Here is a 108804-nt window from a genome sequence, read left to right on the forward strand (position 1 = left end):
GATGCCGCCATCGGCCTCGAGCACCAGCAGGTAGACCAGCCCGGTCTGCTCGACAGCGACCGCGAAGACTCCCCCGAAGTGGTCGCCATAGGCGGCCGGGTCGTAGCGCGGCAGGTCGGCGGCGGCGGCCGCGGCACCGGCGTCGCCCCCGCCGGCGGCCGACAGGTCGGCGAGCCCCAGTCGCTGCGCGTCGGCGTCCGAGATCCACTCGATCGCCTCGGGGCCCAGGTTCGTGCCGATCTGCCCGATCACCGGCACCGGATCCCACTGGTGGGTCGCCGTGGTGTCGCCCGTGGCACCGAGCTCGACGCGCACCAGCATCGGGCGGCTGGTCGACTTGAAGGCGTTGTCGCGCTCGGTGGCGAGGAAGACCGAGCCGTCTCCGGCGGCGGTGAGCCCCTCGGCGTCCAGCTGGCCGGAGCCGTCGGTGTAGTGCGCGATCCACGACTCGGTGGAGGCGTAGAGACCGTCGTCGCCGCGGTGCAGCGCGAAGATCTCGGCGTTGTCGTTGTTGACGGCGTAGAGCGTGCCGTCGGGGCCGAAGTCGAGACCCGACATGTCGTCGCCCCAGGTGCCCGCGGCGACGGCGAGCTCTGCCGTGCCGGCGAAGGGCCACGGCTGTGCGTCGACGACCGGCTCCGGGGCGGTCGCGCAGTCGTTGACGAGCTCGAACGTCGATGCGGCCGAGTCGACGAAGGCGCCGGTCATGTCGGCGCAGCGGGCGTACGTCACGGCCGCGTGCGACTCCCACGAGAACCGGTCGACGACCGCGCCGGTGGCGTCGCGCAGGGTGACGCTGTCGCCGCCGCCGAGACCGAAGTCGGCGTTGTAGGCGGTGCCGTCGGTGATGATCGCCCGGTAGCCGCCGGACTCGATCGTGGTGCCGTCGGGCAGCACGATCGGCGCGTGCTCGGGATCGCCGTCGACGAGCGTCCAGCCGCTCAGGTCGACGGTGTGCGCGATGTCGGTGTTCGCGAGCTCGACCCAGTCGCCGCGGGCGTCGCCGTTCGACTCGATCTCGTTGATGACGATGGGTGAGGCGGATGCACGGCGGTCGTTCGCGGCGTCCCTGGTCGGCACCGTGTCGGTCCAGCTGCTCGAGCCGTCGGGCACGCGGCCCTCCGTGAAGGCGTGCTCGGTCCAGCTGTAGCTGTCGACCGCACCCGACCCATCCGCCGTGAACAGCCGGATCGTGTCGTTCTTGCCGAGCCCGAAGCCGCGCTCGCCCTGGTTCGTGTCGATCGAGATGAAGCCGCCGGGTGCGAGCTCGGTGCCGGTCGGGATGCGCACCTCGCTGAGGTCGTCGTCGTCGCGCAGGATCCAGTCGGAGATGTCGACCGACTCGGTCGGCGAGGTGTTGAACAGCTCGACCCAGTCGGGGCCGTCGGGGCTCTGCTGGTCGTCGGACTGCACCTCGTTGACCACCACGGGCGAGTCGTACGGCTGCGGCTCGACGACCTCGCGGGCGATGTTCGCAGCGCCGGGCGTCGGCTCGGTGGGGCCGAACGCGCCGGTGCCGTCGGGCACGCGGCCGTCGCTGACGAGGTGCGCGCTCCAGCTGTGCTCGGCGATGAGGGTGCCGGCTGCGTCGAAGATGCGCACCGAGTCCTGCTTGCCGAGGCCGAAGCCGGCGAGCGTGTCGGGCTCGAATGCGGCGAAGTCGCCGGGCGCGATCACGGTGCCGGTGGGGAAGACGATGTGCTCCTCGTCGTCCTTGTCGTCGCGGGCGATCCAGCCCGAGATGTCGACCGCCTCCGAGCCGATGTTCGTCAGCTCGAAGAAGTCGGGCGCATCGGTGGCGCTGTTCGACTGCACCTCGTTGATGACGATGTCGCTGTCGGCCGCGAGGGCCGCGGGGGCGGTGAGCAGCGATGCTGCCAGTGCCGCGGGCACGGCGGCGGCAAGCAAGGCGGTGGTGCGTCGGCGCATGAGGGTTCCTTCGGTGTGCGGGATGCCCTCAGCCAACGCTGGTCGGGCAACCGGCAGGTGCCCCTCGGCGAACGCCGGGTGAACGGCGCAAGGCGAGTGGCCCGCGGCCGTCCCCCAGACGGCGTCGACCCTACGGCTCGAGCCGCCTCCAGAGGTCGGGGTGGTCGACGAAGACCGCCTCGAGACCCAGGTCGGCGAGCAGCGCCCACTCTCGCTGCCAGTCGCCCCACGCGGCGTCGTGCTCGCCGAGCCGGTGCGCGGGCTCGAGGAAGGCGTTCTCGGGCCGCAGCGTCCAGCTGATGGTGCCGAGTCCCGCGGCGCGCGCCCGCTCGACCAGGTCGCTCGTGCGCAGCCCGTCGCTGCCGGGCTCGAACAGCGAGCGCTTCGCGACGCTGATCGCGTCGACCCGGTGCGCGAGCGCCGCGAGGCCGTCGTCGTCGCGCTGCCGGGCGTAGCTCGGTGCGCCCTCGGTCGAGACGTCGTCGGCGGATGCGTCCTCTCGCGCCGCCAGGTCTGCCGCGGTGCCGTCGTGCTCCATCAAGTAGACGAGCCGCGCATCCACGCCGAGCGCGCGCACCTGGTGCAGCGCGCTCTCCTCGAAGGACTCGACCGTCAGCGCCCCCGGTGCGATCCAGCGCGTGCGCGCCAGCGCATCCGCCAGCATCGCATCGAGCGGCAGGCCGATCGAGGCGTGGTGGGTGGCGTGCTTGAGCTCGGCGACCACGTCGAGGCCCGTCTCCTCGGCGATCGCCAGCAGCTCGGTGAAGCGCAGGATGGGGTCTGCGCCGTCGCGGCGGGCGCTCGCCGGGCGCAGCTGCGGAAGCCGCTCGCGGGCGCGGAGGGTCGCGAGCTCCGACCAGGTGAAGTCCTCGACGAACCAGCCGGTGAGCTCGGTGCCGTCGATCGTCTGCGTGCGCCGGCGATCGGCGAACGCGGGGCGGTTCGCAATGTCGGTCGTCTCGCCCAGCTCGTTGTCGTGCCGCACCACCAGCACCCCGTCGCGGCTGGCGACCAGGTCGGGCTCCACGGCGTCGGCACCGAGCCGTGCCGCGAGGCGGACGGCGCGCTCGGTGTGCTCGGGAGCCCAGCCGGAGGCGCCCCGATGGGCGATGACGCGCGTGGTGTGCACGGCGCCAGGCTAACCCGCCGCTCGCCGTGCGCGAACGGCGTGCCATCCACAGCGAAAACTGGGCATCCATCGGTAGTCTGAGCGCAGACCGCCCGACGTGGCGGCCGCAGATCTTCGACAGGAGCAACTCCCTTGGCAGGCAACCCGGCGTTCCGCAACTCGCCCGCGTTCACCGAGAACTCCCAGCGCGCCTCGCAGGCGACGCCCGGTGGGCAGCAGGCTCCCTATGGCCAGGCCCCGTACGGCCAGGCCCCCTACGGCCAGCAGTCGTATGGGCAGCAGTCGTACGGCCAGCAGCCCTACGGGCAGCCGCAGCAGTACGGCGGCACCCCCTACGGGCAGCAGCCCGGCGTGCCCACCCCCGAGCAGCTGAACCAGCAGTTCAACGCGCCCGCAGCCGGCCCGGTCGAGACCGAGCGCCTCACCTACGACGGCGTGATCATGAAGACGGTGCTCACCCTCGGCGTGACGGCGGTCGGCTTCGTGATCACGCTCGCGATGCTCTGGCTGGGCGGCACCTCTCTGCCGTTCTACGTGCTGACCTACGGCGGTGCGCTCGTCGGCTTCGTGCTCGCGCTCGTCAACATCTTCAAGAAGGAGCCGAGCCCCGCGCTCATCCTCGGCTACGCCGCGGCGCAGGGCCTGTTCCTCGGTGGCTTCTCGGGCATGCTCGAGTTCGGCATGCAGCTCGACGGCATCATCTTCCAGGCGCTGCTCGCCACCGCGTGCGTGATCGGCGTGACCCTCGCGGGCTACGTCTTCCGCGTCTTCCGCACGTCGCCGAAGCTCAACAAGATCTTCTTCATCGCGATCATCGGCTACGGCCTGTTCTCGCTGGTCAACTTCGGCATGATGCTCTTCGGTGCGACGGGCGACCTCGCCTTCGGCATGCGCTCGGCGCCCAGCCCGCTGTTCGGCATCCCCTGGGGCGTCCTGCTCGGTGCACTCGCAGTGCTGCTCGGCGCCTACTCGCTCGTGATGGACTTCGAGGGCATCGAGATGGGCGTCAAGCGCGGCGTGCACAAGAAGTACGGCTGGTCGGCGGCGTTCGGCCTGGTGCTGACGATCATCTGGCTCTACGTGGAGATCCTGCGCATCATCGCGATCCTGCGCGGCAACAACTAGGCAACTCCACTGCCAGAAGGGGTTCCGGCTTCGGCCGGGACCCCTTCTGCCGTCCCGCCCCGTGCGCCACACTGAGCGCATGAGCGAACAGCCCGCATCCGTCGACGACTACATCGCCGGCTTCCCGTCGGACGTGGCCGAGCGGCTGCAGCAGGTGCGGGCGGTCATCGTGGCCCAGGTGCCGGCCGGCGATGCGAGCGCACCCGAGGAGCGGATGCGCTACGGCATCGCCGCCGTCATGCTCGGCGGCCGGTATGCGCTGCACTTCGCCGGCTGGAAGCACCACATCGGGCTCTACCCCGTGCCGACGCTGCCGGCCGACCTGGAGGCGAAGGTCGCGCCGCTGCGGCAGGCCAAGGACACCGTCGTCCTCAAGCACGCGCTGCCGCTGCCGGTGGAACTGGTGGGCCGCATCGCCGCCGCGATCGTCGCGCAGCGCGCCGGAGGCGGCGAGCCGCGCGCCTCCTGAGCGGCGCCGTCGGCCGCGCCGGCGAGCCGCACGCCTCCTGGGCGGCGAGCCGCACGCCTCCTGGCGGCGACGGCCGCGCGGTCACATGTCTCGGCTCGAGAGCACGCAGAACTCGTTGCCGTCGATGTCGGCCAGCACCGTCCAGCTCACATCCGGCCCCTGGCCCACGTCGATGCGGGTGGCACCCAGCGCCTCGAGACGGGCGATCTCGGCGTCGCGGTCGTCGTCGAGATGCGGCGCGAGGTCCATGTGCAGGCGGTTCTTCGTCTGCTTCTCGTGCTCGACCGGCACGAACACGAGCCCGGGCGGGAACTGGTGGAAGGTGAGCTTCTGCGAGAGCTCCTCGGCCCACTTCGGAATGATGACGACCTCGTCGTCGGTCTCGAAGACCGTCTGCCAGTCGAGCGCGTCGCGCCACCAGGCGGCCAGCCGTCGATGGTCGGTCGACTCGATCACGTTCGAATACCAGCGCAGCGCCATCGCGGCCTCCTCGGTCGGCTGCCGCACACGCTACGCCGCACCACTGACGCGAGCGACCCCCGCCCGGCAGCGGGCGGGGGTCGTCGGGGTGCGGCGCGTCAGCTGACGGGAGCGTCCTCCGTCGCTTCCGTCACCTGCTGCTGCGCGTCCTTCGTGGGACGGCGCGACCAGAAGGAGGCCAGCAGCGCGCCCGAGACGTTGTGCCAGACGGAGAAGATGGCACCGGGCAGCGCCGCCTCTGGCGTGAAGTGCGTCTTCGCCAGGCCTGCGGCGAGGCCGGAGTTCTGCATGCCCACCTCGATCGCGACCGCGCGCTGGGCGCTCGAGTCGAGGCCGACCGACTTGGCGGCCAGGAAGCCGAGGCCGTAGCCGAAGCCGTTGTGCAGGATGACCACCAACGCGACCAGCAGGCCGACCGAGAGGATCGTGGCGGCCGAGGCGGCGACGACCGCGAGGATGACGAGCGTGATGCCCGCGACCGACACGAGCGGCAGCCAGGGCAGGATCGCCGTGACGACCTTCGGCAGCAGCATCCGCAGCACGACGCCGGCGATGACCGGCAGCAGCACGATGAAGATGATCGACTGGAACAGGCCCCAGGCGTCGACCGGCAGGTAGGAGCCGGCCAGCCACAGCACCAGCAGTGGCGTCAGCACCGGCGCGAGCAGCGTGGAGGCGGTCGTCATCGCCACCGAGAGCGCGGTGTCGCCCTTGGCGAGGTAGACCATCACGTTCGAGGAGGTGCCGCCGGGGGCGGAACCGACCAGCACGACGCCCACCAGCAGCGCGGGCGGCAGCTGGAAGGCAGTGGCGAGGCCGATGGCTACGAGCGGCATGATCACGTACTGCGCGATGACGCCGATGACGAACGCCTTGGGCTTCTTGGCGATCACCTTGAAGTCGACCGGCTGCAGGGTCAGGCCCATGCCGAGCATGATGATGCCCAGCAGCGGGTTGATCATCGCGCCGAGCGGCAGGAACGGCTGCGGGGCGAAGAGCGCGATCGCGCCGGCGATGAGGACGACGACGGGGAACCAGGTGCCGGCGAAGCGACCGATGCGCTCGCCGAAGGGCGCGGACTTGGGCATAGAACAACCTCTCTCGTTGTTATCTGATACCAAACCACAACGTTCATGCCCCGACTCGCTGTGGCGAGCGCGCGACCGCGCGCGTAGCCTGCAGGCGGGACCACCTACAAGGAGGAATCATGGCCATCGACGGGAAGATCGCACTCATCACCGGGGCAGCGCAGGGCATCGGGCAAGGCATCGCCGAACGCCTCGCCAAGGACGGCGCGGATCTCGCGCTGCTCGACCTCACCGAGGAATCGCTGCAGGAGACCAAGGCGAGGGTCGAGGCACTCGGCCGCCGCGCCATCACGATCGCGGGCGATGTCTCCGACAAGGCCAGCCTCGAGTCGGCGGTGAACCGCACCGCGGACGAGCTCGGCGGCTTCGACATCATCGTCAACAACGCGGGCATCGCCGGTCCCATCACGCCGGTCGAGGGCATCACCGAGGCCGACTTCGACAAGATCTACGCCATCAACGTCAAGGGAGTGCTGTTCGGCATCCAGGTCGCCGCCGCGAAGTTCAAGGAGCTCGGCAAGGGCGGCAAGATCATCGCAGCCACCTCGATCGCCGCCCACGACTCGTTCCCGATGCTCGGCCTCTACTCGTCGACGAAGTTCGCGGTGCGGGCGCTCATCCAGGCCTCGGCGCAGGAGCTCGGCGCGCACGGCATCACCGTGAACGGCTACTCCCCAGGCATCGTCGGCACCGGCATGTGGGAGGAGATCGACCGCGGCTTCGCCGAGCTCACGGGTGCTGAGATCGGCGCCACCTACAAGAAGTACGTCGAGGGCATCATCATGGGCCGGGCTTCCACCCCCGAGGACGTCGCGAGCTTCGTGTCGTACCTCGCCGGACCGGACTCCGACTACATGACCGGCCAGACGCCGCTCATCGACGGCGGCATGGTCTTCCGCTGAGCCAAGTCCCCGGGGCCGTGTCGTGACTCGGCCCCGGGGTCAGCGCGTCTCAGCCTCGTCGAGCGCCTCCTCGAGCGCCACCCAGGCGAGCATCGCGCACTTCACCCGCATCGGGAACTTCGCGACGCCCGCGAAGGCGACGGCGTCGCCGAGCAGCTCCTCGTCGGGCTCGACAGCGCCGCGCGAGCGCAGCAGCTCGCGCATCGCGCCGATCCGCTCGCGCACCGCGGCGACCGTCAGCCCCGGCGCCTGCTCAGCGAGCACCGAGGCCGACGCCTGCGAGATCGAGCATCCCTGCCCGACCCAGCCGAGCGCATCCACGCGTGTTTCATCGCCCTCGCCGGCCAGCCGCACGCGCACGGTCACCTCATCGCCGCACGTGGGGTTCTTCAAGTGCCGCTCGGCGTCGAAGGGCGCGAGCTCGCCCTCGCCCGAGCGCAGCTTCGCGTGCTCGAGGATGAGCTCCTGGTAGAGGCCGGCGAGCGGATCGGCCATCAGGCTGCCCCGAAGTAGCCGCGCACGCCCGAGAGCACGTCGAGGAACCGGTCGACCTCGCCCTCGGTCGTGTACAGGTAGGCGGATGCGCGGGTCGTCGCGGCGGTGCCGAGGCGGCGGTGCAGCGGCTGGGCGCAGTGGTGGCCGACGCGTGCGGCGATGCCGTGGGCGTCGAGCAGCTGCCCGGCGTCGTGCGCGTGCACGCCGTCGACGATCACGCTCGCGAGGCCCGCGCGCTCGACGCCGGGACGCGGGCCGACGAGACGGATGCCGTCGATCTCAGCGGCACCCGCGGCCAGCCGCTCGCCGAGCGCGACCTCGTGGACTTCGATCGCCGGCATGCCGACGGCCTCTAGATAGTCGACGGCGGCGGCGAGGCCGACGATCGCTGCGACCGGCTGCGTGCCGGCCTCGAACTTCTGCGGCGCGGGGAGGAGCTCGTGCTCGGTCATCGTGACCGTCGTGATCATCGAACCGCCCACGCGCGCGGGCGGCAGCGCCTCCCCCAGAGCCTCCGCCAGGTAGAGCACGCCGATGCCGCCGGGGCCGAGCATCTTGTGGCTCGAGAAGGCGGCGGCATCGACGCCGAGCGCGCGGAAGTCGACCGGGCGGTGCGGCACCGACTGACAGGCGTCGAGCACGACGAGCGCGCCGGCCGCGTGGGCGGCGGCGACGATCGGCTCGACCTCGGCGATCTGCCCGGTGACGTTCGAGACGTGGGCGATCGCGACCACCCGGGTGCGCTCCGTGATCAGCGCGAGCAGCGCATCCGTCGTCCACACCCCGTCGTCGTCGACCTCCACCCAGCGCAGCGTCGCGCCGGTCTCGGCGGCGAGCCGCTGCCAGGGCAGCAGGTTGGCGTGGTGCTCGGCCTCGGTGACGAGGATCTCGTCACCGGGGCGGATGCGCAGGGTCGGGTCGACGGCGCCGGCCCGGTTGGCCTCGGCGAGCGAGAGCGCAACGGTGTTGAGCGCATCCGTCGCGTTCATCGTCCAGGAGATCTCGGTCGGCCGGGCGCCGACGAAGCGGGCGATGCGCTCCCGGGCGCTCTCGAAGTCGTCGGTCGCGAGCGCCGCGAGCGTGTGGGCGCCACGGTGCACGGCGGCGTTGCGCTGCGTGCGGAACGCCCACTCGGCCTCGAGCACCTGGCGGGGCTGCTGGCTGGTGGCGCCGGAGTCGAGGTAGACGAGCGGCACGCCGCCGGGCTGCTCGGACAGGATCGGGAAGTCGGCGCGCAGCTGCTGCACGCGCGCCTCCGTCAGGGCTGTCTCGATCGCGGTCGTCACGCGTCAAGGGTAGTAGCCGTGCCTGTCCCGCCCATATGCGTCCTTGTCAGCGGCCGGCAGCCGCCTTGGCTAGCAGCACGGCGCGCTCGCGGGCGTTCTCGGTGCGCTCCGCCGCGAGCGCGAACTCGGCGCGCGCCTCGTCGTCGCGGCCGAGCCGCGCGAGCAGCTCGCCGCGCACCGACGGCAGCAGGTGGCCGACCGCGAGCGCCTTCTCCCCCGCCAGCCCGTCGACGATCGCGAGCGCCGCCGCGGGGCCGCCGTCCGGTGCGGGCGCCATCGACACCGCGACCGCCCGGTTGAGCGTCACGACCGGCGAGGGCGCGATCTGCTCGAGCCCCTCGTAGGCGGCGACGATGCGCGCCCAGTCGGTGGAGGCGAGATCGGATGCGTCGGCGTGCGCCTGCGCGATCGTCGCCTGGAGCGCGTAGGGACCGAGGCCGCGGCCGAAGCCCTCGGCCCGCTCGAGCGCCGCCCTCCCTCGCCGGATGGCGCCGCGATCCCAGCGGCGGCGGTCCTGCTCGGCGAGCAGCACGGGCTCGCCGCGAGCGTCGATGCGGGCGGGGAAGCGGGCGGCGGTGAGCTCCATCAGCGCCAGCAGCCCGTGCACCTCGGGTACGTCGGGCTGCAGGGCGGCGACGATGCGGGCGAGGCGGATCGCCTCTCGGCTGAGCTCGGGCCGCATCCAGTCGTCGCCCGCGGTCGCCGCGTGGCCCTCGGTGAAGATCAGGTAGAGCACGCCCAGCACCGCGCCCAGCCGCTGCTGCCGCTCCGGCCGAGCCGGCGTCTCGAACGGCACCTGCGCCTCGGCGAGCGCCTGCTTCGCGCGCACGATGCGCTGCTGGATCGTCGCGACCGGCACCATGAACAGCCGCGCGATCTCCGTCGTCTCGAGGCCGGCGACGACGCGGAGGGTCAGCGCGACGCGCGCCTGCTGGCTGAGCACCGGATGGCAGGCGGTGAACACCAGCCGCAGCACGTCGTCGTCGATCTCGTCCGGATCCCAGGGCACCGCATCCGCCGCCTCGTCCTGTGCCCGCTCGAGGTCGAGCCCCATCGCCTCGACCCGCTCGGCGAAGCGCTCCTGGCGGCGCCAGCGATCGATCGCCTTGCGCTTGGCGACCGCGGTGAGCCATGCCGCGCCGTTTCGGGGCGTGCCCTGCGCCGGCCACTGCACCAAGGCATCCGCCAGCGCGTCCTGCGCGAGATCCTCCGCGAGCGCGAAGTCGCCCGTGTAGCGGGCGAGCGTGGCGACGATGCGGGCCGACTCGATGCGCCACACGGCGACGACGGCGCGCCGTGCGGAGTCCGCCGCTCGGCGCGCCGTCTCGTCGTGGGCGTCGGTCACCGGCGCAGGTCCGCCTCGCCGTGCACCCGACGGATCTCGAGCTTCGTGCCCGGCCCGAGCGGGGCGCGGCCCGCCCACTCCGCCGCTGCCTCGATCGAGTCGACGTCGATGAGCCAGAAGCCGTTGAACAGCTCCTTCGTCTCCCCATAGGGACCGTCGGTGACGAGCGGCGGCTCGGCGGAGAAGTCGACGACGACGCCCTCGTGCGGGCTCGCGAGGCCCTGGGCGCCGACGAGCACGCCGGCATCGGTGAGGGCCGCGTTGTAGCGACCCATGGCCTCGAGCATCTGCTCGAACGGGGCGTCGCGGCGCTCGACGGCCGCGGCATCCTCGTCTCGCATGATGAGCATGAACTGCATGATCAGCGCTCCTCTCGCTCGCGGCTCAGCGCGCGTCGCCCGCGGCCTGCGCCTGGAGATCGGCCTGCTTCGCCGCCTGCTCCTCGCGCCAGCCCTCCTCCTTCTGCACCCACTCGTTGTCGGCCGGGAAGTCCTCCGGCCCGGTCACGCGGCGCACCTCGAGCTTGGCGCCCGGGCCCAGCGGGCAGCGGCTCGCCCACTCGGCGGCCTCCTCCCTGCTGGCCACCTCGAGGATCCAGAAGCCGTTGAACAGCTCCTTCGTCTCCCCGTAGGGGCCGTCGGTGACGAGCGGCGGGTCGGCGCTGAAGTCGACGACGAAGCCCTCGCTCGCGTCGCTGAGACCCTCGCCGGCCAGCAGCACGCCGGCCTCCATCAGCGACTCGTTGTACTTCCCCATCACTTCGATGACCTGCGCGAAGTCCAGCTCCTTGTACCCCGCGACCGCCTCGTCGTTCGACCGCATGATGAGCATGTACTGCATGGGATCACTCCTCGTCTCGGGATCGCTGCTCGACCCTCTCACCAGGACGTCGATCCTCACACCCCCGGATCGACATCGCGGCCGACCTGCTTCGGCGTCGCGGGCCACGCGCCGACGGTGAGGTACCAGCCCGCTCCGATGACGGATGCCGCGACGATGCCCGCGGGCAGGGTGGCGAGCGACGAGATGGCCGCGCAGAGGAGCAGCAGCAGCAGCGCACCGATGAGCTGCACGAAGGTCACGCGCCGGGATCGGCCGCGCGCACGCATGCGGAGCGCTCCCCCGGCGAGTGCGCCCGCTCCCGCGACGCCGAGGGTGGAGAGCATGGCGCGCTCGACCCACATCGCCACCCGGCTGCCGTCGAGCGGCACGCCTGCCGCGTCGTGCACGATGGCGTCGATCAGCAGCAGCGCCGCCGGGATGAGCGTCGGCAGCACCGCCAGCAGTGCGATGAGTCCGAATCGCTCGGCATGCAGCCGCACGCGATCCCAGGTGGAGCGCACCACGAGCGCTGTGCCGCCGAGCGCGAGCACGGCGAGCGCCACGCCGACGATCGCCGGCAGGAGCAGCACCGCCTGATCGTCGCAGACCCATTCGCGTTCGACGTACACGCAGCCGAAGCGCAGCCGCTGCTGCAGGAAGCTCGCGGGCGCGAGGGCCGTGAGCGAGCTGGTGACGAGGCCGATGACGAGCAACCAGAGCGCGGCGGCGCGAGCCGATCGCTCGCGGGATCTCTGCTGCGTCATGTGCTCATCCTGCAGGCGCGTCGTCGACAGCGCGAGGCTGGGATGTCGCGCGCGCCGCTACTCCCATTCGATGGTGCCCGGCGGCTTCGACGTCACGTCGAGCACCACCCGGTTGACCTCTGGCACCTCATTCGTGATGCGGTTCGAGATCCTCGCGAGCACGTCGTAGGGCAGCCGCGTCCAGTCGGCAGTCATGGCGTCCTCCGAGGAGACCGGCCGCAGCACGATCGGATGCCCGTAGGTGCGGCCGTCGCCCTGCACGCCCACCGAGCGCACGTCGGCGAGCAGCACCACGGGGCACTGCCAGATCTCGCCGTCGAGGCCGGCTGCCGTCAGCTCCTCGCGCGCGATCGCGTCGGCGCGACGCAGCGTGTCGAGCCGCTCCTCGGTGACCTCGCCGATGATGCGGATCCCGAGGCCGGGCCCGGGGAAGGGCTGGCGGCCGACGATGACCTCCGGCAGGCCGAGCTCGCGGCCGATGGCGCGCACCTCGTCCTTGAACAGCGCCCGCAGCGGCTCGATGAGCTGGAACTGCAGGTCGTCGGGCAGCCCGCCGACATTGTGGTGACTCTTGATGTTGGCGGTGCCGGTGCCGCCGCCGGACTCAACGACATCCGGGTAGAGCGTGCCCTGCACGAGCCAGCGGATCGGCTCGCCCTCACTGGCGGCCTCCGCAGCGAGATCGCGCTCAGCCTGCTCGAAGGCGCGGATGAACTCGCGGCCGATGATCTTGCGCTTCGTCTCGGGGTCGGTGACGCCGGCGAGCGCCGACATGAAGCGCTCGCGAGCATCGACGGTCACGAGCCGCACGCCGGTGGAGGCGACGTAGTCCTGCTGCACCTGCTCGCGCTCGTCCTGCCGCAGCAGACCGTGATCGACGAAGATGCACACGAGCTGGTCGCCGACCGCCTCGTGCACGAGCGCCGCGGCGACCGCCGAGTCGACGCCGCCCGAGAGGCCGCAGATGACGCGATCGCTGCCGACCTGCTCGCGGATGCGCGCGACCTGCTCCTCGATGATGCTGCCCGCGTCCCAGTCCCCTGGCAGCCCGGCGATATCGCGCAGGAACGACTCGAGCACGCGCTGACCGTGCTCGGAGTGCTTGACCTCCGGGTGCCACTGCACGCCCGCCAGCTTCCGCTCGCGATGCTCGAACGCCGCCACCGGGGTGTCCACCGTGGTGGCCAGCACCGTGAAGCCCTCCGGCGCTTGGGAGACCGAGTCGCCGTGGCTCATCCAGACCGTCTGCGCGCCGGGCTGCCCGTCGAGCAGCGACCCGTGCGCATCCACCGTCATCGCCGTCGAGCCGTACTCGCGCCGGCCCGTGTGGGCGACGGTGCCGCCGAGCTGCGCGGCCATCACCTGGAAGCCGTAGCAGATGCCGAAGGTGGGGATGCCGAGCTCGAGGATGCCCTCATCGAGCCGCGGGGCGCCCTCGGCGTAGACGCTCGAGGGGCCGCCGGAGAGCACGATCGCGGCCGGATCCTTCGCGCGCACCTCGTCGGCGGTGATCGAGGAGGGCACGATCTCGCTGTAGACATCGGCCTCGCGCACGCGACGCGCGATGAGCTGCGCATACTGCGCGCCGAAGTCGACCACGAGCACGGGCCGCTGAGCGGTGTCGGACATCAGGACTCCCGAGTGGCGGATGCAGGGGCGGACGCGCTGTCACGAGCGGCCTTCTCGGCCTCCAGACGAGCGACGTCGGCGAGCGCGATGCGGTGCATCGGGATCTCGACGAAGAAGGAGAGGAGCGGCACGACGCCGCCGAGCGCCATCGCGATCAGGCGCCTGAAGGGCCAGCGCAGCTTGCTCCAGAGGCGGAAGCTCGCGAGCAGGTAGACGACGTAGATCCATCCGTGCACGATCAGGATCGCGAGCGAGATGTTGAAGCCGTCGCCGAGCGAGACGATCTCGCAGCCCATGCCGCCGGGCACGAACAGCGAGAACCACTGGCAGCCCTCGCCGGGCACGACCGCCTGCAGCGCGAGCGGGCCACCGGAGCCTCCGGCGTAGAGCTCGACGTGCGTGGGCGAGTACTTCAGCACCATCTCGGCCACCAGCAGCAGCAGGAAGGTGCCGGTCACCCACGACATCACGCGGTAGAAGGTGATCGCGGATCGGATCTGCGGCAGCTGGTCGATAGGACGGGGCACGGGTGCCAGTCTACCGGCGCTGCTCGTCGCCCGACGCCTGCCCGGCGTCCGCAGCGGCCGCCTCCGCATCCTCGAGCGCCTCCACCTCGCGCTCGCGTGCGTCCCTCACGAGCCGGTACCAGAGGTAGCCCGCGAACAGCATGAACGCAACCCACTCGATGGCGTAGAAGACGTTCAGCCAGTTGAGCTGCGTGTCGGTGACCGGCCGCAGCGAGACGATCGGCTCCGCGCCGTCGACGAGCGCTCCGGATGCGGCTGCCGACGCCTCATCGAGGATCGCGTACGAGCCGTACACCAGATCGTTGTACTCATCCCACTGGTTGATGAGCGCGGCGACGCTCATCGCCTCGCTGGTGCCGTCGCGGATGTCTCCCTGCGCGGGATCCTCGGTCGGCATCAGCCGACCGACCAGATCGACGCTGCCATCCGACGGCGAGAGGTCGGCGAGGAGCGCCTCCGCGGCGTCGTGGTCGGCGAACCACGACAGCGCCACCGGCAGCGACACCGGCTCGCCGTCTGCTCGATCGACGAGCACCCGCCCGATCAGCCAGGTGCCCCGCTCCTCGTCCTGCTTGCGACCCTCGAGGAGGTCGAAATCCTCCGCCACCCAGCTGCCCGAGAAGGAGACCATCCGGCCGCCCGCCTCGGAGGTGAGCGTGGATGCGGGCTCCGCGACGCTCGTGAGCGGCACCGCGGACTCGGTGTCGCGGTCGTCGCCCCGACCCTGCTGGACGGCCCGCTCGATCTGCCACTGGCCGAGCAGCGCGAAGACCCCCGCGACCGCGATGCAGAGCACGAGCACGCCGATCCATCTCGGTCGCGTGGCGACGGAGCGGAAGGAGGGGTGCGGAGCGCTCATGGGCACCTCCAGCCTACCGACCGGAGGTGCCCGAGAGGTCGCCTACGAGCTGGCGGGCTCCGGCCGGGTGCGCACGGTGTCGGCCGTGGGCAGCGCGTTCAGCGGCACGATGTCCGGGGCCTCGAGTCGAGCGCGGTCGGCCGACTCGTCGTCCGGCAGCTCCTGGCTCTGCAGCTCGGCGGCAACGCGCTTGTTGTAGGTGTTGACTTCCTCCTCGATGCGGGCGTCGTCCCAGTCGAGCACGTCGGCCATGATGCGCGCGGCGACGGGGGCGGCGGCCACGCCGCGATCCCACGCCTCGATCGAGATGCGGGTGCGCCGGGCGAGCACGTCGTCGAGGTGCAGGGCACCCTCGTGCGTGCACGCGTAGCGCACCTCCGCACCGATGTAGTCGTCGGCGCCGGGCAGCGGCTCCGCGAGCTTCGGATCCTGCCTGATCATGTCCAGCAGCTCGTCGGTGGAGACGCCGTAGCGGTTCAGCAGGTGCTCGACGCGGTGCTTGTGGATGCCGAACGCCCGAGCGATCTTCGCCCGCTTGTTCCACGCGGCGCGGTAGCCGGTGGCGCCCAGCAGCGGGATCTGCTCCGTGCAGGACGGCGCGAACTTGCCGTCGATGGCGCTCACGGCCTCGTCGATGGCATCCTTCGCCATGATTCGGTACGTCGTCCACTTGCCGCCAGCGACGAGCACGAGGCCGGGCACGGTGTGCGAGACGTGGTGCTCGCGCGACAGGTTGGCGGTGGAGCCGCCGTCGCCCGCCGCGAGCAGTGGACGCAGGCCGGCGTAGACGCCCTCGACATCCGCCCGCGTCAGCTTCGTGGCAAGCACGCGGTTGACGTTGTCGAGGATGTAGTCGATGTCGGCTGCCGTCGCCGCCGGGTGCGCCTTGTCGAGCTCCCAGTCGGTGTCGGTCGTGCCGACGATCCAGTGCCGGCCCCATGGGATGACGAACAGCACGCTCTTCTCGGTGCGCAGCAGCAGGCCCATCTCGGAGTGGAAGCGGTCGCGCGGCACCACCAGGTGGACGCCCTTCGAGGCGCGCACCTTGAACTCGCCGCGCGAGCCGACCATGGCCTGCGTGTCGCCGGTCCAGACGCCCGTGGCGTTCACGACCTGCTTCGCACGGATCTCGAACTGCTCGCCCGTCTCGTAGTCGTGCGCCTGCACACCCACGACGCGCTCCCCCACCTTCAGGAAGCCCTCCGCGCGCACGCGGCTGGCGACATGGGCGCCGTAGAACGATGCGGTGCGCGCGAGCTCCGCCACGTACCGCGCGTCGTCGACCTGCGCGTCGTAGTAGGTGAGACCGCCGACGAACGCGTTCTCGTCGAGCGACGGGATCTGCTTCAGCACCTGCTTCTTGCTCAGGTGCTTGTGCATCGGCACACCCGGCTTCATGAAGCCCGTGTAGCTGAAGAGGTCGTAGAGCGCCATGCCGGCGCCGACGTAGGCACGCTCGATCACGGGGGTCTCGAGCGGGTAGAGGAAGCGCACGGGCCTGACGAGGTGCGGGGCGAGTCGCTGCATGAGCAGGCCGCGCTCGATGAGCGCCTCGCGCACGAGGCCGAAGTTCAGCTGCTCCAGGTAGCGGATGCCGCCGTGGATGAGCTTCGACGAGCGGCTCGAGGTGCCGGATGCGAAGTCGCGCGCCTCGATGAGGCCGACGCGCAGGCCGCGCGTGACGGCGTCGAGCGCAGCCCCGGTGCCGACGATGCCGCCGCCGATCACCAGCACGTCGACCTCTCGGTCGCGCATCGACGAGATCGCCGCAGCACGCTCCTCGGGGCCGAGCTTCCTCGACCGACTCACGTTGTTGGTGGTCTCAGCCATGGATCCTCCTTCAGTGCGGCCCGAAACGGGCGGTCTAGCGCGGTGGGTTCGCCTCGACGACGACATCGATCCGCTGGAACTCTTTGAGATCCTTGTAGCCACTGGTCGACATCGCCTTGCGGAGCGCGCCCATGATGTTCGCCGTGCCGTCCGCGACCGGCGACGGGCCGTTCAGCACCACGTCCAGTGCGCCGACCTGGTCGACCTGCACGCGATTGCCGCGCGGCAGCTTCTGGTTGTGGGCCTCGGGGCCCCAGTGCCAGCCGCGCCCGGGAGCGTCCGTGGCGCGGGCGAGCGCGGTGCCGAGGCAGACGGCGTCGGCGCCGCAGGCGAGCGACTTCACGATCTGCCCGGAGGTGCCGAGCGAGCCATCCGCGATCACGTGCACGTAGCGACCGCCCGACTCGTCGAGGTAGTCGCGGCGCGCTGCCGCCACATCGCTCACAGCGGTCGCCATGGGAGCTGCCACCCCGAGCACGCGCTCGCTCGTGGAAGCTGCTCCGCCACCGAAGCCGACGAGCACGCCCGCGGCACCGGTGCGCATCAGGTGCAGGGCCGCCGTGTAGGTGACGACGCCCCCGACCACGACGGGCACGTCGAGCTCGTAGATGAACTGCTTGAGGTTGAGGGGCGCACTCGAGTCGGCCGACACGTGCTCGGCGCTCACGGTCGCGCCGCGGATCAGCATGAGGTCGACGCCTGCGGCGAGCACGGTCTCGTAGTGCTCCTGCACCGCCTGCGGGCTGAGGCTGCCCGAGACCACCACGCCGGCGTCTCGGATCTGCGCCAGGCGGTCGCGGATGAGCTCCGGCTTGATCGGCTCCGCGTAGATCTCGCGCATGCGGCTGGTCGCCTCGACCGCCGGCAGGTTCGCGATCTCTGCGAGCAGCGGCTCCGGGTCGTCGTAGCGAGTCCAGACGCCCTCGAGGTTCAGCACGCCGAGGCCGCCGGCCCTGCCGAGCGCGATCGCGGTCGCAGGGCTCATGACCGAGTCGGTCGGGGCGCCGAGCACCGGGATGTCGAACTTGAACGCGTCGATCTGCCACTGCAGCGACACGAGATCGCTGTCGCGCGTGCGTCGCGACGGAACGATGCTGATGTCATCGAAGCCGTACCCGGTGCGGGCGCGCTTGCTGCGGCCGATCTCGATCTCCGTCACCCGCTCAGCCTATCGCCACCCGATCCGGGCCCCACCCAGGTTCGGGGCGACCCCGTGCCGAGTGGCCTCAGCCGCCCAGCACGCTCTCGATGCGGAGCAGCGCCGCGTCCAGCTCTCGCCGCACGGTCGCCGCACGCTCGCCCGTCATGTGCTCGCCACCGCGCCGCCTGGCTGCCTCGCGCACCCGCTGCCGGAAGTCGCTCAGCGCCAGGTCGACGTCGTGGATCGCGATGCGCGCAGCGGCCCTCTGTCCGGCAGGCGACCCATCAGCCCGCGCCTCGGTGGTCGACGGCGGGCGGCGGGCGGCACTGCGGGCGTCGCGCTCGGCCTCCGCGAGGTCGGCGCGCAGACCCTGCATGGCCGATCGCACGCTCGCCCGCACGTCGGAGGCCATCCGCCGCACGGAGTCGGTGATCTCGGTCTCGAGCGAGAGCAGCTCACCCTCCCGCGCGCGCAGTTCTGCACGGCCCGCGTCGGTGATCGTGTAGGTCGACTTGCGGCCCTCGACGGTCTTGGTGACGAGTCCGTCCTCCTCGAGCTTCGCCAGCCTGGGATAGATCGTGCCGGCGCTGGGCGAGTAGGTGCCGCCGAAGCGGTGCTCGAGCGCCTGCATGAGCTCATAGCCGTGACGAGGCGCTTCGGCGAGCAGGCTCAGCAGGTAGAGCCGCAGCGCACCGTGGCCGAAGACCGGGGTCATGCGTCCCCCCGCGACCCGTCCCTCTGCACGCCATCGCGCTGCACGATTGTGACGTCGCCCGAGACGGTGCTGGCGCTGAAGTCGAAGGCGTTCGCGCCGTCGACCGTGTGGCGACCGCCGCGCTTGGGGAGTGCGATGCTCGCGATCGAGCTGCGGCCGGAGACGGTGCGCGTGGTCGCGTGCACGCCCTGGCCGGCGTCGAGCCGCACGGTGACGTCGCCCGAGACCGAGTTCGCCGTGATCGCGCGCGGTGAGCCGTGCACGTCGAGCAGCATCTCGCCGCTGACGGTGTCGATGCCGATGTGCTCGAGCGCGCCCGAGGCTGTCACGCTCGCGGAGACCCCGTGCACCGAGAGCCGGCCGATGCCGCCCGAGACCTCGACATCCCCGGAGACTGTGTTGAGATCCAGGTCGCCGGCGTGCGACTCGACCTGGATCGGCCCGGAGACCGTGCTGAGGCTCGCGCGCGAGCGCAGCCCGGTGACGAGTGCGGATGCGTTGACCTGGCCCAGCGACACCGCCACCTGCCGGGGCACGACGATGCTCAGCTCCACCCGGGCGCGCACACCCACGAGCGCCTTGACCGATTCCCACACATCGTCCCAGCTCACCCTCGGATGCGAGATCGAGAGGCGGCCCTGCTCGAGCGTGACCGTGAGGTCGCGGCCCTCGACGCGGTGCACCTCGACCCGCGCGGTCGGCTCGTCGTGCCCGACGATGTCGACGCTGCCGCCCACGATGCCCACGCGCAGCGCCGTGACGGCGTCGAGGTCGATGACGCGGCTCTGGCCCTCCCCGATCGTCCAGCGCTCCGTGATGGCGTCAGCGCCCGACGCGCTCGCGCCCGACGCGCTGCGCGGGTTGCTCTCAGGCGCGCCCGTCGCGCTCGCGCCCGACGCGCTGCGCGGGTTGCTCTCAGGCGCGCGCGTCGCCTCGCTGCTCGCCCGACCGTCGACGCCTCCCCAGCCGTCGTCGCTCGCCCGACCGCCATCGTTTGCCAGACTGCCGTCGCTTGCCAGACCGTCGTCCTTCGTCCGACCGGCGTCCTTCGTCCAACCGCCGTCGCCTGCGCGACCCCACTGCTCGTTCATGGTGCTCCCTCGCGTCCGCTGACGCGGCATCTGCGTCGCCACACGCGATATATCGCGTGTGATGCAAGTCACGCTATATCGCGTCTGCGCGATGCGCAAGGCCTGCGCCGCGAGACCTAGCCCGGCCCCGCTCTCCTCTCTGGCCAGGCATGCGCGCCCGCGCCCGCGCCCTCGCCCGCGCCCAGGCCCTCGCCCGCGCCCAGGCCCTCGCCCGCGCCGTCGCCCGCGCCCGCGCCCGCGCCCTCGCCCTCGCCCGCGCCCGCGCCCAGGCCGAGCGGTGCGCTGCTGCCCGAGCAGGGCCCGCACGCCAGCCCCGCTCCGGCAGAACAGCACCACTCGCCGCACGCGCAGGCAGCGCCCGCTCTTCGTGAGCAACGAGTGCAGACCTTCGCCTCGCGAGCACAGCCTGCCGGCAGCACGGCGGCCAGCGCACACCCTCACCAACCCGAGCGGTGCGCTGCTGCCCGAGCAGGGCCCGCACGCCAGCCCTGCTCCGGCAGAGCGGCACCACTCGCCGCACGCGCAGGCAGCGCCCGCTCTTCGTGAGCAACGAGTGCAGACCTTCGCCTCGCGAGCACAACCTGCCGACAGCACGGCGGCCAGCGCACACCCTCACCAACTCGAGCGGTGCGCCGCTGCCCGAGCAGGGCTCGCACGCGAGCCCCGCTCCGGCAGAACAGCACCGCTCGCCGCCACGACTTGCCGCCACCGCGCGCCGGCGCCGGCCGCCGTAGGCTCTCGCCGCGAGCACGCGCGTGCCGCCGGATGCCGTCGCTCTCCACAGCGTCGGCAACGGGCGCGCCGCGACGTCGCCGACTGCGCCAAGGTTCGCGCATGCCGATCGACATCCTTCGCTCCGACGGCGACGAGCCGCTCCGCCTCCGCAGCGACCGCTCGATGCAGCGCATCCGGCGAGGCGCCTACGTCGATCGCGCGAGCTTCGAGGCGCTGCCGGAGGACGCTCGGCACGAGGTCTGGGTGCGTGCCGTCGCAGCCGCGCGGCCCGGCGCGATCTTCGCCCGCGAATCCGCGCTCGCCCTCGCACAGCTGCCGCACGGCCGGCCCGAAGCCGTGTTCACGATCGGCGACCCCGGCGCATCCGGTCGCCGCGCCGGCGTCGTCAACGCACAGAGCCCTGTCGCCGACGTCGACGTGCTCATCGAGGACGGCATCGCGCGCTGCACCCCGGCCGCCGCGCTCGCGCAGCTCGCGCGCGTCGGGCGCCAGATCGACGCGGTCAGCGCCCTCGACGCCGCACTGCACCGTCGGATCGCCACGAAGGAGGAGGTGACGGATGCGCTCGGCCGCCAGGGTCGTCGCGGACAGCGGCGCGCCGAATGGGTGGTCGCGTTCGCCGACCCGCTCGCCGAATCAGTGGGCGAATCGTTCAGCCGCGTGCAGCTGCACCGGCTGGGTGCGCCCGTCCCGCTGCTGCAGGTCCGGGTGCAGACGCGCCTCGGCCCGCGCTTCCCAGACTTCCTCTGGGAGCGGCCGGGCAGGCGGCCGCTGGGCGGCGAGTTCGACGGCGCGTGGAAGTACGGTGTGATCGCCGACGCGAACGGCGTGCAGCCGGTGGATGCCGTGATCCGCGAGAAGCGGCGCGAGGATGCGCTGCGCGAGCACATCGACACCCTGCACTGGATGTGGGATCACGTCATGCAACCGACGCGGCTGGGCGCGATGCTCGCGCAGGCGCACATCCGGGTGCGCGCCACGCTCCTCCCCGGCTGGTGATGCGTCGGCGCGCTCGGCAGGGCCCGTCGCGGTGCCACCGACTGGTGCTGCCCTGCCCGACCGGGACTCGCACGCCGGCCCCGCTCGCGCGGAGGAGCACCAGTCGGCGCGACCGGCCGGAGCGCAGCGCAGCGCGTCAGCGACGGTAGTTCGGGGCCTCCACGACCATCTGGATGTCGTGCGGGTGCGACTCCTTGAGCCCCGCCGCGGTGATCTGCACGAAGCGGCCCTTGGCCCGCAGCTCATCGACCGTGCGCGCGCCGGTGTAGAACATCGACTGGCGAAGGCCGCCGACGAGCTGGTAGGCGACCGTGCCGAGCGGTCCGCGGTACGGCACCTGGCCCTCGATCCCCTCGGCGATCAGCTGCTCGTCGCTCGGCACATCGGCCTGGAAGTAGCGATCGCGCGAGTACGAGGTCTTCTTGCCGCGCGTCTGCATGGCACCGAGCGAGCCCATGCCGCGGTACGTCTTGTACTGCTTGCCGTTGACGAGCACGAGATCGCCGGGGCTCTCGTTCGTGCCGGCCAGCAGCGATCCGAGCATCACGGACGACGCGCCGGCGACCAGCGCCTTGGCGATGTCGCCCGAGTACTGCAGACCGCCGTCGGCGATGATCGGGATGTCCGTGCCCGCGTCGTGCGCGGCGCGAGCGGCATCGTGGATGGCCGTCACCTGCGGCACACCGACACCCGAGACGACGCGAGTGGTGCAGATGGAGCCCGGCCCCACGCCCACCTTCACCGCATCGACGCCTGCCTCGATGAGCGCCTTCGCGCCCTCGTAGGTCGCCACGTTGCCGCCGATGATGTCGATCTGGGCGAACCGCGGATCGGCCTTGAGCGCCCCGACCATGTCGAGCACGCCCTGGCTCTCGCCGTTGGCGGTGTCGACGACGATGACATCGACGCCCTCCGCCGCGAGCGCGACCGCGCGCTCGAAAGAGTCGCCGAAGAAGCCGATCGCAGCACCGACGCGGAGTCGGCCGTGTGCGTCCTTCGTCGCGTTCGGGTACTGCTCGACCTTGTCGAAGTCCTTCACGGTGATGAGGCCGCCCAGGCGCCCGTGCTCGTCGACCAGCGGCAGCTTCTCGAGCTTCGTCTGCTCGAAGATCAGATACGCGTCCTCGCGGGAGATGCCGACCGGCGCCGTCTTGAGCGGCGACGGCGTCATCACGTCGCGCACGAGCGTGGTCGCGAACTCGTCGCGCGGCACGAAGCGCATGTCGCGGTTCGTCACGATGCCGACGAGCACTCCGGCGTCGTCGACCACCGGGAGCCCCGAGACCTTGAACTCGCCGCAGACGCGGTCGACGTCGGCGATGGTCGCGTCGGCGGAGGTTGTGAGGGGGTCGGTGATCATGCCCGACTCCGAGCGCTTCACCCGATCGACGATCGCCGCCTGGTCGGCGATCGAGAGATTGCGATGCACGATGCCGATGCCGCCCTGGCGCGCCATCGCGATCGCCATGCGGTCCTCGGTCACGGTGTCCATGGCGCTCGACATGAGCGGGATCGACAGGCGGATGCGGCGCGAGAGCCGCGTGCCGGTGTCGGCCTCGGAGGGGATCACGTCCGTCCTACCGGGCAGCAGCATGACGTCGTCGTAGGTCAGGCCCACCGGCCCGAAGGGGTTGCGCATCTCCATCCCCGCCATCGTATCTATTCGGTAACGGTCTTGCGACATCCTGCGGTTCTGGCGCCCTTCGACGCTCGGGTGCGCACGAAAGGGCCTTCGCGGCCGCTACTGTGACACCACCGATGTAACTGGCAACATGCACACGGCATCCCCAGGGCAGTGCAGCCCCACCACCATGGAGGACATGTGAAGACGTCCAGCAGACCTCGACGAAGAGGGCTGTGGCGATCGATCGCCGTCGCCCTGGCCGCCATGGCATTGGCGACCGGCGGTGCGACAGCCGTCGCGGCCGTCGAGATGCCCGCCGCCGAGTCGACCGACCAGTTCACGTTCCAGGGCATCGTCCGCGACGGACAGACCCCGCTCGAGGGCGTGGAGATCACGGTGTCCGGCAACGGCGTCGACGAGACGGTCGCGACCGACGCCGACGGTGCATGGGCCATCGGCGTCGCCGACCCGGGCACGTACACCGTCTCGCTCGACGTCGCGACGCTGCCAGAGGGCGTCTCGCTGCGCGGACCGGAGTTCGAGAGCCGCGAGTTCACGACCGCTTCGACGTCGCAGATCGGCGTGCTCTTCCCCGTCACGGCCGCAGGCGGCGCAGGCGGCGGCACGGGCGGCACCGATACCGGTAGCACCGGCGGCACCGGCGGCACCGACGGAGAGTCCGGCATGGGCGGCAGCGGCGGGGACCCGGGCGGCGGCGCGGCTGCCACCGGCACCACCGACAACAGCTTCTTCTCGATCGTGCTGGCGCGCACGGTCTCGGGCCTCAACTTCGGCCTGCTCATGGCGCTCGGCGCCATCGGCATCACGCTCATCTACGGCACCACGGGCGTCAGCAACTTCGCGCACGGCGAGCTGCTCACCTTCGGCGGGATCGTGTTCTACGCCACCACGACGCTGGTCGACTGGCCGGTCTGGATCGCGGTCATCGTCACCCTCGTGGCCTCCGCGGCGCTCGGCTACATGCATGATTGGGCGATATTCAAACCGCTGCGGAAGCGCGGCGTGGGTCTCGTGCAGGTGCTGATCGTCACGATCGGGCTCTCGATCGCGCTGCGCTACTTCTTCCAGTTCCTGATCGGCGGAGGCATCCTCGGCCTGTCGGTGCCGCGCGGCGACATCCTGAACTTCGGGCCCGTCGTGATGCGGACCGGCGACGTCATCAGCATGGTCATCGCGATCGTGGTGCTGGTGGCCGTCGGCCTCTTCCTCACGCGCACGAGACTGGGCAAGGCGACGCGCGCCGTGAGCGACAACGCCTCGCTGGCCTCGGCGTCGGGCATCGACGTCGACCGCGTGATCCGGATCGTGTGGGTGCTCGGCGCGCTGCTGACCGGCGGCTCCGGCATCCTCTACACCTACTTCATCGGCGCGAACATCAAGTGGGATGTCGGCTTCACGGTGCTGCTGCTGCTGTTCGCCGGCGTCACCCTCGGCGGCCTCGGGAGCGCGTTCGGCGCACTCGTCGGCGCCGTCGTGGTCGGGCTCGTGACCGAGCTCTCGACGCTCTGGATCGCAGCCGACCTGCGCTACGCCGTGGCGCTGCTCGTGCTGATCCTGGTACTGCTGTTCCGACCGCAGGGCATCCTCGGTCGCAGGGAAAGGGTTGGTTGATATGGACTTCCTCGCGATTCTCGGCAATGCCGCGGGCGAGATCCTCTCGCCCACCACGGCGGCCTTCGCGCTCGCCACGATCGGCCTCAACGTCCACTTCGGCTACGGCGGGCTGCTCAACTTCGGCCAGGCGGCGTTCATGGCCGTCGGGGCCTACGCCTTCGCCATCTTCACGATGCAGGTCGACCCCACGGGAACGCTCGGCTGGCCGGCGTGGCTGTCGTTCCTGGCGGCGGTCGCGGTCGCGATCGTCGCTGCGGTGGCGTTCGGGCTGCTGCTCGGCATCCCGACCCTGCGGCTGCGCGGCGACTACCTGGCGATCGTGACCATCGCGGCCGCCGAGATCGTGCGCTTCACGATGCGCACATCGGAGTACTCGACGATCACCGGTGGTTCGCAAGGCCTGCGCGGCCAGGACTACAAGGGCGACATCGACGCGCTGAACCCGCTGGCGGGCGGCATGTACGGCATCGGGCCGTGGGCCGGCACCGCCTACGACACCTGGGTGCGCATCCTCGCCTGGGGCCTCGTCATCGTGGCGCTGATCATCGTCTGGCTGCTCATGCGCAGCCCCTGGGGCCGCGTCATCAAGGGCATCCGCGAGGACGAGGATGCGGTGCGATCGCTGGGCAAGAACGTCTACGGCTACAAGATGCAGGCGCTCATCCTCGGCGGTGTGATCGGCGGGCTGGCGGGCATCATGTTCGTGCTGCCCCGCGCGGTGCAGCCCGACAACTTCGCGACCGCCATGACGTTCTACATCTGGACCGCACTGCTGCTCGGAGGCGCCGCGACAGTGCTCGGCCCGCTGCTCGGATCGATCCTGTTCTGGGTGCTGCTGTCGTTCACCGGAGGCCTGCTGAGCGGCCTGCAGTCGATCGGCGCGTTCGGCGACATGACCGGCACCCAGGCCGGCCAGCTGCGCTTCGTGCTCGTCGGCCTCGCGCTCATCGCGATCGTCGTATTCAGACCGCAAGGCATCCTGGGCAACAAGAAGGAGCTGTCGTTCCATGTCTGACACCACCACTGAGCCAGCAACGCATGCGCTCGTCGACGGCGAGGTCGCCCCGGGCTGCAAGAAGGTCGACCCGATCGTCGTCGCCGACGGTGTGGTGCGGCAGTTCGGGGGCCTGACCGCGGTCGACGTCGACCACCTGGAGATCCCCCGCGGCGCGATCACCGCGCTCATCGGGCCCAACGGCGCCGGCAAGACGACGTTCTTCAACCTGCTGACGGGCTTCGACCGCCCGAACAAGGGCACCTGGTCGTTCGAGGGCCAGTCGCTGGCCCACGTGCCGAGCCACAAGGTGGCCCGACGCGGGATGGTGCGCACCTTCCAGCTGACGAAGTCGCTCGGTCGCCTCACGGTGCTGCAGAACATGCTGCTGGGCGCCCGCGACCAGCGCGGCGAGGGCATCTTCGCCGCGCTCGTGCGCCCGCTGTGGAAGGCGCAGGAGTCTGCCAACACCGAGCGCGCAGACACGCTGCTCGCGAGGTTCAAGCTGGACACGAAGCGCGAGGACTACGCCGCGTCGCTCTCTGGCGGGCAGCGAAAGCTGCTCGAGATGGCGAGGGCGCTCATGAGCGAGCCGACGCTCGTGATGCTCGACGAGCCCATGGCCGGCGTGAACCCCGCGCTCACGCAGTCCCTGCTCGATCACGTGCGGGGGCTGAAGGAGGACGGCATGACCGTGCTGTTCGTCGAGCACGACATGCACATGGTGCGGCACATCTCCGACTGGGTGATCGTCATGGCCGAGGGCCGCGTCGTCGCAGAGGGTCCACCCGAGACGATCATGCAGAACAAGGCCGTCGTCGACGCGTACCTGGGCGCGCACCACGACACGGACCTCGGCACGCTCACCAACCAGCAGGTGGCGCAGATCAAGGACGACGCGGACGCAGAGACGTCCGCCGAGGCCGGCCCGACCGCATCCGCGGAGTCGACGACCGACGCAGACGCGCACGGGCGATCGGACGCGCACCCCGAGGAGGACGCCCGATGAACGACATCGCGACGAGCACACCGGTGCTCGAGACCAGGGATCTGGTTGCGGGGTACCTGCCGGGAGTGAACATCCTCAACGGCTGCTCGATCGTGGCCAACCAGGGCGACCTGATCGGCATCATCGGCCCCAACGGCGCGGGCAAGTCGACACTGCTGAAGGCCGTGTTCGGACAGGTCAACGTGCGCGGCGGCGACATCCTGCTGCACGGGGAGGACATCTCCGGGCTCAAGGCCGACAAGCTCGTCGCCAAGGGCGTCGGCATGGTGCCGCAGAACAACAACGTGTTCCCCTCGCTCACGATCGAGGAAAACCTGGAGATGGGCCTGTTCCAGCAGCCGAAGATGTTCAAGGAGCGCTTCGACTTCGTCGGGGCGCTCTTCCCGGAGCTCGTCTCGCGCCGCAAGCAGCGCGCCGGCAGCCTCTCCGGAGGTGAGCGTCAGATGGTGGCCATGGGTAGAGCGCTCATGATGGATCCTTCCGTGCTGCTGCTCGACGAGCCGAGCGCCGGCCTCAGCCCCGTGCGTCAGGACGAGACGTTCCTGCGGGTCGCCGAGATCAACAGCCACGGCGTGACCATCGTGATGGTCGAGCAGAACGCTCGACGCTGCCTGCAGATCTCGCACCGGGCGTACGTGCTCGATCACGGCAAGGATGCCTACACCGGCACCGGACGAGAGATGCTGAACGACCCGAAGGTCATCCAGCTCTACCTCGGCACGCTCGCGACCGATGTCGAGGAGAAGGCGAAGACGGACGCGCAGACGAGAGTAGATCCGCTGGCCGAATAGCCGCAGCGCACGAGGCCCCGCTCTCCCGGAGGGCGGGGCCTTCTGCGTGCGCAGCGCACCAGGCCCCGCTCTCCCGGAGGGCGGGGCCTGCGCGCGCAGCGCGGGCGCGGCCTTCTGCGCCCGCGGCGAGGGCGGGCGGTGCAGAGCCCGCTCGGCAGCGCGGGCAGAGCGCTGGCGGGGCGAGCGACGCAAAAGGGGCCCGGCCGAAGCCGAGCCCCCTCGCGTGCGGTTCAGGTCACTCGTTGAGCGAGCCGAACTCCGTACGGACGAACTCGTACTGGTTGTCGGCACCGTACTGGAAGATGCCGATGTACGCCTCGGTCGGGTCACCGTTCTCATCGAAGGTGATCGGGCCGGAGACACCGTCGTAGTCGATGTCCTCGCCTCCCTCGATCAGGGCCATGCAGTCCTCGATGGATTCGCACTTGGCGCCATCCCTGGAGACCGCCTGCAGGTTGTCGCGGATCGTGTCGGAGTCGGGGCTGCTGCCCTGCATCGCTGCGAGTGCTGCGAGCACCACGGCGTCGTACGACTCGGGCGCGTAGGAGAAGTCCTCCAGCTCCGGGTCGATCTCGAGCAGACGCTCACGGAACGTGTCGTCTGCAGGGTTGCCGGGCAGCGTGCCCTTCGCACCCTCGAGCGTGCCCTCGGGGAAGTTGTACGAGTTCGACAGGTTGCCGTCGACGAAGTACATGCCCGAGGCGTCGAAGCCCTGCGTGACGAGCTCCGGCACGATCTGCGCGGTCTCGGCGAACGCCAGGATCGCGATTGCGTCGGGGTTGTCAGCCGTCACCTCGGCCACCTGCGTGGCCAGGTTCGTGTCGCCCGGGTTGTAGAGCGCGCTGGCCGTGACGGTGCCGCCCGCTGCCTCGATCGCCATCGTGGCGTTCTCCTGCAGACCGGTGCCGTACGGGTCGTTGATGGTGATGAATCCCACCGTCTGTGCGCCGTCCGCAACCATCAGGTTGCCGAGCACACGGCCCTGGAGCACATCCGAGGGAGCGGTGCGCCAGTAGTACCCCTCGTCCTCGTAATCGGTGAAGTCTGGCGACGTGTTCGCCGGCGAGATCTGCACGACGCCCGCGTCGATCACCTGATCGATGAAGGTGAACGAGACGCCCGACGACGCCGCGCCGATGATGACGTCAGCACCTGCGGAGACGAGCGTGCCGACCGACTGCGTGGCGATGTCGGTCTGCGTGTCACCGGAGTCCTGGTGGTCGACCTCGACCGTGTAGGGGTAACCGGCCGCCTCGAGCTCCTGAGCTGCGAGGTCGACGGCGGCGAACTCGGGCGGGCCGAGGAAGGCGAGGTTGCCGGTCTGCGGCAGGACCGTTCCGACGTACAGCGTGTCGTCAGACGCGCCCTCATCGGGACCGGTCGAGCCGGACGGTGCGGGGGTGCCGCCGCCTGCGCAGGCGGCGAGCAGCAGCACGCCGGCGGTCGCTGCGCCGAGCGCGGCGTACCGGCGGGGGCTGTGCCCCTGGGTGCGAAGGAAGGACTGCATTGTGCTCCTCGGTTGCTTGAATCGCTCGCTGACGCGGGCGTTGTTGCAACAGTAGGCGAGGAATGCGCAGAACTCGGCCTCTGCGCGTTACGTCCTTGTAACGGTCTTCGTGCAAGCGACACGATCTGCGTCATTCCTCAGCGAGCGCTGAGGCTCAGCCCGCTCAGCCCACAGGCGGCAGTGGTCTCGGACGCCGGAAGCGGTTCCCTGCCAGCTCGATGGAGATGAGCGCCACCGACGCCCAGACGAAGGCGAAGCCGATCCAGCGCTCGATCGGCATGGGCTCGAGCATGATGAACGCGCCGAACATGAATGTCATGATCGGCACCAGGTACTGCAGGAAGGCGATCCAGGTGAGCGGGATGCGTCGGGTCGCGGCCGCGAACGCCAGGAGCGGGACCGCGGTGACGATGCCGAAGCCAGCCGTGCCCAGCACGCCCGCGATGCCGTTGTTGCCGACCGTGACACCGCCGATGGAGAACGCGATCGCCATCATCACGAGGGCTGCGGGCAGTGCCGCGGTGGTCTCGATCGTGAAGCCCGACAGCGCGTCCACGGAGCCTCCGACGCGCTTCTTGATCAGCCCGTAGGCGCCGAAGGAGCCCGCAACGATCAGCCCGACCCACGGGACCTCGCCGTAGCCGACGATCATCACGCCGACGCCGACCGCGCCCAGCGCGACGGCGACCCACTGCAGCGGTCGCAGCCGCTCGCCCAGGAAGATGACCGCGAGCACGATGCTCACGAGCGGGTTGAGGAAGTAGCCGAGGCTGGTCTCGAGCACGCGGTCCGAGAGCACGCCGACGACGAACGCCGTCCAGTTGATGAGCACGGCGTGGCCGGCGATCACCAGCGTCCAGGTGTCTCGGCGACTGCGCAGCACCTGCCGCATCCTGACCCAGCCGCGGGTGGCAGCGACGAGTGCAAAGGCGACGATGACGGAGGAGATCACTCGCCAGCCGATGAGCTCGAACCCGTCGATGCCCTTCGTCAGCTGCAGGTATGCGGGCAGGAAGCTCCACCAGAGGTACGCGAGCAGCGCGTACCCGAGGCCTGCCTTGGCGTGCTGACCCATCGGTCCTCCCGGAGAGATGCGAAGGCGGCTCCCCCGCAGGGGAGCCGCCTTCGCGTGAGAGCCTGCGTCAGCGCTCGACGATGGCGAGCACGTCGCGAGCGGAGAGCACGAGGTACTCGTCAGCGCCGTACTTGATCTCGGTGCCGCCGTACTTCGAGTACAGCACGCGGTCGCCGACCGACACGTCCATCGGGACGCGGTTGCCGTTGTCGTCGATGCGGCCGGGGCCGACAGCGACGACCTCGCCCTCCTGCGGCTTCTCCTTGGCGGTGTCAGGGATGACGAGACCGCTTGCAGTGGTCGTCTCAGCCTCGACCTGCTGGATGACGATGCGATCCTCGAGCGGCTTGATGGAAACCGACACGGTTGCCTCTTTCTTCTCTGTCTGTGGGGTGCGTCCGGACGGGCCGGAGAACAGGACAAGCCTAGGCGCTCCGCTGGCACTCGGTCAACATGAGTGCCAATCGCTCGCGGGAGCGCAGTGCGCGCTTGCACCGGGGCTTCGCCGCATGGTCGACACTGGAGCCATGGATGCTGCCGAGCTGCGACTGCTGCTGTCGACCGAGGGGCTCGCGCTGCTCGAGCGCACCGAGTCGGAGCTGCGCGATCACACCGACCCGGTGCGCGAGGTCTCGCGCCTGCGCGCGGCAGGTCATGACCCGCGGCTGGTCGCGGCCGTCCTGACGCAGGCGCGGCTGCGGCGGCGCGCGGCCGCGAAGTTCGGTGAGTTCGCGACCGGGATGCTGTTCACCGAAGCGGGCCTCGAGCAGGCGACACGGCTGCGGGTGGCGGCGCATCATGCTGGGCGGATGCGGCAGGCGGGCATCACGTCCGTCGCCGACCTCGGCTGCGGCATCGGCGCCGACTCGCTCGCGTTCGCGACCCTCGGGATGCGGGTCACCGCGGTCGAGCGCGACGAGGTCACCGCGGCGATCGCCATGTACAACCTGTCGCCCTGGCACGCATCCGTCGTGCACGGGGATGCCATGGAGACCGCGGTCGACGCCGAGGCGAGCTGGTTCGATCCAGCACGCCGCGATGACCGCCGCCGCCTCAACGACCCGAGCGACTGGTCACCGTCGCTGCGTGCGGTCTTCGCGCACGCAGCGGAGCGGCCTGCCGGCGTGAAGCTGGCGCCCGGGATCGACCGCTCCCTGCTGCCGGACGACGCTGAGCAGCAGTGGGTGACGGACGGGCTCGAGACCGTCGAGGCCGTGGTGTGGACGGGACGGCTGGCGCGGCCAGGCATCGCGCGCAGCGCCCTGGTGCTCGGCGACGATGGCGCCGCCGAGCTGACGGGGGCGATCTCGCATCCCGAGCCGGGAGCGCTCGGTGCGTTCCTCTACGAGCCGGCCGGCGCGGTCATCCGTGCGGAGCTCATCGGCGCGCTCGCCGAGCAGCTCGAGGCGGTCGCTGTCAGCGACGGCATCGCGTACCTGAGCGGATCGATGCAGGTGTCGACGCCGCTCGCGCAGGGGTTCCGCATCCGCGAGACGATGCCGCTCGACGAGCGAGGCATCGCGAGGCGCATGCGCGAGCTCGCGATCGGCGACCTCGAGATCAAGAAGCGCGGGGCCGACATCGACCCCGCAGCGCTGCGCAAGCGGCTCAAGCTGCGAGGTGACCAGCGCGCCACGCTGTTCCTGACGCGCATCGGCGGCCGCCACCGGGCGCTCCTCGCCGATCGCCTGGTCTCATGACGAAGCCCCCGGCCGGCGAGCGCGTCGCAGACCGGGGGCTTCGGGGCGCGCGTGCTACATCATGTTCAGTGCCGCGAAGTAGTTCATCCACTGCACCGTGAGCACGATGATCACCACGAGCGACGCGATCGCGGCGAGGATGCCGACGATCCCGGCGATCAGCGGCCAGGGCTTGGCCTCCGGGTTCTTCTTCATCGCCACGAACCCGACGATCCCGCCCGCGAGCGCCGCGAGGAAGCCGATGCCGCTGATGAAGGTGCCGAGCAATCCGAGCCCGGAGAGGATCAGTGCGGTGATCGTGATGCCCTTGAACTTCTTCTCGCCCGGCTGCGCGTAGCCGACCTGCTGGCCGTACCCCGCCCCGGAGTCGCCGTAGGCCTGCGGCTGGCCGTATCCGGGCTGCTGGCCGTAGCCAGCAGCGGGCGCGGCGGCCGGTTCGTAACCGGACTGCTGCCCGTATGCGGGCTGCTGCTCGTATCCCTGCGCGGGCGCGCTCTGACCGTATGCGGGCTGCTGACCGTACTGGGGTGCGGCGGCGGCGCCGTACCCGGGCGCGCTGGAGCCGGCCTGGCCGTACGCGGGCGCGCTGGAACCGGCCTGGCCGTACGCGGGCGCGCTGGAACCTGTCTGGCCGTACCCGGGCTGCTGACCGTACTGCTGCTGGCCGGCGTCCGGCTGCTGCCCGTACTGCTGCTGCCCAGCATCCGGCTGCTGATACGTGGCGGCTGACTGCCCGGCACGCTGCTCGGAGGCCTGCCCGTAGCCCTGCGCCTGCTCCTGCCCGAACGGGGGCTGCGCCTGCTGCTCGCCGAACGCGGCCGACGGCGCCTGCTGGCCCTGCCCGAACGAGGGAGAGGCCGCTGCCGGCTGGCCGAAGTCCGCCGCGGGCGCCTGGCCGAAGTCCGCCGCCGGCGCCTGGCCGGCATCGCCGGTCTGCGCGGCGCCGTCCTGTCCCGGCTGCACCTCATCGGGCCGACGGAAACGATCGTCACTCGGCGGGAACTGGTCGCTCACGGGAACCTCCTTGCAGTGCGCTGCCGCGCGGGATTGCGCTGCGCGCCACCCACGGTATCGCGCGCGGCGCCGGGGAAGGCTGAACGAAGGATGAGCGCGGCGCGCGAGATCACGGACCGGTGAGCGCTGCTGCCTGCTCCGCCACCGAGAGGGCTGCCGCGATGCCGAGCACGATCGCCGCGATCAGCACGACCAGCGTGACGATGCCCAGCACGACCGACCAGATCGCGAGCAGACGGCCGTCGTCGCCCGTGCGTCGTATCTGCGCGAGCGCGATGCCGCCCAGCACGATCGCGGCGATGGAGCCGAGGCCGAGCATGATCGTGGCACCGGCGGCCGCCGCGAGGATCGCGACGACCGCGAGGACGTTGGTCTTCGGGCCCGGATGCGTGGGGGCGCTCCAGACGGGCACCGGCGGCTGCGCGGCCGGAGGGGCACCCCACCCCTGCTGGGGGTGTGTGCTCGCACTCATGCTCATGCGGTGCCTCCTCGACGCCATCGACGCGGCCGCGGATGCTGCGCCGTCGAGCGTCGATCCTGCCAGGACGACCTGTGGATCATCCTCAGTCCAGCACCTGGACGACGTTCGCCTCCAGGGTCGACGCAGCCGCGAACCCGACGTGGCTCGGCGCGTCGCCGCGCGCGACGAGCATCGCGCCCACCGCCGCGATCATCGCGCCGTTGTCGGTGCAGAGCTCGAGCGGGGGGATCCGCAGCGCCACGCCGGCCTCGGCGCAGCGTGCCTCCGCCACCTCCCGCAGCCGACGGTTCGCGACCACACCGCCACCGAGCAGCAGGCGCGGCACGCCGTGCGCCGCACAGGCGTCGAGCGCCTTCGCGACCAGCACGTCGACGACCGCCTCCCGGAAGCTCGCCGCGACGTCCGCCACGGGCAGCTCCTCACCGGCCGCCGCCGCGCGTTCGACGTGGCGGGCCACGGATGTCTTCAGTCCCGAGAACGAGAAGTTCCAGCGGTGCCGCTCACGGTCCTTCGGTGCCGTCAGCCCGCGCGGGAACGCGATCGCGCGAGGATCGCCGCCCGCGGCGGCCGCGTCGATGGACGGCCCGCCCGGGTAGCGCAGGCCGAGCAGGCGTGCGGTCTTGTCGAAGGCCTCCCCGGCCGCGTCGTCGATGGTCTCGCCCAGCAGCTCCACCGAGCCCGCGAGGTCGCGCACGAGCAGCAGCGAGGTGTGACCGCCGGAGACGAGCAGCGCGACTGTCGGAAGCTCGAGGGGCTCTCCGGAGAGCACGTCGGCGGCGACGTGCCCGACCAGGTGGTTCACGCCGTAGAGCGGCAGCTCGCGCGCGATCGCGAGCCCCTTCGCGGCACCGATGCCGACCATGAGCGCACCCGCGAGGCCCGGCCCGGCGGTGACCGCGACGGCGTCGATGTCGTCGAGGGTCATGCTCGCGTCCCGCAGCGCCGCCCGGATCGTGGGCTCCATCGCCTCCAGGTGGGCGCGGGCCGCGATCTCCGGCACCACTCCCCCGAAGCGCGCGTGCAGCTCCATCGATGAGGCGATGCGATTGGCGAGCAGCTCGGTGCCCCGCACGATGCCGACGCCGGTCTCATCGCAGCTCGTCTCGATCCCCAGCACCACCGGCGCCGTCTGCGGTCGTCCGCTCATCGCGTCACCCTTCGCTCTCGGCCGAGCGCTTCATCACCACGGCGTCGACGTCCTCGGGCTGGTAGTAGCGCGGCCGCAGCCCGATCTCGACGAAGCCGAGCGATGCGTAGAGCGTGCGCGCGACCGGGTTGTCGGCGCGCACCTCGAGGAAGAGCTCGCGCACGCCGCGTCGCTCTGCTTCGACGAGCAGCGCCAGCAGCAGCGCACGCCCGACGCCGCTGCCGCGCGCGGCGGCATCGACCGCGATCGTCTGCACGTCGCCCTCGACGCCCACCGCGCGCAGGCCGGCGTAGCCGATGGTCGCACCATCCGCGTCCTCCGCGAGCAGATAGCGCCCCCACTCCGACGCGATCTCGGCACGCATCGTCTCGCGATCCCAGGCGCTGGGGCCGAAGGAGGCCTGCTCGATCAGCATGATGGCGTCGAGGTCGGATGCCTCGGCCGCGCGAATGCGGTGCGGGGCGCTCATGCCTGGCTCACCCGCTTCGGTCCGGCCGACGGCACCGCGTCGGCGTCACGCAGGTAGACGGCCTGCTCGACCGCTGCAGCGCCGCGCATGACGGCGAAGGCGAGCAGCGCCGCATCGATCGACGTGGCGTCGATGCGCTCGAGCTCGGCATGCTGGTCGGTCGGAGGCGGCACCGCATCGGCCGGCGCCAGCCGAGGCTCGTCGACCACCAGGCCGTCGACGACGATGCTCCACGCTCGTTCGCGACGTCGCACATCGGTCGTGACCTGCGCGCTGCCCGTCGTCACCCCGGCGTGGCTCATCACACCGCGGCAGGGCACACCGAGGCCCAGGGCCGCGGCGCGCGCTGTGGCGATGCCGACCCGCAGCCCGGTGAAGGCCCCGGGCCCCATGCCCGCGACCACGAGCTCGATGCGGTCCCGACGGCCGTCGAGCGCCCTGGCGAGCATGCCGCCGAGATGCTCGGCGTGCCTGCGGGTGTCCTCGGCGTGCTCGCGGAAGACCACGGCGTCACCGTCGACGACCGCCACCGAGGTGCCGAGCGAGGTATCGATCGCGAGGATCATGCCTCTCCTCTCGGGCGGACCGCCCGTGTCGTCGTATCGGCGAGCGCCAGCGGGTGCGGCGCGGCGCCGGCAGCTCCGGCCGCGAGCGACCGGACGCGGGGGGCCGGCCACGCGGGCCCGTGGCCGCTCAGCCGCACGGCGCGAGGCGATTGGTCATCGTCGACGTCGGCGCTGTCGCGGTCGATCTCGACACGCAGCCAGGAATCGAGCGCGTGCTCCAGCGGCGCACCCCACTCCGCGACCGTGATCGCGCCGTCGAGGTCGAGATCGAGATCGTCGAGCTCCGCCTCGTCATCGGCGTCAGCGATGAGCCGGTATGCGTCGACGTGCTGCAGATCGGGCCCGGCGTCGGTGCGGTGCGTGCGAGCGAGCACGAATGTCGGACTCTGCACCGTGCCGCGGGCGCCGAGCGCACGCCCGATGCCGCGCGTGAGCGTCGTCTTGCCGGCGCCGAGCGGCCCGATGAGCAGCACCGCATCCCCGGCGCGCAGCTGCGAGCCGATGCGCTCGCCCAGCGCCTCCATGCCGTCGGCATCCGGCACCGAGCCGGCCAGCTGCACCTCGACGCGTGCTCCGATCATGCCGGTGAGCTCGGGGGCGGATGCGTGGGTCAGCTCGACCGGGTCGCCCAGCTCGGCAGGGTGCGCGCCGATGTCGAGCACCGCCTGATCCATCGCGACGCGCCCGCGGATGGGGTGCGCGACGCCGCGGAGCACCACCGACCTGCCGCTCGCGGAGCGGGTCACGCCGTCGGCGTAGCCGAGCCCGACGAGTGCGAGCGTCGTCGCCCGCTCGGTCACGTACTCGCCGCCGTAGGAGACGCCGAGGCCGGCCTCCACGCCCTTGACGCCGAGCACCTCGCCCACAAGTTGCCGCGGCTCGCCGTCGAGGCCGAGCTCCAGGACGCGGCGGGGTGCGAGTGCGCCATCGGCGATGGCGACGGCCTCGCTCGGTCTCGCAGCGGCCATGCGCGTGACGGTCTCGTAGGTGATGGTGCCCGCCGCGCGCGCCCAGGCATCTGCGCTCGGCGCCCCCGTCGCCGGGTCGCCCCACAGCACGCCTTCACCGCTGAGCGCGGGCTCGATGCGGATGCGGCGGGGTTCGACCGCGACGATGCGCGCGGCTTCGCCACCGACCATCACCGGCGCACCGAGCGCCGGCAGCAGACCGTCGTCCAGGCCGATGGCGCCGACACCCGCGACGAGCTCGACGCTCACGCGCATCGCGGGCTGCAGTCCCAGCGCAGCGGCGGCAGCGCCGTCTCCGGCCGCCGGGCCGTTCGGGTCGATCCCGTACGCGGCCATGCCGACGCGCACCATGTCGAAGCGAGCCTCTGGCAGCGCGAGCGCGCCCTGCGAGTTGGCGAGGTGCCGCAGCAGCGGCGGCAGCGCGGCGGCTTCGGCGAGGGCGGCGCCGAAATCCTCCAGCTGCGCGAGGTCGTGCTCGCGGCTGGTTCCCGCAAGGTGCGACATCGCGCCCCGGATGCGGGCGCCCTCGCCGGCCAGCTCGACCGATCGCCGGATCGTGACCGTCCGATCGCCGCGCGCGATGCCGTTGCGGCCGAGGCCGGTGTCGAACTTCAGGTGCACGGCGGCGCCGGCGGCCACGGCGGCCTCGAGCTGCGCGAGTGACGACACCGCCACGTCGATCTCCTGCGCGGCCGCGATCGAGAAGTCTGCGCCGCGCGCGTGCAGCCACGCGAGGATCGGCGCGTCGATGCCGGATCGGCGCAGCGCGACGGCTTCGCCGATGTCGACCACGCCGAGCATCGCAGCGCCACCGTCGAGCATCGCGGTCGCGGCGCGCAGCGCCCCGTGACCGTAGCCGTCGGCCTTGACGACGCCGCAGACCGGCACGCCGACCCGTCTGGCCAGGGCGCGCACATTCTCAGTGATCGCCGCGGCATCGATCTCGACGCGCATCAGGACTCCGCGATGACCGTCGCCGTGGCGATGCCGGCGTCGTGGCTCATCGAGACATGCACGTGCGCCACTCCGATCGCCTGCGCGCGAGCGGCGGCGGCGCCGCGCAGCTCCAGCACCGGCTTGCCATCCTCCGACTGCAGCACCACGAAGTCGACCCAGGCGACACCCGCAGCGGTGCCGATCGCCTTCTGCGCCGCCTCCTTCGCCGCGAAGCGCGCGGCCAGCGAGTGGACGGCGCGCGGCTCGCCACCGACCTCCAGCTCCTCCGGCGCGAACAGACGCTCACGCAGCCTCGGGGTGCGGGCCATGGCGCGCTCGAAGCGGGCGAGGTCGACGACGTCGACACCCAGCCCGATGATCATGAGCGGCCCATCACGCGTCAGCGGATCACTCGACGGTGACCGACTTCGCGAGGTTGCGCGGCTGGTCGACGTCGAGGCCCTTCGCGGTCGCAAGCTCGAGCGCGAAGATGTGCAGCGGCACGACCTGGAGCACGGGCTCGAGCATCGGCAGGGTGAGCGGCACGCGCAGGACCTGGTCGGCGTAGGGCAGCACGGCTGCGTCCCCGGCCTCGGCGACCGCGATGATGCGGGCACCGCGAGCACGGATCTCCTGGATGTTCGAGACGATCTTGGAGTGCAGCAGCGGCTCGTTGCGCGGGCTCGGCACGACGACGAACACGACCTGGCCGGGCTCGATCAGCGCGATCGGTCCGTGCTTCAGCTCGCCGCCCGCGAAGCCCTCCGCGTGGATGTAGCTGATCTCCTTCAGCTTGAGCGCACCCTCCAGCGCGACCGGGTACCCCACGTGGCGACCGAGGAAGAGCACCGAGCGGGTGTCGCTCATCCAGTGCGCCAGCTCGTGCAGGGTCTCCTGCTCGGCAAGCACCTGGGAGAGCTTCTCCGGCAGCTCCTCGAGCTCGGCGACCACCTCGGCGATCGCGTCGTCGCTCATGGTGCCGCGCACCTTCGCGAGGTGCAGCCCGAACAGCAGCTGGCCGATGACCTGCGCGAGGAACGCCTTGGTCGACGCGACAGCGACCTCCGGGCCGGCGTGGGTGTAGAGCACCGCCTCCGATTCGCGCGGGATCGTCGCACCCTGGGTGTTGCAGATCGAGAGCGTGCGAGCACCCTGCGCCTTGGCGTGCTGCACGGCCATCTTGGTGTCCATCGTCTCGCCCGACTGCGAGATCGAGATGACGAGCGTGTGCTCGTCGAGGACGGGATCGCGGTAGCGGAACTCGTGCGCCAGGTCGACCTCGACGGGCACGCGCGACCAGGTCTCGATCGCGTACTTGCCGACCAGCCCCGAGTAGCTGGCCGTGCCGCACGCGACGATGACGATGCGGTTGATGGTCGAGAGGGCGGCGTCGTCGAGCACGCCCAGCTCACCCAGGTCGACGCCGCGATCGGTCAGCCGACCGCGCAGCGTGTTCGCGATGGCGACCGGCCCCTCGGAGACCTCCTTGGCCATGAACGATGACCAGCCGCCCTTGTCGGCGGCAGAGGAATCCCAGTCGACCTCGAAGCGCTGCGGCTCGAGCGGGTTGCCCTGGAAGTCGGTCACGGTCGCGTCGGTCGCCGTGATCGTGACGATCTGGTCGTTGTCGAGCGCTGCGGCGCGCGGCGTGAACTTCACGAACGCACTCACGTCGCTGCCGAGGAAGTGCTCGCCGTCGCCGTAGCCGACGAGCAGGGGCGAGTTGTGGCATGCGCCCACCACCACACCGGGCTGGTCTGCGTGCACGGCGAGCAGCGTGAACTGGCCCTCGAGCCGCGCGACCACCCGCTGCATCGCCGCGGTCAGGTCGCCGGTCTCCCGGAACGCGCGGCCGACGAGCATCGCCGCCGCTTCGGTGTCGGTCTCGCTCAGGAAGACCTCGCCGTCGGCCTCCAGCTCCGCGCGCAGCGCGGCGAAGTTCTCGATGATGCCGTTGTGGATGAGCGCGAGCTTGCCCTCGTCGCCCAGGTGCGGATGCGCGTTCTCGTCCGTCGGCCCACCGTGCGTCGCCCATCGGGTGTGACCGATGCCGGCGCCCTCATCGGGCAGCGGCGCATGCTCGAGGCTGTCGCGCAGCACGGCGAGCTTGCCGCCCTTCTTGCGCAGTGCGACCTCGTCGCCGTCGAGCACCGCAACGCCTGCGCTGTCGTATCCCCGATACTCGAGCCTGCTCAAGCCCTCGAGCAGCACCTCGACAGTGCTCAGCTGGCCCGTGTAACCGACGATTCCACACATGCGGTCAATCGTAGCGGCGATAGGCTCCCACCCGTGCCCCAGCCGCTCCAGTCGCCGTTCGTCGAGATCGAGCGCGCAGATTGGGCACGCCTGGCCCCGCGCATGTCGAATCCGCTCAGCGAGGAGGAGGTGCGACGGCTTCGCGGCCTCGGCGATCGGCTCGAGCTTCGCGAGGTGGCGGAGGTCTACCTGCCGCTGTCGCGCCTCGTGAGCCTCTACCAGGAATCGGCTGCGCGACTGCACCGCGAGACGCACGAGTTCCTCGGCTCGAAGGCGCTGCCGACGCCGTTCGTCATCGGCGTCGCGGGATCGGTCGCGGTCGGCAAGTCGACGTCCGCGAGGCTGCTGCAGGAGCTGCTGCGCCGGTGGGAGGGCTCACCCAGGGTCGAGCTGCTCACCACCGACGGCTTCCTGCACCCCAACCGCGTGCTCGAGGAGCGCGGGCTGATGCAGCGCAAGGGCTTCCCGGAGTCGTACGACCGGCGTGCGCTGCTGGGCTTCGTCTCGCGGGTGAAATCCGGCGAGGCAGAGGTGAGCGCCCCGGTGTACTCGCACCTGACCTACGACATCGTGCCCGGCGAGGAGATCGTCGTCCGCAGGCCCGACATCCTCATCGTCGAGGGCCTCAATGTGCTGCAGCCCCCGCCCTCCGGCTCCCACCTGGCGGTGAGCGATCTGTTCGACTTCTCGATCTACGTCGACGCGCGCACGAGCGCGATCCGCGAGTGGTACATCGAGCGGTTCTGGGCGCTGCGGGAGAGCGCGTTCCAGGATCCGGACTCCTACTTCCACCGGTTCGCGGACATGACGCGGCAGCAGGCGCGGATCTACTCGGAGGACATCTGGGATTCCATCAACGGCCCGAACCTGGTCGAGCATGTGCTGCCGACGCGGCCGCGCGCGGATCTGGTGCTGCGGAAGGCCGAGGATCACACGATCCGCTCGGTGCTGCTGCGCAAGCTGTAGCGGCTACGGGCTCGGGATGCCCTCGACGATCGCGGGGCCGCGTGTGCGCTTCGGCAGCCGGATCTGCCCCAGCCGCACCAGCATGACGCCGAGGACGATCGCGGCGGCTCCCATCCACTGCATGCCGGTCGGGAGGATGGCGAGCAGCAGCGCCGTCCAGAGGATCCCGAACATCGGCTCGGAGTAGCCGACGAAGCTCGCGAGCGTCGCGCCAAGACGCCGCGCCCCCAGGATGCCGAGCACGTACGAGCTCGCGGTGGCGATCAGGATGAGCATGCCCATGGCCGCCCACCACGGCACGGTGGCACCGGCGAGGGTGACGGGCACCGCGGTGGCCGCGAACGGCAGCAGGCCCGTGATGGATCCGAGTCCCAGCACCGCGGCTCCCACGATCAGCCCCAGCCCCGCCAGTGCGATGGGCGGCAGCTCCGAATCGGCCTTGGACGCGGACGCCCAGTAGCCGGCGTTGCCCACCGCTGCGGCGAGCGCCAGCAGCACGCCGAGCGGATGCAGCGCCTCGCCGCCGATCCCCGAGACCAGCCCGAGCCCGAGGAGCGCGACCGCAGCGCCGGCGAGCGTCAGGATCGCGGGCGCGCGCCGGGTGGTCGCCCAGGTGTAGAACACCAGCAGCACGGGGCCGAGGAACTCGATGAGCAGCGCGAGCGAGGGATCGATGAACGCCACGGCGCTGAAGAACGCGAGCTGGCAGACCGCGACGGCCAGCACGCCGAGCACGAGCACCTCCTTCCACGACCGCAGCACCGCGCCCCACCTGCCGCGCAGCATCCAGATCGTGGGCACCAGCAGCACGAGCGCGCCGCCGGCGATGCGCACGAGCGTGACCGCGCCGGCGCTCCAGCCGCCGTCCAGCAGGGCCGATGCGAAGATGCCGGAGAGGGCGAACGTCGCCGCGCTCGCCAGCGCGAACGTCAGGCCGACGGGGCGACGGGACTGCATGGCACCTCGATCGCGAGAACAGCTAGCATCGTGCTCACCGAGTCGGCGCACGACGGTCACGACCGGCGATCCTGACAGCCGAGCATATCCCGAGGACGAATAGTGACGCTGCCCTACCCAGCAGAGCTCGTGCGCATGCTCGAGTTCATCGCCGACGTGTGCAATCGACGTCGGCAGGGGGAGCTCGACACCGCGGCGAGCCTGAAGGCCGTGTGCGCCCAATGGCAGTTCCCGGGCGCGAGCACTGCCACGAGGGCGGATGCCGAGGCGACCTGGGCGCACATCGTCACGATCGAGGCGATGTGGGATCTCGGTCGCGATCAGATGGCGGCGATGGCGAACGGGCTGCTGCGCACCTGCGACGCGCGCCCCCACCTCGTGCGCCACGACGACCTCGACTGGCACATGCACGGGCTGCCAGCTGGAGCGCCGATCGCTGACGCGATCGCGGTCAACGCGGCGATGGCGATGGCCGACCTGGTGCGCGGCGACGACATCGTGCGGTTGAAGCGCTGCAGCGATGCGCGATGCGATCGGATGTTCGTCGACCTGTCGCGCAATCGCTCACGGCGCTTCTGCTCGACGACGTGCCAGTCGCGAACCAACGTCGCGGCCTTCCGAGCCCGCGCGCTGGAGCACTAGAGCAGAGGCCCCCTGTCGGATCGGCGACGCCCCTCAGGCCGAGACGCTCAGCTCCGCACGAACGAGCGCGGCGAGCTCCTCCGCGATCGACTGCGCGACGTGCTGCTCGGATGCTTCGACCATGACCCGCACGATCTTCTCGGTGCCCGACGGTCGCAGCAGCACCCGGCCCTGCTCCCCCAGCGCCGTCTCGGCCTCGGCGATCGCGTCGGCGATGCACCGATTGCTGCGCAAGCCGAGCCGGTCGACGCCCGTGACGTTGATCAGCACCTGCGGGAACACCTGCATGACCGATGCGAGCTCGGCGAGCGAACGACCGGTCCGAGCCATCTCCGCGGCGATCTGCAGGCCGGTGAGGATGCCGTCGCCGGTGGTCGCGTGCGCCGAGAAGATGATGTGACCCGACTGCTCGCCGCCGAGCGACAGGCCGTACTGCCGGAGCGCCTCGAGCACGTAGCGGTCGCCGACGGAGGTCTGCACGAGCGCGATGCCGTGCTCATCCATCGCCACCCGCAGGCCGAGGTTCGACATCACGGTCGCCACCAGCGTGTCGTCAGCCAGCAGGCCGCGCCGCTTCGCGGCAACGGCCAGGATCGCCATGATCTGGTCGCCGTCGATGACATTGCCGCCGGCGTCGATCGCGAGGCAGCGGTCGGCGTCGCCGTCGTGCGCGATGCCGAGGTCGGCGCCGGAGGACACGACCAGCGCACGCAGCTGCTCGAGGTGCGTCGAGCCGACCTCGCGGTTGATGTTGACCCCGTCGGGGTCGTTGCCCATCACGGTGACCTTCGCACCCGCGTCGGCGAACGCCTGCGGGCTGATGCCCGCTGCCGCGCCGTGCGCGCAGTCGAGCGCGACGTGCAGTCCGCCCAGGCTCACGTCGAGGGTGCCGAGCAGGTGCATCAGGTAGCGGTCCTCGGCGTCGGCGAAGCGTCGGACCGTGCCGACCTCCCCGCCGATGGGCCGCAGGGGCGCGCCGCCCAGCGCGGTCTCGATCTCGTCCTCGACCGCGTCGGGCAGCTTGCGGCCGCCGGTGGCGAAGAACTTGATGCCGTTGTCGGGCGCGGGGTTGTGCGACGCGGAGACCATGACGCCGAAGTCGGCCTCGATGCTGGCCACGAGGTATGCGGCCGCCGGCGTCGGGATGACACCGGCATCGAGCACGTCGACGCCGCTGGAGGCCAGCCCGGCGGACACCGCAGCCGCGATGAACTCACCGGAGATGCGGGGATCCCGTGCGACGACGGCGACAGGGCGCCGCCCCTCCTGCCGGGCTTGTCGCCCGAGCACGAGTGCGGCGCCCTGCGCCAGAGCCATCGCCGATTCCGCCGTGATGTCGAGGCCTGCGAGACCTCGCACCCCATCCGTGCCGAAGAGGCGCGACATCGATCAGCGCTTCGAGTACTGCGGCGCCTTACGGGCCTTCTTGAGACCGGCCTTCTTGCGCTCGATGACGCGGGCGTCGCGCGAGAGGAAGCCGGCCTTCTTGAGCTCGGGCCGGTTGTTCTCGACGTCGATCTCGTTCAGTGCGCGAGCGATGCCGAGCCGCAGCGCGCCGGCCTGGCCGGAGGGGCCGCCGCCGGAGATGCGGGCGATCACGTCGTAGCTGCCCAGCAGCTCGAGCAGCGTGAACGGGTCGTTGATCAGCTGCTGGTGCAGCTTGTTCGGGAAGTAGTCCTCGAGCGTGCGACCGTTCACGGAGAACGTGCCGGAGCCGGGGACCAGTCGCACGCGGGCGATGGCCTGCTTGCGACGACCGACGGCCTGGCCGCCGATGTTGACGACGCGGGGCGCCTTGGGAGCCTCGGCTGCCGGCGTCTCGGTCGAGAAGCTCTCGGGAGCCTCGATGGAGTCTGCGATCTTCGCCATGTCTGGTGTCTCCTCGCGCCCTACTGGGCGACCTGGTCGAACGTGTAGGGGGTCGGCTGCTGCGCCGCGTGCGGGTGCTCGGGGCCTGCGTAGACCTTGAGCTTCTTGATCTGAGCGGCGCCGAGCGAGTTCTTCGGGAGCATGCCGCGGATCGCCTTCTCGACGGTGCGGACCGGGAAGCGCTCGAGCATCTCGATGTAGTTCGTCGCCTTGAGGCCACCCGGGTAGCCCGAGTGGCGGTAGGCGATCTTCTTGGCCAGCTTCTGGCCCGTGAGCGCGACCTTCTCGGCGTTCACGATGATGACGAAGTCGCCCATGTCCATGTGGGGGGCGAACGTCGGCTTGTGCTTGCCGCGGAGCATGGCGGCAGCGTGGCTGGCCAGGCGGCCCAGCACCACGTCGGTGGCGTCGATGACGATCCAGTTGTGCTGGACGTCCGCCGCCTTGGGCGAATACGTGCGAGTCATTGATGCCTCACTGATCGAATGGATGGTCGTGAATCCCACTCCGAGGTGTTCCGGGACCGCAATGCGGCGGAACGATCCGGTGGAGGGCTCATTCGGGCGCGCGCAGGCTGCACGCACCAAGGGTCGACTCTAGCGGCCCGCGCTGGCCCCGGTCAAACGACCGGCGGGTCGGGCGGGGCCGGCCGGTGATCGCACGGCTTCGACATCCTGGCCGTCACTCATCCTCCTGGGCCCGAGTGAGCCGCTGTGACACGTAGACGGGGATCATCGAGAGCAGGATGAGCACGGTGGCCACCACGTTCACGAGGTTGCCCTCGTTCGGCCGGCCCATGGTGTTGAGGATCCACAGGGGCAGCGTGTCGACACCGGGCGGGGCCGTGAAGATCGTGACGACGACCTCGTCGAAGCTGAGGGCGAAGGCGAGCAGGCCACCGGCGACGAACGCCGTGCGGAACTGCGGGAAGGTCACCAGCCGGAAGGTCTGCCCCACTCCGGCACCGAGGTCCATCGACGCCTCCTGCAGGTTCGGGCTCATGCGCCGCAGTCGCGCGAAGACGTTGTTGAAGACCATCACGATGCAGAACGTGCCGTGCGCGATGATCAGTCCGAAGTAGCCGACCTGGATGCCCGCGGGTTCCAGGATCGAGTTGAACGTGTTGCTGAAGGCGACACCGGTCACGACGCCCGGCAGAGCGATGGGCAGCACGATGAGCAGGTTCACGGTCTGCTTCCCGAAGAAGGCGTAGCGCGAGAGCGCGAACGCCGAGAGCGTGCCGAGCACGAGCGCGACGGCGGTCGCGCCCAGCCCCACGATCACCGAGTTGAGCACCGCGGCGCGGATGGGCTCAGAGGTCGCGGCGATCTCCCACCATCGCAGCGAGAGCTCCGGCACCGGCCAGGAGGGGATCCGGCCCGCGTTGAACGAGTTGATCACCACCAGCATGAGGGGCACGTACATGAACACGAGCACGATGCCGACGATGGCGCCGAGCGCGAGCTTGGAGCTGCGGTTCAGTCTCAGCATTGCGCTACATCCTCTCGAGCGCACCCGTGCGGCGGGTGACGAGCAGGTAGATCACCGCGAACGCGATGGGCACCGTCGAGAACGCTGCCGCAACCGGCGGATTCAGGTTGATGTTGGAGGCGATGATCGAGCCGATCATCTGGCTGCTGGGCCCACCCACGAAGCGTGCGGCGAGGTAGTCGCCGAGACTGAGCGAGAACGTGAAGATCGAGCCCGCGATGAGCGCGGGCGTGAGGAGCGGCAGCACGACCGTGCGAATCGTGGTCCAGCCCTGCGCGCCCAGGTCTGACGAGGCGTCGAACAGGTTTCGGGGGATCTGCCGGATCGCGGTGTACACGGGCAGCGCCATGTACGGGAACCACAGGTAGGTGAGCGTCAGGATGACGACGGGAACGCCGAACCCCGGGCCCGAGCCGCCGACGAGTCCCGCGATCGAGTTGAAGAAGCCGTCCTCGGTGAACGTGATGCGCATGGCGACGATCTTCACGAGGTACCCGGCCCACAGCGGCAGCGTGATGGCGATCGCAAGCAGCGAGCGCAGCCACGGCGAGGCGATCTTCGCCATGAAGATGCCCAGCGGCACGGCGAACACGGCGCTCAGCGCGGTGACGGCGAGCGCGATCCCGAGCGTGCGCAGCGACGTCGAGACGTACGCCGGATTGCTGATGAGCAGCGCGAAGTTGTCGAGGGTGAAGCCCGGCTTGACGAGCGAGGTGAACGGATCGACGATCCAGAAGGCGGTCACGAGCAGCAGCGCGAGCGACAGGATGTAGAGCCCGACGAGCCACGCCATCGGCAGCGCGAGCAGGCCCGCAAGGCGGAGGCGTGGCCGGCGGTGCAGCACGGTGGAGACGGGTCGGCTGACGGGGGCCGGCGTCGAGCGTGCCGGCGGCGGCGCGGTGGTCGTCACGGGGACTCCTCAGTGATGTAGTGCGGGTTCCGGGGTTGCAGCGGGGTGGGCGGGGGCGTCGCGCTGGGCGTCGCCCCCGCCCACCGTTCAGCGGCAGGTGACGGGCATCAGCCCTTGACGGTCAGCCAGGCCTGCGTCCACTGCTGGAAGTTCGTGCACTGCACATCGGTGCGCCCGTCGACGCACTGCTCGATGGGCGTCGTCCAGAACCAGACGTTGCTGAAGTACTCCTCATCGGTCGCGTTGAACTCCTCGCAGTGCGCGGCAGCCTCGTCGCTCGTCTCGCAGAAGGCCGCGTTGGCGGGTGCCATGCCGAAGTTCATCGCGATCGCACCGTTGACCTCTGCGGCGCTGGTGTAGTCCATCCACAGGTAGGCGCAGTTGGGCGAGTCCGACTGCGAGGAGATCATCCACGCGTCCGACCATCCGGTCGAGCCCTCCACCGGCAGCGTGCCCTGGAAGCGGTCATCCTCTGCGAGCTTGCGAAGCACCTCCCACGACGTGCCGACCACGGTTGAGCCGCCCGCGAACGACGTGATCTGCGCCACCGGGTCGGCCCAGTACTCGGAGACGATCTCGTTCTGCTGCTGCAGCAGAGCGATCGCAGCATCGAGCTGCGTCTGGTCGAGCGCGTACGGGTTGGTGATGCCGAGGTCAGGCTCGTGGTGCATCAGGTAGACCGCGGCGTCGGCGATGTAGATGGGCGCGTCGTAGGCGATGATCTGACCGGCGTACGGACTGTCGGCCTCCCACACCACATCCCAGCTCGTCGGCTCCTCCGTGACGACGTCGGTGTTGTACTGGAGGATGTTGGCGCCACGGCCGATGGGCACGCCGTAGCTCTTGCCGTTGATCGTGTCGTAGATCTGCCCCTGCATGCCCTCGACGATGTCGTCGCCGAAGTTCGGGATGAGGTCGAGGTTGATCGGCGCGACGTCACCGCCGGCAATGAGCCGCAGGCTCGCGTCTCCGGAGGCGGAGACGAGGTCGTACTCGCCCGTGCGCATGAGGGTGACCATCTCGTCGCTCGTACCGGCGACGCGACGGTTCACGACGCATCCGGTCTCCTCGGTGAAGGCATCGCTCCAGGCGGGCTCGACGAAGCCCGACCATGCGACGATGTCGACCGAGCCCTCCGGCTCGCCGAGCTCCTCGAGCATGGGCACGTCGGGGACGTCGATGGACAGCCCGCCGCCGGCGTCTCCGCCAGCGCTGCATCCCGCGAGCGCCAGCATCATCGCTGCGACAGCCGCGGGAACAAGCATCTTCTTGTTCATGGTTCTCCTGCTTCCTAGGGGGGTCCTGCTGGATCGGTCGGGATGCTGCGGGTCGCCGTCAGGCGGGCACGACTGCCGCGTGCTCCGAGAACCACACGGCGCGCACGGCATCGCCGCGACGGTGGGGCGCGTCGTCGTTCGGCGCGTGGTCGTTGTGCCGCTCGGCGACCACGGTGAGCCCGTGCTCCGTCGTGATGATGTAGCGAGTCGCCGGGCCGGTGTAGACCGTCTCGGCGATCGTGCCGCGCACGCTCGTCTCGGCGTCGGCGGCGCGATAGTCGGGCGCTGCGAGGCGCACCCGCTCGGGGCGCACGCTGATCGCGCTGTCGAGACCAGCGATCGTGCGGGCGGTCTCCGCGGGGATGAGGTTCGAGATGCCGAGGAAGCTCGCCACGAACGCCGTGTGCGGATACTCGTAGACCTCGCGGGGCGTGCCCACCTGCTCGACCCGACCCTCGTTGAAGACCGCGATGCGGTCGCTCAGCGTCAGCGCCTCCTCCTGGTCGTGGGTGACGAACACGAAGGTGATGCCGACCTCGCGCTGGATCTGCTTGAGCTCGATCTGCATCTGCTCGCGCAGCTGCTTGTCGAGCGCGCCGAGCGGCTCGTCCAGCAGCAGCACGCGGGGACGCAGGATGAGCGCACGTGCGAGCGCGATGCGCTGGCGCTGGCCGCCGGAGAGCTGGTGCGGCAGGCGCTTTGCCAGGTGCGACAGCCGCACCTGCTCGAGCGAATCCGCCACGCGCTCGGCGATCTGCGCCTTCGGCGCCTTGCGCACCTTCAGCCCGTACGCGACGTTGTCGGCGATCGACAGGTGCGGGAAGAGCGCGTAGTCCTGGAAGACGGTGTTGACGGCGCGATCGAACGGGGCAGCCGACGTGACATCCACCCCGTCCAACAGGATGCGCCCGCTCGTCGCATCCTCGAAGCCGGCGATCATGCGCAGCACCGTGGTCTTCCCTGAGCCCGAGGGCCCGAGCATCGAGAAGAACTCGCCCGGCGCGATCTGCAGATCGAGGTCGCGCACTGCGGTCGTGTCGCCGAAGCGCTTCGTGACCCCTTGGAGTTCGACACCGGAAGGGGTACCGGAAGGCGCGTCGCGGTCAGCGGTCGCGGTGGTGGTGTCCGTGGTTCCCATGAGTCGACGACTCCTCCGAGCTTCGTTGATGCGGGGGCGTTGACGTTAAACATATAGTTTCATATGTAAGAGGACAAGTCCGTCGCTGTAGGCTCCCGATGCGGAGTGCCGACTGCCGAATCCCGGCGTCGGATCGCGGGCCGAGCGACGCCGATGCTCGAGAATGGACAGCATGTCGACGCCGCCAGCAGCCCCCGCACGATGGGGCCGCCCGACGCGACTGCTGAGCGCCGTCTTCCGACCGATCGGCGACGAGGGACGGGCCGCGCTCGTCGAGCGTCGCATCGCAGAGGCGATCATGGGCGGCGTCCTCCAGCCTGGCGAGCGCCTGCCGTCCGAGGCCGAGATGGCGCAATCATTCGGCGTCGCCCCCGCGACCGCACGTGAATCGCTGCTCGCGCTGCGCGCTCGCGGCCTGATCGTCACCCGGCGGGGCCGCGGCGGGGGCAGCTTCGTCGCCCCTGATGCGAACCCCGCAGCCTTCGCGCGCGCCGCGCTGCGTCGCACCTCGCGCGTCGGACTCCGCGACACCGCGGTGCACTACCTCGCGATCACACTGGCGAGCGTCGAGCTCGCCGCGCGTCGCGCGGCACCGAGCGAGGTCGAGCAGATCGCCGCGAGGCTGCGTCGAGCCGACCGCGCGGACCCCACCGCGTGGCGACGTCACTGCAACGATGCCCAGATCGAGCTGTCGGCACTCAGCCAGTCCGCGCGGCTCACGCGTGAGCAGATGCGGCTGCAGGCCGAGCTCTCGCCACTGCTGTCCCTGGTCGAGTCCGACCCGGACGAGCGCGACCTGATGGCCGACCGCTTCCTCGAGGTCCTCGAGCTGGTTGCATTGGGGGACGCGCCTCGCGCATCGGCGCTCATGCGCGTCAGCGTCGGCCGGGCCGTCGAATGGCTCATCGCCCATCGCGCCGAGCTGGAGGAGGAATGACCACCCCCTCGTCATCGCGAGCGTCAAGGAGGACAGCATCGTGAGCATCACCCCCGCGGCCACGCACACCGACATCGTGGGCGACTACTTCGGCCGGGCCATCGCAGCGCTCGAGGCATGGAGAGCCGAGTTCCTCGATGACCTGCGACAGGCTCGCGCTCGAGGCCCCGTGACGACCGACGCGCTCGATCTGCTCGTCGCGCCCTACGCGCACCGAACCTTCGCCGCTGACCTGCCCGTCTACGGGGCGGGATTCATCGCCGCGCTCGACTCGCTCGCCGACGCCCGCAGTCACCTCGCCTGGTGGCAGGGCGTCGACCGGACCCAGCTCGTGCTCGCCGCGCAGTCCGTGGCGAAGCAGCACATCGACTACTCGGAGCTCGAGTGGTACCGGGTGCCGCAGCTGACCGGTGAGGCGCACGTCGCGGGACCCTACGTCGACTACCTCTGCAGCGACGAGTACACGATCACCGTCGCCCTTCCCGTCATGCTCGACGGCACCTTCGCGGGCGTGGCGGGGCTCGACCTGCTCATCGATCAGGTCGAGCGAGACCTCACGCCGCGACTCGCCCGGCTCGGCTCCGACATCTCCGTCGTCAACGGCATCGGGCGCGTGCTGCTCTCCACCAGCGACTGGCGCGAGACCGGTGACTCGATCCGCGCCGACGCGCGCGACGGGCTCGAGTCCTTCCCCTGCCCGGGCATGGCCCTGGAGATCGTGCAGGGTCCAGGCCGCTAGCGCCGCAGCCGTCGCTCAGCGGTCGATCGCGGGGTCGTACGTCTCGTCATCCTCGTGCCAGACGACGTCGACGACCTCCTCTCCGGTGCTCGAGCGCTCCACCGGCTCCCCCTCGACCGTCTCGTCGTCGTGCAGCGTGAGGTCGGCCAGTGGGTCGGCATCGGGCACCGAGGTGCTGTGCGAGTCGGGAACGATCGCGCGATCCGCGGCGGCCACGGCCGGCACCACGGCGTCGCCCCCGCGCTCGGAGGACGCACCGGATCTGCTGCGGGCGGCGGTCGTCGATGGCGCGCCGGCCGCATCGTCCGACGACGCGCCCACCGCTCCCCACGTACGAGGGTCTGCCGCATCGGCGACGTGCATGAGCGACTGCACCTCGGCCATGAAGCCGCGCAGCTGGGTCTGCTGGTAGCGCAGGCTGCGCGTGCGGTCCTCGGCGTCGCGCAGCACGTCCTTGGTGTGCTTCGTGACGGCATCCACGATCGCCTGCGAGCGCTGGCGGGCCTCGTCGAGCATCGATGAAGCGCGCGCCTTGGCGCTTGCCTCGATCTGTGCTGCCTGCGCCTTCGAGAGCTGCTCGTAGGCCTCGGACTGCTCTGCGACGTGGGTCGCGTGGGCGAGCGCCGACGCGACCTTGTCATTGGCATCGGCGGTGATGCGCTCGGCATGCGCGACGGCCTGGCTGTGCAGTCGCAGGAACTCCTGCTGTGCGTCATCCTGTCGACGGGTGATCGCTGCGTCGAGCTCGATCCGGCGCGCCTTGGCCTCGCGCACGATCCGATCGGCGTCCAGCCCCAGATCATCGGTCTCCCGCTGCGCCTGCGCCCGCATCGCGGCGGCGGCGCGCTCGGCCTCACCCAGCAGCACCTGCGCCTCGCGATCGGCCTGCGCCACCTTCTCGCCCAGCGAGCCGAGCTCGCTCTCGACGCGGGCGCGGTGCGCGGTCTGCTCCGTGTCGCTGCGGCGGCGCGCGAGGTCTGCCTCGTGCTGCGCCTCCTGCAGCATGCGCGCCGCATCATCCTGCGCATCCCTGCGGATGCGGTCGCGCTCGGCGTTGGCCTCGTCGAGGATCCGCTCGGACGCGGTCGAGGCCTGCTGCACCAGCGTCGAGGCCTGATCCTCGGCGACGCGCAGGATCTCGGCGAAGCGCACCCGCGTCTGGCGGCCCTCCTCTGCGTCGCCCGTCTCGGTGGCGTCGTCCTCGGTCTCGTCGTCGAGCGTCTGCACCTGCTGCGCGAGGCGCAGCATGCGCGCCTCCGCCTGATCCGCCCGCGAGATGGCGGCGTCGAGGTCCTCCGAGAGCTGCTGCATGCGCGCGTCGGCCGCGAGCGACGCCTGCTCGCTCGCGCGCTGCAGCTCGGCGAGCTCCTCGCGCATCCCGCCGAGCGCTTCGTCGACCTGCACGCGGTCGTACCCGCGGAAGACCTGGTCGAATGCGAGCTGCTGTTCCGTCATGCCGTGCCTCCGACTTCGCGCCGAACACCCCGTCGGCCGACGTCCGAGTCTACGCCGGACGAGAACCCCGGCCATCCCGATCAGATATCTGAGATCCTGAGGTCATGACTCCCGCCGGCATCGTGTTCGACCTCGACGGCACCCTCACCGACTCCAAGCAGGGTCTGCTGTCGAGCCTGCGCCACATGCACGCGACCCTCGGCTGGGAGGTGCCCGGCGATGCGGAGCTGACGCGCTGGCTCGGCCCGCCGGTCGCGACGGTGCTCGCCGAGTCCGGCAGGTCACCGGGCGAGATCGACGTCGCGCTCGCGGCGTTCCGCGCCCGGATGCTCGACGGCGGCCTCGTCGACTCGACCCTGTATCCCGGCATCGCGCAGCTCATCGCCGAGCTCGACGGTGCCGGCAGGCCCATGGCGGTGGCGACGCACAAGATCCAGCGCGACGCAGACGCAGTGATCGATCACTACGAGCTGCGCCATCGATTCCGCGGCGTGCACGGCCGCATCGACGGCGAGGGTGGCCACTCCAAGGCCGAGGTGATCGCGCGAGCCGCCGCGTCCATCGGGCTGCCCGCCGAACGGCTCATCATGGTCGGCGACCGGGTGAACGACATCGCCTCGGCGCACGAGCTCGGCATGCGCTCCATCGGAGTCGCCTACGGGTACGGCGGCCGGGCAGAGCTCGCGTCGGCCGGAGCCACCCGCATCGTCGACACCGTGGATCAGCTGCGAGGCGTGCTCGCAGCGTAGGCACCCGCGACTGGCGCGTCAGTCGCGCTCGACATCCTCGACGCTGCGGCGCGCGCGTGCCCGCGACGCCTGCTCGGCGAGCCGCTCCGTGGGCGGATAGCCGACCCCGACGAGCGTCAGGCCGTGCGCCGGCATGAGACCGGTGAGCGGCGATCGCTGTCGTTCGCCGAGCAGCCGCACCGCGTCCGCGAGCCCGAGCCTGCCCTCCCCCACCCGCACGCACGCGGCGACGAGTGCGCGCACCATCGAGTGGCAGAACGCATCCGCGCTCAGCGATGCGGTCAGCAGCGCGCCGTCGCGACGCCACGAGAACTCGCGCAGCTCGCGAATGGTCGTCGCACCCTCCCGCGGCTTGCAGAACGCGGCGAAGTCGCGCAGTCCGACGAGGGCCTGCGCCGCGCGGGCCATCGCGTCGACGTCGAGCGGGTGCGGCACGTGCGCGGCAGTGCGCCGCTCGAGCGGATCAGCCGCCTCGGCAGCCACGATGCGGTAGCGGTACGAGCGAGAGACCGCCGAGAATCGTGCGTCGAAGCCCTCGGGTGCGACCGCGACCTGCCGCACGACGAGGTCGCCATCCGGCGCGGCCAGGCGCGACAGCCGCCGCGCGAGGTGCGGGACGATCGGGATCGCGTCCGGCACGTCGGCGTGCGCCACCTGCCCACTCGCGTGCACCCCCGCATCCGTCCTGCCTGCGACCGTGATGCGCACGGGCTCCCGCGCGATGGTCGTGAGCGCTCGCTCCAGCTCACCCTGGCAGGTGCGCAGCCCCGGCTGGCTGGCCCAACCGGAGAACCCGCCACCGTCGTAGGCGAGGTCGAGTCGGATCCGCGGCACCGCTCCAGCCTAGGTGCCCGACGTGCGTCTTCCCGGCGACGGCAGATAGCCTCGCGGCATGGCGACACCGCACCCGCAACCCATCGATGACTACGCGATGATCGGCGATCGCTCGACGGCCGCGCTGGTCGGGCGCGACGGGTCCATCGACTGGCTCTGCCTGCCGCACTTCGACTCGCACGCCTGCTTCGCCGCCCTGCTGGGCGACCGCGAGCACGGCCGCTGGCGAATCGGCCCGAAGCACGAGGCGACGACCACGCGGCGGTATCTGGCGGACAGCCTCGTGCTGGAGACCACGCACACGACCGCCAGCGGCACCGTGATCGTGACGGATGCCATGCCGACCACGAATGACCGCTCGGACGTCGTGCGCATCATCGAGGGGATCTCCGGCGAGGTCGAGCTCGAGCAGGAGCTCGTCGTGCGCTTCGGCTACGGCGCGATCCCGCCGTGGTTCCGCCGCACCACCGTGCAGGGCGAGCCCGCCCTGGTCGCCGTCGCCGGGCCCGATCGGCTGGTGCTGCGGGGCCCGGAGCTGCCGCGCTCCGACGGGCACCGGCACCGCTCGACGTTCACCGTGCGGGAGGGCGACCGCCTCGTGCTCGACCTGTGCTGGCAGAACTCCTGGCTGCCGATCGCGGAGTCCGTCGGTGAGGCGGAGGTGGTCGAGACCACGGTCGCGGAATCGTCGGACTGGCTGCGCAAGCTCGACTACCGGGGCCCGTACCTGGAGGCGGTGCAGACGAGCGTGCTCGTGCTGCGTGCGCTCACCGACAAGGAGACAGGCGGCATCCTGGCCGCCCCGACGACCTCGTTGCCGGAGGAGCCCGGTGGCGAGCGCAACTGGGACTACCGCTTCACCTGGCTGCGCGACGCATCGCTCACCGTCGACGCGATGCTTGCCGTGAATCTCACCGAGAAGGTGGGGCTGTGGCGCAACTGGCTGCTGCGCGCGATCGCCGGCGACCCCGAGGACATGCGCATCATGTATCGGCGCGATGGGGGTCGCGAGCTCGACGAGCGGGTGCTCGAGCACCTGCCGGGCTACGGCGGCGCCGCACCCGTGCGCATCGGCAACGGCGCAGCGTGCCAGCGCCAGCACGATGTGCTCGGTCAGGTGATGCTCACGCTCGGGCGGCTGCGCGCGATCGGCCTCGACGACTCGGACGAGTCCTGGCACATGCAGCGCGCGCTGCTCAACGAGCTCGCGGACCACTGGCAGGAGCGCGACCAGGGGCTCTGGGAGATGCGCGGCGAGCCGCAGTACTTCACGCACTCGCGCGCCATGATGTGGGCGGCGTTCGACAGCGGCGTGCGCGCAACCGAGCGCGGGTGCGCCGGCGATCCCACCCAGTGGATCGCGATCCGGGATGCGCTCCACGAGGAGGTGCTCACCAGGGGCTTCGACGAGGCCACGGGCTCGTTCCGCCAGCACTACGCGACGAGCGAGGTGGATGCCTCGCTCCTGCAGCTGCCGACGATCGGCATCATCGAGGCCACCGATCCGCGCTTCATCGGCACGTTGGCTCGCATCGAGCGAGACCTGCTGGTGCACGGCATCCCGCTGCGCTATCGCACGACCGGCGTCGATGGACTCGCCGGCAATGAGCATCCGTTCGTGCTGTGCGCGTTCTGGCTCGTCACGGCGTATGCGCAGGCTGGTCGACTCGACGACGCCGAGGCACTGATGGATCGGCTCGTGTCGTTGCGCAACGACGTGGGCCTGCTCGCCGAGGAGGTCGACCCGTCGACGGGCCGCCACTGGGGCAACTTCCCGCAGGCGTTCTCGCACCTGGGTCTGGTGCTCGCGGCAACGGAGCTCGCGACGGCCAGGGCGAACACGGACGCCCGGCGCGACGGTGACGCGCACACCGGCACGCAGGCGGAGCAGAGCCTGGAGTCACAGCGCAGCTGACTGCGACAGGAACGAGAGAGGGGGTCCCGCACGTGCGGGACCCCCTCTCTCGTAGCAGCTGACTACTTGCCGGCCTCGGTGAAGCCTGCGGCTTCCGCGGCCTCAGCAGTGCGGAACCAGACCTCGGCGACGGTCTGCTCGTACCACTGGCCGTCCGGGCGGTGGAACTTCATCGAGTCCTTGTTGCCCTTGATGTCGAAGCCCTCGGGTGCCGAGCCGTCCTCGAGCGGCGCGGCCGAGTCGGCCCCGAACTCGCCCTCAGCGGCAGCGGTCTCTGTCGACTCGTCGGCCTCTGCCTCAGCAGCCTCCGCCGCCTTGGCGTCAGCGGCCTTCGCCTCCGAAGCCTCCTGGTCGGCGGTCGCCGACTGAGCGGCAGCGGCGGCCTTCGACTTCGAGGCCTTCTTCTGCACCGGCTCGAGCACGAGCTCGATCTGGGCCATGGGGGCGTTGTCGCCCTTGCGGAAGCCGAGCTTCGTGATGCGGGTGTAGCCGCCCTCACGCTCAGCGACGAGCGGCGCGATCTCCGTGAAGAGCTCGTGCACGACGCCCTTGTCTCCGATCACGCCGAGCACGCGGCGGCGCGCGTGCAGGTCGCCGCGCTTGGCGAAGGTGATCAGTCGCTCGGCCACCGGGCGGAGGCGCTTGGCCTTCGTCTCGGTCGTCTTGATCGACTTGTGCGTGAAGAGCGCTGCCGCGAGGTTCGCGAGCAGCAGGCGCTCGTGCGCCGGACCGCCTCCGAGGCGGGGACCCTTGGTGGGCTTGGGCATGATTCGTATCCCTCTAGTTCTTCAGTCGGCCCGCGTTCAGCGAGCGTCCTCGTCGTAACCGCTGTAGAAGTGCGCGCCGTCGAAGCCGGGCACCGCGTCCTTGAGCGAGAGGCCGAGCTCGACGAGCTTGTCCTTCACCTCGTCGACCGACTTCTGGCCGAAGTTGCGGATGTTCATCAGCTGCGTCTCGCTCAGCGCAACCAGCTCGGACACCGTGTTGATGCCCTCGCGCTTGAGGCAGTTGTACGAGCGGACCGACAGGTCGAGCTCCTCGATCGGCGTGGCGAGCTCACCGGAGCCGATGGCCTCTGCGGGCGCCTGACCGATCTCGATGCCCTCTGCCTCGGCGTTCAGGTCGCGCGTCAGGCCGAACAGCTCGACGAGCGTGCGGCCGGCGGACGCGATGGCGTCGCGCGGCGAGATCGCGGGCTTCGCCTCGACATCGACCACGAGCGAGTCGAAGTCGGTGCGCTCTCCTGCACGCGTCGCCTCGACGCGGTAGGTGACCTTCAGCACCGGCGAGTAGATCGAATCGATCGGGATGACCCCGGCCTCAGCGAACTCGTCGCGGTTCTGGACGGCCGAGACGTAGCCGCGGCCACGCTCGACGGTCAGCTCGAGCTGCAGCTTCGCCGAGTCGTTCAGCGTTGCGAGCACGAGCTCGGGGTTGTGGATCTCCACACCGGCGGGAGCCGTGATGTCGGCTGCCGTCACCGTGCCTGCGCCCTGGCGGGACAGGTAGGCGACGACGGGCTCGTCGTGCTCCGACGAGACCACGAGCTGCTTGATGTTGAGGATCATCTCGGTGACGTCCTCCTTGACACCGGCGATCGTCGAGAACTCGTGGAGGACTCCGTCGAGGCGGATGCTGGTGACAGCAGCGCCGGGGATCGACGAGAGCAGGGTACGGCGCAGGGAGTTGCCGAGGGTGTAGCCGAAGCCAGGCTCGAGCGGTTCGATCGTGAACCGCGAGCGGTGCTCGGAGACGGTCTCCTCGGTGACAGTGGGGCGCTGGGCGATCAGCACGTGTCGGTTCCTTTCGGTCGCGAGTCCGCTATATGACTCGCGTGTTCAGTGACGGCGGATAGCCGGGCAGGGGGATCCCCTGCCCGGCGGGAACGACTTAGTTGCGGCGGGGCTTCGGCGGGCGAACGCCGTTGTGCGCCTGCGGCGTCACGTCGTGGATCGCACCGATCTCGAGACCGGCGGCCTGGAGCGAGCGGATCGCCGTCTCACGGCCCGAACCGGCGCCCTTGACGAAGACGTCGACCTTCTTCATGCCGTGGTCCTGCGCCTGACGCGCAGCCGACTCGGCCGCGAGCTGTGCGGCGTAGGGGGTCGACTTGCGCGAACCCTTCATGCCGACGCCGCCACCCGAGACCTGCGAGACAACGGCCCCGGTGGTGTCGGTGATCGAGACGATCGTGTTGTTGAACGTCGACTTGATGTGGGCGTGGCCCACTGCGATGTTCTTCTTGTCCTTCTTGCGCGGCTTGCGGACCGCGGACTTGGGAGCTGCCATGTTGTTCTAACCTCCACGCGGCCTAGCGGCCGGCCTTCTTCTTGCCGGCGACCGTCTGCTTGCGGCCCTTGCGGGTGCGGGCGTTGGTCTTCGTGCGCTGACCGCGCACCGGAAGACCGCGACGGTGGCGGATGCCCTCGTACGAACCGATCTCGACCTTGCGGCGGATGTCCGCCGTCACCTCGCGGCGAAGGTCACCCTCCACCTTGAACGTGCTCTCGATGTGATCGCGAAGCGTCACGAGCTGCTCGTCGGTCAGATCCTTGACGCGAGTGTTGCGGTCGATGCCGGTGGCCTCGAGCGTCTCGACGGACCGGGTGCGGCCGACGCCGAAGATGTACGTCAGTGCGATCTCCACGCGCTTCTCGCGCGGGATGTCGACACCTGCGATGCGTGCCATCTGTGTCTCCTAGGGAGTTGTTGAGAGGTTTGGAGCAGCGGAGGTGCCTGGGCCTCTCCCCAAGGTGTCGCTCTCCGGAGAGAGCTCTGACCGCTGCTGGGTGCATGCCCCTCCGCTGGTCGAGGAGCCGGCGGAGCCGGATCCTGTCCCGTTGGTCGAGGAGCCGGCGGAGCCGGATCCTGTCCCGTTGGTCGAGGAGCCGGCGGAGCCGGCGTCTCGAGACCTATCGGTGGGGCGATATTGAGTTATGTGTTGCTGCTTGAGATCTCGTGACGCGGGTGCCTGCGGCGCCCGCTCCTCGATCTTGATGTCTCCGCACGCAACGCGACGTCGTCGCATTGCGTGCTGCGACATCAACCCTGGCGCTGCTTGTGGCGGGGGTTCGTGCAGATGACCATCACGCGACCGTGCCGGCGGATCACCTTGCAGTTGTCGCAGATCTTCTTGACGCTGGGGTAGACCTTCATGTTTTCTTCCTCGCTGGCCTCGTGCTCGCGCGGCGCGCGAGCCGTTCCTTATCCAGCAACCGTGCTTACTTGTAGCGGTAGACGATGCGACCGCGGCTGAGGTCGTAGGGGCTGAGCTCCACGATCACTCGGTCCTCCTGCAGGATGCGGATGTAGTTCTGCCGCATCTTGCCGGAGATGTGCGCGAGCACCACGTGCCCGTTCGAGAGCTCGACGCGGAACATCGCGTTCGGGAGCGCCTCGATCACCGTGCCTTCGATCTCAATGACGCCGTCTTTTTTGGCCATAGCCTTCTTCTGCAAGTTTCTTGGTTGCCGGTCATGCGAGTGACGCGCACAGAGGGCGCACGACACCAACGGTCAACCCTACGCGGTCGATGCACTGCGGTGCAAGCCGGGCGTGTCGGCTGCTTGCCGCAGCCCTAGGCTCCAGCGCGCTGCACGACGATCGATCCCCAGAGCATGCCGCGATCGCGACGAGCGCGCTTCGCGGCCTCATCATCCATCGTGGTCGCGAAGGAGCGCGCGATCACCGGACCGCCCGGGGTGACGGCCCAGAGCGCGGCCTTGCGCAGATCGCGGACCCAGCGCTCGTCGGCTCCGTCCGTGACGTTCGAGAGGGTGAGCGCATCGTAGCTGCCGGGTGCGGCCCGCTCGAGGTGGTCGAGCAGCGGGTCCTCGACCCAGGCGACCGAGGAGGGGTCGACGCGCGGCAGCCGATGCCCCGGCAGCTCCTCTCCCAGCAGCAGCCGCCATGCGTACGGGTTGTCATGCGGCGCGTGCTTCCGCAGCGCCCGACCGATCCGACCCCGGATCGCTTCGTCGAAATGCGCCGGGATGGGCGTGGAGAAGTCGCGCAGCACGAGCGCCGAGAGCATGCCGGCGGGGCCGAGCATGGTCTTCAGCAACGAAGCGAGGACCCGGTTGTCGAGCCGCTCGTGCCACACCGATGCCGCCCGGAGCGGGTCGTCCTCCTGCAGGAACTGCCGCATGCGCCTGCGGCTCCAGGCGGGACTTGCCGCGCGGACCATGCCTCGCGCGACATCGATCAGCCGCTCTGCCGCGCCCGGCTCGAATCCGCCGCCGGCCACACGCGCCCTCGCGTACCGCAGCTGCTGCCGGTTCGACGAGACGGCGGTGACCTCGTGTCCCGCGTCGGTGAGTGCTGCGATCATGTCGCCCGCGCCATCCGCGACCAGCACGCGACTGGCAGGGGCCAGCTCCTCCAGCTCGATGCGGGGATCCGACCAGTCCCACCCGTGCAGCAGGCGCTGCCGCGGGCGCGCGCCCGAGCGCCCCGCATTCCGCGACCCCCTCGACTGCATCAGCCAGCCGCCCCACTCATCGCCCGCACCTCGTTGCGCACGGGATCTCGTTCCGAGCGCGGCCCGAGCGCGCGGAGAGCACCGAGGATGGCCACGAGATCGACCACCTCCTGGAGCCAGGCACCGACGATCGCCGGCAGGAAGCCGAACGCTGCCACCAGCATAAGCGCGATCGATATGGCCATCCCGAGCCAGATGCTCTCCAGCGCGATCCGCACGGTCTGCCGCGCGATGCGCGTCACACGCTCGACCGCCGCAATGTCGTCGACGAGCACCACCGCGTCTGCTGCATCACTTGCTGCGGTAGCGCCGCGCGCGCCCATCGCGATGCCGATATCCGCCACCGCGAGCACGGGTGCGTCGTTGATGCCGTCGCCGACCATCACGACAGGACGGCGCGGTGACCGCTGCACCGCCTCGACCTTGTCCTCGGGCAGGCACTCCGCCTGCATGCGATCGATGCCGACCTCCTGCGCAACGTGGAGGGCGGTCTCCTCCGCATCGCCCGTGAGCAGCATCAACTCCGCACCGGACGCCCGTAGCGCCTCGACCGTCGCGACCGCCTCCGGTCTCAGACGATCCCGCAGCACGAGCGCCCCGGCGTACGCGTTGTCGATCGCGACGTAGACCGCGACCTCGCCCGGCTCCAAGGATTCCGCGTCCACGGGACCGGCGAATCGTTCGATGAAGGCGCGCTTGCCGACCGCGACCCGCACGCCGTCAACCGTGGCCTCCACGCCGTTGGTCGCGGTCTCGCGCGCATCGGTCGCGTCGGGCACGGCCACGCCGCGCTGTGCCGCACCGCGCAGCACGGCGGAGGCGAGTGCGTGCGTCGAGTAGCGCTCGGCTGCGGACGCCATCGCGAGCACGCGGTCGGGATCGCTGGAGCGCACCTGTTCGAGCTGCGGCTCGCCACCGGTGAGGGTGCCCGTCTTGTCGAAGACGAACGTCTGCGCCCTGGCAAGTCGCTCCAGCACGTCACCGCCCTTGACCACGACGCCCGCACGGGCCGAGCGGCCCATGCCCGCCATGAATGCCACGGGGGCCGCGATCAGCAGCGGACACGGGGTGGCGACCACGAGCACCTCGGCGAAGCGCCTCGGATCCCCGGACGCCCACCACGCGACGCCGCCGATCGCGAGCGCCACGGCGGTGAACGGCACCGCATAGCGATCCGCGAGGCGCACCACGCGCGACTTCTGCGCACTCGCCTGCTCGACCAGGCGGACGATCGATTGGTACTGACTGTCTGCCGCAGTGCGCGCGGCCCGCATCCGAAGCGCGCGTGGACCGTTGATGGCCCCCGACGGCACCGTGCCCGCCACCTCGATCTCGACCGGCAGCGATTCGCCCGTGAGCGACGAGAGGTCGAGCTCCGCGGGCTCGTCGAGCAGCTCGGCGTCGACCGGCACGAGCTCGTTCGGCTTCACGACCAGGATCTCGCCGATCCGCACCTCGCCGACGTCGACCGTCACGAAGCGACCACCGCGCTCCACGTGCGCCTCGGAGGGCGCTCGCTCCAGCAGTCGCGTCAGATCGGCACGCGCCCGCTGCGCCGCGTAGTCCTCCAGCGCCTCGCCGCCGGTGAGCATCAGCACGACGATGATCGCGGCCCAGTGCTCGCCCACCAGCACGGTCGCGCTGACGGCGATGATCGCCAGCACGTCAATGCCCGCGTGGCCCGCGAGCAGGTCGCGCACCATCCCCACCGCCGACCGTGCCGCCATGAGCACTGCCCAGCCGCCGACCACCCACGGCACCAGGGCCGCGGCGCCCGTGAAGCTCAGAATGCCGCCCACGAGCGCGACAGCGAGTGTGGCCGCCACCAGCGGATACCTGCGCAGCAGCTCGAGGGCGGTCATGCCTCACCGTACCGAGCGGGCCGCGGCAGCGACACCGGCGACGCACGCGGGCGCGGCTTCGGTCAACGCAGCTGCGCCGCCGAGACCGCGTCGACCAGCAACGGCACCAGCGAGTGATCACCGGGCAGGCCCGTCACGCGCGCGACGACGTCGGCCGGTGCGAGGGCGGCAAGCATCCGCTGCAGCTCCTGCGCCTCCTCATCGTCCGGCGCATCGAAGGCGAGCGCAGTGCCGAAGGCTCGCACGAGCGCATCCGCGCTCTCGCCGCGCTCGAGGAGCTGCGATGCGGGCTCGACGAAGCGCTCGTGGCGGGAGAGCTTCCGCAGCGGCTGCCTGCCGATGCGCTCGCAGGTGTCGGGCAGCGCGGGGTTCTCGAACCGCTCGATCGCGCGCGCGACGTAGGCGGCATGCTCCTTCGGGTCGAAGCCGTGCTTCGCGACCAGCAGCGCAGACGTCTCCGCGAGCGCAGCCTGCACTGCAGCGCGGATCTCGGGCTGTTCCAGCGCCTCGGCGATCGTTGCGGCGCCCGCCTGCCAACCCGCGTACGCGGTCGTGGCGTGGCCCGTGTTCACCGTGAAGAGCTTGCGCTCGATGAAGGGCGCGAGGTCGTCGACGAAGTGCGCGTCGGGGATGACCGGGGCGCTGCCCGCGAACGGCGTGCGGTCGATCGACCACTCGAAGAAGTCCTCCACGACCACATCGAGACCGGCGGGGTCCTGCGGCGGGATGATCCGGTCGACGGCGGTGTTCGCGAAGATCGCGCGGTCGGCGAGCTCCGGCGCGCCGTCCAGCACGAAGCCGCGCAGCGTCTCGGACGCGCCGATCGCGTTCTCGCACGCCATCACCGTCACCGGCGCACCCTCGCGCAGCTCTAGGCCCTCGCGGATGACCGGTGCGATGAACCGCATCACCGTCGGTCCGACGGCGCAGGTGACGACATCGGCGTCCGCCACCGCGCGTGCGGCAGCGCCGGGATCAGCCTGCGAGTCGATGCCGGTGAAGCCCGTGACGGTGTGCACGGTCGCCTCCGGCCCCACCTCCCGGACCTGATAGGCATCCGCGGTCTGCAGCATGCCGATGAGCGTCGGGTTCACGTCGACGAAGGCCACCTCGTAGCCCGCGCGGTGCAGGATGAGCCCGACGAAGCCCCTGCCGATGTTGCCGGCGCCGAAGTGGACGGCGCGCATCAGTCGTTGACGTCGCCGAGCAGCTCGAGGATCGCGGCGGCGTCGGGCGCTGCCTCGAGCTTGGCGACCTCGTCCTCGTCGGCGAAGACGATGGCGATCTTGGAGAGGATCTCGAGGTGGCCGCCGTCCTTGCCGGCGATGCCGACGACGAACTTCACCGGGTTGCCGTCCCAGTCGATGGGTGTCTCGTAGCGCGCGACCGAGAGCGCCGAGTCGAGGATCGCGTCCTTCGACTCGTTGGTGCCGTGCGGGATCGCCAGCAGGTTGCCCATGTACGTCGACACGCTCTGCTCACGCTCACGCATCGCATCCGCGTACGCCGGCGTGACCGCTCCCGCGGCCACGAGCATGTCCGCGGCCTCCTGGATCGCCTCGTCCTTCGTCGAGGCCGAGGGCGCCGTGGTGATCTGGTCGATGGTGAGGACGGGCATGGAGCTCCTTAGTCGGTCGGGTTCGAATCGCCGACGAGCCTGACGACGTCGTCGTACTTCGGGCTGTTCATGAAGTTGTCGACCGAGACGTGCGTCGCGCGGTCGTTGCGCTGGCGGGCGCGCGCCGTGAGGTCCTGGTGGGTGACGATGAGATCCTCGCTGCCGTCGAGGTTCGCGATCGCCACATTCGTGACGTTGACGCCTTCGATGCCAGCCTTCTTGATCTTGCTGCGGAGCACGCTCGCCCCCATCGCGCTCGACCCCATGCCCGCGTCGCACGCGAAGACGATCGTGCGGATGGGCTGGTCGGCGACGGGCGTCGAGGTCGGGTCGACCCCGGTGGCGGACGCGCCCGCAGCCGCGCCGCTGGCGGAGAGGTTCGACAGGTGCTCCGACTTCCTGCCCTTGGCCGCCTCGGTCTTGGCGATCGCCGCCGACAGGTCCCCCGCGTCCTCGCGTTCGAGGTCGCGCCTGCGTGAGGCGCGCAGGATCACGCCGGCGACGACGAAGGTGACGGATGCGGCGATCACGACCGAGAGCAGCACGCCGATGAGGTTGCCGCCGCCCACGAGCCCAGCCTGCACGGCGACGGCGAAGATGCTCCCCGGTGCGGCGGGACCTGCGAGGCCCGTGCCGAGCAGCATGTTCGTGGCCACGCCAGAGGCACCGCCCAGCACCAGCGCGATGATGAGCGTCGGCTTCATGAGCGCGTAGGGGAAGTAGACCTCGTGGATGCCGCCCGCGAACTGGATGATCGCAGCACCCGGCGCGGTGGCGCGCGCTGCACCCACGCCGAAGATCGAGAACGCCAGCAGCAGGCCGAGGCCCGGCCCCGGGTTCGCCTCGAGCAGGAACAGGATTGAGGACCCCTCGGTGGCGACCTCGGTGGTGCCCAGCGGAGTGAGCACGCCGTGGTTGATCGCGTTGTTGAGGAAGAAGACCTTCGCGGGCTCGATCAGCACCGAGGCGACGGGCAGCAGATTGGTCTCGACCAGCCAGCCGACGGCACCGCCGACGACCGACATGATCCAGTTCACGATCGGAGCGATCACGGAGAAGCCCAGCAGCGCCATCAGGAACGCGACGATGCCGGCCGAGAACATGTTGACGAGCATCTCGAACCCGGCCTTGACCTTGCCGTCCCACAGCTTGTCGAGCTGTCGCATGACCCAGGCCGCGAGCGGTCCGAGGATCATGGCGCCGATGAACATGTGCACGTAGCCGAGGCCACCCTCGCCCTCGGCGTTGATCCGGTCGATGAGGAGGTCGGATCCGACGATCGCGCCCATCACCGCGAACGCACCCACCACCGCACCGCGGGTCTCGTAGACCATCCGCCCACCGGTGCCCGCGATCAGGATCGGCAGCAGGTAGTGGATGATCGGGCCCACCATGGTCGCCAGATCCGCGTTCGGGAACGGGCCGACCTCGATGAAGAGCGCGGTCAGGATGCCCCACGCGATGAGCGCGGGGATGTTCGGCATGATCATGCCGGAGAGGAAGGTGCCGAACTTCTGCACGGCGACGCGCGCGCCGCCGGAGGTCTTCGAGGCTGGCGTGCTGGTCATCGTTGGCTCCGTGCTGCGACGAGCGGAGGGCTCAGGCGTCGTGGTCGGTCGCGAGCAGCTGCTCGAGCTCGTCCAGCGCACTCTCGTCGTCGGTCGTGATCGTGACGGTGTCGCCCTTGCTGACGCCGAGGGAGATCACCGAGAGGATGCTGGCCGCGTTGACCTGCTTGTCGCCCTTGGTGACCGTGACGGCGCTGGCCGCCTTGGCTGCGGCTTGCGCGAAGAGCGCCGCCGGCCGCGCATGCAGGCCGTGGGTGGACTCGACGGTGACGGTGCGCTCGGCCATGATGCTCCTTCGCGGGGCCCGGTGGCCCGTGGTGACGCACACGCTACACCAGCTCATCGAGGCTGCGGCCCGCGTTCTCGCAGCCACGCGGCCATGCCGATCGCGGCGGTGCAGGCGACGATCGTGCCGAGCGCGGCTGGAAGCACCGCCGGCGGCACCGGCTGCAGCAGGACGCCACCGGTCGCCGGCAGTTCGGCGATGGCCCGCAGCGCCTGCCCCGGCAGCAGCCAGCGCAGCGCGCCGAGGTCGCCCTGCGCCAGGAGTCCCGCGATCGCGGGCTCGACCACGACCGGCAGGCCCGCGCCGATGGCGAGCGTCAGCATCGTCGAGCGCGTCGCGTGCGCGACACCGAGCATCCAGAGCGCCCAGATGCCCGACACCACCAGGTGCAGGCCGACAGCGACGAGCGCGAGGCCCGGCTCGATCCGTCCCGCCGCGCCGGAGCCTGCCGCCGCTGCGGCGCCGCAGGACAGGGCGATGGCACCGCAGGCTGCCAGCACCGGGGCTGCCGACACGAGCAGCCTGCGCGTCGGTCGCGGCTCCGCGAGCGCCTCGTGCAGCCAGGAGCCATCGCGGTACCGTCCGGCGACCGCGATGAGCACGAGGAGCACGACCGCGAGCGGCGTCGCCGCGCCGCGCGAGACCGCTGCCGTCTGCAGCTCGATCGCATCCATGCCGCCGAGCCGTGCCGCCAGCGCGCCGTGCACGAGACCACCAGCGAACGAGGCGAGCAGAGCGCCGGCGAAGAGCCAGCGCAGCCGGCTGTCATGCAGCAGGCGCAGCGTCGCCGCTGCCATCCCCGCCCGGGTGCGCGACGTCACTCGCGCTCGGCGATCGTCGCGGCGAACGCCTGGCTGAGCGTGACCCGCCTGGGCGAGAGCTCGGTGACGAGCACGCCGCAATCGGCGGCGACTCGGGCGATCTGCTCGGGCGCCAGGCTGCGCACCGCGACCGCGCCCGCGGCGCGCCCCGCCACGCTCGCTCCTGCTCGGCGGAGCGCGGCGGAGAGTCGCGGCTGATCGCCGGAACGGACGATCGTCACCGGGGCGGCATGCCCGCGCAGGAAGGCCTCCGTCTCGCCCTCGAACCGCACCCTGCCGGTGTGCAGGCAGACCAGGCGGTCGAGCAGCGGCTCGATCTCGTCGAGCGCGTGCGCAGACAGCAGCACGGCACCTCCCGCGTCGGCGTGAGCGCGCAGCCGACCGTGGAGCCAGCGCCGGCCCTCGGGGTCGAGCCCGTCGAACGGCTCGTCGAGCACGAGGATCGGCGCCGACGCCACCAGCGCGCCCGCGATCGCGAGCCGCCGACGCATGCCGAGCGAGTAGGAGCGGATGCGCGTCGCCGTGTTCGCGAGTCCGACCTCGGCGAGCAACCGGTCGACATCGCCGGCTCTCGCCTGCGTCGCGATGGCTCGCAGATGCGCTCGCGCGGTGCTCCCGGCACGCGCGCCGAGCGCATCGGGGCAGAACCCGAGGGTGCGAAGCGGATCGTCGAGCTGTCGATAGCCCAGACCGTCGATGAGGGCGATGCCGCCGCCGTGCTCGAGCTCGAGGAGCCGACGCAGCGTGGTGGTCTTGCCCGCGCCGTTCACACCGACGAAGCCGGTCACCGCGCCCCTCGGGGCCGCGAAGGAGACGCCATCGAGCACGACCCGATCGCCGAATCGCATGCGCAGATCACGCACCTCGATACCGGCCTGGGCCAAGCGCCGTCTCGCGCCTCGGGTCATGCGTGCCCCTCACCCATGCGCACCTCGCGCACGACCGTGCTGAAGGGGCGTTCGCCGTGGTCCACCAGCAGCACCAGGCGGTCCCGTCCCCATCGATCGAGCCTCGCCCGCAGCGCGGCTGCCGCGCGGGCGTCGAGACCGAGGAACGGCTCGTCCAGCAGCAGCACCGGGGCAGCGCCGAGGGTCGTCAGCCGCACCCATGCGCGCCGCGCCTCCCCCGTCGACAGTGCGACGACCCGATCATCGATGCGGGCACCGAGGCCCTCGTCGGAGAGCGAGGCGATCGCCGTGCCGGGGGCAACACCGGCCGCCCGCGCGAAGAGCGCCGCGTGCCGTCGGAGTGTGACGAGCGGCAGCAGTGCGATGTCGGCTCTGCTCACTCGCCGCATCCGACGTGCGGCGCCCGAGTCCGCCGGTGCTCCGCAGACGCTCACGGTGCCTGAGCGCGGCCGCATGCCACCGGCCAGCAGCTCGACGAACGTGCTCTTGCCTGCGCCGTTCGCCCCGCGCACCAGCACGATCCCCGGACCGTCCACGGCCAGCTCGGGCACTCGGACCGCGCGGCTGCCCCGCTGCAGCAGCCCCACACCCGAGACGCGTATGCCGATCATCGCAGCCTGCTCGCCGTCACGCAGCCGACGACCGAGAGCGCGACCGTGACGGCAGCCGCAAGCCCGATCCATGACCCACCGGCGAGACCGACGCCTGCCGGCACGAGTGCGACGGCCATCAGGACCACGCGCGGCATGACGTCGGACGCTGCCGGGCGCACCACCAGGACGGCGATCGCGCTCGCGATCACGTGCGCGACGGCCACGCCGAGGAGCACGACGAGCGAGGGCGTGCCGCCGAGCGCAGCGACCGCGAGCGCGGCAGCCGTGCCCAGGAGCCCCGCGCATCCGCCCGCACCGGCGACCACGGCAACGACGAAGCGCCACGGCGCCGCACCGCAGCCGATCATGGACCGGGCGAGCAGCAGCGGCCGTCGAGCGTCCAACCCCAGCAGCTCCCCAGCGAGGTGCACGGCGATCGCGAGCGCGGCCGCGATCGCGGCCGGGCCGAGCACGGCGCGCACGTCGGGTTCCAGCAGCGGCGCGGCCGCGGCCACGCCGAGCGCGACCGTCGATGTCAGCACTGCTTGCGCGAGCGCCCGCCACGGCGCGGCCTGGCCGGAGGCGCCCGTCTCGAGCGCCCTGGCCCCGCGGTCGGCAGCGAGCCAGGCGATGAGCGCCCCCGCCACCGCTGCCGCAGCCACCGCGGCTCCTGAACCGACCGCGCCGCGTGCGATGAGCACGGCTGCGCTGGCGAGTCCGGCCGCCGCGACGGGTGCGATGGGAGAGAGCAGCGCCGCCGCACGCCATGCCGCTGCGAGCGAATGCCCGAGATCGATGGCGCGCAGCAGCGGCGCCGCGTGCACGATCGCGCCCCTGGGGCCGCTCGGCACCCCCAGCATCAGCGTCGCCGCGGGCAGCAGGAGCAGGGCGAGCGCAAGCACCGCACTGACGGCGCCGGCGCCGACCAGGAGCCGCGCGAGGTCCACGAGGGCAAGGAGGCCGAGCAGCGCACCGAGCATGCTCGCCGCCACCGCGACGCCGAGCGGCACCCGCAGACGCATGAGCGCTGCTGCTCCGACACCGTGCGGCAGCCCGACGTCGATCAGTGCCGCCGCAACGCCGCGCACCCCGCCATCGGGGGCCGGACCCGGGCCGCCACGATCCGCCTCGCCGCTGGCGACAGCCCGCCGTCCAACCGGCGCATCCATCATTCCGACTGCTCGGAGAGCCCGCGGCCGAGCAGGTGGTAGACCATGGTGGCTCCGCTGACGACGACAGCGACCCAGGCGAGCTGCGGCGCCGGCCAGGCAGCGCCGAGGCCCGTGGACGCCGCGGCCACGAGGCCGAGACCGAGCGCCGGCACGCCTACGAGCAGCGGACGGTAGCTGCCGTCGAGCAGCGGCAGCACCGTCATGAGCACGGTCAGGATGCCCAGCGCCAGCACGATCGGCGTCTCGAACGATGCTCGCGGGGCCTCGATCTGCGCTCGAGCGATGCTGGCGATCGTGCCCGCGCCCGCGATGAGCCCCAGCCCGGCGAGCAGGCGTACGCCCGCGGGTGCGAGCGCGATCCGCACGCCGACGACGGGGACCCGGAACGAGCCGCTCACCCGATGCACAGCAGACCTCCGATCGCCCCCGTGACGATGATCGCCCGACCATAGCCCCGCGCACTGGAGCGCGCATCGGGGAACAGCAGCGGCGTGGAGAGCGCGACGACCGCGCCGAGGATCCACACGGGCAGCCCCCGCTCCACGGCGGCGACACCGGTGGCCGTCGCCGCGATCTGCTGTCCGAGCACGATGAGCGCGAGCGCCGCCCCTCCCGCCCCGAGCCGCAGCCTCGAGCCGAGAGCCCGTGGGCCGAACCAGCGCTCCAGCACGGAGGCGACGGCGGCGATCAGCAGGATGCCGATCGCGTGCAGCGCGATGGCGGCGCCGGCGCCGATGGTGATCGCGGCGCCCGAGAGCGCCTCGTCGCCGAGCACGGCGGTCTCGGTCACGAGCGACTCCGCTGCGACCGCGACGAACAGCGGCAGTCGGATGACCAGCAGCGTGATCGTCAGCGCGACCACCAGCAGCCAGATGCCGATGGACGTGGTCCTCGCCGCGCGCGCAGGGCGCTCGGTGTGCTGCACAGTGTCGGTCATTGCTCCCCCTTCTCTCGGTGTCACGTGCCGTGCGCACCGATGACGATCGCCTCGACGGCTGCCGCGACGATGATGAGCGCCGCGGCCGTGCAGCCGAGCGCGAGACTCGAGCCGAGCGCACGCGCGTACTCCCGGAACGGGGCGGGTCTCCGCCGGACCGCGATCAGCAGCGCGTGCACAGCCGGCAGCAGGCCCGCGACGGTCGCGAGCACGACTGCGACGAGCTCGAACACGATGTACGGTGCGATGCGCGCGATCGTCTCTGCGGGGCCCAGCGCGGCCACCACCGCCGCGCCACCCCAGCCGACCCCGACCCCGAGCACCGCGATCGCGACGACGGTGAGCATGCCGCCGTTCGCGGCACCGCCCCACAGCAGGGCGATCGCGCCCAAATTGCGCACCGCGATCGCGAGGGCATCGCGGTCACCGGCGAGCACGTGCTCGTCGATCTCGCCGATCGCGACCGCGGCGGCGTTCCTGTCGGCCAGGTCGCTCGCCGAACCAGCGCTCGCCGCGATGATGACTGTGAACGCGGCCAGGGCGAGCACGACCGACGCCGCCGCGGCCGGCCACAGCGGCACCCGCGGAGCAGCGACGTCAGCCGTGCGCATGTCAGGCGATCGCCAGACGGCGAAGCTTGCGCTTCAGGTACCACACGACGGTCGAGACGACAGCGCCGACCAGGCCAGCGCTGAGGATCGCCGAGATGACCGCGATCGCCGCCCCGCCGACCTCGATCGCCCAGACGATCTGCGACGCTGCCGCAGTGGAGATGCCGAAGCTCCCCACCAGCCACGCGAGCGAGAGTCCGGCGAGGGCGATGCCGACGACGCTGACGGCAGCCGAGGCGCTCCAGATCGCTGCGCGCCCCCTTCGTGATTCAGTGTGCATAGTGCTCCTCCTCTGTTCCACCCGTGCACCGGGTGCCCATGCCGTTCGGCACGAGACTGCGAGACGACGCGGGGCTCATGCTCCGCCGTCCCCGAGATGATGGGCGATCGCGACCGCCAGTCGCTCGACCAGCGCGAGCGTCGGCTCGACGGATCCGCGTTCGATGGCTTCGACCGTGGCCAGCGGCGTACCGGTGAGGTCGGCGAGCTCCCGTCGGGAGAGCCCGGCATACTCGCGCAGCGCGGCCAGTGTTGCGCCGATGCGAGATTCTGCATGCATGTCGCGAACATTGACAGGTTTTCGACGGACACGCAAGCGTTTCTCCACAAGCGAGACAGACATTTCGCGGGAATTGTCGAAGTTCTGTCGAAGAACCCGCGCTCAGCCCGGCGTGCATGCGGATAATCTGGCCGAAGCGCGGCGCGAGTCCGCTGCGGCAGGAGAAAGGCGAGGTCACCGATGTCGATCCACCTTCGGGGCGCGAGCGCGGCCGAGCGCGCCCACTACGCCGCGCTCGTCCGACCCGCTCGGCTGCGGCGCGGGCTCAGCCAGATGGCGCTCGCGCAGCTCGCCGAGGTGGATCGCACCACCGTCAGCAACATCGAGCGAGGTGCCGGCGCCCCGCAGGAGGACGTGCTGCGGCGACTCTTCTCGGCACTGGGCCTCGCGACCGATGCGCAGCGGCACGATCCCGAGGTCGAGCTCTGGATCGCCGTGATGTCCGAGCTGCTCTCCACGGTGCCGACGGATCGTCGCCACCTCGCCGCAGACGCTGCCATCGCGACGCTCGCGGCGCACGTGCGAGCCGGCGGCATGTCAGACGGTGGGGCTACGGTCACCCCGATCGACGAGCGCGAACCACGGAAGCAGGCGACGGATGGACGTGCGGCACGGCGCGGCAGCCCTCGAAGGGAGCAGCCCCACGCTGAGTGAGCTCGTGCGGCTCTGCGGTCAGCTGTGCGTCGACGTGCGCATCACGCCACTGCCCGCCGGGTGGCTCGGCGCGTACGACCACGCCGGTTCGCAGATCGAGTTGGCGCCGGGCCTCACGCCGGTCGAGCAGCGCTCCGTGCTCGCCCACGAGCTCGGCCACGCGCTGCGCATGGACAGCGGCGAATCGGCGGCGGCCGAGCGCGCAGCCGAGCGGTTCGCGGCGCTGCTGCTCGTGGACCCAGCCGCCGTGCGACGGGCGGGTGCCTGGGTCCGTGACGAGGATGAGCTGGCGGAAGAGCTCGGTGTCACGGTCGATATCGTGCGCAGCTATCTCGCGCATCGCCCGCTCCGGCGGGCCGCATAGCTCAGGGCTCAGCGATGGGTGCGGGCACGACGCCAGAGGGCGCGAGGCCCTCGGCTCCCCCGTCGAGTGCGGTGAGCACCCAGATGCCGCCTTCGTGCACCGCGACCGAATGCTCCCACTGGCAGGCGTCGCCGCCGTCGGCGCTGCGCACGGTCCACCCGTCCGCGTCGGTCGTGGTCGCCGTCGAGCCGGCATGGATGATCGGCTCGATCGCGACGCAGAGACCGGGCTTGACAGCCGGTCCGCGTACCCGCGTGCGGTAGTTGAAGACCGGCGGATCCTCGTGCATGGACCGCCCGATGCCGTGACCGATGTAGTCGTCGCTGATGCCGAACCCGCTGTTCGCCTCGACGTGATCCTCGACGGCTGCGCCGACCTCGCCCAGTTGCTTCGCAGCGGCGAGCGCCGCGATGCCGTCCCACAGCGCGCCCCTGGTGACGTCGCTCAGTCGCTGCCGCTCGGCGGACCGCACCGGGTCGCCTCCCGGGACGACGACCGAGATCGCCGCATCGCCGTGGAACCCGCCGATCGTGGCGCCGCAGTCGACGGTCACGAGGTCGCCCGGCTCGATGGGCTCACCGGTGGGGATGCCGTGCACGACGACGTCGTTGATGCTCACGCAGAGCGTGTGCCGATAGCCGGGCTCCAGCTGGAAGTTCGGGACCGCGCCGTGATCGCGGATCACCTGCTCGGCCAGTCGATCGAGCTCCAGCGGTGTGACACCGGCACGGATCGCCCCGCGCACCGCCTCCAGGGCGAGTGCGGTGATGCGGCCCGGCTCGCGCATGGCAGCGAGCTCGCGCCGTGACTTGTAGTGCGCGCGGCCCCGCATCAGGCCGGGATGCCCCGCTCGGCGAGGCCGGCGAGGATCCGCTCGGTGACCTCGTCGACGGCGCCGATGCCGTCGACCTCGACGACCAGGCCCCGCTCGCCGAAGATCGCGATCAGCGGAGCGGTCTCGCGCTCGTAGACGTCGAGCCGGCGGCGCACGACGGATTCCGTGTCGTCGCTGCGGCCCTGCTCCTGCGCGCGCACCATCAGGCGCCGCACGACCTCGTCGCTGTCGGCGACCAGGCGGATGACGGCGTCGATCTGCTCGCCGCGGCGCAGGTTGACCCCGTCGAGGAACTCCACCTGGCCGGTCGTGCGCGGGTAGCCGTCGAGCAGGTAGCCGTCCACGGCGTCCGGCTGCGCCAGCCGGTCGTCGATCAGCTCATTCGTCAGCGAGTCGGGCACGTACTCGCCCGCGTCGAGGATCGCGGAGACCCGCTGACCGAGCTCGGTCTGATCCTTGATGTTCTGCCGGAAGATGTCGCCAGTGGAGACGGCGGGCACACCGAGCGTCTCGGCGATCCTGGCTGCTTGCGTTCCCTTGCCCGCGCCGGGCGGGCCCACGATCAGGAGGTTCGACATCTAGCGGATGAGCCCTTCGTAGTGGCGCTGCTGCAGCTGCGCATCGATCTGTCGGACGGTCTCGAGCCCGACGCCGACGATGATGAGGATCGACGCGCCGCCGAACGGGAAGTTCTGGTTCGCACCGACGGTCGAGAGCGCGATCAGCGGGATGAGCGCGACGATGCCGAGGTAGAGCGAGCCGGGAAGGGTGATGCGGGTGAGCACGTAGTCGAGGTACTCCGCCGTCGGGCGTCCCGCGCGGATGCCCGGGATGAAGCCGCCGTACTTCTTCATGTTGTCCGCGACCTCCTCCGGGTTGAACGTGATCGCGACGTAGAAGTACGTGAATCCGACCGTGAGGAAGAAGAAGACCGCCATGTACAGCGGCGCGTCGCCGGAGGTGAGGTTGGCCTGCACCCACAGCACCCACTCGGGCGGCGCCGTGCCGTCGCTCGGTGTCAGGAACTGCGCGATGAGCATCGGCAGGTACAGCAGCGACGAGGCGAAGATCACCGGGATCACGCCGGCCATGTTGACCTTGATGGGGATGTAGGTCGACTGACCGCCGTACATGCGCCTGCCGACCATGCGCTTCGCGTACTGGACGGGGATGCGTCGCTGCGACTGCTCGACGAAGACCACCGCGGCCATGATGAAGAGGCCGACCACCAGCACCATCGCGAACGTGTTGGGGCCCTGCGTCTGGAAGATCTGACCCAGCGCGGTCGGGAACGTCGCGGCGATGGACGTGAAGATGAGCAGCGACATGCCGTTGCCGATGCCGCGCTCGGTGATGAGCTCGCCGAACCACATGATGAGGCCCGTGCCGGCGGTCATCGTGAAGATCATCAGCGTGATCGACCACCACGAGTCGTTCGTCAGCAGGTTCTGGCACTGCGGCAGCGACGGGCCGCCGCCCTGCGAGAACAGCGCACCCTGGCGGGCGACGGTGATGAGGGTGGTGGACTGCAGCACAGCCAGCGCGATCGTCATGTAGCGCGTGTACTGCGTCAGCTTCCCCTGGCCCTGCTGGCCCTCCTTGTGGAGCGCCTCGAAGTGAGGGATGACGACGCGGAGCAGCTGCGTGATGATCGACGCGGTGATGTAGGGCATGATGCCCAGCGCGAAGATGCTCAACTGCAGCAGGGCGCCGCCGGAGAACAGGTTGACGAGCTGGTACAGCCCCGTCGCGGTCTGGTTCGCTGCGATGCACTCCTGCACGTTGCCGTAGTCGACGAACGGTGCCGGGATGAATGACCCGAACCGGAACAGCGTCACGATGGCGAGCGTGAAGATGATCTTCCGACGCAGGTCTCGCGTCTTGAAGATTCGTGCGATGGCACTGAACACGTGCAGCCTTCCAGAGAATGGCAATCGGGGCGGTCCGCGAACGGACCGCCCCTCAGCCTACTTACTTGACCGAACCGCCTGCGGCCACGACCTTCTGCTCCGCCGCGGCCGACACCTTGTCGACAGCGATCGTGAGCGCGACCGTGAGCTCGCCGCCGGCGAGCACCTTGACGGGCTGGTTCTTGCGGACTGCGCCCTTGGCGACCAGCTCCGCGACCGTGACCTCGCCGCCGTTCGGGAACAGCGCGTTCAGCTGGCCTACGTTGACGACCTGGTACTCGGTGCGGAACGGGTTCTTGAAGCCGCGCAGCTTGGGCGTGCGCATGACGCTCGTGAGCTGGCCGCCCTCGAACCCGGGGCGCACCTGGTAGCGGGCCTTCGTGCCCTTGGTGCCTCGACCGGCCGTCTTGCCCTTCGATGCCTCACCGCGGCCGACGCGCGTGCGCGCGGTCTTCGCGCCCGGCGCGGGCCGGAGGTGATGCATCTTGAGCGACGGGAGGCCGGTCGACTCGTGCTTGTCAGTCATTCTGGATCTCCTCGACCTTGACGAGGTGCCGAACCGTGTTGACGTAGCCGCGGTTCTGCTGGTTGTCCTCGCGCTCGACCGTCTGGCCGATGCGCTTGAGGCCCAGCGAACGCAGCGTGTCGCGCTGGTTCTGCTTCTCGCTGATCACGGACTTCGTCTGCGTGATCTTCAGCTTGCTCACTTGGATGCCGCCTTCGCGATCTCGGCCTCGTGCTTGGTGTGCTCCGCCTCTGCACGGAGCAGGCGCTCCGGCACGACACGGTCCACGTCGAGGCCACGACGGGCGGCGACGGCGCGCGGCTCTTCGAGCATGCGCAGCGCCTCCACCGTCGCGTGGACGATGTTGATGGAGTTCGACGAGCCGAGCGACTTGCTCAGCACGTCGTGGATGCCCGCGCACTCGAGCACGGCACGCACCGGGCCACCCGCGATGACGCCGGTACCGGCGGCAGCTGGGCGCAGGAGCACGACGCCGGCAGCGGCCTCGCCCTGCACCGGGTGCGGGATGGTCTTGGCGATGCGGGGAACGCGGAAGAAGTTCTTCTTCGCCTCCTCCACGCCCTTCGAGATCGCCGTCGGGACCTCTCGGGCCTTGCCGTAGCCGACACCGACCATGCCGTCGCCGTCGCCGACGACCACGAGGGCCGTGAAGCTGAAGCGGCGACCGCCCTTGACCACCTTCGAGACGCGGTTGATCGTCACGACGCGCTCCAGGAACTGGTTCTCGGTGCGGTCGTCGCGACGGCCGCGCTCGTTGCGCGTGCCGCGGTCGCGGCTGCCGCGACGCTGCTCGCGAGGCTCATCGCGGTGGTCGGCCGACTGGCCGGCCTCTGCCGCGGGAGCGCCTGCAGCAGCCTGCTGCGTGGTGTCCGTCACCTGCGTGTCCTTGTTCTCTTCGCTCACAGTCCCAGCCCTGCCTCTCGTGCGCCGTCGGCGATCGCTGCGACGCGACCGGCGTAGCGGTTGCCGCCGCGGTCGAAGACGACCGACTCGACGCCTGCTGCCTTCGCGCGCTCTGCGATCAGCTCGCCGACGCGCGTGGCCTTGGCCGTCTTGTCGCCGTCGAGCCCGCGGAGGTCAGCCTCCATGGTCGACGCCGAGGCGACGGTGATGCCCTGCGAGTCGTCGACGATCTGCACGAAGACGTGCCGTGCGGAGCGGGTGACGACCATGCGCGGCACCGAAGCGGTGCCGACAACCTTCTTGCGGAGGCGCGCGTGACGACGGCCGCGGGCAGCCGACTTGCTCTTGCCTCGGGTACCGATGCCCATCACTTACCAGCCTTTCCAGCCTTGCGGCGGATCTGCTCGCCTGCGTAGCGCACGCCCTTGCCCTTGTAGGGCTCGGGCTTGCGCAGCTTGCGGAGATTCGCGGCCACTTCACCGACGGCCTGCTTCGAGATACCGGTGACCGTGATCTTGTTGTTGCCCTCGACCGTGAACGAGATGCCGGCGGGCGGCTCGACGTTGATGGGGTGCGAGTAGCCGAGCGCGAACTCAAGGCCCGTGCCCTTTGCTGCCACGCGGTAGCCCGTGCCGACGACCTCGAGAGCCTTGGAGTAGCCCTCGGTGACACCGACGATGTCGTTCGCGATCAGGGTGCGGGTGAGGCCGTGCAGCGAGCGCGACTCGCGCTCGTCGTCGGGCCGGGTGACCTGCACCTGCCCGTCGGCGATCTGCACCTCGATCGGCTCAGCGATGCGGGTGGTGAGCTCGCCCTTGGGGCCCTTGACGGTGACGATGTCACCGTTCACCGAGATGTCGACTCCCGAGGGGATGTCGATGGGGAGACGTCCGATTCGTGACATGTCAGATCACCACACGTAGGCGAGGACTTCCCCGCCCACGCCCTTCTGCTCGGCCTCACGGTCGGTGAGGAGCCCTGAGCTCGTGGACAGGATGGCGACGCCGAGGCCGCCGTGCACCTGGGGGATCTCCGTCGATCGCGCGTAGACGCGCAGACCGGGCTTGGAGACCCGCTTCAGGCCGGCGAGTGCTCGCTCGCGGTTGGGGCCGTACTTGAGGCTCAGCGTCAGCGTCTTGCCGACGCGCGCGTCCTCGATCTTCCAGCTGGTGATGAAGCCCTCGCGCTCGAGGATCTCGGCGATGTTGGCCTTCAGGTTCGACGACGGCAGCGTGACCTCGTCGTGCATCGCCGTGTTGGCGTTGCGCAGACGCGTCAGCATGTCGGCGACCGGGTCGGTCATCGTCATGGGTGGTTCTCCATTCTGGTTTCGCGGCCCGTTCCACGGACAGCGACCTTGAAGTCAGCTCGGCGCCGACGGCGCCGATGGGGTCAGGACTCGTTCGACTCGTTCTTGAAGGGGAAGCCGAGCGCCTTCAGCAGCGCACGACCCTCGACATCCGACTTCGCCGTCGTCACGACGGTGATGTCGAAGCCGCGGACGCGGTCGATCTTGTCCTGGTCGATCTCGTGGAACACGGACTGCTCCGCGAGGCCGAACGTGTAGTTGCCGCTGCCGTCGAACTGCTTCGGGCTGAGCCCGCGGAAGTCGCGGATGCGCGGGAGGGCGAGCGTCAGCAGACGGTCGAGGAACTCCCACATGCGGTCGCCACGCAGCGTGACGTGGGCGCCGATCGGCATGCCGTCACGCAGCTTGAACTGCGCGATCGACTTCTTGGCGGCGGTGACCTTCGGCTTCTGGCCGGTGATCTGCGTCAGGTCGCGGATCGCGCCGTCGATCACCTTCGAGTCGCGCGCGGCTTCGCCGACGCCCGTGTTGACGACGATCTTGGTCAGGCCGGGCACCTGCATGACGTTCGTGAGGCCGAGCTCCTGCTGGAGCTGCGCCACGATCGTCTCGCGGTACTGCTGCTTGAGCCTGGGCAGGCGCACTGCGGTGTCAGTCATTGCTCTTGATCTCCTTGCCCGACTTCGTCGAGACGCGGACCTTCTGCGGGATCGAGACGCCGTTCTTCTCGACGTTCTTGACCTCTGCGCGGACTCGCGTGGGCTTCTTCGTCTCGGGGTCGACGAGCGCGACGTTCGACACGTGGATCGGAGCCTCGTGGCTCTCGATGCCACCCGTGCGGGTGCCGCGGTTGGTCTGGCCGACCTTGATGTGCTTGGTGACGAGGTTGATGCCCTCGACGATCACTCGGTCCTGCTCGATGAGGACCTCGAGGACGCGACCGGTCTTGCCCCGGTCGCCGCCGCGCGACTCGCGCGCTCCAGCGATGACCTGCACGAGGTCACCCTTCTTGATGCTGGCCATGGGTCAGATCACCTCCGGTGCGAGCGACACGATCTTCATGAAGCGCTTGTCGCGAAGCTCGCGACCGACGGGTCCGAAGATGCGCGTGCCGCGGGGGTCGCCATCCGTCTTCAGGATGACGGCTGCGTTCTCGTCGAACTTGATGTAGGAGCCGTCGGTGCGACGCGTCGACTTCTTGGTGCGGACGACGACGGCCTTGACCACGTCGCCCTTCTTGACGTTGCCGCCCGGGATGGCGTCCTTGACCGTAGCCACGATGGTGTCACCGAGGCCGGCGTAGCGACGGCCGGAGCCGCCGAGCACGCGAATGGTCAGGAGCTCCTTGGCGCCGGTGTTGTCGGCAACCTTGATGCGGGATTCCTGCTGAATCATGGGTCTTGATCTCCTTCGAGGCCGAGGCCTACTTGGCCTTCTCGAGGATCTCGACGACGCGCCACCGCTTGGTGGCGGACATCGGACGGGTCTCTGCGATCAGGACGCGGTCGCCGGTGCCGGCGGCGTTCTGCTCATCGTGGGCCTTGACCTTCGAGGTCTTGCGCAGCACCTTGCCGTACAGGGGGTGCTTCACGCGGTCCTCGACCTCGACGACGACGGTCTTGTCCATCTTGTCGGAGGTGACGTAGCCGATGCGCGTCTTGCGGTAACCGCGCTGCAGCGTCTCGTCCCCCTGCTGCTCAGTGGTAGCCATCAGTTGTCCTCAGCCTTCTGGTCATTCTCAGAAGCCTCGGCCGCGTCGGCCTTCTTCGACTTCTTCTTGTCCGCGGGCTTCTCGACGGGCGCCGGCGAGGCGCTGATGCCGAGCTCGCGCTCGCGGATCACGGTGTACAGCCGCGCGATGTCGCGCTTGACAGCCCGGAGGCGGCCGTGCGAATCCAGCTGGCCGGTGGCCGACTGGAAGCGCAGGTTGAACAGCTCTTCCTTGGCCCGCTTCAGCTCGACGACGAGTCGCTCGTCGTCCAGGGTGGCGAGCTCGGCGGGCATGAGCTCCTTGGAACCGATCGCCATTATGCGTCAGCCTCCTCGCGCTTGATGATGCGTGCCTTGAGCGGCAGCTTGTGGATGGCTCGCGTCATCGCTTCACGCGCGAGCTCCTCTTCGACACCGGCGACCTCGAACAGGACGCGACCCGGCTTGACGTTCGCGACCCACCACTCGGGCGAGCCCTTGCCGGAGCCCATGCGGGTCTCGGCGGGCTTCTTCGTCAGCGGACGGTCGGGGTAGATGTTGATCCACACCTTGCCGCCACGCTTGATGTGACGCGTCATGGCGATACGTGCGGCCTCGATCTGGCGGTTCGTGACATACGCAGGCGTCAGGGCCTGGATGCCGTAGTCACCGAAGGACACTGCCGTGCCGCCGGTGGCCTGGCCACGACGCTTCGGGTGGTGCTGCTTGCGGTGCTTGACTCGACGGGGAATAAGCATTACTTCGCCTCTGCTCCTGCTGCAGCCGGAGCTGCGTCACGACGGGGTCCACGACGCTCGCGCTGCGGCGACTTCTGGTTCGCCTGCTCGCGAGCCAGCTCGCGGTTGGTGAGCTCACCGTTGTAGATCCAGACCTTCACGCCGATGCGGCCGAAGGTGGTGCGGGCCTCGTAGAAGCCGTAGTCGATGTTCGATCGCAGCGTGTGCAGGGGCACGCGGCCCTCGCGGTACTGCTCGCTGCGGCTCATCTCGGCACCGCCGAGGCGACCCGACACCTTGATCTTCACGCCCTTGGCGCCGGCGCGCTGCGCCGACTGCAGGCCCTTGCGCATCGCGCGGCGGAATGCCACGCGAGCGCTCAGCTGCTCAGCGATGCCCTGCGCGACGAGCTGCGCCGAGCCCTCGGGGTTCTTGACCTCGAGGATGTTCAGCTGGATCTGCTTGCCGGTGAGCTTCTCGAGGTCGGCGCGGATGCGCTCGGCCTCGGCGCCGCGGCGGCCGATCACGATGCCCGGACGGGCGGTGTGGATGTCGACGCGCACGCGGTCCTTGGTGCGCTCGATCTCGATGCGGGCGACGCCGGCGCGGTCGAGGCTGGTGGTCAGCATCTTGCGGATGCGGATGTCCTCAGCGACGTAGTCGGCGTAGCGCTGGCCCGGCTTCGTCGACTCGGCGAACCAGCGCGACACGTGGTCGGTGGTGATGCCGAGGCGGAAGCCGTACGGGTTGACCTTCTGTCCCATTACTTCTCGTCCTCCGTGGTCGGCGTCGCGAGCACGACGGTGATGTGGCTCGTCCGCTTGTTGATGCGGAATGCGCGACCCTGTGCACGCGGCTGGAAGCGCTTGAGCGTGGTGCCCTCATCGACGAATGCGCGGGACACGTACAGGTCCTGCTCGTCGAGGAACTCGTTCGCAGCGTCAGCCTTGACCCGAGCGTTGGCCACCGCGGAGGCGACCAGCTTGTACACGGGCTCCGAGGCGCCCTGCGGGGCGAACTTCAGGATCGCGAGGGCCTCTTCGGCCTGCTTGCCGCGGATCATGTCGACGACACGGCGGGCCTTCTGAGGGGTCACGCGGATGTGACGAACGCGAGCGATCGACTCAACCATTGCCTTCTCCTTCTTCCGTCACCGCGCTTAGCGGCGACGGCCCTTCTTGTCGTCCTTCACGTGTCCACGGAAGGTGCGGGTGGGCGCGAACTCGCCCAGCTTGTGACCGACCATCGTCTCAGTGACGAAGACCGGGATGTGCTTGCGTCCGTCGTGCACGGCGATCGTGTGGCCGAGCATGGCCGGGACGATCATCGAACGGCGCGACCACGTCTTGATGACGTTCTTGCTCTTGGACTCGTTCTGCCGAACCACCTTGGTGAGGAGGTGGTCGTCGACGAACGGACCCTTCTTGAGGCTGCGGGGCATCGGACTCTCCTACTAGCGCTTCTTCTTGCCGGTCGAACGGCGACGGACGATGAGCTTGTCACTCGGCTTGTTGGGGCGGCGGGTGCGACCCTCGACCTGACCCCAGGGGCTGACGGGGTGGCGGCCACCGCTCGTCTTGCCCTCGCCGCCACCGTGCGGGTGGTCGACCGGGTTCATGGCGACACCGCGGACGGTCGGGCGGACGCCCTTCCAGCGCTTGCGGCCGGCCTTGCCCCAGTTGATGTTCGACTGCTCGGCGTTGCCGACCTCGCCGATCGTGGCGCGGCAGCGTGCGTCGACGTTGCGGATCTCGCCGGACGGCAGCCGGAGCTGCACGTAGGGGCCGTCCTTGGCGACCAGACGCACCGAGGCACCCGCCGAGCGGGCCATCTTGGCGCCGCCGCCCGGGCGGAGCTCCACAGCGTGGATGACCGTACCGGTGGGGATGTTGCGCATCGGCAGGTTGTTGCCGGGCTTGATGTCGGCGCCTGCGCCGGACTCCACGACGTCGCCCTGGCCCAGCTTGGTGGGAGCCAGGATGTAGCGCTTCGTGCCGTCCTCGAAGTGCAGCAGCGCGATGCGCGCCGTGCGGTTGGGGTCGTACTCGATGTGCGCGACGCGGGCGTTCACGCCGTCCTTGTCATTGCGACGGAAGTCGATGACGCGGTACTGGCGCTTGTGACCGCCACCGATGTGACGCGTCGTGATGCGTCCGGTGTTGTTGCGGCCGCCGGTCTTGGGCAGCGGGCGAAGCAGCGACTTCTCGGGCGTCGATCGGGTGATCTCAGCGAAGTCGGCGACGGACGAGCCTCGACGACCCGGGGTCGTCGGCTTGTACTTGCGAATAGCCATGTTCTCGTTCCTTCAGTCCTCAGCCGACAGCCGTGAAGATGTCGATCGAACCCGACTTCAGCTTCACGATGGCGCGCTTGGTGTCCTTGCGCTTGCCAGTGCCGAAGCGGGTGCGGCGCGTCTTGCCGACGCGATTGAGGGTGTTGACGCGCTCCACCTTGACGCTGAAGATCTTCTCGATCGCGAGCTTGATCTCGGTCTTCGAGGCGCGGGGGTCGACCTCGAAGGTGTAGCTGCCCATGTCGATGAGCGCGTAGCTCTTCTCCGACACGATCGGTCGGATGATGACGTCGCGCGGGTCCTTGTTGTAGCCGCTCATCAGTTGTCCTTCTCTGCCTTGTCGGCCTTCGAGGCCTTGCCGGCCTCGACGAAGCCTGCGGCCTCAGCGGCCGCGGCGTCGCGGAACCACACCTCGGCCTCGGTCTGCTCGTACCAGCGGCCCTCGGGCCGGTGGAACTTCATCGAGTTGGCGTTGCCCTTGATCTCGAAGCCCTCGGGGGCCGAGCCGTCCTCGAGCGGGGCGTGGGAGTCGGGGCCGAAGTCGGCGGCGTCCGCAGCCGGCTGCTCAGCGACCTTCACGGGCTGCTCGGCCTCGGCGGCCTTGGCTGCCTTCGGCTCGGCTGCCGCCTTGGGCGCAGCTGCTGCGACCTCGACCGACGAGCCCGTCTTCGCGGCGACGAACGCCTCGAAGGCGGTCTGCGAGAAGACGATGTCGTCGCTCACGAGCACGTCGTAGGCGTTGAGCTGGTCCCAGGGGAGCACGTGCACCTCTGCGAGGTTGCGCACCGAGAGGAACGCGGTCTCCTCGGCGCGATCCAGCACCAGCATCACGTTCTTCGCGACGCCGAGCGCCGCGAACGTGTCGACGGCGGTGCGGGTGCTGGGCGCCTCGGAGGAGAACGCCGAGATGACGTGCACGTGGCCACCGCGAGCGCGGTCCGAGAGCGCGCCGAGCAGCGCAGCGGCGATCATCTTCTTCGGGGTGCGCTGCGAGTAGTCACGCGGCGTCGGGCCGTGGACGCTGCCACCGCCGCGGTGCTGCGGCATGCGGATCGAGCCCTGACGGGCGCGGCCGGTGCCCTTCTGCTTGAACGGCTTCGCACCGGATCCCGAGACCTCGCCACGACCCTTGGTCGAGTGCGTGCCCTGGCGTGCGGCAGCGCGCTGCGCGACGACCACCTGGTGGATCAGCGGAACATTCGTCTGGACGTCGAAGATGCTCGCGGGCAGCTCGACCGAGCCTGCCTGCTCGCCCTTGGCGTCGACGATGGCGACCTGTGCAGTCATGCTCAGGCTCCCTTCACAGCGTTGCGGACGTACACGAGACGACCACGGGCGCCGGGAACGGCTCCCTTGACGAGCATGAGTCCCTGCTCGGCGTCGACGGCGTGGATCGTGAGGTTGAGCACCGACACGCGGTCCGTACCCATGCGGCCCGGCATGCGCTTGCCGCGGAAGACGCGGCTCGGCGTTGCCGAGGCACCGATGGAGCCGGGCTTGCGGTGGTTGCGGTGGGCACCGTGCGATGCCGAGACGCCAGCGAAGTTGTGGCGCTTCATGACACCTGCGAAGCCCTTGCCCTTCGACGTGCCGACGACGTCGACCTTCTGGCCGGCGGCGAACAGGTCGACTGCCAGCTCCTGGCCGAGCTCGTACTCGGCGGCGTTGTCGGTGCGCACCTCAGCGAGGTGGCGGCGCGGCGTGACGCCAGCGGCGTCGAAATGCCCGGCGGCAGGCTTCGTGACCTTGCGCGGGTCGATCTGGCCGGCGGCGATCTGGATGGCTGCGTAGCCGTCCTTCTCGGGCGTGCGGATCTGCGTGACCACGTTCGGCGTGATCTCGAGCACCGTGACGGGGACGAGCTTGTTGTGCTCATCCCACACCTGGGTCATCCCGAGCTTCTTGCCGAGCAGGCCGCGAGTCGTCGTGATCTTCGACATGGCGTTCCTTAAAGCTTGATCTCGATGTTGACGTCAGCGGGCAGGTCGAGGCGCATGAGCGAGTCGACTGCCTTCGGCGTCGGGTCGATGATGTCGATGAGTCGCTTGTGCGTGCGCTTCTCGAAGTGCTCGCGGCTGTCCTTGTACTTGTGGGGTGACCGGATCACCACGACCACGTTCTTCTCGGTCGGCAGCGGCACAGGGCCCACCACCGTCGCGCCCGCACGGGTCACGGTGTCGACGATCTTGCGCGCCGACGAGTCGATGACCTCGTGGTCGTACGACTTCAGTCGGATGCGGATCTTCTGTCCCGCCATGGCTGACTCTCTTCCTGTCGACGCAGCTGTTCTGGGCTGCTCGCAACGCACTCTCGAGTGCACCGCTGTTCTTCTGTCAATGCCCGCAAGGGGCGCGCGCCGCTGCCGCCCATGGCAGTGCCATGATCGACGTCGGCGAAGTTCCTGTTGGAGCTGCCCGCGGCCCAGGATCGTGATCGACCTGTGCACAGCCAGAGCAGTGAGCGACGTGAACCGCCGCGTTTGCAACCTCACGATTCTCGCACGGATGCGAAGGCTCGTGCAACCCGGGCGTGTCGCGCTCATCGCGACAACCAGAACGGGGACGGGGCGAGCCCCGTCCCCGCCTGTGCAGCGCTCTACTGCTGCTGGTCCTGCGCGTCCTGCGAGCCCTGCGCGTCCTGCTGGCCGACGAAGCCATCGCCGTGCTCCTGCGCACGGTCGGTGTGCTCGGCGAACTTGCCGCCGGTCATCTTGTCGAAGCCGTCGCCGACGCCCTGGATGGCCTGATCGCTGTGCTGCTCGCCCTGCTCGCTGTTCAGCGCGTCCTTGCCCTTGTTCACGAGGTCATCGAAGCCCATGCGTCGTCCTTCCTTCGGTGCCGCGCCGATCGCGGCAGTGGCTCAGCCAAGCACACGCCTCGGTCGCCCGCCATGGGCGAACGCTCAGACGACGCGGCTGCCCGCCTGCCACACGGCGCCGGTGAGGGGCACCCCCGGTCGGTAGGCGAGGTGCGTGACGGACGGCGCCTCCAGCACCTGCAAATCAGCTCGGGCGCCGGGCCGGATGCGTCCCAGCGGCAGGCGCGCGCGCCCGGCGCGATCGATGGTCGGCTCATCGCGCTGCAGCGCCCTCGCTCCGCCGAGCGTCGCCGCCCGCACCGCCTCCTCGACCGTGAGGCCCATCTGCAGCACGGCGGTCGCGATGCAGAACGCCATCGAGGTGGTGTAGCTCGTGCCCGGGTTGCAGTTCGTCGCGATGGCGACGATGGCGCCCGCATCCAGGAGGCGCCTCGCGGGCGCGAGCGGCATGCGCGTCGAGAGGTCGCACGCCGGCAGCACCGTCGCGACCGTGCCGCGGCCGCCCTGCCACGAGCCCGCGAGCAGCCGCACCTCCTCGTCATCGAGGAAGGCGACGTGGTCGACGCTCGCCGCCCCGAGCTCCACAGCGAGCCGCACGCCCGGCCCCTCACCCAGCTGGTTGCCGTGCGCCCGCAGCGCGAGCCCCGCACCGCGCCCGGCTTCGAGGACGCGGCGCGACTGCGCCTCGTCGAAGGCGCCGCGCTCGCAGAAGACGTCGATCGCGTCGACGTGCGGCGCGACGGCGTCGAGCATCGCACCGACGACCAGGTCGACGTAGTCGTCGGGCTCGGCGCCAGCCGGCACCAGGTGCGCGCCCAGGAAGCTGACCGAGTCGGCCCGGGTCGCCGCGATGCGGGCGCTGCGCAGCTCGTCGGCGACGGTCAGCCCGTAGCCGGTCTTGGTCTCGAAGGCGGTCGTGCCGCCGCGCAGCATCTCATCGGCGAGCCGGTCGAGGTTGGTGGCGAGTTCGTCGTCGGTCGCGGCGCGGGTCGCGTCCACGGTCACGCCGATGCCGCCGGCGGCGTAGGCCTCGCCGGCCATGCGCGCCTCGAACTCGGCGGTGCGGTCGCCGGCGAACACGAGATGCGTGTGACTGTCGACCCAGCCGGGCAGCACCGCGCGGCCCTCCACGTCGACGCGCTCGTCGGCTGCCGGTGCGGCGGATGCCTCACCCACCCACGCGATCGCGTCGCCGTCGACCACGACGGCCGCGTCGCGCATTCGCCCGAGGCCCTCGTCGTTGGTCGTGAGCTCGCCGATGCCGGTGATGAGCGTCGCGCTCACGGCTGCTGCTCGTGCTCGATGCCGACCCGGAAGCTCTCGCCCTCGCGCGCCGACCAGGATTCCACGCGGTCGAGCATGCCGGCCCCGAGCAGCGCACCGCCCCCGACCGTGAAGGCGACGGATGCCTCGATGTCGCGGGCGAGGAAGCGGTCGGGCCCGACGCCCGGCACCAGCGCGCGGAGCTGCTCGATGACCCGCCCGGTGCGGGGACCGGGCGCGTCGTCGCGCAGCTCGATGCCGCGCGCTGCCGTCATGATCTCGATCGCGAGCACGCGGCCGAGGCCGTCGACGGCGCGGCGCAGCTTGCGGGCGGCGCCCCACCCCATCGAGACGTGGTCCTCCTGCATCGCGCTCGAGGGGATCGAGTCGACCGACGCCGGGCTCGCGAGCCGCTTGAGCTCGGAGACGATACCGGCCTGCGTGTACTGCGCGATCATCAGGCCGGAGTCGACGCCCGGGTCGTGGGCGAGGAACGGCGGGAGTCCGTAGGAGCGCGCCGGGTCGAGGAAGCGGTCGCTGCGGCGCTCGCTCATCGAGGCGACGTCGGCGATCGCGATGCCCAGGAAGTCGAGCACCGCGGCGACCGGCGCCCCGTGGAAGTTGCCGTTCGAGACCACGCGGCCGTCGGGCAGCACGACGGGGTTGTCGATCGCGCTCGACAGCTCGATCTCGGCGACGCGGGCAGCGTGCGCCGCGGTGTCTCGCGCCGTGCCGTGCACCTGCGGGGCGCAGCGCAGCGAGTAGGCATCCTGCACCCTCGTGTCCTCCGGCCCCTTGTGGCTCGCGACGATGGGACTGTCGGCCAGCAGCGCGGCGATGTTGGCGGCACTGGCGACCTGGCCGGGATGCGGGCGCAGCGCCATGAGCTCTGCGGCGAACGGCGCGTCGGTGCCGAGCAACCCCTCGACGCTCATCGCGGCGGCGAGGTCGGCGGTGTCGAGCAGCTTGTCGAGGTCGGCGAGCGCGAGGCACAGCATCGCGAGCATGCCGTCGGTGCCGTTGACGAGGGCGAGCCCTTCCTTCTCGGCCAGCACCACGGGCGTCAGGCCGGCGCGGGCGAGGGCCTCGGAAGCGTCGAGGAGCTCGGTGGCGAGTGCCAGCGGGCCATCGCCCGGGCGGTCGACCCGCACGGTGCCTTCGCCCATCGCCGCGAGCGCGATGTGCGACAGCGGCGCGAGGTCGCCCGAGCAGCCCAGCGAGCCGTACTCGCCGATCACGGGGTGGATGCCGGCGTTGAGCATGCCCGCGTAGAGCTCTGCCGTCGCGCGGCGGATGCCCGTGCGGCCGGTCGCGAGCGTCTGCAGCCGCAGCAGCATCAGCCCTCGCACCACCTCGCGCTCGATCTCCTCGCCGCTCGAGGCCGCGTGCGAGCGGATGAGCGACTGCTGCAGCCGCGTGCGATCCTCCGGCCCGATCGCGGTGTTCGCCAGCGCGCCGAAGCCCGTCGAGATCCCGTAGTGCGGTCGCGGGTCTGCGGCCAGTCCGTCGATCACCGCGCGGGCGGTGTCGATGCGGTCGAGCGCCGCGGCGCTCAGTTCGACGGCCGCGTCGAAGCGTGCGACCTGCACAACATCGTGGCGGGTGAGTGGGGCGTCTCCGATGCGTACGGGCATGGCCCCATTCCACCGCTCCGGCCCGAGCGCCGCACCCGCGTCGTGCACACTGGTGTCTGAGATCTCAGACGAGCCGCTCGAGCCCGAACGAGCGCACCATGAGGAGGCGACCGATGACGGTGCCGAGGATGCCTGCGGCCCGCAGCGCGCTGCGCGTGCTCTCGCTGCTCGCGGAGCAGGCCGGCCCGGTGCGCGCCGCGACCATCGCGCGCACGCTCGAGCTGCCGCGCTCGAGCACCTATCAGCTGCTGCAGGTGATGCGCGACGAGGGCTTCCTGGTGCACTACCCGGAGCTCGGCGCCTGGGGTCCGAGCGCACGCGTCCAGCAGATCGGCTCGCGCGTCGCGGCGGCGACCCGGCTCGAGCGGCTCGCGCAGCCGCTGCTCGACCGCCTGGTGCGCGGCGCGCAGGTGCCGACGACGAGCCACCTCGCGGTGCTCACCGGCAGCGATGTCGCCTATGCGGGCCGCGGCGAGCAGCCGCGCTCCCCCTCGACCGTCTCCAGCGTCGGCGTGCGGCTGCCGGCGGTCCGCACGGCGACCGGCAGAGCGATGCTGTCGGCCCTCAGCACCGAGCAGGTGCGTGCGCTCATCCCGCGCGACCGCGATCTCGCAGGTGAGCAGCCGTCCACCCGAGCCGCACTGATGACGCTGCTCGCGGGCGTCCGGCGGCGCGGCTGGGCGCGCGAGGACGGCGAGGTCGATGCATCGTACGGCTCCGTCGCGGCGGCAGCACGCGACGGAACCGGCTACCCTGCCGCCGCCATCGGGCTGACCTTCCGGCAGGCGGCGCTCGATCTGTCGGACTGGGAGTCCCTCGGGGGGCAGTGCGCGGCCGCCGCCGCCGAGCTCACGCAGCGGCTCGGCGGCGGCTGACGCCTCGTCAGAGCGGCTGCTCGCGCGTGTCGCCCTCGGGTTCCTCCGAGGCGCCCTCGGTCGCGGCCGAGGCGTCATCGACGTCGGCGCCCGCGGGCGGCATCGCGTGCGCCCGATCGATCACATCCTGCGCACGCTCGGCCTGCTCGTCGTAGCTCGCGCCGGTCGCGTCATCGACGAAGTCCTTGCTCCCGTCGACATCGACGCCGGGCAGCTCCACATCGGGTCCGTCGTCGTGCCGGTGCTCCACCGGCGGCTCAGCGTTCGCCATCTCCCACCTCCGTCGTCACGGGCGGGTCGTCCGCCGCCCTCCTGCCAGCAGACTACGCGCCGCGATCAGAGCACCCCGTCGATGAGCCACCACACGCCCACGACCAGCTGCGCGATGGCGATGATGAGTGCGACGGAGACAAGCGTCACGTGCACCGTGAGGAACCGCGTGGGCTTGCCGTGCGCATCTCGCGCGCGCTCGTCGTCCGCGACGCGTCGCAGGAACGCGGGCCACACGAGCAGGCTGAATGCCGACCCGATCAGCAGCAGGATCGCACCGACCACACCCACGGCGTCAGTCATCACGAGCCGGATCGTCCGGGCGGGCGTGCGCGATGCGGATCAGCTGCCGCAGCACGGCCTCGTCGATCTGCTCGAGCCGCTTGACGTAGACGCAGCCGGCGCCCTCCGTGTAGGAGCCGAGCCTCGGCAGCAGCGCTGCCCCTTCCGCGGAGTCCTTCAGCCCGTAGAGCGAGAGCGCGCTCTTGCGCGGCGAGAAGCCGACCTTGGGCCACTCCCCCTCGGTCCGAGACGTCTTCGACGGCGAGACGGAGTGAAAGCTGCCGAACCCGACGATCGACGGCCCCCACAGCACGGGCGCCTCGCCGGTCTCCTCGCGCATGATCTCCACGAGGCGCCGGCCGTCGGCGGCCCGCTGCGGCGGCTGCGCCGCGTCCAGGAACGCGTCGACGAATGCATCGGTGGGTCTGGTCTTCGCCTCGGCCATGCCTCCATGATGCACCCCCGCACCCGCGCGCGACACGGTGCAGCGCCGTACCGCCAGCGCACGCAGAAGGGGCCCCGCCGAAGCGGGGCCCCTTCTGTGCAGTCAGCTGACTACTTGACGATCTTCGTGACCGTGCCGGCGCCGACGGTGCGGCCACCCTCACGGATGGCGAAGCCGAGGCCCTCCTCCATGGCGATCGGCTGGATCAGCTCGACCGACATGTCGGTGGTGTCGCCGGGCATGACCATCTCGGTGCCCTCGGGCAGCGAGATGACGCCGGTGACGTCCGTGGTGCGGAAGTAGAACTGCGGGCGGTAGTTCGTGAAGAACGGGTTGTGACGGCCGCCCTCGTCCTTGGCGAGGATGTACGCCGTGCCCTCGAAGTTCGTGTGCGGCGTGACCGAGCCCGGCTGCACGACGACCTGGCCGCGCTCGACGTCCTCGCGCTTCGTGCCGCGAAGGAGCAGACCGCAGTTCTCGCCGGCCCATGCCTCGTCGAGCTGCTTGTGGAACATCTCGATGCCCGTGACCGTGGTCTTCTGCGTCGCGCGGATGCCGACGATCTCGACCTCGGAGTTGATCTTCAGCGTGCCGCGCTCGGCGCGACCCGTGACGACCGTGCCGCGGCCGGTGATCGTGAAGACGTCCTCGACGGGCATCAGGAACGGACGGTCGCGGTCGCGGACCGGGTCCGGGATGTTGTCGTCGGCAGCCTGCATGAGCTCGAGGATCGCGTCGACCCACTTCTCCTCGCCCTCGAGCGCCTTCAGCGCCGAGACGCGGATGACGGGGGCGTTGTCGCCGTCGAAGTCCTGGCTCGAGAGCAGCTCGCGAACCTCGAGCTCGACGAGCTCCAGGATCTCCTCATCGTCCACCATGTCCGACTTGTTGAGCGCGACCATCAGGTACGGCACGCCGACCTGCTTGGCGAGCAGCACGTGCTCGCGCGTCTGCGCCATCGGGCCGTCGGTGGCGGCGACCACGAGGATCGCGCCGTCCATCTGGGCCGCGCCGGTGATCATGTTCTTGATGTAGTCAGCGTGACCGGGGGCGTCGACGTGCGCGTAGTGGCGCTTCGGCGTCTCGTACTCGATGTGCGAGATGTTGATCGTGATGCCGCGCTGACGCTCCTCGGGAGCGGAGTCGATGGTCGCGAAGTCGCGCTGCACGTTCGTCGAAGACGGGTACTTGTCAGCAAGGACCTTCGAGATGGCAGCCGACAGCGTCGTCTTGCCGTGGTCGACGTGACCGATCGTTCCGATGTTGACGTGCGGCTTGGTCCGCTCGAACTTGGCCTTAGCCACTGTGTCCTCCTAGGACTGTTCTCGTGAGTGCACCGCCGCGACTGCGACGGTCCTTCGGGGTGGTGTTGATCTATCGTACTTCGGCGACGGATGCAGAGAAAACCGAAGCCTATGACGGTGGCCGTCGGGGCGCCGAGCTGGCCGCCCCGACGAGCTCACTCGCCCTTGCTCTTCTGGACGATCTCCTCAGAGACGGCCCTGGGGACCTCGGCGTAGCTCGAGAACTCCATCGAGTAGACGGCGCGCCCGGAGGTCTTCGACCGCAGGTCGCCCACGTAGCCGAACATCTCGGACAGCGGCACGTCGGCCTTGATGACCTTCACGCCCTGCGCGTCCTCCATCGACTGGATCTGCCCGCGACGCGAGTTCAGGTCGCCGATCACGTCGCCCATGTACTCCTCGGGCGTGCGCACCTCGACCGCCATGAGCGGCTCGAGGAGGATCGGCTGCGCCTTGCGGGCAGCCTCCTTGTACGCCATGGAGCCGGCGATCTTGAACGCCATCTCCGAGGAGTCGACGTCATGCGCAGCACCGTCGAGCAGCGTCGCCTTGACGCCCACCGTCGGGTAGCCGGCGAGCACGCCGATCTGCATCGCGTCCTGCATGCCGGCGTCGACCGAGGGGATGTACTCACGGGGCACGCGACCGCCGGTGACGGCGTTCACGAACTCGTAGGTGACCTCGGTGGTGACCTCCATCGGCTCGAGCTTGATCTGCACCTTCGCGAACTGACCGGATCCACCGGTCTGCTTCTTGTGGGTGTAGTCGAACTTCTCGATCGTGCCCTTGATGGTCTCGCGGTACGCGACCTGGGGCTTGCCGACGTTCGCCTCGACGTTGAACTCGCGCTTCATGCGGTCGACGAGGATGTCGAGGTGCAGCTCGCCCATGCCCTTGATGACCGTCTGACCGGTCTCCGGGTTGTTCTCGGTGCGGAAGGTCGGGTCCTCCTCGGCGAGCTTCTGGATGGCGATCGAGAGCTTCTCCTGGTCGGCCTTCGTCTTCGGCTCGATGGCGACCTCGATCACGGGCGCGGGGAACGTCATCGACTCGAGGACGACCTGGTTGGCCGGGTCGCTCAGCGTGTCGCCGGTGGTCGTGTCCTTGAGGCCGATCACCGCGTAGATGTGACCGGCGGACATCGCCTCGACCGGGTTCTCCTTGTTGGCGTGCATCTGGAAGATCTTGCCGATGCGCTCCTTCTTGCCCTTGGTCGAGTTCACGACCTGGGCACCGGAGTCGACGTGGCCCGAGTAGACGCGCACGTAGGTGAGACGGCCGAAGAACGGGTGCACGGCGACCTTGAACGCGAGCGCCGCGAACGGCTCGTCGCGGTCCGCGTGCCGCTCGATGACGAGCTCCTCGTCACGCACGTCGCGACCGGGGATGGCCGGCACGTCGAGCGGGTTCGGGAGGTAGTCGACGACCGCGTCGAGCATCGGCTGGACGCCGCGGTTCTTGAAGGCGGAGCCGCACAGCACGGGGTAGATCTCCGAGTTGACCGTCATCTTGCGGATGGCGGCCTTGATCTCGGCGACCGTGATCTCCTCGCCCTCGAAGAACTTCTCCATCAGCGCGTCGTCCGTCTCGGCGACCGTCTCGATGAGCGCCGCGCGATACTCGTCGGCCTTCTCCTTGAGCTCTGCGGGGATCTCCTCGATGGCGTACTCGGCGCCCATCTTCACGTCACCCTTGGAGTCGCCTCGCCAGGTCTTCGCGTTCATCTCGACCAGGTCGACGATGCCCTCGAAGGAGCTCTCCTCGCCGATCGGCAGCTGGAGCACCAGCGGACGAGCGCCCAGGCGGTTGATGATCGTGTCGACCGTGAAGTAGAAGTCGGCACCCAGCTTGTCCATCTTGTTGACGAAGCAGATGCGCGGCACGTCGTACTTGTCGGCCTGGCGCCAGACGGTCTCGGACTGGGGCTCGACGCCCTCCTTGCCGTCGAAGACGGCCACAGCACCGTCGAGGACGCGCAGCGACCGCTCCACCTCGACCGTGAAGTCGACGTGTCCGGGGGTGTCGATGATGTTGATCTGGTTGTTGTCCCAGAAGCAGGTCACGGCGGCAGACGTGATCGTGATGCCGCGCTCCTGCTCCTGCTCCATCCAGTCGGTCGTCGCGCCGCCGTCGTGCGTCTCGCCCATCTTGTGGTTGACGCCCGTGTAGAACAGGATGCGCTCGGTCGTGGTGGTCTTGCCGGCATCGATGTGCGCCATGATGCCGATGTTGCGGACCTTCTTCAGGTCCGTGAGCACGTCCTGTGCCACAGGGTTCCTCCGATGAGTGGATAAGCGATGGATGGTGGGCTGCGGGCCGCCGAACGGCGGCCCGCAACGGATCACCAGCGGTAGTGCGCGAAGGCCTTGTTCGACTCGGCCATCTTGTGCGTGTCCTCACGGCGCTTCACCGCGGCGCCGAGGCCGTTCGAAGCGTCGAGGATCTCATTCATGAGGCGCTCGGTCATGCTCTTCTCGCGACGCGCCTTGGCGTAGGAGACGAGCCAGCGCAGCGCGAGCGTGTTCGCGCGGTGCGGCTTGACCTCGACGGGCACCTGGTAGGTGGAGCCACCGACACGGCGCGACTTGACCTCGAGGGTCGGACGGATGTTGTCCAGGCCCTTCTTGAGGATCACGACGGCGTCTTCGCCCGACTTGGTGCCGACGCCGGCGAGCGCGCCGTAGACGATGCGCTCGGCGAGGCCCTTCTTGCCGTCCAGCAGGATCTTGTTGACGAGCTGCGAGACGATCGGTGCGCCGTAGACGGGGTCAGCAACGACGGGGCGCTTGGGTGCGGGTCCCTTGCGAGGCATTACTTCTTCTCCATCTTCGCGCCGTAGCGGCTGCGAGCCTGCTTGCGGTTCTTCACGGCCTGGGTGTCGAGCGCGCCGCGCACGATCTTGTAGCGCACGCCGGGGAGGTCCTTCACACGACCGCCGCGGACGAGCACCATCGAGTGCTCCTGGAGGTTGTGGCCCTCACCGGGGATGTAGGCGGTGACCTCGGTGCCGTTGGAGAGCTTCACGCGGGCGACCTTGCGGAGCGCGGAGTTCGGCTTCTTGGGCGTGGTGGTGTAGACGCGGGTGCAGACGCCGCGCTGCTGGGGGTTCGCCTTCAGCGCCGGCGCCTTGGTCTTGGTGACCTTCGGCGTCCGGCCCTTGCGGACCAGCTGCTGGATAGTGGGCACGTTGCTTCTTCCTGCTGCACGGTGACAGCGCTTCGATTGATGCGCCGGCTGGGCCGGCTCCATCGGGAACCCACCGTGCACGCTCTCGAGCGTCTCGGTGACGAGTGGTGGGTATGCCGTGGGGGTCAAGGACGTGGGTCCGTGTCCCGAGTGAACTCATCCGCTCCCCGCGCATGACGCGAGGCGCGCTTGTGCGCACACGAGGTCGATCTTACCGGCGGGAGGAATCTCGGTCAAGCGCCAGCCGACACGCCGCGCGGTCGCGGGCCGCTCCACCGGCCTCGCGCGCGTCAGCGCCCGTCCAGCTCCCGCAGGCTGCCCAGCGGTGCGCGGCGGGCCCGCTCCGCCGACTCCGGGGAGAGCATGCCGCGCTCCTCGAGCACCGCAAGCGCCGCATTGCGATCAGCGAGCACCGCCTGGCGCTCCCCCGGCGCCATCGCCGCCAGCTCGTCGCGCAGCGATCCCGTGCCCTGACCGCGGTCGGACTGCAGCGCCGGGATCGCCGCCATCGCTCCGCCTCTCGAGAGCAGCAGCTGCAGCGTCCCCGTGACCGCCGCGATGAGCGCTGCGGCGGCGATCGGGATCGACCAGCTCGCCCACGCAGCGAAGCCGGAGCTCTGCGCGAGGCCCGTGCCGAACCAGAGCGCGATCGCGCCCAGCACCGCCGTCGCGATCGCGACCCAGATCCACAGCGGCATGCGCGGACGCGCGCGCGCGAGCCACGTGCCGAGCACCGCGAGCTGCACGATGGCGCCGATCGCGAAGCACACGCCCGCGATGGGCGCCGACTCGGCGATCGGCATCCGCCAGATGCCGACCGGGTCGCCGAGCAGGGACGCCATCCCGATGAGCGGCGCGAGCACCACGGCGACCAGCGCCAGACCGGCCATCCAGCCGCCGAGACCGCGTGCTGCGGCACCCGGCCGCCGCGGAGCGGCGATGGCAGCGAGCGACGCCCCGTCGTCACCGGCGAGTGCGAGGGCGCCCGGATGTCCCTGCAGGGCGTACGCCTCGAGGAGGCCGAGTCGGGGCGTGTCGCTCGCCGAATGCTGCTCGGCCCAGATCCGGGCGCTGGGGTGACGCAGGCTCACTGCCTGCTCCCGATCGCGGCCTCCGACGACCAGACGGTGCCGCCCAGCGCCGCTTCCGACGGCTCGCTGGCCCGGAACGGGCCGGCAGGGCCGACCACCGCGACGGAGGCGGCGAGCGCGTGGAAGCTCGGCACGACGTCTGCCGCGAGGCCGGGCAGCGTGGGCTCGAGACGGATGTGCACGACCGCGCGCTCGTCGGTGCAGATCAGATCCACCCCGACCAGGTCGATGCTCGCGCCCGACTGCTCATCGAGCTGCCGCTCGCGGAAGATCCGCTGCACGCCGGGGCCGAGCTTCGGCAGGTCGATCGGCGACAGCGCGCCGCCCGCCGCGGCCCAGTCGATGGGCTCCGCCATGGCGCCGAACGCGATGTGCACGAGCACCATGCGCAGCTCGCGCACCGGCCAGAACTGGAAGCACAGCGCATCGTCGGGCCGGCGCCGATCGAGGCCGTGCTGCAGTGCCGCGGGCACGAGCGCCTCGTGCTCGGGCTGCCACCGCTCGCCCCAGTCCCGACGCAGCTCCGCCGTCCGGGCGCGAACCCAGGCGCCCGCGTCGGCGGTGCCAGGCGCCGGGATCTCGAGCCAGCCGGGGTCCTCGGAGGTCGCCGTGACGGTCCACCCGGTCGTCTGCTGCATGGGGTCGAACCTACCGGCGTCGTGCTGGAGCCGCGTCAGAAGCCCATCCACTTGAGCGCCGGGAACCGCTCGGTGAGCCCTTCGGTGCCGGAGAGCCGCGTGCCGTAGGTCGTGAGCTTGATCGCGTTGCCGATGTAGGAGTGCCCGAAGTCGAAGCCGACCGCGAGCCGGCTCGTCCAGTCGATCCCTTCGTCGAAGACGTTGCTGAGGGTGCTGAAGTCGTCGAGCGACTTGCCGGTCATGAGCTTCACCATCGAGCCGCCCAGGCCGCCGGTGTTGTTCAGCTGCCAGAACGTGCTGGCGCTCGCCCGGAAGCCCTGCAGGCCGCCGCCGGCGAACTGCGATGCGATGGAGAGGGTCTTCACCTGCGACGCGGCGGCCGTGTAGGTGGACGGCTTGAACGCGCCGCCGGCGACGTCGCCGGCGAAGCTGAGCAGCCCCGACTTGCCCTGTGCGAGCTTGCCCATGGACCCGAACGGGAACACGCCCACGACGGCGAGCGCCACATCGAGCTTCGAGGCGTCGTCGCGCCGCCACTGGTAGAGCGTGCCGATCAGCGTCAGGAGCGCGACGACCGCGCCGAGGGCAGCGAGGATCGGACCGCTGATCACGAGACCGACCACGGCGAGCACCAGGCCGACCACCGCGAGCACCTTGAGTGCGCCGGCGACGAACCCGTCGAGGTCGTCCCAGCGGCTGTCCTTGATCTTGCCCGCCAGGGTGGAGTCGATCTCGTCCGCGGCGTGCTCGAACGCCGTCTCCCACGAGTCGTAGTCCTCGTCGAAGGCGGTCGCCTCGGTCTCCCACGCCTCGTAGGCTGCGAGCTTGGCCGCGTCCTCCTGCTGCCGCTGCTCCGCCTCGGGGGAGTCGTGCTCGGGCTGGCCCCAGCCGCCGATGCCGCGCGGCTCGACCGATCCGGGCAGCGAGGCGAAGCTCTCCCAGAGCGTCCTGCATCGCGTGACGTGACCATTGACGGCCGGCTGGTCGGCGGCCAGGGCGACGCCGTAGGCGCGCACGATCGGCCCGGTCGGCGTGTACAGCGCTCCCGCCTCCCGCAGCCGGTCGTGGACGTCACCGACCCCCTCGCGAAGCTGCTCCGCTGCCCTGCCCTTGAGCCCGTCGGTGCCGGCAGCGAGGTCCTGCAGGATCTTCGCGCTGCCGGTCATCATCGCGCCGAGCTCCTCGATCTCGTCGCCGCGCGTGGTGATGGCCGCGGGGTCGCCCTCGAGCTCGGTGATCTGACGCCCCTTGGGGGAAGGACTCATCCACGTCATCGTCTGCTCCTCATCCGGCCGTCATGCTGTGGGCGGTCTCGACATCCCAGTCGGTGAACCCGTCGAGCACGCCCTGCACGTGCTCCTGCACCTGCTTGATGCCGTCGCGCAGCTCGTCTCGCTTGTCGTCCCACCGATCCTCGAAATCCTCGACGGCCTCGCGCAGGTCGTTGCGGCCGTAGGGGTCGCCGATGGCGCCCTCCAGGACATCGGCGCGATCCTCGGCGCCGTCGAACTCCGCGACGATCGCCTGCAGATGCTCGTTCAGCGTGCCGAGATCCTCGAACTTGATCAGGACGTCCATCGTGCCTCCTCGTGGGTCGCTGCCGGGCTGCAAGCTGATTCCAACATAGGCACGCCCGTGCGGCGGCACGATGGGGAGGAGTCCCCATCTGCGGTGACGAGGCGGGCGCTCACCGCGTCCAGCGGAGCGTGGAGACGCAGGCGTCGAACAGTCGCAGCATCCCGAGCAGGGCGGGATCGTCAGCAGGGAACTCGGCACCTCGGGTGATGACGAGCGTCAGCTGCAGCGCGCGGGCCTGCTGGGACCCCGGGATCGGCGTCAGGTAGACCACCGTGCGCTGCTTCGCGGCATCCGTGCCGATCCGCTGGTCGAGCTCTCGCTCGTCGCGGATGAAGCGCTTGTCGCCGAGCAGCGAGGTGGCGCCACGCCGGATGCGCTCTGCCATCTCCTGCTGCAGGGTCACGCCGGGCTGCGGGGTGCGGATCGAGGCGATGAGCGATGCGGGGAGGAACAGGGTGTCGGGCGTGGTCGTGCCGGGCCCGAAGTGCGCGATCGCCTCCATCCTGCGCATCGCGGCGAAGGACTGCTGCAGCTCTGTGCGCAGCTGCGCGAAGAGGTCGGGGCGGTGCGCGTCCATCAGGCGCCGCCTGGCCGCCTGCAGCATCGACCGCTCCGTCGCGGGCGATGCGTCTCGCCGCTCCCAGCCCTCCGGGAGCTCGAGGTCGAACTCGGGGTCTGCGGGCGCACCGAGCTCCGCGCGGAGCGAGGACGCTGCTCGGGGGGAATCGGTCACGCCACGATCCTAGGTGCGGCCGCCTGGACGCGGCGGAGGGGCACGGTCGCACGCGAACAGGGGCCCGACCGTCGTGGTCGAGCCCCTGTGCGGATGTCGTGCGGTGGGCTGCTCAGCTGCCTGCGAGCTGCTCGTCGAGCGACTGGATCGCCTGCATCATGCCGCGCAGCGCCTCGCCCATCTCGGAGATGCCCTCGATCGCGGTCTCGAGCCCCGAGGTGAGCTCCTCGTAGCCCTCACCGAACTTGCCCGACGCGTGCTGCGTCTTGAAGTCCTCACCCAGCAGCGTGTCGACCTGGCTCTTGAGATCCTTCAGGACACCCGAGATGTCCTCCTTGCCCGTGTCGAGCTTGCCCGACACCGACTCCATCTCGGAATATGAAGCTCCGAAGTCAGCCATTGCGTCTCCTCCTTGGGTCACGTTCTGCGGCCCGACCGGACCACCTGCATCTCACGATACGGCCGCGCCGCCGCCGCAGCGATGGGCAGAGGTGCCCATGTGCCTCACCCGCGCGCGAGCGACGCCGCCGGCGCCGACGGCCGAGCGGCGCCCTCGGGCGCGAGCGGGAGCTGCACGGTCACCGCTCTGCCGTCCTGCACGAAGATGCCGCGCCCGACCGGGAAGTCCGCGCGCTTGACCTTGGGGAATGGCACCTTGAAGACGGAGTCGCCGTCGTAGGCATCCGGCTTCAGGACGATGCCCTTGCGCCCGGCCTTGAAGTCGCCGATGAAGCCGAAGCCGCCGGTGACCTGGGTGACATCGGCGTCGCCGACCAGCAGGTGATCGCTGCGGTTGACCGCCTGGAAGAGCGCCTTGAGCGCGCGCTCCGCATCGGAGTCGGCGAACTGCGGGACGTTCTCCATCACGATCATGATCCGGCCGGGGATCGTCTCGTCACCGACCAGCTCCGTGAGCTCCGCTGCCAGCTCCTTGGCTGCATCCGGCTTCAGCGCGCTGCGCACCCAGGGGCGGAAGTCGTGCAGCACGGAGCGCCGGCCGGCGAAGTGGAACAGCTTCACCTCGGGATCGAACCGCTCCATGGCGATGATGAGCGCTCGCATGGCGTTCGTCTTGCCCGACCCCGGGGGTCCGGCGACGATGAACGTGCCGATGGGGTCGAAGTCGCGGGCTGCGAGGGTGTCCTCCGCGACGCCCAGCACGGGGAAGTCGTCGACGCGATCCGGCAGCTGCTCCAGCTCGAGCCTGGTCGGCAGCGCGCCGATCTCCTCGACCTCGCGCGCGCCCTGATCCAGGAGCGCCTGCGCCAGCTGACCCATGAGCTTCGACTGCTCGGCGACGTTGGTAGTGCCGCCGAGCACCGCGACCTGCGTCTCGAGGCCGTCCACCACCGCGCGTCCCGGCGCCGAGGTCTCGTCGAGCACGTCCTTGGGCGCGCCGACAAGCGTGTACGCCGATTCGTCGGACAGGCGCAGCACCACGCGGCGGGAGATGTTCGAGGAGACGGCCGACGGCACGGCACCAGAGCGGTCGGCGGTCGCGATCGCGTGGACGCCGAGGGGGCGGCCCTCGCCCAGGATGCGCATGAACACCTGGTAGAACGGCGACCTGGCGCTCGTGACCTCCCAGTCGGCCTTGAACTGCGGGAAGTTGTCCAGCAGCAGGAAGATGCGGGAGGCTGCCGGGTCGACCAGCTCGCGATACTCGGTGAGGTTTGCCGCGTTCGCCTCCGAGAACGCCTTGCCACGGCGATCGAGCTCGCGACCGAGCGAGCGCAGCAGCCGCTGCACGCGCTCGGCGTCGTCACCGGCGATGATCGAGCCGACGTGCGGCAGCACCTCGAGCGACTTGAGCGCGCCGGAGGCGAAGTCGAGCCCGTACACCTCCGCCTGCCCGAGTTCCGGGCGCATGCCCGCCGCGGTGCCGATGGTCTTCAGCAGCGTCGACTTGCCGGAGCCGGAGGTGCCGTAGACGAGCATCGAGCCGTCGCGATCCGGGTGGAAGTACAGCGCGTCCTGCCGCTGCCGCTCCGGCACGTCGGCCTTGCCCAGCACGATCTTCGCGTCGCCCTCCAGCGGCAGCTCGCGCAGATCGACGGTCGACTCGAGATCATCGAGCCACGGTCGGCGCGGCACCGGGATGCCCGCCCGCTCGGTCGCCGCGATGAGCGTCCGCACGATGCGCTTCTGGTCGTTCGGCCCGAGATCCTCGTCGTGCGAGTCCGATTCCGGCGGCGCCGCAGGCTCCCAGCGCTGCACCGATCCGAAGCGGAGCTCTGCGACCTTGACGTCGGCGACCTGCACCTCGTCGCGCGTCCAGCCGCCCGCGTACGCCGACTGGAACGGCACCAGCCGCCCCGGGCCCGTCTTGGCGATGCCGCGACCGGGGATCGAAGCCGGGAACGAGGCGGCGACGGGGTCGTCGACGACATCCTTGGAGTCGGACTCGTCGGCCATGCGCAGCGCCACCCGCAGGTTGGTGTTCGCGCGCAGGTTGTCCTTGATGACGCCGGCGGGCCGCTGCGTCGCCATGATCAGGTGGATGCCGAGCGAGCGCCCGCGCTGCGCGATGTCGACGACGCCGTCGACGAACTCGGGCACCTCGCCCGCGAGCGCCGCGAACTCGTCGATCACGAGCACGAGCGCCGGCGGGGTCTCGGGGTCCTGCCGCTTCTCGAGCTCGAGCAGATCCTTGGCCTTCTTGCGATTCAGCAGGTGCTCGCGATGGTGCAGCTCGGCGCGCAGGCTCGTGAGCGCGCGCCGCACGAGGTGCGGGCTGAGGTCGGTGACGAGGCCGACGCAGTGCGGCAGCGCGACGCAGTCGGCGAACGCGGATCCGCCCTTGTAGTCGACGAACAGGAACGTCACCCGGTCGGGACTGTGTGCTGCGGCCATGCCCAGCACCCACGCCTGCAGGAACTCCGACTTGCCGGCGCCCGTGGTGCCGCCGACGAGCGCGTGCGGGCCCTGGGTGCGCAGGTCGAGCGTCATCGCGTCGGTCGCGCCCTGGCCCATGATGGCCCGCAGGTTGCCCGACTTCTTCAGGCGCGGCTTCTCGCCGCCGGAGCGGTCGAGGATCGTGTTGTTCTGCCGCCAGCGATCGATGACCGCGTTCGGATCCTCGGCGAGCTCCGGTCCCACGAGCGAGAGGAACATGACGCTGTCGGGGATGTCGGAGGAGTCGTTGATCACGATGCTCGCGTCGACCACGGGCGCGAGCCGCTTGGCGAACATCAGCATGTACTCGTTGGAGACACCCTCGATGCGCACCTGCTCGTAGTCGCCGCCCGAGCGGACGGTGCCGACCCGCGCCGACTCGAACCCGTCCGTCACGTCGACGAAGCTGCGGCACACGGCGGGCAGCGACTCGACGGTCGGCGCGACGAACACGCCGTAGACGCCGACGGCGGCGCCACGCTCGAGGATCTGCGTCAGCCGCGGACGGTCGACGGGCGCGTCGTTGGTGACGATGAGCACGACGGAGGTCTGGATGGACTGCACGGTGTCCTTCGCGGCGCGCTCGACATCGGCGCCGTAGTGCATCGGCGTCCAGTCGTCGTCGAACGGCGTCTTGCGATCGGGAGCCGAAGCCTTCGAGCGCCCGAGCACCAGCTCCTCGAGCGCGCTCAGGAGCGCCGCGCCCGCGGGGGCCGAGTCCGCAAGCGGCATGTCCTTGAAGGGGCTCGTCTCGCTCGAGGTGTGCGGGAGCCACTTCATCCATTCGAGCTCCTCCGTCCACTCCGCATCGCACAGCGCCACGGTGACCACCTCGTTCGGTGCGTGGAGGCCGTAGAGCTGCACCGCCAGCCCGCGCAGCGCATCGGCCGCGAGCGACTTGGGGCCGGCGACACCGATCGAGCCGACGGACGCGAACGACTCGACGATCGGCACGTCGTCGACGTGGCTGTAGCGCTCGCGCAGCCGATCCACGCGCTCCAGGTACTCGGGGAGACCCTCCTTGGTCTCCTCCTCCTTGATCGAGTTGCGCGACTCGGCGCGGCAGGAGCCGAGCCGCAGCGAGAGGAAGTTCCAGTGCTCCGGCCTGCGGGTCCACAGCAGCGGCCCGAGCCGCATCGCGTGCTCGAAGACCTCCGCGACCGGTGGCACCTCAAGATTGCGGATGCGCTCCTCGTTGGGCTTCTCCCGGTACAGCCGCTCCTCGAGCTCCTCGTACTTCTTCTCGAACAGCTGCACCTCGAACTTGCGCTTCTGGCCGTTCTGGGTCTTCTGGTTGATGAAGTTGCCCATCAGCATGAGCGGCGTCATGAACGCGATCAGCAGCGAGCGCGTGCGCTGCGTCATGGCGTACATCGCTCCCGCGAGCAGGATCGGCGCCATGAGCATCGTCCACGGGAACAGCCGGTCGATCATCTCCTTCGGGATGCGCGGGCCGTCGAACGCGGTGCCGGGGTACCGCGGCTCGACGCGCGGCGAGCGGTTGAACATCAGCGCGCCACCGCGCTCCAGCACGGGATCGTGACCGGATGCGTCGAAGGCTCCGGCGAGGGAGACGGAGAGCGCCGTGTCTCCGATCGTGAAGACCGTGCCGGGCATGACACGCAGCCGCGAGACGAGACCGCCGTCGACGAGCACGCCGTTCGCGGAGTTCAGGTCGACGATCTCCACATGCGTGCCCACCTCGATGCGCGCGTGCCGCTTGGAGACGAGCGGGTCGCCGAGCACGATGTCGCTGCTGGCGTCGCGGCCGATCGTGGCGTGGCCGCGGCCGAGCTGGAACTCCTGGCCCGCGAGCGGTCCGCCGACCACCCGCAGCACCGCGACCGCCTCGACGGCGGTGCCCGCCGGGCCCCCGAAGCGACGCGGGCCGGCGCCGAGGTTGACGACGCGCGCGTGGAACCCCGAGCCGATCGGCGCGTCGGCGATCAGCGCGTCCGGCTGCAGCTCGACCAGCTGCTCGTCGGTCGGCGGCGCGACGGCGAGCGTGAGCGTGTCGTGATCGCCCGGCTCGATCGACCGGTCCGGATCGGCGAGCACGATCTGCCGGGCGACGTCATCCACCGTCGCGGTCGAGTCGGCCGTGATCACCACGTCGGTGGGCTCCGCGGCGGGGCGGTGGAGCGTGAGCTTGACCTTCATGCGTGCGTTCCCTGTCAGTCCTGGCCGTCGTCTGCATCGCGCAGCGCTGGATCGTCGAGCATCTCGAGGTCGGCGCGCGCGACCAGCTGCGATGACACCGCGTACTCGACCAGACGCGCCCGACGGTTGCTCGCGAGCTTGCCGACGCCCCCGCGCAGACCCTGCACGCCCATCCGGTCCAGCTTGTCGCAGACGTTGTCGAGCTTGCGGTTGAAGCGGCTCATCGTCCACCCGAGCCGCTCGGCGGCCGCGGCGCTGGAGGGCAGCTCGCTCATGCCCACCCCGTCGCGGCGCAGCATGGGCTCGGCGAGCGCGACGATGAGCAGCTTCTGCAGCTGGGTCAGCGCCACGGGCATCACCGTCGTCTCACCCGACGAGCGCCGGCGGTGCTCGGTCGACATCGCGAACGCCGCGTCATCGGAGTGGACGCCGATCTCGTAGGTCGTGGGGCCGGCGGTGAAGACGATCGAGCACTCCGAGAACACGATCGGCAGCCGTGCACCGGGCGAGAGCCACGACTGCACCGCCCCGCCGCCGGAGGAGACCGTGGCCGAGAGCCGCGACCCGAGGTTCGACAGCCACCAGAGGCCATCCTGGTTCCGCAGCTCCAGGAACTGCCGATGCAGGTACTGATTGTCGTCCACCGTCAGATCGCCCTCGCGGCCGATGATGAACGGCTTCGCGGGCTCGAGCGTGATCCACTCCCCCGCGAACTCGAGCTTCAGCTCCGCCACCTGCTCAGCCACTGACGCACCCCTCCGTGTCGTTCGACGATCGCCCGTCCTCCCGCACCAGCCGCACCAGGATGCACGACTCGCCGTCGCCGTCGCGCTCGAGCACGACCGATTCCTGTGCCACCTGCGCCGTCACGGGGTCCGCATCGCTGCGCTCGTAGCGGTACTGGAAGGTGTCGCCCGGCTGCGGCTGCGCGTTCGTCCAGGTGAAGGTCACGGTGTCGCCCTCGACCGCGCCGACGACGTTGATCGGCGCGACCGGCCGCTGCAGCGGCGCGGGTGCCGCGACCGTCTGCGTCGGGTTCGCCGACGGCGGCGGCTGGGTGCCGGCGGAGAGCGCCAGCCACACGATCGCGATGCCGAGCACCGCGACCAGCGCGCTGCCGAGCACGGTGACGAGCGTCGCGCGCCTGGACCGCGTCGGCGGGTGGTCCGCCTCCGGGTCGGCGGGAGCGGGATCCGCGGCCGCAGCGCGCTGCGGACGGCGGATCGTGGCGTCCACGAGCGCGCCGGATGCTGCGGCAGCACCCGGCATCGGTCCGCGCGCGGCGTCGGACGCGTGCGGGTCGATCGAGACCACGCCGCGGATGCGCGTGGCACCGCCGTCCTCCTCGTCGACCTCCTCGGCGTCGAGGGCATCGTCGAGCACGTCGAGCGGCGTGACGGGCAGCGCCATCTCGGCCTCCACCTGCTGCAGCGCGCGCCCGAACGCCATCGCGGTCCGGTGGCGCCGCGATGGCTCAGGGTCCATCGCGGCGGCGAGCACGGCCTCGAGCCGCTGCGGCACGTCGTGGCGCGCGAGCGGCGCCAGGTCACCGCGCTGGATGCGATCGATGAGATCGACGCTGGTGTTGCTGCCGCCGGGCAGCTCGAACGGCGTGCGGCCCGCGAGCAGCGTGAACAGCGTCGCGGCGAGCGAGAATACGTCGGAGGCCGGGCTCGAGCCCGGCGGCTCGAGGAACGCCTCGGGCGGGGACCACGGGATCGACATCCCGCTCGAATCGTCCGCGCCGCCCGCGCTCGTGGCGATGCCGAAGTCGGTGAGCGCCGGCCGGTTGTAGGCGGTGACAAGGATGTTGGCGGGCTTGATGTCGCGGTGCAGGATGCCCGCGCGATGCGCGGTCTCGACGGCACCGGCGATCTGCACCCCGAGCGCCAGCACCTCCGGCACCGAGAATCGGTCGCGCCGGTAGCGCACGCCGAGGTTCGGCCGCGGGCAGTACTCCATCTCGAGGTACGGCCTGCCGTCAGGCGCGACCGCCGCGCCGTAGATCGTCACGATCGACGGGTGGGTGGAGAGCTGGGCCATCACGTTGGCCTCGTGCCGGAAGTTCTCGATCAGCTCGCGGTTGACGGCGTCCGGCAGCAGCACCTTGACGGCGACCTTCCGCGACGGCAGCAGCTGCTGGTAGAGGAACACGTCGGCGAACCCGCCGGAGCCGAGCAGCGAGAGATAGTCGTAGCCCGGCAGCGCGGGGGGCGCCGAGGGCGCGCGCTTCGGGCTCACGGTGCGGCCTCGATCGTGACGATCTGCGCGTCCCCGAGGTCGAGGCGATCCCCGAGCTGCAGGATCGTGGACGCCTCCGGTCGCAGTCGCTGCGGTGCCGCGCCCTCGCGCAGCAGCAGCGTGCCGTTCGTTGAGCTGAGGTCGATCGCGACGAGGTTCCAGTCCTCCACCAGCAGCTCGAGGTGGCTGCGCGAGACATCCTCGCCGGGGCTGTCGATGGTCACGAGCCTCGGCACCCGGCCGTTCTCGACCCTGCGCGAGCGCGGACGGCGCCCGAGCACGACCCCGCGGCCGAGCGGCACGCGCTCGCCCGAGGGCAGCACAGCGACCGCCACCTCGGGGCGAGCCCGCTGCGCCGCGGTGCGCTCGTCGATCGGTGCGCCGCAGCGGTCGCACTGCAGGCTTCCCGGCGCGTTGACGTGGCCAGCGGGGCACAGGGTGGAGAGCACGAGCGGGCCGGTCGCGGGCGCAGCCTCGTCCCGGCGCTCGCGCTGCTCGCGCAGTCGGCGGGCCTCATCCGCCGTGATCGTCATGCCGTCGTGATCTCCCGCGTCGCCCGGAGCGGGCGCAGCGGGCGCAGACGCAGCCGAGGCGGGCGCAGCCGCGGCCGCCGGCGCAGACGCGGCGGTCGCCTGGGCCGTCGATGCTGCGCGCAGGTCGACCGCCGGCTTGATGAAGCCGGGCACGGAGTCGATCAGGCTGCGATCCTCCGCGATCGGGTCGTCGGTCCCGTCGTCCACCGGCTCGGCGTCCGGGGGCGATTCGCGAAGGCGCGCGCCGGCCCGATCCGCCGGCGGCAGCGTCTGGCCGAACGCGCCGACCGGCTGCGCGCCGGAGTCGAGCGGTGCGGTGTCGGCGGCGTGGGGCACCGCGGCGGCTGCACCGGTCGGGTGCGCGGGTCGCGGATGGACGCGCACGGCGGACACGCGCACCACGCCGCCTTCGAGCGGCAGCGAGCCGGCCGCGAGCTCCTGCAGGCCGCCGGCCTCCACGGTCAGCGCGGCATCCGTCTCGTCCTGCGCCCAGTCGGCCCCGAAGCGGTCATCCAGCGGCGCGCCGTCGACGGACGCGGGCACGCCGTGGCGGCGCAGCAGCGCCCTCCGGTCGTCGAGGTCGATCAGTCCCGTGAGCGCGGTCGGCTCCGCGTCCAGCAGCGCCCGCAGCGCCGCGACCGAGTCGATCGCCGCGCTTTCGGCGTGCAGCGCTGCCGCACGATCGGGCGCGAGGTTGCGCTCGCACACGAGCACGACGCGACCCGATGCGACGCACCAGGCCTCGCCCGGCGCGTACTCCATGCGCGCGCTCGCGGACGCCGCCCTCATCGACCCAGCCCCGTCGGGATCGTGTCGTCGAGCGTCTGCGCGTGGGTGTCGAACAGGTCCTCGTCAGCGAGCTCCACTGCGTCGACATCCACCACGACGACCGAGACGTTGTCCGGGGCGCCGGCGTCGAGCGCGCGGCGCAGCAGCAGCGCTGCTGCCGCGGCGGGCGCCGCGACGTCGCGCAGGATGTCGGCCATCTCCGCGTCCTCCACCTCGCCGGAGAGCCCGTCCGAGCAGACGAGCATGCGCTGACCGCGCTCGGCCGGGCGGAGCCAGATGTCGACGCTCTGTCGCTGGCCCGCTCCCAGCGCCCGGGTGATGACGTTGCGATGCGGGTGCGTGCGCGCATCGCCGCTGCGCAGCGATCCCGTCTCCACCAGCTCCTGCACCACCGAGTGGTCGATCGTCACCTGCCGCAGCTCGCCGTGCTCGTAGAGGTACGTGCGCGAATCGCCGATGTTGAGGATCAGCCAGTGCGCGATGCCCCCCACGTCCACCAGCACAGCACCCGAGAGCGTCGAACCGCCGAGCTGCGCGGAGCGCGCGTGCTCGTGCATGGAGTCGAAGGCACGCTCCAGTGCGCGCTCGACGTGCGCGACGTCGGCGAGTGCGCGGCCCCGCAGGCTGCGGAACGCCTCCACCGCGAGCGTGCTCGCGACATCGCCCGCCGCGTGCCCGCCCATGCCGTCGGCCACCACGAAGACCGGGAACGAGGCGAACACCGAGTCCTCGTTCACTGCGCGGCGCATGCCGGGATGCGTGGCGCCAGCCCACCGCAGCGAGATCGACGGATGGCTGTAGCGGAACTCGCCGACGGCGCTCACGACTGGCCTCCCGTGCTGCCGGGCTCGATCGTCACGGAGCGATCGCCGAAGCGCACCACGTCGCCCGGCGCGAGTGCGAACGCGTGCCCGGGGACGAGCTGGTGCTCGACCCCGGCGCGCACGACGCTCGACCCGTTGGTCGACGCGCGGTCGATGACCGACAGCGGCGACGCGGCGATGAGCAGGTGCGTCTTGGAGATGGAGCGCGTGTCGTCCTCCACCGGGAGCAGGTGCTCCACGACCTCATCGGCCGTGACCGCCGGATTGCGACCGATGAGCGCCGATCCGGTGATCGCGAAGCGGTCGCCGCTGTCGAACGCGAGGGTCGCGATGGGCGCGGTCGCGCGCGGGCGGGCACGGGTGACGTCGAGATCCTCGTCCTCGTGCTCCGCCGCGTCGACGCGACGCACGGTGCGCTCGTCGATGCCGCCGTCTCCCCCGCCGCTGTCGACGTCGACATCGAGGATCGTGTCCTCGCTGAACGGGATGGCACGCGATGCCGGCTGGCGGGCGGGCTGCGGCGCCGGCTCGTGGGTCGGCTGCGCGGCCGCCGGCTGCGGCCGATCCCTGCCGGGCACGCTGTCGACGATCCCGTGGAGCGGGGCCGGGGCGCTCTCCGCGCGGGGCTCGCGCTGCTGGCTCGGCGAGGAGCCCGCGCCGGCGTGGCCGCTCAGCTCGCCGGGTCGATAGCCGCCCAGCCGAGCGCCACCGGCAGGCATCCCGGGCGCGGTGTGCGTGGGCGCCTGCTCGGGTGCGGGCAGGTCCGACAGCCCCACGCGCTCCCGACCGGACTCCTGCGGACGGGCGACGCCCACGACGCCTGCGCTCATGCGTGCCCCGGGACGATAGCTGTGCCCCGCGCGATCCGCAGGGGTGGCGAGCGAGGGCAGCTCGCTGCGCGCCGCCTCGGGCTCCGCGCTGACGGTCTTCCGCGCGATGCGCATCCGCTTCTGGTGATACGGGTCGAGGCCGTGCTTCGTGTCGACGAACCAGGTCGCGCCGACCTTGTCGAGCCATCCGCGCCCGCGCTTCTCGCCATCGAACAGCGGCGAGAGGAACACCAGCAGCGGGCCGATGAGCGGCACGAGGAAGCTGCAGTACAGCACCAGCCCGCGCAGCAGCGCCCTGCCGAAGCGCGGCTGGGCGAGGGTCTTGACGTTCACCGAGCGGATGCCGGTGAACGCCTTGCCCAGCGTGACA

General features: G+C 70.5%; 123 protein-coding genes (2 of these 123 running past the window's edge). 18 read left to right on the forward strand and 105 right to left on the reverse strand.

From position 1 onward, the window contains the following. Window positions 1-1929, reverse strand: the 5' portion of a protein-coding gene (locus ACJJVL_RS00710; protein ID WP_405216092.1) for a lamin tail domain-containing protein. Its footprint begins 549 nt before the window's first position; 1929 of the gene's 2478 nt are visible here — the first part of the coding sequence; its start codon is at window positions 1927-1929; its stop codon lies beyond the left edge, outside the window. Between the two features lie 130 nt (window positions 1930-2059). Next, window positions 2060-3058, reverse strand: a complete 999-nt coding sequence (locus ACJJVL_RS00715) for a glycerophosphodiester phosphodiesterase family protein (protein WP_405216093.1) — start codon at window positions 3056-3058, stop codon at window positions 2060-2062. Window positions 3059-3190: 132 nt separating this feature from the next. Between ACJJVL_RS00715 and ACJJVL_RS00720 the strand changes: the two genes are divergently transcribed. Both ACJJVL_RS00720 and ACJJVL_RS00725 read left to right on the forward strand, forming a co-directional pair. Further along, complete coding sequence (locus tag ACJJVL_RS00720; RefSeq protein WP_405216094.1) at window positions 3191-4183, forward strand: Bax inhibitor-1/YccA family protein; 993 nt, start codon at window positions 3191-3193, stop codon at window positions 4181-4183. Between the two features lie 79 nt (window positions 4184-4262). Next, the gene (locus tag ACJJVL_RS00725; protein WP_405216095.1) at window positions 4263-4652 is read left to right on the forward strand and encodes an iron chaperone; all 390 of its coding nucleotides are present in this window, start codon (window positions 4263-4265) and stop codon (window positions 4650-4652) included. 81 nt (window positions 4653-4733) lie between these two features. Here the strand turns inward: ACJJVL_RS00725 and ACJJVL_RS00730 are convergent, their stop codons facing one another. Next, on the reverse strand, window positions 4734-5132 hold the full coding sequence (locus ACJJVL_RS00730; RefSeq protein WP_405216096.1) for a VOC family protein: 399 nt from the start codon (window positions 5130-5132) through the stop codon (window positions 4734-4736). A 98-nt stretch (window positions 5133-5230) separates the two neighbouring features. Further along, window positions 5231-6220, reverse strand: a complete 990-nt coding sequence (locus ACJJVL_RS00735; protein WP_405216097.1) for a bile acid:sodium symporter family protein — start codon at window positions 6218-6220, stop codon at window positions 5231-5233. A gap of 119 nt (window positions 6221-6339) precedes the next feature. On the opposite strand from ACJJVL_RS00735, the gene ACJJVL_RS00740 reads away from it, so the two are divergent. Continuing rightward, the gene (locus tag ACJJVL_RS00740; RefSeq protein ID WP_405216098.1) at window positions 6340-7122 is read left to right on the forward strand and encodes an acetoin reductase; all 783 of its coding nucleotides are present in this window, start codon (window positions 6340-6342) and stop codon (window positions 7120-7122) included. Window positions 7123-7161: 39 nt separating this feature from the next. Here ACJJVL_RS00740 and sufU read toward each other — a convergent pair whose 3' ends face one another. The 13 genes from sufU to ACJJVL_RS00805 all read right to left on the reverse strand — a co-directional run bounded on the left by sufU (window position 7162) and on the right by ACJJVL_RS00805 (window position 19626). Continuing rightward, window positions 7162-7617, reverse strand: coding sequence for a Fe-S cluster assembly sulfur transfer protein SufU (sufU, locus tag ACJJVL_RS00745; RefSeq protein WP_405216099.1), 456 nt, complete (start codon window positions 7615-7617; stop codon window positions 7162-7164). After that, window positions 7617-8903 (reverse strand): SufS family cysteine desulfurase, encoded by a 1287-nt coding sequence (locus tag ACJJVL_RS00750; protein WP_405216100.1) that lies wholly within the window; start codon window positions 8901-8903, stop codon window positions 7617-7619. Before ACJJVL_RS00750 ends, sufU begins: the two co-directional genes overlap by 1 nt. Before the next feature lie 46 nt (window positions 8904-8949). After that, window positions 8950-10248 carry an RNA polymerase sigma factor gene (locus ACJJVL_RS00755; protein ID WP_405216101.1) on the reverse strand — a complete coding sequence of 433 codons (1299 nt, stop codon included), beginning with the start codon at window positions 10246-10248 and terminating at the stop codon, window positions 8950-8952. Beyond that, a complete protein-coding gene (locus ACJJVL_RS00760) occupies window positions 10245-10607 on the reverse strand; it encodes a YciI family protein (protein ID WP_405216102.1) in 363 nt (120 codons plus the stop codon). The genes ACJJVL_RS00755 and ACJJVL_RS00760 overlap by 4 nt, the downstream gene beginning before the upstream one ends. Window positions 10608-10632: 25 nt before the next feature. Beyond that, on the reverse strand, window positions 10633-11088 hold the full coding sequence (locus ACJJVL_RS00765) for a YciI family protein (RefSeq protein ID WP_405216103.1): 456 nt from the start codon (window positions 11086-11088) through the stop codon (window positions 10633-10635). A gap of 56 nt (window positions 11089-11144) precedes the next feature. After that, window positions 11145-11834: a hypothetical protein gene (locus ACJJVL_RS00770; RefSeq protein ID WP_405216104.1), complete on the reverse strand. Its 690-nt coding sequence runs from the start codon at window positions 11832-11834 to the stop codon at window positions 11145-11147. Between the two features lie 57 nt (window positions 11835-11891). Continuing rightward, the gene (guaA, locus tag ACJJVL_RS00775) at window positions 11892-13463 is read right to left on the reverse strand and encodes a glutamine-hydrolyzing GMP synthase (RefSeq protein WP_405216105.1); all 1572 of its coding nucleotides are present in this window, start codon (window positions 13461-13463) and stop codon (window positions 11892-11894) included. Continuing rightward, entirely contained in the window at window positions 13463-13990 is a 528-nt protein-coding gene (locus ACJJVL_RS00780) for a DUF3817 domain-containing protein (protein ID WP_405216106.1), read from the reverse strand. The genes guaA and ACJJVL_RS00780 overlap by 1 nt, the downstream gene beginning before the upstream one ends. Before the next feature lie 10 nt (window positions 13991-14000). Then, window positions 14001-14849 carry an SURF1 family protein gene (locus tag ACJJVL_RS00785; RefSeq protein ID WP_405216107.1) on the reverse strand — a complete coding sequence of 283 codons (849 nt, stop codon included), beginning with the start codon at window positions 14847-14849 and terminating at the stop codon, window positions 14001-14003. 42 nt (window positions 14850-14891) lie between these two features. Continuing rightward, entirely contained in the window at window positions 14892-16679 is a 1788-nt protein-coding gene (locus ACJJVL_RS00790) for a glycerol-3-phosphate dehydrogenase/oxidase (protein ID WP_405216108.1), read from the reverse strand. Window positions 16680-16713: 34 nt separating this feature from the next. Continuing rightward, window positions 16714-17838, reverse strand: coding sequence for a GuaB3 family IMP dehydrogenase-related protein (locus ACJJVL_RS00795; protein WP_405216109.1), 1125 nt, complete (start codon window positions 17836-17838; stop codon window positions 16714-16716). A gap of 67 nt (window positions 17839-17905) precedes the next feature. Further along, window positions 17906-18535, reverse strand: a complete 630-nt coding sequence (locus ACJJVL_RS00800) for a PadR family transcriptional regulator (RefSeq protein ID WP_405216110.1) — start codon at window positions 18533-18535, stop codon at window positions 17906-17908. Continuing rightward, window positions 18532-19626, reverse strand: a complete 1095-nt coding sequence (locus ACJJVL_RS00805) for a DUF4097 family beta strand repeat-containing protein (RefSeq protein ID WP_405216111.1) — start codon at window positions 19624-19626, stop codon at window positions 18532-18534. The genes ACJJVL_RS00800 and ACJJVL_RS00805 overlap by 4 nt, the downstream gene beginning before the upstream one ends. Before the next feature lie 834 nt (window positions 19627-20460). Here ACJJVL_RS00805 and ACJJVL_RS00810 point away from each other — a divergent pair. Next, a complete protein-coding gene (locus ACJJVL_RS00810; protein ID WP_405216112.1) occupies window positions 20461-21360 on the forward strand; it encodes a hypothetical protein in 900 nt (299 codons plus the stop codon). 136 nt (window positions 21361-21496) lie between these two features. Here the strand turns inward: ACJJVL_RS00810 and guaB are convergent, their stop codons facing one another. Next, window positions 21497-23005 (reverse strand): IMP dehydrogenase, encoded by a 1509-nt coding sequence (gene guaB / locus ACJJVL_RS00815; RefSeq protein WP_405216113.1) that lies wholly within the window; start codon window positions 23003-23005, stop codon window positions 21497-21499. Window positions 23006-23248: 243 nt separating this feature from the next. Here guaB and ACJJVL_RS00820 point away from each other — a divergent pair, with 243 nt between their 5' ends. Genes ACJJVL_RS00820 through ACJJVL_RS00835 form a run of 4 tightly spaced genes read left to right on the forward strand, consistent with a single transcriptional unit; the run spans window position 23249 to window position 27413 of the window. Then, window positions 23249-24616, forward strand: coding sequence for a branched-chain amino acid ABC transporter permease (locus ACJJVL_RS00820; RefSeq protein WP_405216114.1), 1368 nt, complete (start codon window positions 23249-23251; stop codon window positions 24614-24616). Between the two features lies 1 nt (window position 24617). Continuing rightward, a complete protein-coding gene (locus ACJJVL_RS00825) occupies window positions 24618-25634 on the forward strand; it encodes a branched-chain amino acid ABC transporter permease (protein ID WP_405216115.1) in 1017 nt (338 codons plus the stop codon). After that, window positions 25627-26622 carry an ABC transporter ATP-binding protein gene (locus ACJJVL_RS00830; RefSeq protein ID WP_405216116.1) on the forward strand — a complete coding sequence of 332 codons (996 nt, stop codon included), beginning with the start codon at window positions 25627-25629 and terminating at the stop codon, window positions 26620-26622. The genes ACJJVL_RS00825 and ACJJVL_RS00830 overlap by 8 nt, the downstream gene beginning before the upstream one ends. Then, window positions 26619-27413: an ABC transporter ATP-binding protein gene (locus tag ACJJVL_RS00835; protein ID WP_405216117.1), complete on the forward strand. Its 795-nt coding sequence runs from the start codon at window positions 26619-26621 to the stop codon at window positions 27411-27413. The genes ACJJVL_RS00830 and ACJJVL_RS00835 overlap by 4 nt, the downstream gene beginning before the upstream one ends. A 235-nt stretch (window positions 27414-27648) precedes the next feature. Here the strand turns inward: ACJJVL_RS00835 and ACJJVL_RS00840 are convergent, their stop codons facing one another. The 3 genes from ACJJVL_RS00840 to groES form a co-directional block, all read right to left on the reverse strand. Beyond that, window positions 27649-28920: an ABC transporter substrate-binding protein gene (locus ACJJVL_RS00840; RefSeq protein ID WP_405216118.1), complete on the reverse strand. Its 1272-nt coding sequence runs from the start codon at window positions 28918-28920 to the stop codon at window positions 27649-27651. A 163-nt stretch (window positions 28921-29083) separates the two neighbouring features. Further along, window positions 29084-29995 (reverse strand): EamA family transporter RarD, encoded by a 912-nt coding sequence (gene rarD, locus ACJJVL_RS00845; protein WP_405216119.1) that lies wholly within the window; start codon window positions 29993-29995, stop codon window positions 29084-29086. 67 nt (window positions 29996-30062) lie between these two features. After that, entirely contained in the window at window positions 30063-30359 is a 297-nt protein-coding gene (gene groES, locus ACJJVL_RS00850) for a co-chaperone GroES (protein ID WP_072312744.1), read from the reverse strand. Between the two features lie 163 nt (window positions 30360-30522). Here groES and ACJJVL_RS00855 point away from each other — a divergent pair, with 163 nt between their 5' ends. After that, complete coding sequence (locus ACJJVL_RS00855; protein WP_405216120.1) at window positions 30523-31695, forward strand: THUMP-like domain-containing protein; 1173 nt, start codon at window positions 30523-30525, stop codon at window positions 31693-31695. 54 nt (window positions 31696-31749) lie between these two features. On the opposite strand, the gene ACJJVL_RS00860 is transcribed toward ACJJVL_RS00855, so the two are convergent. The 8 genes from ACJJVL_RS00860 to glmS form a co-directional block, all read right to left on the reverse strand. After that, the gene (locus ACJJVL_RS00860; RefSeq protein ID WP_405216121.1) at window positions 31750-32709 is read right to left on the reverse strand and encodes a hypothetical protein; all 960 of its coding nucleotides are present in this window, start codon (window positions 32707-32709) and stop codon (window positions 31750-31752) included. A gap of 109 nt (window positions 32710-32818) precedes the next feature. Further along, on the reverse strand, window positions 32819-33187 hold the full coding sequence (locus ACJJVL_RS00865; protein WP_405216122.1) for a DUF4190 domain-containing protein: 369 nt from the start codon (window positions 33185-33187) through the stop codon (window positions 32819-32821). Between the two features lie 85 nt (window positions 33188-33272). Then, window positions 33273-34337, reverse strand: a complete 1065-nt coding sequence (tsaD, locus tag ACJJVL_RS00870; protein ID WP_405216123.1) for a tRNA (adenosine(37)-N6)-threonylcarbamoyltransferase complex transferase subunit TsaD — start codon at window positions 34335-34337, stop codon at window positions 33273-33275. A gap of 4 nt (window positions 34338-34341) precedes the next feature. Beyond that, complete coding sequence (gene rimI / locus ACJJVL_RS00875) at window positions 34342-34806, reverse strand: ribosomal protein S18-alanine N-acetyltransferase (protein ID WP_405216124.1); 465 nt, start codon at window positions 34804-34806, stop codon at window positions 34342-34344. Continuing rightward, window positions 34803-35372 carry a tRNA (adenosine(37)-N6)-threonylcarbamoyltransferase complex dimerization subunit type 1 TsaB gene (tsaB, locus tag ACJJVL_RS00880; protein WP_405216125.1) on the reverse strand — a complete coding sequence of 190 codons (570 nt, stop codon included), beginning with the start codon at window positions 35370-35372 and terminating at the stop codon, window positions 34803-34805. Before tsaB ends, rimI begins: the two co-directional genes overlap by 4 nt. Then, on the reverse strand, window positions 35369-37294 hold the full coding sequence (gene tsaE, locus ACJJVL_RS00885) for a tRNA (adenosine(37)-N6)-threonylcarbamoyltransferase complex ATPase subunit type 1 TsaE (protein ID WP_405216126.1): 1926 nt from the start codon (window positions 37292-37294) through the stop codon (window positions 35369-35371). The genes tsaB and tsaE overlap by 4 nt, the downstream gene beginning before the upstream one ends. Further along, on the reverse strand, window positions 37294-37659 hold the full coding sequence (locus ACJJVL_RS00890) for a holo-ACP synthase (protein ID WP_405216127.1): 366 nt from the start codon (window positions 37657-37659) through the stop codon (window positions 37294-37296). The genes tsaE and ACJJVL_RS00890 overlap by 1 nt, the downstream gene beginning before the upstream one ends. A gap of 25 nt (window positions 37660-37684) precedes the next feature. Beyond that, the gene (gene glmS, locus ACJJVL_RS00895; protein ID WP_405216128.1) at window positions 37685-39532 is read right to left on the reverse strand and encodes a glutamine--fructose-6-phosphate transaminase (isomerizing); all 1848 of its coding nucleotides are present in this window, start codon (window positions 39530-39532) and stop codon (window positions 37685-37687) included. Window positions 39533-39565: 33 nt separating this feature from the next. On the opposite strand from glmS, the gene coaA reads away from it, so the two are divergent. Next, window positions 39566-40498, forward strand: coding sequence for a type I pantothenate kinase (gene coaA, locus ACJJVL_RS00900; RefSeq protein WP_405216129.1), 933 nt, complete (start codon window positions 39566-39568; stop codon window positions 40496-40498). Between the two features lie 3 nt (window positions 40499-40501). Here coaA and ACJJVL_RS00905 read toward each other — a convergent pair whose 3' ends face one another. Continuing rightward, a complete protein-coding gene (locus ACJJVL_RS00905) occupies window positions 40502-41455 on the reverse strand; it encodes an EamA family transporter (protein ID WP_405216130.1) in 954 nt (317 codons plus the stop codon). Window positions 41456-41557: 102 nt separating this feature from the next. On the opposite strand from ACJJVL_RS00905, the gene ACJJVL_RS00910 reads away from it, so the two are divergent. Then, window positions 41558-42097: a CGNR zinc finger domain-containing protein gene (locus ACJJVL_RS00910; RefSeq protein ID WP_405216131.1), complete on the forward strand. Its 540-nt coding sequence runs from the start codon at window positions 41558-41560 to the stop codon at window positions 42095-42097. A 33-nt stretch (window positions 42098-42130) separates the two neighbouring features. On the opposite strand, the gene glmM is transcribed toward ACJJVL_RS00910, so the two are convergent. The 7 genes from glmM to ACJJVL_RS00945 all read right to left on the reverse strand — a co-directional run bounded on the left by glmM (window position 42131) and on the right by ACJJVL_RS00945 (window position 48782). Then, window positions 42131-43483 carry a phosphoglucosamine mutase gene (glmM, locus tag ACJJVL_RS00915; RefSeq protein ID WP_405216132.1) on the reverse strand — a complete coding sequence of 451 codons (1353 nt, stop codon included), beginning with the start codon at window positions 43481-43483 and terminating at the stop codon, window positions 42131-42133. A gap of 3 nt (window positions 43484-43486) precedes the next feature. Beyond that, on the reverse strand, window positions 43487-43966 hold the full coding sequence (gene rpsI / locus ACJJVL_RS00920) for a 30S ribosomal protein S9 (protein ID WP_405216133.1): 480 nt from the start codon (window positions 43964-43966) through the stop codon (window positions 43487-43489). A gap of 20 nt (window positions 43967-43986) precedes the next feature. After that, window positions 43987-44433, reverse strand: coding sequence for a 50S ribosomal protein L13 (gene rplM / locus ACJJVL_RS00925; protein ID WP_405216134.1), 447 nt, complete (start codon window positions 44431-44433; stop codon window positions 43987-43989). A 214-nt stretch (window positions 44434-44647) separates the two neighbouring features. Continuing rightward, complete coding sequence (locus ACJJVL_RS00930; RefSeq protein WP_405216135.1) at window positions 44648-45457, reverse strand: ABC transporter permease; 810 nt, start codon at window positions 45455-45457, stop codon at window positions 44648-44650. 4 nt (window positions 45458-45461) lie between these two features. Continuing rightward, entirely contained in the window at window positions 45462-46367 is a 906-nt protein-coding gene (locus tag ACJJVL_RS00935; RefSeq protein ID WP_405216136.1) for an ABC transporter permease, read from the reverse strand. A 107-nt stretch (window positions 46368-46474) separates the two neighbouring features. Next, window positions 46475-47644: a spermidine/putrescine ABC transporter substrate-binding protein gene (locus tag ACJJVL_RS00940; RefSeq protein WP_405216137.1), complete on the reverse strand. Its 1170-nt coding sequence runs from the start codon at window positions 47642-47644 to the stop codon at window positions 46475-46477. Window positions 47645-47702: 58 nt separating this feature from the next. Continuing rightward, entirely contained in the window at window positions 47703-48782 is a 1080-nt protein-coding gene (locus ACJJVL_RS00945) for an ABC transporter ATP-binding protein (protein WP_405216138.1), read from the reverse strand. A 172-nt stretch (window positions 48783-48954) separates the two neighbouring features. Here ACJJVL_RS00945 and ACJJVL_RS00950 point away from each other — a divergent pair, with 172 nt between their 5' ends. Together ACJJVL_RS00950 and ACJJVL_RS00955 are read left to right on the forward strand one after the other, a co-directional pair. Then, window positions 48955-49719, forward strand: a complete 765-nt coding sequence (locus tag ACJJVL_RS00950; RefSeq protein ID WP_405216139.1) for a FadR/GntR family transcriptional regulator — start codon at window positions 48955-48957, stop codon at window positions 49717-49719. A gap of 40 nt (window positions 49720-49759) precedes the next feature. Continuing rightward, complete coding sequence (locus tag ACJJVL_RS00955) at window positions 49760-50458, forward strand: cache domain-containing protein (protein ID WP_405216140.1); 699 nt, start codon at window positions 49760-49762, stop codon at window positions 50456-50458. Window positions 50459-50473: 15 nt separating this feature from the next. Here ACJJVL_RS00955 and ACJJVL_RS00960 read toward each other — a convergent pair whose 3' ends face one another. Next, window positions 50474-51913 carry a cell division initiation protein gene (locus tag ACJJVL_RS00960; RefSeq protein WP_405216141.1) on the reverse strand — a complete coding sequence of 480 codons (1440 nt, stop codon included), beginning with the start codon at window positions 51911-51913 and terminating at the stop codon, window positions 50474-50476. 104 nt (window positions 51914-52017) lie between these two features. Here ACJJVL_RS00960 and ACJJVL_RS00965 point away from each other — a divergent pair, with 104 nt between their 5' ends. Further along, on the forward strand, window positions 52018-52662 hold the full coding sequence (locus tag ACJJVL_RS00965) for an HAD hydrolase-like protein (protein WP_405216142.1): 645 nt from the start codon (window positions 52018-52020) through the stop codon (window positions 52660-52662). A gap of 18 nt (window positions 52663-52680) precedes the next feature. On the opposite strand, the gene truA is transcribed toward ACJJVL_RS00965, so the two are convergent. Next, entirely contained in the window at window positions 52681-53496 is an 816-nt protein-coding gene (gene truA / locus ACJJVL_RS00970) for a tRNA pseudouridine(38-40) synthase TruA (RefSeq protein WP_405216143.1), read from the reverse strand. 58 nt (window positions 53497-53554) lie between these two features. Here truA and ACJJVL_RS00975 point away from each other — a divergent pair, with 58 nt between their 5' ends. Continuing rightward, the gene (locus ACJJVL_RS00975) at window positions 53555-55411 is read left to right on the forward strand and encodes a glycoside hydrolase family 15 protein (protein WP_405216144.1); all 1857 of its coding nucleotides are present in this window, start codon (window positions 53555-53557) and stop codon (window positions 55409-55411) included. 62 nt (window positions 55412-55473) lie between these two features. Here ACJJVL_RS00975 and rplQ read toward each other — a convergent pair whose 3' ends face one another. The 21 genes from rplQ to ACJJVL_RS01080 all read right to left on the reverse strand — a co-directional run bounded on the left by rplQ (window position 55474) and on the right by ACJJVL_RS01080 (window position 70826). After that, window positions 55474-56178, reverse strand: coding sequence for a 50S ribosomal protein L17 (rplQ, locus tag ACJJVL_RS00980; RefSeq protein WP_405216145.1), 705 nt, complete (start codon window positions 56176-56178; stop codon window positions 55474-55476). Window positions 56179-56214: 36 nt separating this feature from the next. Continuing rightward, on the reverse strand, window positions 56215-57204 hold the full coding sequence (locus ACJJVL_RS00985; RefSeq protein WP_405216146.1) for a DNA-directed RNA polymerase subunit alpha: 990 nt from the start codon (window positions 57202-57204) through the stop codon (window positions 56215-56217). Window positions 57205-57301: 97 nt separating this feature from the next. Beyond that, a complete protein-coding gene (rpsK, locus tag ACJJVL_RS00990; RefSeq protein WP_072312767.1) occupies window positions 57302-57700 on the reverse strand; it encodes a 30S ribosomal protein S11 in 399 nt (132 codons plus the stop codon). Window positions 57701-57722: 22 nt separating this feature from the next. Next, entirely contained in the window at window positions 57723-58100 is a 378-nt protein-coding gene (gene rpsM / locus ACJJVL_RS00995) for a 30S ribosomal protein S13 (protein ID WP_347754486.1), read from the reverse strand. Between the two features lie 353 nt (window positions 58101-58453). Then, window positions 58454-58567 carry a 50S ribosomal protein L36 gene (rpmJ, locus tag ACJJVL_RS01000; RefSeq protein WP_405216147.1) on the reverse strand — a complete coding sequence of 38 codons (114 nt, stop codon included), beginning with the start codon at window positions 58565-58567 and terminating at the stop codon, window positions 58454-58456. Between the two features lie 65 nt (window positions 58568-58632). Further along, window positions 58633-58854, reverse strand: a complete 222-nt coding sequence (infA, locus tag ACJJVL_RS01005; protein ID WP_072312769.1) for a translation initiation factor IF-1 — start codon at window positions 58852-58854, stop codon at window positions 58633-58635. 134 nt (window positions 58855-58988) lie between these two features. Continuing rightward, window positions 58989-59891 carry a hypothetical protein gene (locus ACJJVL_RS01010; RefSeq protein WP_405216148.1) on the reverse strand — a complete coding sequence of 301 codons (903 nt, stop codon included), beginning with the start codon at window positions 59889-59891 and terminating at the stop codon, window positions 58989-58991. Next, window positions 59891-61753, reverse strand: a complete 1863-nt coding sequence (locus ACJJVL_RS01015; protein WP_405216149.1) for a heavy metal translocating P-type ATPase — start codon at window positions 61751-61753, stop codon at window positions 59891-59893. The genes ACJJVL_RS01010 and ACJJVL_RS01015 overlap by 1 nt, the downstream gene beginning before the upstream one ends. Before the next feature lie 62 nt (window positions 61754-61815). Then, on the reverse strand, window positions 61816-62940 hold the full coding sequence (locus tag ACJJVL_RS01020; protein WP_405216150.1) for a mannitol-1-phosphate 5-dehydrogenase: 1125 nt from the start codon (window positions 62938-62940) through the stop codon (window positions 61816-61818). Then, the gene (locus ACJJVL_RS01025) at window positions 62940-63371 is read right to left on the reverse strand and encodes a PTS sugar transporter subunit IIA (RefSeq protein WP_405216151.1); all 432 of its coding nucleotides are present in this window, start codon (window positions 63369-63371) and stop codon (window positions 62940-62942) included. The genes ACJJVL_RS01020 and ACJJVL_RS01025 overlap by 1 nt, the downstream gene beginning before the upstream one ends. An 8-nt stretch (window positions 63372-63379) precedes the next feature. Then, complete coding sequence (locus ACJJVL_RS01030; protein ID WP_405216152.1) at window positions 63380-64939, reverse strand: PTS mannitol transporter subunit IICB; 1560 nt, start codon at window positions 64937-64939, stop codon at window positions 63380-63382. Window positions 64940-64970: 31 nt separating this feature from the next. Next, a complete protein-coding gene (locus ACJJVL_RS01035; protein ID WP_405216153.1) occupies window positions 64971-65225 on the reverse strand; it encodes an HPr family phosphocarrier protein in 255 nt (84 codons plus the stop codon). Between the two features lie 53 nt (window positions 65226-65278). After that, window positions 65279-66022, reverse strand: a complete 744-nt coding sequence (locus ACJJVL_RS01040; protein ID WP_405216154.1) for a hypothetical protein — start codon at window positions 66020-66022, stop codon at window positions 65279-65281. 20 nt (window positions 66023-66042) lie between these two features. Next, window positions 66043-66894 carry an ABC transporter ATP-binding protein gene (locus tag ACJJVL_RS01045; RefSeq protein WP_405216155.1) on the reverse strand — a complete coding sequence of 284 codons (852 nt, stop codon included), beginning with the start codon at window positions 66892-66894 and terminating at the stop codon, window positions 66043-66045. A 56-nt stretch (window positions 66895-66950) separates the two neighbouring features. Next, window positions 66951-67565, reverse strand: a complete 615-nt coding sequence (locus tag ACJJVL_RS01050) for an ATP-binding cassette domain-containing protein (RefSeq protein WP_405216156.1) — start codon at window positions 67563-67565, stop codon at window positions 66951-66953. Further along, complete coding sequence (locus tag ACJJVL_RS01055) at window positions 67562-68635, reverse strand: hypothetical protein (protein WP_405216157.1); 1074 nt, start codon at window positions 68633-68635, stop codon at window positions 67562-67564. Before ACJJVL_RS01055 ends, ACJJVL_RS01050 begins: the two co-directional genes overlap by 4 nt. An 80-nt stretch (window positions 68636-68715) precedes the next feature. Then, complete coding sequence (locus ACJJVL_RS01060) at window positions 68716-69126, reverse strand: hypothetical protein (protein ID WP_405216158.1); 411 nt, start codon at window positions 69124-69126, stop codon at window positions 68716-68718. After that, entirely contained in the window at window positions 69114-69656 is a 543-nt protein-coding gene (locus ACJJVL_RS01065; RefSeq protein ID WP_405216159.1) for a hypothetical protein, read from the reverse strand. Before ACJJVL_RS01065 ends, ACJJVL_RS01060 begins: the two co-directional genes overlap by 13 nt. A 20-nt stretch (window positions 69657-69676) precedes the next feature. After that, on the reverse strand, window positions 69677-70267 hold the full coding sequence (locus tag ACJJVL_RS01070; RefSeq protein ID WP_405216160.1) for a stage II sporulation protein M: 591 nt from the start codon (window positions 70265-70267) through the stop codon (window positions 69677-69679). A gap of 1 nt (window position 70268) precedes the next feature. Next, window positions 70269-70547, reverse strand: coding sequence for an uberolysin/carnocyclin family circular bacteriocin (locus tag ACJJVL_RS01075; RefSeq protein ID WP_405216161.1), 279 nt, complete (start codon window positions 70545-70547; stop codon window positions 70269-70271). 75 nt (window positions 70548-70622) lie between these two features. Continuing rightward, window positions 70623-70826 carry a helix-turn-helix domain-containing protein gene (locus tag ACJJVL_RS01080; protein WP_405216162.1) on the reverse strand — a complete coding sequence of 68 codons (204 nt, stop codon included), beginning with the start codon at window positions 70824-70826 and terminating at the stop codon, window positions 70623-70625. Between the two features lie 180 nt (window positions 70827-71006). Here ACJJVL_RS01080 and ACJJVL_RS01085 point away from each other — a divergent pair, with 180 nt between their 5' ends. Next, on the forward strand, window positions 71007-71480 hold the full coding sequence (locus tag ACJJVL_RS01085; RefSeq protein ID WP_405216163.1) for a helix-turn-helix domain-containing protein: 474 nt from the start codon (window positions 71007-71009) through the stop codon (window positions 71478-71480). Further along, entirely contained in the window at window positions 71425-71844 is a 420-nt protein-coding gene (locus ACJJVL_RS01090; RefSeq protein ID WP_405216164.1) for an ImmA/IrrE family metallo-endopeptidase, read from the forward strand. Before ACJJVL_RS01085 ends, ACJJVL_RS01090 begins: the two co-directional genes overlap by 56 nt. A 1-nt stretch (window position 71845) precedes the next feature. On the opposite strand, the gene map is transcribed toward ACJJVL_RS01090, so the two are convergent. The 26 genes from map to hutH form a co-directional block, all read right to left on the reverse strand. Then, window positions 71846-72676 (reverse strand): type I methionyl aminopeptidase, encoded by an 831-nt coding sequence (gene map, locus ACJJVL_RS01095; RefSeq protein WP_405216165.1) that lies wholly within the window; start codon window positions 72674-72676, stop codon window positions 71846-71848. Beyond that, window positions 72676-73257, reverse strand: a complete 582-nt coding sequence (locus ACJJVL_RS01100) for an adenylate kinase (protein WP_405216166.1) — start codon at window positions 73255-73257, stop codon at window positions 72676-72678. The genes map and ACJJVL_RS01100 overlap by 1 nt, the downstream gene beginning before the upstream one ends. Continuing rightward, on the reverse strand, window positions 73258-74589 hold the full coding sequence (secY, locus tag ACJJVL_RS01105) for a preprotein translocase subunit SecY (RefSeq protein ID WP_405216167.1): 1332 nt from the start codon (window positions 74587-74589) through the stop codon (window positions 73258-73260). Window positions 74590-74650: 61 nt separating this feature from the next. Beyond that, a complete protein-coding gene (gene rplO / locus ACJJVL_RS01110) occupies window positions 74651-75115 on the reverse strand; it encodes a 50S ribosomal protein L15 (RefSeq protein ID WP_405216168.1) in 465 nt (154 codons plus the stop codon). Then, complete coding sequence (gene rpmD / locus ACJJVL_RS01115; protein ID WP_347754508.1) at window positions 75108-75296, reverse strand: 50S ribosomal protein L30; 189 nt, start codon at window positions 75294-75296, stop codon at window positions 75108-75110. The genes rplO and rpmD overlap by 8 nt, the downstream gene beginning before the upstream one ends. Continuing rightward, window positions 75293-76018, reverse strand: a complete 726-nt coding sequence (rpsE, locus tag ACJJVL_RS01120; protein ID WP_347754509.1) for a 30S ribosomal protein S5 — start codon at window positions 76016-76018, stop codon at window positions 75293-75295. The genes rpmD and rpsE overlap by 4 nt, the downstream gene beginning before the upstream one ends. Beyond that, the gene (rplR, locus tag ACJJVL_RS01125; protein WP_405216169.1) at window positions 76015-76386 is read right to left on the reverse strand and encodes a 50S ribosomal protein L18; all 372 of its coding nucleotides are present in this window, start codon (window positions 76384-76386) and stop codon (window positions 76015-76017) included. The genes rpsE and rplR overlap by 4 nt, the downstream gene beginning before the upstream one ends. Further along, window positions 76386-76922, reverse strand: a complete 537-nt coding sequence (rplF, locus tag ACJJVL_RS01130) for a 50S ribosomal protein L6 (RefSeq protein WP_405216170.1) — start codon at window positions 76920-76922, stop codon at window positions 76386-76388. The genes rplR and rplF overlap by 1 nt, the downstream gene beginning before the upstream one ends. Window positions 76923-76928: 6 nt before the next feature. Then, complete coding sequence (gene rpsH, locus ACJJVL_RS01135; protein ID WP_405216171.1) at window positions 76929-77327, reverse strand: 30S ribosomal protein S8; 399 nt, start codon at window positions 77325-77327, stop codon at window positions 76929-76931. Between the two features lie 83 nt (window positions 77328-77410). Beyond that, window positions 77411-77986 (reverse strand): 50S ribosomal protein L5, encoded by a 576-nt coding sequence (gene rplE / locus ACJJVL_RS01140; RefSeq protein ID WP_405216172.1) that lies wholly within the window; start codon window positions 77984-77986, stop codon window positions 77411-77413. Beyond that, a complete protein-coding gene (gene rplX / locus ACJJVL_RS01145; protein WP_405216173.1) occupies window positions 77979-78350 on the reverse strand; it encodes a 50S ribosomal protein L24 in 372 nt (123 codons plus the stop codon). The genes rplE and rplX overlap by 8 nt, the downstream gene beginning before the upstream one ends. A gap of 3 nt (window positions 78351-78353) precedes the next feature. Further along, on the reverse strand, window positions 78354-78722 hold the full coding sequence (rplN, locus tag ACJJVL_RS01150; protein WP_405216174.1) for a 50S ribosomal protein L14: 369 nt from the start codon (window positions 78720-78722) through the stop codon (window positions 78354-78356). Between the two features lie 28 nt (window positions 78723-78750). Beyond that, window positions 78751-79038 carry a 30S ribosomal protein S17 gene (gene rpsQ, locus ACJJVL_RS01155; RefSeq protein ID WP_405216175.1) on the reverse strand — a complete coding sequence of 96 codons (288 nt, stop codon included), beginning with the start codon at window positions 79036-79038 and terminating at the stop codon, window positions 78751-78753. After that, on the reverse strand, window positions 79038-79355 hold the full coding sequence (gene rpmC / locus ACJJVL_RS01160; protein WP_405216176.1) for a 50S ribosomal protein L29: 318 nt from the start codon (window positions 79353-79355) through the stop codon (window positions 79038-79040). Before rpmC ends, rpsQ begins: the two co-directional genes overlap by 1 nt. Next, a complete protein-coding gene (rplP, locus tag ACJJVL_RS01165; RefSeq protein WP_240241222.1) occupies window positions 79355-79774 on the reverse strand; it encodes a 50S ribosomal protein L16 in 420 nt (139 codons plus the stop codon). Before rplP ends, rpmC begins: the two co-directional genes overlap by 1 nt. Then, window positions 79774-80517 (reverse strand): 30S ribosomal protein S3, encoded by a 744-nt coding sequence (gene rpsC, locus ACJJVL_RS01170; protein WP_405216177.1) that lies wholly within the window; start codon window positions 80515-80517, stop codon window positions 79774-79776. Before rpsC ends, rplP begins: the two co-directional genes overlap by 1 nt. After that, window positions 80517-80885 carry a 50S ribosomal protein L22 gene (rplV, locus tag ACJJVL_RS01175; RefSeq protein WP_405216178.1) on the reverse strand — a complete coding sequence of 123 codons (369 nt, stop codon included), beginning with the start codon at window positions 80883-80885 and terminating at the stop codon, window positions 80517-80519. The genes rpsC and rplV overlap by 1 nt, the downstream gene beginning before the upstream one ends. A 27-nt stretch (window positions 80886-80912) precedes the next feature. Continuing rightward, window positions 80913-81194 (reverse strand): 30S ribosomal protein S19, encoded by a 282-nt coding sequence (rpsS, locus tag ACJJVL_RS01180; protein ID WP_405216179.1) that lies wholly within the window; start codon window positions 81192-81194, stop codon window positions 80913-80915. A gap of 12 nt (window positions 81195-81206) precedes the next feature. Further along, window positions 81207-82046, reverse strand: a complete 840-nt coding sequence (rplB, locus tag ACJJVL_RS01185) for a 50S ribosomal protein L2 (protein ID WP_405216180.1) — start codon at window positions 82044-82046, stop codon at window positions 81207-81209. 19 nt (window positions 82047-82065) lie between these two features. After that, a complete protein-coding gene (gene rplW, locus ACJJVL_RS01190; RefSeq protein ID WP_405216181.1) occupies window positions 82066-82365 on the reverse strand; it encodes a 50S ribosomal protein L23 in 300 nt (99 codons plus the stop codon). Continuing rightward, entirely contained in the window at window positions 82365-83333 is a 969-nt protein-coding gene (gene rplD / locus ACJJVL_RS01195) for a 50S ribosomal protein L4 (protein WP_405216182.1), read from the reverse strand. The genes rplW and rplD overlap by 1 nt, the downstream gene beginning before the upstream one ends. A 2-nt stretch (window positions 83334-83335) precedes the next feature. Then, window positions 83336-83986 (reverse strand): 50S ribosomal protein L3, encoded by a 651-nt coding sequence (rplC, locus tag ACJJVL_RS01200; RefSeq protein ID WP_405216183.1) that lies wholly within the window; start codon window positions 83984-83986, stop codon window positions 83336-83338. Between the two features lie 8 nt (window positions 83987-83994). Further along, window positions 83995-84303, reverse strand: a complete 309-nt coding sequence (gene rpsJ, locus ACJJVL_RS01205; protein WP_021010896.1) for a 30S ribosomal protein S10 — start codon at window positions 84301-84303, stop codon at window positions 83995-83997. Window positions 84304-84641: 338 nt separating this feature from the next. Next, window positions 84642-84863 carry an Rv0909 family putative TA system antitoxin gene (locus ACJJVL_RS01210; protein ID WP_405216184.1) on the reverse strand — a complete coding sequence of 74 codons (222 nt, stop codon included), beginning with the start codon at window positions 84861-84863 and terminating at the stop codon, window positions 84642-84644. Window positions 84864-84947: 84 nt separating this feature from the next. After that, entirely contained in the window at window positions 84948-86084 is a 1137-nt protein-coding gene (gene hutI / locus ACJJVL_RS01215; protein ID WP_405216298.1) for an imidazolonepropionase, read from the reverse strand. Window positions 86085-86143: 59 nt separating this feature from the next. Next, window positions 86144-87760: a histidine ammonia-lyase gene (gene hutH / locus ACJJVL_RS01220; RefSeq protein ID WP_405216185.1), complete on the reverse strand. Its 1617-nt coding sequence runs from the start codon at window positions 87758-87760 to the stop codon at window positions 86144-86146. A 113-nt stretch (window positions 87761-87873) separates the two neighbouring features. Between hutH and ACJJVL_RS01225 the strand changes: the two genes are divergently transcribed. Next, window positions 87874-88635, forward strand: a complete 762-nt coding sequence (locus ACJJVL_RS01225; protein ID WP_405216186.1) for an IclR family transcriptional regulator — start codon at window positions 87874-87876, stop codon at window positions 88633-88635. Between the two features lie 7 nt (window positions 88636-88642). Here ACJJVL_RS01225 and ACJJVL_RS01230 read toward each other — a convergent pair whose 3' ends face one another. From ACJJVL_RS01230 to ACJJVL_RS01320, 19 genes are all read right to left on the reverse strand, one after another. Continuing rightward, the gene (locus ACJJVL_RS01230) at window positions 88643-88906 is read right to left on the reverse strand and encodes a hypothetical protein (RefSeq protein ID WP_405216187.1); all 264 of its coding nucleotides are present in this window, start codon (window positions 88904-88906) and stop codon (window positions 88643-88645) included. 65 nt (window positions 88907-88971) lie between these two features. Continuing rightward, window positions 88972-89208, reverse strand: a complete 237-nt coding sequence (locus tag ACJJVL_RS01235; protein WP_405216188.1) for an SCO4848 family membrane protein — start codon at window positions 89206-89208, stop codon at window positions 88972-88974. Next, a complete protein-coding gene (locus ACJJVL_RS01240; RefSeq protein WP_405216189.1) occupies window positions 89201-89632 on the reverse strand; it encodes a DUF1801 domain-containing protein in 432 nt (143 codons plus the stop codon). The genes ACJJVL_RS01235 and ACJJVL_RS01240 overlap by 8 nt, the downstream gene beginning before the upstream one ends. A gap of 110 nt (window positions 89633-89742) precedes the next feature. Further along, window positions 89743-90936 (reverse strand): elongation factor Tu, encoded by a 1194-nt coding sequence (gene tuf / locus ACJJVL_RS01245; RefSeq protein WP_405216190.1) that lies wholly within the window; start codon window positions 90934-90936, stop codon window positions 89743-89745. Between the two features lie 155 nt (window positions 90937-91091). Continuing rightward, window positions 91092-93206: an elongation factor G gene (gene fusA, locus ACJJVL_RS01250; protein WP_405216191.1), complete on the reverse strand. Its 2115-nt coding sequence runs from the start codon at window positions 93204-93206 to the stop codon at window positions 91092-91094. Window positions 93207-93277: 71 nt separating this feature from the next. Then, window positions 93278-93748 (reverse strand): 30S ribosomal protein S7, encoded by a 471-nt coding sequence (gene rpsG, locus ACJJVL_RS01255; RefSeq protein ID WP_405216192.1) that lies wholly within the window; start codon window positions 93746-93748, stop codon window positions 93278-93280. After that, the gene (gene rpsL, locus ACJJVL_RS01260) at window positions 93748-94122 is read right to left on the reverse strand and encodes a 30S ribosomal protein S12 (RefSeq protein ID WP_011186743.1); all 375 of its coding nucleotides are present in this window, start codon (window positions 94120-94122) and stop codon (window positions 93748-93750) included. The genes rpsG and rpsL overlap by 1 nt, the downstream gene beginning before the upstream one ends. Before the next feature lie 290 nt (window positions 94123-94412). Continuing rightward, window positions 94413-95213, reverse strand: coding sequence for a hypothetical protein (locus tag ACJJVL_RS01265; RefSeq protein ID WP_405216193.1), 801 nt, complete (start codon window positions 95211-95213; stop codon window positions 94413-94415). Further along, on the reverse strand, window positions 95210-95851 hold the full coding sequence (locus ACJJVL_RS01270) for a hypothetical protein (RefSeq protein WP_405216194.1): 642 nt from the start codon (window positions 95849-95851) through the stop codon (window positions 95210-95212). The genes ACJJVL_RS01265 and ACJJVL_RS01270 overlap by 4 nt, the downstream gene beginning before the upstream one ends. A gap of 35 nt (window positions 95852-95886) precedes the next feature. Next, window positions 95887-97125, reverse strand: coding sequence for a hypothetical protein (locus ACJJVL_RS01275; protein WP_405216195.1), 1239 nt, complete (start codon window positions 97123-97125; stop codon window positions 95887-95889). Between the two features lie 10 nt (window positions 97126-97135). Further along, entirely contained in the window at window positions 97136-97429 is a 294-nt protein-coding gene (locus ACJJVL_RS01280) for a hypothetical protein (protein WP_405216196.1), read from the reverse strand. Between the two features lie 109 nt (window positions 97430-97538). Then, window positions 97539-98162: a hypothetical protein gene (locus ACJJVL_RS01285; RefSeq protein WP_405216197.1), complete on the reverse strand. Its 624-nt coding sequence runs from the start codon at window positions 98160-98162 to the stop codon at window positions 97539-97541. Window positions 98163-98274: 112 nt separating this feature from the next. After that, window positions 98275-98562 carry a WXG100 family type VII secretion target gene (locus tag ACJJVL_RS01290; RefSeq protein WP_405216198.1) on the reverse strand — a complete coding sequence of 96 codons (288 nt, stop codon included), beginning with the start codon at window positions 98560-98562 and terminating at the stop codon, window positions 98275-98277. 104 nt (window positions 98563-98666) lie between these two features. Continuing rightward, on the reverse strand, window positions 98667-103217 hold the full coding sequence (locus ACJJVL_RS01295; protein WP_405216199.1) for an FtsK/SpoIIIE domain-containing protein: 4551 nt from the start codon (window positions 103215-103217) through the stop codon (window positions 98667-98669). Between the two features lie 14 nt (window positions 103218-103231). Further along, on the reverse strand, window positions 103232-103951 hold the full coding sequence (locus tag ACJJVL_RS01300; protein WP_405216300.1) for a hypothetical protein: 720 nt from the start codon (window positions 103949-103951) through the stop codon (window positions 103232-103234). A gap of 4 nt (window positions 103952-103955) precedes the next feature. Beyond that, the gene (locus tag ACJJVL_RS01305) at window positions 103956-105458 is read right to left on the reverse strand and encodes a serine/threonine-protein kinase (protein ID WP_405216200.1); all 1503 of its coding nucleotides are present in this window, start codon (window positions 105456-105458) and stop codon (window positions 103956-103958) included. Then, a complete protein-coding gene (locus tag ACJJVL_RS01310; RefSeq protein ID WP_405216201.1) occupies window positions 105455-106780 on the reverse strand; it encodes an FHA domain-containing protein in 1326 nt (441 codons plus the stop codon). The genes ACJJVL_RS01305 and ACJJVL_RS01310 overlap by 4 nt, the downstream gene beginning before the upstream one ends. Next, complete coding sequence (locus ACJJVL_RS01315; protein WP_405216202.1) at window positions 106777-107604, reverse strand: PP2C family protein-serine/threonine phosphatase; 828 nt, start codon at window positions 107602-107604, stop codon at window positions 106777-106779. Before ACJJVL_RS01315 ends, ACJJVL_RS01310 begins: the two co-directional genes overlap by 4 nt. Next, window positions 107601-108804: the 3' portion of an RDD family protein gene (locus ACJJVL_RS01320; protein WP_405216203.1), read on the reverse strand. It continues 338 nt past the right edge of the window; the window shows 1204 of its 1542 coding nt (coding positions 339-1542); the start codon falls outside the window, past its right edge — the gene reads right to left on this strand; its stop codon occupies window positions 107601-107603. Before ACJJVL_RS01320 ends, ACJJVL_RS01315 begins: the two co-directional genes overlap by 4 nt.

Origin of the sequence: Agrococcus sp. Ld7 (assembly GCF_045064095.1) — a bacterium.
Classification (GTDB): Bacteria; Actinomycetota; Actinomycetes; order Actinomycetales; family Microbacteriaceae; genus Agrococcus.

Coding starts and splice junctions, on each gene's coding strand:
- ACJJVL_RS00725 (WP_405216095.1), top strand. CDS start 4,263: ATGAGCGAACAGCCCGCATCCGTCGACGACTACATCGCCGGCTTCCCG.
- ACJJVL_RS00730 (WP_405216096.1), bottom strand. CDS start 5,132: ATGGCGCTGCGCTGGTATTCGAACGTGATCGAGTCGACCGACCATCGA.
- ACJJVL_RS00735 (WP_405216097.1), bottom strand. CDS start 6,220: ATGCCCAAGTCCGCGCCCTTCGGCGAGCGCATCGGTCGCTTCGCCGGC.
- ACJJVL_RS00740 (WP_405216098.1), top strand. CDS start 6,340: ATGGCCATCGACGGGAAGATCGCACTCATCACCGGGGCAGCGCAGGGC.
- sufU (WP_405216099.1), bottom strand. CDS start 7,617: ATGGCCGATCCGCTCGCCGGCCTCTACCAGGAGCTCATCCTCGAGCAC.
- ACJJVL_RS00760 (WP_405216102.1), bottom strand. CDS start 10,607: ATGCAGTTCATGCTCATCATGCGAGACGAGGATGCCGCGGCCGTCGAG.
- ACJJVL_RS00765 (WP_405216103.1), bottom strand. CDS start 11,088: ATGCAGTACATGCTCATCATGCGGTCGAACGACGAGGCGGTCGCGGGG.
- ACJJVL_RS00770 (WP_405216104.1), bottom strand. CDS start 11,834: ATGACGCAGCAGAGATCCCGCGAGCGATCGGCTCGCGCCGCCGCGCTC.
- guaA (WP_405216105.1), bottom strand. CDS start 13,463: ATGTCCGACACCGCTCAGCGGCCCGTGCTCGTGGTCGACTTCGGCGCG.
- ACJJVL_RS00785 (WP_405216107.1), bottom strand. CDS start 14,849: ATGAGCGCTCCGCACCCCTCCTTCCGCTCCGTCGCCACGCGACCGAGA.
- ACJJVL_RS00790 (WP_405216108.1), bottom strand. CDS start 16,679: ATGGCTGAGACCACCAACAACGTGAGTCGGTCGAGGAAGCTCGGCCCC.
- ACJJVL_RS00800 (WP_405216110.1), bottom strand. CDS start 18,535: ATGACCCCGGTCTTCGGCCACGGTGCGCTGCGGCTCTACCTGCTGAGC.
- ACJJVL_RS00805 (WP_405216111.1), bottom strand. CDS start 19,626: ATGAACGAGCAGTGGGGTCGCGCAGGCGACGGCGGTTGGACGAAGGAC.
- ACJJVL_RS00810 (WP_405216112.1), top strand. CDS start 20,461: ATGCCGATCGACATCCTTCGCTCCGACGGCGACGAGCCGCTCCGCCTC.
- guaB (WP_405216113.1), bottom strand. CDS start 23,005: ATGGAGATGCGCAACCCCTTCGGGCCGGTGGGCCTGACCTACGACGAC.
- ACJJVL_RS00820 (WP_405216114.1), top strand. CDS start 23,249: ATGGCATTGGCGACCGGCGGTGCGACAGCCGTCGCGGCCGTCGAGATG.
- ACJJVL_RS00825 (WP_405216115.1), top strand. CDS start 24,618: ATGGACTTCCTCGCGATTCTCGGCAATGCCGCGGGCGAGATCCTCTCG.
- ACJJVL_RS00830 (WP_405216116.1), top strand. CDS start 25,627: ATGTCTGACACCACCACTGAGCCAGCAACGCATGCGCTCGTCGACGGC.
- ACJJVL_RS00835 (WP_405216117.1), top strand. CDS start 26,619: ATGAACGACATCGCGACGAGCACACCGGTGCTCGAGACCAGGGATCTG.
- ACJJVL_RS00840 (WP_405216118.1), bottom strand. CDS start 28,920: ATGCAGTCCTTCCTTCGCACCCAGGGGCACAGCCCCCGCCGGTACGCC.
- rarD (WP_405216119.1), bottom strand. CDS start 29,995: ATGGGTCAGCACGCCAAGGCAGGCCTCGGGTACGCGCTGCTCGCGTAC.
- ACJJVL_RS00855 (WP_405216120.1), top strand. CDS start 30,523: ATGGATGCTGCCGAGCTGCGACTGCTGCTGTCGACCGAGGGGCTCGCG.
- ACJJVL_RS00865 (WP_405216122.1), bottom strand. CDS start 33,187: ATGAGCATGAGTGCGAGCACACACCCCCAGCAGGGGTGGGGTGCCCCT.
- tsaD (WP_405216123.1), bottom strand. CDS start 34,337: ATGAGCGGACGACCGCAGACGGCGCCGGTGGTGCTGGGGATCGAGACG.
- rimI (WP_405216124.1), bottom strand. CDS start 34,806: ATGAGCGCCCCGCACCGCATTCGCGCGGCCGAGGCATCCGACCTCGAC.
- tsaB (WP_405216125.1), bottom strand. CDS start 35,372: ATGATCCTCGCGATCGATACCTCGCTCGGCACCTCGGTGGCGGTCGTC.
- tsaE (WP_405216126.1), bottom strand. CDS start 37,294: ATGCGCGTCGAGATCGATGCCGCGGCGATCACTGAGAATGTGCGCGCC.
- ACJJVL_RS00890 (WP_405216127.1), bottom strand. CDS start 37,659: ATGATCATCGGGCTGGGTGTCGACGTCGTCGACCTCGCCCGCTTCGAG.
- glmS (WP_405216128.1), bottom strand. CDS start 39,532: ATGTGTGGAATCGTCGGTTACACGGGCCAGCTGAGCACTGTCGAGGTG.
- ACJJVL_RS00905 (WP_405216130.1), bottom strand. CDS start 41,455: ATGCAGTCCCGTCGCCCCGTCGGCCTGACGTTCGCGCTGGCGAGCGCG.
- glmM (WP_405216132.1), bottom strand. CDS start 43,483: ATGTCGCGCCTCTTCGGCACGGATGGGGTGCGAGGTCTCGCAGGCCTC.
- rpsI (WP_405216133.1), bottom strand. CDS start 43,966: ATGGCGAAGATCGCAGACTCCATCGAGGCTCCCGAGAGCTTCTCGACC.
- rplM (WP_405216134.1), bottom strand. CDS start 44,433: ATGACTCGCACGTATTCGCCCAAGGCGGCGGACGTCCAGCACAACTGG.
- ACJJVL_RS00930 (WP_405216135.1), bottom strand. CDS start 45,457: ATGCTGAGACTGAACCGCAGCTCCAAGCTCGCGCTCGGCGCCATCGTC.
- ACJJVL_RS00940 (WP_405216137.1), bottom strand. CDS start 47,644: ATGAACAAGAAGATGCTTGTTCCCGCGGCTGTCGCAGCGATGATGCTG.
- ACJJVL_RS00945 (WP_405216138.1), bottom strand. CDS start 48,782: ATGGGAACCACGGACACCACCACCGCGACCGCTGACCGCGACGCGCCT.
- ACJJVL_RS00950 (WP_405216139.1), top strand. CDS start 48,955: ATGTCGACGCCGCCAGCAGCCCCCGCACGATGGGGCCGCCCGACGCGA.
- ACJJVL_RS00960 (WP_405216141.1), bottom strand. CDS start 51,913: ATGACGGAACAGCAGCTCGCATTCGACCAGGTCTTCCGCGGGTACGAC.
- ACJJVL_RS00965 (WP_405216142.1), top strand. CDS start 52,018: ATGACTCCCGCCGGCATCGTGTTCGACCTCGACGGCACCCTCACCGAC.
- ACJJVL_RS00975 (WP_405216144.1), top strand. CDS start 53,555: ATGGCGACACCGCACCCGCAACCCATCGATGACTACGCGATGATCGGC.
- rplQ (WP_405216145.1), bottom strand. CDS start 56,178: ATGCCCAAGCCCACCAAGGGTCCCCGCCTCGGAGGCGGTCCGGCGCAC.
- rpsK (WP_072312767.1), bottom strand. CDS start 57,700: ATGGCAGCTCCCAAGTCCGCGGTCCGCAAGCCGCGCAAGAAGGACAAG.
- rpsM (WP_347754486.1), bottom strand. CDS start 58,100: ATGGCACGCATCGCAGGTGTCGACATCCCGCGCGAGAAGCGCGTGGAG.
- rpmJ (WP_405216147.1), bottom strand. CDS start 58,567: ATGAAGGTCTACCCCAGCGTCAAGAAGATCTGCGACAACTGCAAGGTG.
- infA (WP_072312769.1), bottom strand. CDS start 58,854: ATGGCCAAAAAAGACGGCGTCATTGAGATCGAAGGCACGGTGATCGAG.
- ACJJVL_RS01010 (WP_405216148.1), bottom strand. CDS start 59,891: ATGCAGTCGAGGGGGTCGCGGAATGCGGGGCGCTCGGGCGCGCGCCCG.
- ACJJVL_RS01015 (WP_405216149.1), bottom strand. CDS start 61,753: ATGACCGCCCTCGAGCTGCTGCGCAGGTATCCGCTGGTGGCGGCCACA.
- ACJJVL_RS01020 (WP_405216150.1), bottom strand. CDS start 62,940: ATGCGCGCCGTCCACTTCGGCGCCGGCAACATCGGCAGGGGCTTCGTC.
- ACJJVL_RS01025 (WP_405216151.1), bottom strand. CDS start 63,371: ATGCCCGTCCTCACCATCGACCAGATCACCACGGCGCCCTCGGCCTCG.
- ACJJVL_RS01030 (WP_405216152.1), bottom strand. CDS start 64,939: ATGACCAGCACGCCAGCCTCGAAGACCTCCGGCGGCGCGCGCGTCGCC.
- ACJJVL_RS01035 (WP_405216153.1), bottom strand. CDS start 65,225: ATGGCCGAGCGCACCGTCACCGTCGAGTCCACCCACGGCCTGCATGCG.
- ACJJVL_RS01040 (WP_405216154.1), bottom strand. CDS start 66,022: ATGGCAGCGGCGACGCTGCGCCTGCTGCATGACAGCCGGCTGCGCTGG.
- ACJJVL_RS01045 (WP_405216155.1), bottom strand. CDS start 66,894: ATGCGATTCGGCGATCGGGTCGTGCTCGATGGCGTCTCCTTCGCGGCC.
- ACJJVL_RS01050 (WP_405216156.1), bottom strand. CDS start 67,565: ATGATCGGCATACGCGTCTCGGGTGTGGGGCTGCTGCAGCGGGGCAGC.
- ACJJVL_RS01065 (WP_405216159.1), bottom strand. CDS start 69,656: ATGACCGACACTGTGCAGCACACCGAGCGCCCTGCGCGCGCGGCGAGG.
- ACJJVL_RS01070 (WP_405216160.1), bottom strand. CDS start 70,267: ATGCGCACGGCTGACGTCGCTGCTCCGCGGGTGCCGCTGTGGCCGGCC.
- ACJJVL_RS01075 (WP_405216161.1), bottom strand. CDS start 70,547: ATGCACACTGAATCACGAAGGGGGCGCGCAGCGATCTGGAGCGCCTCG.
- ACJJVL_RS01080 (WP_405216162.1), bottom strand. CDS start 70,826: ATGCATGCAGAATCTCGCATCGGCGCAACACTGGCCGCGCTGCGCGAG.
- ACJJVL_RS01085 (WP_405216163.1), top strand. CDS start 71,007: ATGTCGATCCACCTTCGGGGCGCGAGCGCGGCCGAGCGCGCCCACTAC.
- ACJJVL_RS01090 (WP_405216164.1), top strand. CDS start 71,425: ATGGACGTGCGGCACGGCGCGGCAGCCCTCGAAGGGAGCAGCCCCACG.
- map (WP_405216165.1), bottom strand. CDS start 72,676: ATGCGGGGCCGCGCGCACTACAAGTCACGGCGCGAGCTCGCTGCCATG.
- ACJJVL_RS01100 (WP_405216166.1), bottom strand. CDS start 73,257: ATGTCGAACCTCCTGATCGTGGGCCCGCCCGGCGCGGGCAAGGGAACG.
- rplO (WP_405216168.1), bottom strand. CDS start 75,115: ATGACTGACAAGCACGAGTCGACCGGCCTCCCGTCGCTCAAGATGCAT.
- rplR (WP_405216169.1), bottom strand. CDS start 76,386: ATGGGCATCGGTACCCGAGGCAAGAGCAAGTCGGCTGCCCGCGGCCGT.
- rplF (WP_405216170.1), bottom strand. CDS start 76,922: ATGTCACGAATCGGACGTCTCCCCATCGACATCCCCTCGGGAGTCGAC.
- rpsH (WP_405216171.1), bottom strand. CDS start 77,327: ATGACGATGACCGACCCGGTCGCCGACATGCTGACGCGTCTGCGCAAC.
- rplE (WP_405216172.1), bottom strand. CDS start 77,986: ATGACTGACACCGCAGTGCGCCTGCCCAGGCTCAAGCAGCAGTACCGC.
- rplX (WP_405216173.1), bottom strand. CDS start 78,350: ATGGCCAGCATCAAGAAGGGTGACCTCGTGCAGGTCATCGCTGGAGCG.
- rplN (WP_405216174.1), bottom strand. CDS start 78,722: ATGATTCAGCAGGAATCCCGCATCAAGGTTGCCGACAACACCGGCGCC.
- rpsQ (WP_405216175.1), bottom strand. CDS start 79,038: ATGGCTACCACTGAGCAGCAGGGGGACGAGACGCTGCAGCGCGGTTAC.
- rpmC (WP_405216176.1), bottom strand. CDS start 79,355: ATGGCGATCGGTTCCAAGGAGCTCATGCCCGCCGAGCTCGCCACCCTG.
- rplP (WP_240241222.1), bottom strand. CDS start 79,774: ATGCTTATTCCCCGTCGAGTCAAGCACCGCAAGCAGCACCACCCGAAG.
- rpsC (WP_405216177.1), bottom strand. CDS start 80,517: ATGGGACAGAAGGTCAACCCGTACGGCTTCCGCCTCGGCATCACCACC.
- rplV (WP_405216178.1), bottom strand. CDS start 80,885: ATGGTTGAGTCGATCGCTCGCGTTCGTCACATCCGCGTGACCCCTCAG.
- rpsS (WP_405216179.1), bottom strand. CDS start 81,194: ATGCCCCGCAGCCTCAAGAAGGGTCCGTTCGTCGACGACCACCTCCTC.
- rplB (WP_405216180.1), bottom strand. CDS start 82,046: ATGGCTATTCGCAAGTACAAGCCGACGACCCCGGGTCGTCGAGGCTCG.
- rplW (WP_405216181.1), bottom strand. CDS start 82,365: ATGAGCGGCTACAACAAGGACCCGCGCGACGTCATCATCCGACCGATC.
- rplD (WP_405216182.1), bottom strand. CDS start 83,333: ATGACTGCACAGGTCGCCATCGTCGACGCCAAGGGCGAGCAGGCAGGC.
- rplC (WP_405216183.1), bottom strand. CDS start 83,986: ATGTCGAAGATCACGACGACTCGCGGCCTGCTCGGCAAGAAGCTCGGG.
- rpsJ (WP_021010896.1), bottom strand. CDS start 84,303: ATGGCGGGACAGAAGATCCGCATCCGACTGAAGTCGTACGACCACGAG.
- ACJJVL_RS01210 (WP_405216184.1), bottom strand. CDS start 84,863: ATGGGCTTCGATGACCTCGTGAACAAGGGCAAGGACGCGCTGAACAGC.
- hutI (WP_405216298.1), bottom strand. CDS start 86,084: ATGCGCGACGCGGCCGTCGTGGTCGACGGCGACGCGATCGCGTGGGTG.
- hutH (WP_405216185.1), bottom strand. CDS start 87,760: ATGCCCGTACGCATCGGAGACGCCCCACTCACCCGCCACGATGTTGTG.
- ACJJVL_RS01225 (WP_405216186.1), top strand. CDS start 87,874: ATGACGGTGCCGAGGATGCCTGCGGCCCGCAGCGCGCTGCGCGTGCTC.
- ACJJVL_RS01230 (WP_405216187.1), bottom strand. CDS start 88,906: ATGGCGAACGCTGAGCCGCCGGTGGAGCACCGGCACGACGACGGACCC.
- ACJJVL_RS01235 (WP_405216188.1), bottom strand. CDS start 89,208: ATGACTGACGCCGTGGGTGTGGTCGGTGCGATCCTGCTGCTGATCGGG.
- ACJJVL_RS01240 (WP_405216189.1), bottom strand. CDS start 89,632: ATGGCCGAGGCGAAGACCAGACCCACCGATGCATTCGTCGACGCGTTC.
- rpsG (WP_405216192.1), bottom strand. CDS start 93,748: ATGCCTCGCAAGGGACCCGCACCCAAGCGCCCCGTCGTTGCTGACCCC.
- ACJJVL_RS01270 (WP_405216194.1), bottom strand. CDS start 95,851: ATGCAGCAGACGACCGGGTGGACCGTCACGGCGACCTCCGAGGACCCC.
- ACJJVL_RS01275 (WP_405216195.1), bottom strand. CDS start 97,125: ATGACGTGGATGAGTCCTTCCCCCAAGGGGCGTCAGATCACCGAGCTC.
- ACJJVL_RS01280 (WP_405216196.1), bottom strand. CDS start 97,429: ATGGACGTCCTGATCAAGTTCGAGGATCTCGGCACGCTGAACGAGCAT.
- ACJJVL_RS01290 (WP_405216198.1), bottom strand. CDS start 98,562: ATGGCTGACTTCGGAGCTTCATATTCCGAGATGGAGTCGGTGTCGGGC.
- ACJJVL_RS01295 (WP_405216199.1), bottom strand. CDS start 103,217: ATGAAGGTCAAGCTCACGCTCCACCGCCCCGCCGCGGAGCCCACCGAC.
- ACJJVL_RS01310 (WP_405216201.1), bottom strand. CDS start 106,780: ATGAGGGCGGCGTCCGCGAGCGCGCGCATGGAGTACGCGCCGGGCGAG.